The organism is Algoriphagus sp. (genome assembly GCF_030694375.1).
Classification (GTDB): domain Bacteria; phylum Bacteroidota; class Bacteroidia; order Cytophagales; family Cyclobacteriaceae; genus Algoriphagus.
On record NZ_JAUXYL010000005.1, the window covers coordinates 1 to 96,867 of the forward strand.

The 96,867-nt window shown below is 42.4% G+C and carries 79 protein-coding genes; 43 read left to right on the forward strand and 36 right to left on the reverse strand.

What is annotated here, in order from left to right; genetic code table 11:
* From Q8M62_RS00855 to Q8M62_RS00870, 4 genes are all read right to left on the reverse strand, one after another.
* A partial coding sequence (locus Q8M62_RS00855) for a GDP-mannose 4,6-dehydratase (protein ID WP_305667999.1) occupies positions 1-165 on the reverse strand: 165 nt, incomplete at its 3' end.
* 40 nt (positions 166-205) lie between these two features.
* Positions 206-1,372: a glycosyltransferase family 4 protein gene (locus tag Q8M62_RS00860; RefSeq protein ID WP_304901394.1), complete on the reverse strand. Its 1,167-nt coding sequence runs from the start codon at positions 1,370-1,372 to the stop codon at positions 206-208.
* A 136-nt stretch (positions 1,373-1,508) separates the two neighbouring features.
* Positions 1,509-1,709: a helix-turn-helix transcriptional regulator gene (locus tag Q8M62_RS00865; protein ID WP_304901395.1), complete on the reverse strand. Its 201-nt coding sequence runs from the start codon at positions 1,707-1,709 to the stop codon at positions 1,509-1,511.
* Between the two features lie 9 nt (positions 1,710-1,718).
* Complete coding sequence (locus Q8M62_RS00870) at positions 1,719-2,165, reverse strand: hypothetical protein (protein WP_304901396.1); 447 nt, start codon at positions 2,163-2,165, stop codon at positions 1,719-1,721.
* A gap of 202 nt (positions 2,166-2,367) precedes the next feature.
* Here Q8M62_RS00870 and proC point away from each other — a divergent pair, with 202 nt between their 5' ends.
* Positions 2,368-3,168, forward strand: a complete 801-nt coding sequence (proC, locus tag Q8M62_RS00875) for a pyrroline-5-carboxylate reductase (protein WP_304901397.1) — start codon at positions 2,368-2,370, stop codon at positions 3,166-3,168.
* A gap of 392 nt (positions 3,169-3,560) precedes the next feature.
* Here the strand turns inward: proC and Q8M62_RS00880 are convergent, their stop codons facing one another.
* The 6 genes from Q8M62_RS00880 to Q8M62_RS00905 form a co-directional block, all read right to left on the reverse strand.
* Complete coding sequence (locus Q8M62_RS00880; RefSeq protein ID WP_304901398.1) at positions 3,561-4,673, reverse strand: TlpA disulfide reductase family protein; 1,113 nt, start codon at positions 4,671-4,673, stop codon at positions 3,561-3,563.
* 116 nt (positions 4,674-4,789) lie between these two features.
* The gene (gatB, locus tag Q8M62_RS00885) at positions 4,790-6,250 is read right to left on the reverse strand and encodes an Asp-tRNA(Asn)/Glu-tRNA(Gln) amidotransferase subunit GatB (protein ID WP_304901399.1); all 1,461 of its coding nucleotides are present in this window, start codon (positions 6,248-6,250) and stop codon (positions 4,790-4,792) included.
* 19 nt (positions 6,251-6,269) lie between these two features.
* Positions 6,270-8,894, reverse strand: coding sequence for an alanine--tRNA ligase (gene alaS, locus Q8M62_RS00890; RefSeq protein WP_304901400.1), 2,625 nt, complete (start codon positions 8,892-8,894; stop codon positions 6,270-6,272).
* A gap of 323 nt (positions 8,895-9,217) precedes the next feature.
* Positions 9,218-10,207 carry an MlaD family protein gene (locus Q8M62_RS00895; protein WP_304901401.1) on the reverse strand — a complete coding sequence of 330 codons (990 nt, stop codon included), beginning with the start codon at positions 10,205-10,207 and terminating at the stop codon, positions 9,218-9,220.
* A 2-nt stretch (positions 10,208-10,209) separates the two neighbouring features.
* Positions 10,210-10,950 (reverse strand): ABC transporter ATP-binding protein, encoded by a 741-nt coding sequence (locus tag Q8M62_RS00900; protein ID WP_304901402.1) that lies wholly within the window; start codon positions 10,948-10,950, stop codon positions 10,210-10,212.
* A 4-nt stretch (positions 10,951-10,954) separates the two neighbouring features.
* Positions 10,955-11,728: an ABC transporter permease gene (locus Q8M62_RS00905; protein WP_304901403.1), complete on the reverse strand. Its 774-nt coding sequence runs from the start codon at positions 11,726-11,728 to the stop codon at positions 10,955-10,957.
* Positions 11,729-12,047: 319 nt separating this feature from the next.
* Between Q8M62_RS00905 and Q8M62_RS00910 the strand changes: the two genes are divergently transcribed.
* The gene (locus Q8M62_RS00910) at positions 12,048-13,154 is read left to right on the forward strand and encodes an alanine racemase (RefSeq protein ID WP_304901404.1); all 1,107 of its coding nucleotides are present in this window, start codon (positions 12,048-12,050) and stop codon (positions 13,152-13,154) included.
* 86 nt (positions 13,155-13,240) lie between these two features.
* On the opposite strand, the gene Q8M62_RS00915 is transcribed toward Q8M62_RS00910, so the two are convergent.
* The 5 genes from Q8M62_RS00915 to rsmA form a co-directional block, all read right to left on the reverse strand.
* The gene (locus Q8M62_RS00915; protein WP_304901405.1) at positions 13,241-13,633 is read right to left on the reverse strand and encodes an HIT family protein; all 393 of its coding nucleotides are present in this window, start codon (positions 13,631-13,633) and stop codon (positions 13,241-13,243) included.
* Positions 13,634-13,673: 40 nt separating this feature from the next.
* The gene (greA, locus tag Q8M62_RS00920; protein ID WP_304901406.1) at positions 13,674-14,147 is read right to left on the reverse strand and encodes a transcription elongation factor GreA; all 474 of its coding nucleotides are present in this window, start codon (positions 14,145-14,147) and stop codon (positions 13,674-13,676) included.
* Positions 14,148-14,303: 156 nt separating this feature from the next.
* Positions 14,304-15,236 (reverse strand): 2-hydroxyacid dehydrogenase, encoded by a 933-nt coding sequence (locus Q8M62_RS00925; RefSeq protein WP_304901407.1) that lies wholly within the window; start codon positions 15,234-15,236, stop codon positions 14,304-14,306.
* A gap of 4 nt (positions 15,237-15,240) precedes the next feature.
* Positions 15,241-16,608 (reverse strand): magnesium transporter, encoded by a 1,368-nt coding sequence (gene mgtE / locus Q8M62_RS00930; RefSeq protein ID WP_304901408.1) that lies wholly within the window; start codon positions 16,606-16,608, stop codon positions 15,241-15,243.
* Entirely contained in the window at positions 16,595-17,380 is a 786-nt protein-coding gene (gene rsmA, locus Q8M62_RS00935; RefSeq protein WP_304901409.1) for a 16S rRNA (adenine(1518)-N(6)/adenine(1519)-N(6))-dimethyltransferase RsmA, read from the reverse strand. Before rsmA ends, mgtE begins: the two co-directional genes overlap by 14 nt.
* 105 nt (positions 17,381-17,485) lie before the next feature.
* Here rsmA and pdxA point away from each other — a divergent pair, with 105 nt between their 5' ends.
* From pdxA to accC, 7 genes are all read left to right on the forward strand, one after another.
* Positions 17,486-18,508, forward strand: coding sequence for a 4-hydroxythreonine-4-phosphate dehydrogenase PdxA (pdxA, locus tag Q8M62_RS00940; RefSeq protein WP_304901410.1), 1,023 nt, complete (start codon positions 17,486-17,488; stop codon positions 18,506-18,508).
* Between the two features lie 109 nt (positions 18,509-18,617).
* Positions 18,618-19,196, forward strand: coding sequence for a DUF177 domain-containing protein (locus Q8M62_RS00945; RefSeq protein ID WP_304901411.1), 579 nt, complete (start codon positions 18,618-18,620; stop codon positions 19,194-19,196).
* 12 nt (positions 19,197-19,208) lie between these two features.
* Entirely contained in the window at positions 19,209-19,400 is a 192-nt protein-coding gene (rpmF, locus tag Q8M62_RS00950) for a 50S ribosomal protein L32 (protein WP_092728691.1), read from the forward strand.
* 229 nt (positions 19,401-19,629) lie between these two features.
* Positions 19,630-20,631 (forward strand): beta-ketoacyl-ACP synthase III, encoded by a 1,002-nt coding sequence (locus tag Q8M62_RS00955; RefSeq protein ID WP_305667995.1) that lies wholly within the window; start codon positions 19,630-19,632, stop codon positions 20,629-20,631.
* Between the two features lie 22 nt (positions 20,632-20,653).
* On the forward strand, positions 20,654-21,217 hold the full coding sequence (efp, locus tag Q8M62_RS00960) for an elongation factor P (protein ID WP_092728692.1): 564 nt from the start codon (positions 20,654-20,656) through the stop codon (positions 21,215-21,217).
* A 96-nt stretch (positions 21,218-21,313) separates the two neighbouring features.
* Positions 21,314-21,784: an acetyl-CoA carboxylase biotin carboxyl carrier protein gene (accB, locus tag Q8M62_RS00965; protein WP_304902471.1), complete on the forward strand. Its 471-nt coding sequence runs from the start codon at positions 21,314-21,316 to the stop codon at positions 21,782-21,784.
* A 25-nt stretch (positions 21,785-21,809) separates the two neighbouring features.
* Entirely contained in the window at positions 21,810-23,159 is a 1,350-nt protein-coding gene (gene accC, locus Q8M62_RS00970) for an acetyl-CoA carboxylase biotin carboxylase subunit (RefSeq protein WP_092728694.1), read from the forward strand.
* Positions 23,160-23,215: 56 nt separating this feature from the next.
* On the opposite strand, the gene Q8M62_RS00975 is transcribed toward accC, so the two are convergent.
* From Q8M62_RS00975 to Q8M62_RS00990, 4 genes are all read right to left on the reverse strand, one after another.
* Complete coding sequence (locus tag Q8M62_RS00975) at positions 23,216-23,653, reverse strand: hypothetical protein (protein ID WP_304902472.1); 438 nt, start codon at positions 23,651-23,653, stop codon at positions 23,216-23,218.
* A 167-nt stretch (positions 23,654-23,820) separates the two neighbouring features.
* Entirely contained in the window at positions 23,821-25,746 is a 1,926-nt protein-coding gene (locus Q8M62_RS00980; RefSeq protein WP_304902473.1) for a hypothetical protein, read from the reverse strand.
* Entirely contained in the window at positions 25,743-26,798 is a 1,056-nt protein-coding gene (locus tag Q8M62_RS00985; RefSeq protein WP_304902474.1) for a DUF4249 family protein, read from the reverse strand. The genes Q8M62_RS00980 and Q8M62_RS00985 overlap by 4 nt, the downstream gene beginning before the upstream one ends.
* The gene (locus Q8M62_RS00990) at positions 26,795-29,416 is read right to left on the reverse strand and encodes a TonB-dependent receptor domain-containing protein (protein ID WP_304902475.1); all 2,622 of its coding nucleotides are present in this window, start codon (positions 29,414-29,416) and stop codon (positions 26,795-26,797) included. The genes Q8M62_RS00985 and Q8M62_RS00990 overlap by 4 nt, the downstream gene beginning before the upstream one ends.
* A 328-nt stretch (positions 29,417-29,744) precedes the next feature.
* Here Q8M62_RS00990 and Q8M62_RS00995 point away from each other — a divergent pair, with 328 nt between their 5' ends.
* From Q8M62_RS00995 to Q8M62_RS01010, 4 genes are read left to right on the forward strand one after another with little or no spacing between them, the layout of a single operon-like run.
* Positions 29,745-32,054 (forward strand): PSD1 and planctomycete cytochrome C domain-containing protein, encoded by a 2,310-nt coding sequence (locus Q8M62_RS00995; protein WP_304902476.1) that lies wholly within the window; start codon positions 29,745-29,747, stop codon positions 32,052-32,054.
* A 1-nt stretch (position 32,055) separates the two neighbouring features.
* Complete coding sequence (locus tag Q8M62_RS01000; protein WP_092728696.1) at positions 32,056-33,510, forward strand: DUF1501 domain-containing protein; 1,455 nt, start codon at positions 32,056-32,058, stop codon at positions 33,508-33,510.
* A 9-nt stretch (positions 33,511-33,519) separates the two neighbouring features.
* Positions 33,520-35,637 carry a c-type cytochrome domain-containing protein gene (locus Q8M62_RS01005; protein ID WP_304902477.1) on the forward strand — a complete coding sequence of 706 codons (2,118 nt, stop codon included), beginning with the start codon at positions 33,520-33,522 and terminating at the stop codon, positions 35,635-35,637.
* A gap of 15 nt (positions 35,638-35,652) precedes the next feature.
* On the forward strand, positions 35,653-36,393 hold the full coding sequence (locus Q8M62_RS01010; protein WP_304902478.1) for an SIS domain-containing protein: 741 nt from the start codon (positions 35,653-35,655) through the stop codon (positions 36,391-36,393).
* Here Q8M62_RS01010 and Q8M62_RS01015 read toward each other — a convergent pair.
* Complete coding sequence (locus tag Q8M62_RS01015; protein WP_304902479.1) at positions 36,390-38,903, reverse strand: family 20 glycosylhydrolase; 2,514 nt, start codon at positions 38,901-38,903, stop codon at positions 36,390-36,392. The two genes, Q8M62_RS01010 and Q8M62_RS01015, sit on opposite strands and share 4 nt — an antisense overlap.
* A gap of 167 nt (positions 38,904-39,070) precedes the next feature.
* On the opposite strand from Q8M62_RS01015, the gene Q8M62_RS01020 reads away from it, so the two are divergent.
* Positions 39,071-41,281 carry a tetratricopeptide repeat protein gene (locus tag Q8M62_RS01020; RefSeq protein WP_304902480.1) on the forward strand — a complete coding sequence of 737 codons (2,211 nt, stop codon included), beginning with the start codon at positions 39,071-39,073 and terminating at the stop codon, positions 41,279-41,281.
* On the opposite strand, the gene Q8M62_RS01025 is transcribed toward Q8M62_RS01020, so the two are convergent.
* Positions 41,256-42,500, reverse strand: a complete 1,245-nt coding sequence (locus tag Q8M62_RS01025) for a S8 family serine peptidase (RefSeq protein ID WP_304902481.1) — start codon at positions 42,498-42,500, stop codon at positions 41,256-41,258. The genes Q8M62_RS01020 and Q8M62_RS01025 overlap by 26 nt on opposite strands.
* Positions 42,501-42,823: 323 nt before the next feature.
* Positions 42,824-44,203, reverse strand: a complete 1,380-nt coding sequence (locus Q8M62_RS01030) for a S8 family serine peptidase (protein ID WP_304902482.1) — start codon at positions 44,201-44,203, stop codon at positions 42,824-42,826.
* Between the two features lie 241 nt (positions 44,204-44,444).
* On the opposite strand from Q8M62_RS01030, the gene Q8M62_RS01035 reads away from it, so the two are divergent.
* From Q8M62_RS01035 to Q8M62_RS01075, 9 genes are all read left to right on the forward strand, one after another.
* On the forward strand, positions 44,445-45,590 hold the full coding sequence (locus Q8M62_RS01035; protein ID WP_304902483.1) for an acyltransferase family protein: 1,146 nt from the start codon (positions 44,445-44,447) through the stop codon (positions 45,588-45,590).
* Positions 45,591-45,667: 77 nt separating this feature from the next.
* A complete protein-coding gene (locus tag Q8M62_RS01040; protein WP_304902484.1) occupies positions 45,668-46,660 on the forward strand; it encodes a hypothetical protein in 993 nt (330 codons plus the stop codon).
* A gap of 212 nt (positions 46,661-46,872) precedes the next feature.
* Positions 46,873-49,155, forward strand: a complete 2,283-nt coding sequence (locus tag Q8M62_RS01045; protein WP_304902485.1) for a DPP IV N-terminal domain-containing protein — start codon at positions 46,873-46,875, stop codon at positions 49,153-49,155.
* A 267-nt stretch (positions 49,156-49,422) separates the two neighbouring features.
* Positions 49,423-50,283 (forward strand): ATP phosphoribosyltransferase, encoded by an 861-nt coding sequence (gene hisG / locus Q8M62_RS01050; protein WP_304902486.1) that lies wholly within the window; start codon positions 49,423-49,425, stop codon positions 50,281-50,283.
* 31 nt (positions 50,284-50,314) lie between these two features.
* Positions 50,315-51,610: a histidinol dehydrogenase gene (gene hisD, locus Q8M62_RS01055; RefSeq protein ID WP_304902487.1), complete on the forward strand. Its 1,296-nt coding sequence runs from the start codon at positions 50,315-50,317 to the stop codon at positions 51,608-51,610.
* Entirely contained in the window at positions 51,607-52,713 is a 1,107-nt protein-coding gene (hisC, locus tag Q8M62_RS01060) for a histidinol-phosphate transaminase (protein ID WP_304902488.1), read from the forward strand. The genes hisD and hisC overlap by 4 nt, the downstream gene beginning before the upstream one ends.
* A 57-nt stretch (positions 52,714-52,770) precedes the next feature.
* Positions 52,771-53,865: a bifunctional histidinol-phosphatase/imidazoleglycerol-phosphate dehydratase HisB gene (hisB, locus tag Q8M62_RS01065; RefSeq protein ID WP_304902489.1), complete on the forward strand. Its 1,095-nt coding sequence runs from the start codon at positions 52,771-52,773 to the stop codon at positions 53,863-53,865.
* A 60-nt stretch (positions 53,866-53,925) separates the two neighbouring features.
* Positions 53,926-54,285, forward strand: a complete 360-nt coding sequence (locus Q8M62_RS01070; protein WP_304902490.1) for a cupin domain-containing protein — start codon at positions 53,926-53,928, stop codon at positions 54,283-54,285.
* Between the two features lie 111 nt (positions 54,286-54,396).
* Positions 54,397-55,197, forward strand: a complete 801-nt coding sequence (locus Q8M62_RS01075; RefSeq protein ID WP_304902491.1) for a tetratricopeptide repeat protein — start codon at positions 54,397-54,399, stop codon at positions 55,195-55,197.
* Positions 55,198-55,861: 664 nt separating this feature from the next.
* On the opposite strand, the gene Q8M62_RS01080 is transcribed toward Q8M62_RS01075, so the two are convergent.
* From Q8M62_RS01080 to Q8M62_RS01090, 3 genes are all read right to left on the reverse strand, one after another.
* Positions 55,862-56,755 (reverse strand): RimK family alpha-L-glutamate ligase, encoded by an 894-nt coding sequence (locus tag Q8M62_RS01080; RefSeq protein WP_304902492.1) that lies wholly within the window; start codon positions 56,753-56,755, stop codon positions 55,862-55,864.
* Positions 56,756-56,839: 84 nt separating this feature from the next.
* Positions 56,840-57,094 (reverse strand): type II toxin-antitoxin system RelE/ParE family toxin, encoded by a 255-nt coding sequence (locus Q8M62_RS01085; protein ID WP_304902493.1) that lies wholly within the window; start codon positions 57,092-57,094, stop codon positions 56,840-56,842.
* 38 nt (positions 57,095-57,132) lie between these two features.
* Positions 57,133-57,375 carry a hypothetical protein gene (locus Q8M62_RS01090; protein ID WP_304902494.1) on the reverse strand — a complete coding sequence of 81 codons (243 nt, stop codon included), beginning with the start codon at positions 57,373-57,375 and terminating at the stop codon, positions 57,133-57,135.
* Between the two features lie 141 nt (positions 57,376-57,516).
* Between Q8M62_RS01090 and Q8M62_RS01095 the strand changes: the two genes are divergently transcribed.
* Positions 57,517-58,269 carry a polyprenol monophosphomannose synthase gene (locus Q8M62_RS01095; protein WP_304902495.1) on the forward strand — a complete coding sequence of 251 codons (753 nt, stop codon included), beginning with the start codon at positions 57,517-57,519 and terminating at the stop codon, positions 58,267-58,269.
* Here Q8M62_RS01095 and Q8M62_RS01100 read toward each other — a convergent pair.
* Entirely contained in the window at positions 58,247-59,464 is a 1,218-nt protein-coding gene (locus Q8M62_RS01100; protein ID WP_304902496.1) for an FtsX-like permease family protein, read from the reverse strand. The genes Q8M62_RS01095 and Q8M62_RS01100 overlap by 23 nt on opposite strands.
* Positions 59,465-59,504: 40 nt before the next feature.
* Between Q8M62_RS01100 and Q8M62_RS01105 the strand changes: the two genes are divergently transcribed.
* The 8 genes from Q8M62_RS01105 (at position 59,505) to Q8M62_RS01140 (ending at position 67,360) form a co-directional block, all read left to right on the forward strand.
* A complete protein-coding gene (locus Q8M62_RS01105; protein WP_305667996.1) occupies positions 59,505-60,686 on the forward strand; it encodes a DUF1343 domain-containing protein in 1,182 nt (393 codons plus the stop codon).
* Positions 60,687-60,750: 64 nt separating this feature from the next.
* Complete coding sequence (locus Q8M62_RS01110) at positions 60,751-61,251, forward strand: hypothetical protein (RefSeq protein WP_305667997.1); 501 nt, start codon at positions 60,751-60,753, stop codon at positions 61,249-61,251.
* Between the two features lie 195 nt (positions 61,252-61,446).
* Positions 61,447-62,388, forward strand: coding sequence for a methionyl-tRNA formyltransferase (fmt, locus tag Q8M62_RS01115; RefSeq protein ID WP_304902498.1), 942 nt, complete (start codon positions 61,447-61,449; stop codon positions 62,386-62,388).
* Between the two features lie 76 nt (positions 62,389-62,464).
* Complete coding sequence (locus Q8M62_RS01120) at positions 62,465-63,325, forward strand: DUF4412 domain-containing protein (RefSeq protein WP_304902499.1); 861 nt, start codon at positions 62,465-62,467, stop codon at positions 63,323-63,325.
* Positions 63,326-63,408: 83 nt separating this feature from the next.
* The gene (locus Q8M62_RS01125) at positions 63,409-63,909 is read left to right on the forward strand and encodes a dihydrofolate reductase (RefSeq protein ID WP_304902500.1); all 501 of its coding nucleotides are present in this window, start codon (positions 63,409-63,411) and stop codon (positions 63,907-63,909) included.
* Positions 63,910-63,911: 2 nt separating this feature from the next.
* Positions 63,912-64,697 carry an SDR family oxidoreductase gene (locus tag Q8M62_RS01130; protein WP_304902501.1) on the forward strand — a complete coding sequence of 262 codons (786 nt, stop codon included), beginning with the start codon at positions 63,912-63,914 and terminating at the stop codon, positions 64,695-64,697.
* 14 nt (positions 64,698-64,711) lie between these two features.
* Complete coding sequence (locus Q8M62_RS01135) at positions 64,712-65,968, forward strand: competence/damage-inducible protein A (protein WP_304902502.1); 1,257 nt, start codon at positions 64,712-64,714, stop codon at positions 65,966-65,968.
* A gap of 87 nt (positions 65,969-66,055) precedes the next feature.
* Positions 66,056-67,360 (forward strand): dihydrolipoamide acetyltransferase family protein, encoded by a 1,305-nt coding sequence (locus tag Q8M62_RS01140; protein ID WP_304902503.1) that lies wholly within the window; start codon positions 66,056-66,058, stop codon positions 67,358-67,360.
* A gap of 39 nt (positions 67,361-67,399) precedes the next feature.
* Here Q8M62_RS01140 and Q8M62_RS01145 read toward each other — a convergent pair whose 3' ends face one another.
* The 5 genes from Q8M62_RS01145 to Q8M62_RS01165 form a co-directional block, all read right to left on the reverse strand.
* Entirely contained in the window at positions 67,400-70,252 is a 2,853-nt protein-coding gene (locus Q8M62_RS01145) for a PAS domain-containing hybrid sensor histidine kinase/response regulator (protein WP_304902504.1), read from the reverse strand.
* An 11-nt stretch (positions 70,253-70,263) separates the two neighbouring features.
* Entirely contained in the window at positions 70,264-71,277 is a 1,014-nt protein-coding gene (locus Q8M62_RS01150) for a hypothetical protein (protein ID WP_304902505.1), read from the reverse strand.
* A 23-nt stretch (positions 71,278-71,300) separates the two neighbouring features.
* Positions 71,301-71,540 (reverse strand): hypothetical protein, encoded by a 240-nt coding sequence (locus Q8M62_RS01155; RefSeq protein ID WP_304902506.1) that lies wholly within the window; start codon positions 71,538-71,540, stop codon positions 71,301-71,303.
* The gene (locus tag Q8M62_RS01160; RefSeq protein WP_304902507.1) at positions 71,537-71,956 is read right to left on the reverse strand and encodes an OsmC family protein; all 420 of its coding nucleotides are present in this window, start codon (positions 71,954-71,956) and stop codon (positions 71,537-71,539) included. The genes Q8M62_RS01155 and Q8M62_RS01160 overlap by 4 nt, the downstream gene beginning before the upstream one ends.
* Positions 71,957-72,181: 225 nt before the next feature.
* Positions 72,182-75,559 carry a methylmalonyl-CoA mutase family protein gene (locus Q8M62_RS01165; RefSeq protein WP_304902508.1) on the reverse strand — a complete coding sequence of 1,126 codons (3,378 nt, stop codon included), beginning with the start codon at positions 75,557-75,559 and terminating at the stop codon, positions 72,182-72,184.
* A 301-nt stretch (positions 75,560-75,860) separates the two neighbouring features.
* Between Q8M62_RS01165 and Q8M62_RS01170 the strand changes: the two genes are divergently transcribed.
* Together Q8M62_RS01170 and Q8M62_RS01175 are read left to right on the forward strand one after the other, a co-directional pair.
* Positions 75,861-77,222, forward strand: coding sequence for a sugar porter family MFS transporter (locus tag Q8M62_RS01170; RefSeq protein WP_304902521.1), 1,362 nt, complete (start codon positions 75,861-75,863; stop codon positions 77,220-77,222).
* Positions 77,215-78,096: a carbohydrate kinase gene (locus tag Q8M62_RS01175; protein ID WP_304902509.1), complete on the forward strand. Its 882-nt coding sequence runs from the start codon at positions 77,215-77,217 to the stop codon at positions 78,094-78,096. Before Q8M62_RS01170 ends, Q8M62_RS01175 begins: the two co-directional genes overlap by 8 nt.
* Before the next feature lie 147 nt (positions 78,097-78,243).
* Here Q8M62_RS01175 and sixA read toward each other — a convergent pair whose 3' ends face one another.
* Positions 78,244-78,711, reverse strand: a complete 468-nt coding sequence (sixA, locus tag Q8M62_RS01180) for a phosphohistidine phosphatase SixA (protein ID WP_304902510.1) — start codon at positions 78,709-78,711, stop codon at positions 78,244-78,246.
* Between the two features lie 157 nt (positions 78,712-78,868).
* Between sixA and topA the strand changes: the two genes are divergently transcribed.
* From topA to Q8M62_RS01215, 7 genes are all read left to right on the forward strand, one after another.
* Complete coding sequence (gene topA, locus Q8M62_RS01185) at positions 78,869-81,196, forward strand: type I DNA topoisomerase (protein WP_304902511.1); 2,328 nt, start codon at positions 78,869-78,871, stop codon at positions 81,194-81,196.
* 346 nt (positions 81,197-81,542) lie between these two features.
* A complete protein-coding gene (locus Q8M62_RS01190) occupies positions 81,543-82,235 on the forward strand; it encodes an NAD-dependent deacylase (RefSeq protein ID WP_304902512.1) in 693 nt (230 codons plus the stop codon).
* Between the two features lie 131 nt (positions 82,236-82,366).
* Entirely contained in the window at positions 82,367-83,707 is a 1,341-nt protein-coding gene (locus Q8M62_RS01195) for an NAD(P)/FAD-dependent oxidoreductase (protein ID WP_304902513.1), read from the forward strand.
* Between the two features lie 5 nt (positions 83,708-83,712).
* Positions 83,713-84,819 (forward strand): serine hydrolase, encoded by a 1,107-nt coding sequence (locus Q8M62_RS01200; RefSeq protein WP_304902514.1) that lies wholly within the window; start codon positions 83,713-83,715, stop codon positions 84,817-84,819.
* Between the two features lie 10 nt (positions 84,820-84,829).
* Positions 84,830-86,164, forward strand: a complete 1,335-nt coding sequence (locus Q8M62_RS01205) for a YfcC family protein (protein WP_304902515.1) — start codon at positions 84,830-84,832, stop codon at positions 86,162-86,164.
* A 19-nt stretch (positions 86,165-86,183) separates the two neighbouring features.
* Positions 86,184-87,203, forward strand: a complete 1,020-nt coding sequence (gene mgrA / locus Q8M62_RS01210; RefSeq protein ID WP_304902516.1) for an L-glyceraldehyde 3-phosphate reductase — start codon at positions 86,184-86,186, stop codon at positions 87,201-87,203.
* Complete coding sequence (locus Q8M62_RS01215; RefSeq protein ID WP_304902517.1) at positions 87,203-88,390, forward strand: nitrate/nitrite transporter; 1,188 nt, start codon at positions 87,203-87,205, stop codon at positions 88,388-88,390. The genes mgrA and Q8M62_RS01215 overlap by 1 nt, the downstream gene beginning before the upstream one ends.
* A 51-nt stretch (positions 88,391-88,441) precedes the next feature.
* On the opposite strand, the gene Q8M62_RS01220 is transcribed toward Q8M62_RS01215, so the two are convergent.
* Complete coding sequence (locus Q8M62_RS01220) at positions 88,442-89,233, reverse strand: hypothetical protein (protein WP_304902518.1); 792 nt, start codon at positions 89,231-89,233, stop codon at positions 88,442-88,444.
* A gap of 199 nt (positions 89,234-89,432) precedes the next feature.
* Between Q8M62_RS01220 and Q8M62_RS01225 the strand changes: the two genes are divergently transcribed.
* Together Q8M62_RS01225 and Q8M62_RS01230 are read left to right on the forward strand one after the other, a co-directional pair.
* Entirely contained in the window at positions 89,433-90,557 is a 1,125-nt protein-coding gene (locus Q8M62_RS01225; RefSeq protein WP_304902519.1) for a histidinol-phosphate transaminase, read from the forward strand.
* Positions 90,557-91,096 carry a GNAT family N-acetyltransferase gene (locus tag Q8M62_RS01230; protein ID WP_304902520.1) on the forward strand — a complete coding sequence of 180 codons (540 nt, stop codon included), beginning with the start codon at positions 90,557-90,559 and terminating at the stop codon, positions 91,094-91,096. The genes Q8M62_RS01225 and Q8M62_RS01230 overlap by 1 nt, the downstream gene beginning before the upstream one ends.
* A 259-nt stretch (positions 91,097-91,355) precedes the next feature.
* Here the strand turns inward: Q8M62_RS01230 and Q8M62_RS01235 are convergent, their stop codons facing one another.
* The 3 genes from Q8M62_RS01235 to Q8M62_RS01245 form a co-directional block, all read right to left on the reverse strand.
* On the reverse strand, positions 91,356-92,717 hold the full coding sequence (locus Q8M62_RS01235; protein ID WP_304899728.1) for an exonuclease domain-containing protein: 1,362 nt from the start codon (positions 92,715-92,717) through the stop codon (positions 91,356-91,358).
* A gap of 621 nt (positions 92,718-93,338) precedes the next feature.
* Positions 93,339-94,916 (reverse strand): NAD(P)/FAD-dependent oxidoreductase, encoded by a 1,578-nt coding sequence (locus Q8M62_RS01240; protein WP_304899727.1) that lies wholly within the window; start codon positions 94,914-94,916, stop codon positions 93,339-93,341.
* A gap of 254 nt (positions 94,917-95,170) precedes the next feature.
* Positions 95,171-96,867: nucleoside-diphosphate sugar epimerase/dehydratase (locus Q8M62_RS01245; RefSeq protein ID WP_305667998.1), on the reverse strand; the 1,697-nt coding region annotated here is incomplete at its 5' end.

Consider the following 96,867-nt stretch of genomic DNA (forward strand, 5'->3'; position numbering starts at 1 on the left):
TTCAGACTTTGGAATTCCCCGGTATTCAAGTCGGGAATATTTTAGATTGACGTCATAATAGTCATTGATAATATCCAGTCCGACAACTTCGTCTCCGCGATCGATTAATTTTTGTGCAACATGAAATCCAATAAATCCGGCTACTCCGGTCACGAGGTACTTCATAGGGAAAAGTGGTAATTACTTGTCAATCTTCAAATATATATTATTCCGCTGTCTTGGCGCTGCTTAGCAGGCGCTGATAGTTGCTAAATATTTCTTTGTGGAGAAATTTTCGATCGTAATTATTAATTATTTCATCAAAAAGATTAGCTGCAAATTCTGTCATTTTGTCCCTTTTAACAAAAGCAAATTCCAAAGCCTCTTTTAAAACTTCTGCGTTTTTGGCTGGAAAAATCAATCCTGTTTTTTTCTGTACAATAATGTCTGTATTCCCAATTATATCCGAACAAATTACCGGCACTTCCATCGCTCCCGCCTCCAAGATTACATTAGGAAATCCTTCTCTGTGCGAAGGATGCACCAATACATCTGATAAAGCAAGGTAATGGGCTACATGATCAGACCAATCAATCTGAATGATTCTTGGGTGATCTTGAATAGTCTGAACCGTTTCGGGGGAAAGTGGATCCAAATCCTGTTCAAAAGCACCTAAAAGAACCAGCTTTGATTTATTGACGATTTTGGAATTCAGAAAGGCAGCTACCAATTCCTCAATTCCCTTATCCTTCACCAACCTCCCTATAGAAAGTATAATATAGTCATCCTCTCCGGGCATAATTCGCATAGTGGCGGCAACTAGGTGATTTTCCTTTAAGACTTCTCGATTGAATTTTTCAAGATCAACACCATTTGAGGAGCCTTTACCGATGATTCGAAGTTTATATTCGGAGCAAAGTTCTTTCTGCAAAACAAATTTCCGAAGCCCCACTGAGTTCGGCCACACCTCAGTAGCATTTGAATAAGTCCATTTCTCTATGGACTCGAGTAAAGTTTTCTTTCTTCCCTCGGCTGCCATTGCCGGAATTCCGGCTAAAGTATGAATTCTAATAGTGACCCCTGCAAGATTTGCAGCGATCATTCCCAGCAAGCCTGCCTTGGGAGTATGTGTGTGCACAATGTCAGGTTTTTCTCGTCTAAAAAGTTGAATGAGTTTCCAAATACATCGCAAATCATCCAATGGAGTAATTCGCCTTGTAAATGGAATAACTTCATGACGAACGCCTTCATTCTTAATAGCCTGAGCGACTTCCCGTCCATCTGCACTGACCATGATCACTTCCCAGCCTTGAGTTTTCATATAACTCATTTGCCCAGCGAGTAAAAGTTTGAGTGAAAGCGGGACGGTGGTGATTCGGATTAGTTTTGGCATCAAAAAGGATTTGTAAAAGCGCAAAGGTAAACTTTTAACGCTTTTATGTCCGTTAAAATTTGGTAAGGATACTATAAAAACTGAGACTAAATACCGAGTTTGTTTTTTACTGAAAATGAAAACTTTCTTGATCAGTTTAATCGCCTTCCTCCAATTCGAAAACCTCCTCCAATCCTACCCCGAAAACTTTTGAAATTTTTAATGCCAAAACAGTTGAAGGCACATACTTGCCTGCCTCTATTGAATTAATGGTTTGTCTGGAAACTTGCACCTTTTCAGCCAAATCCTGCTGGGTCATGTCCTTTCTAGCCCGCTCTACTTTGATGGTATTTTTCATAATAATTGCTTAATAAGCCAGTAAAGATTGCTTTTGCTTACGAAGCACCCACCTAAATCGTCCTATAAAAATAAGCTGTATGGTAAACATGTTATAGCCCATAAATTCCAGATAGCCAAATCCGTAAAAAAGTAAGGTTCCTAGAATCAGAATAAATGTATTTACATAAAAGGCCACTAAGAGCGAATCTAATCGAAGCTTTTGGATGTATTCGTCTTCTTCTTTCTCTCTTGAAAATGCGATCAGAAACAGGGAAATAAATGTCCCAATCAATGCAAACTCATTTGTAAAATTCTCTTTGGAGTCTTCAAAAAACGATCCTTCTCTAATGCCAAATTCTAACCAGGCAAAATTGAAATCGAAATAATTGTTAGTAAAGAGCAATACCGAAAATGGCAGGAATAGAAGCCAACCGATTTTCTGAAATCGATGGGGTAAAAGGATTTTAGTAAGCATACTAGTAGTGTTTTAGATTAAGTCATGTTTGTTTGTCCAAATGTAAAATAAACTTTACTTTATGTCAAAATATTTTTCCAAATATTTTTTATTGGATTTCATAGTAATTGATTGAAATTGATTCATCCATTCTCTTTTTGGCAAAAAGGCTTACGTTTTGGTTACCTTTAGTCAATCAAACCTGTTTAAAATTCAATATTCCATGATCTCCAAAGTAAAAATTGCCATAATCGGTTGCGGAAACCTGGGTGCTTCCATTGCGAATGGCCTGCTGATGCGGGAGGATTTTGATCCAAAAAACCTGACACTTACCAAACGAAACACTGCTACACTTGCTGAATTTGAAGCCAAAGGGGTACATGTCCATACCGATAATATCGTCGCGGCTCAATATGCAGATATTATCCTCTTGGGGGTAAAACCCTACAATGTTGCAACGATCCTCGCAGAAATTAAGCCTGCCTTGGACCCCGAAAAACAGCTGATTGTGTCTCTTGCGACGGGTGTTTCTATGAAAGAAATGTATGCGGTCATTGATCCCAAAACTGTGACGTTTCGGGCCATGCCCAATATTGCTGCGGATATTCAGGAATCTATCACCTGCATCTGTCAGGAACAAGCCAATCCAATTCAGGAAGAAATGATCAAAGAATTATTTGACTCCATTGGGTATACCATATCCATCGACGAAAGCCTAATGGAAGCAGCAACGGTATTGGGCGCTTGTGGAATTGCCTATGTGCTAAGATTTATGCGAGCGATGATTCAAGGAGGAATTCAAATCGGATTTGATTCGGTCACTGCCAGTAAAATCGTGAATCAAACTGTAAAAGGCGCTGCAGAACTCATGATCCAAAAAAACATCCATCCTGAGGCTGCTATTGACAAAGTGACTACACCAAAAGGTTGCACCATAGTGGGTCTCAACGAGATGGAACATCAGGGATTCAGTTCTGCAATGGTCAGAGGCGTAATTGCTAGCTATGAGAAAATAGGAAAGTAATAAATCGATTTGCAAACCTTAAGCCATCGCACTCCCATGCGATGGCTTTTTTATTTTTTTTCCGAATTGGAAAATTATAATTCCAAATACGCAAACTGGCTTTAACTGGAACCTTGACATTCCTTTGATTAGAATATTCATGTATTTTATAAAATTATTACTATTACTTGAAAAAAGAATAATTTTAGCTTTGTTTTTCTTTTAAATGTTTTCATTAGATTTGTCTCGGGTGATAAACAACTTTTGCTATTCCTTTTTAAAAGACACGATTTTTACAGGAAGGACTGTTTGGTATTTTTGCCTCCTTCCTTTTTTTTACCCTCAAGTCTGATCCATAAAAAAGCCTTCCGGAATACTTTTCCGGAAGGCTTTTTTAAATGAGTTTGATCGGATCAATCGAATAGCTCCGCCAGCTTATTTTCCAAACTTGGTCCTCTCAGGTCTTTTGCAATAATTTTACCATTAGGGTCAATCATGTAAGTAGCAGGAATTGCTTGGATCTGATAAAGTTCGGCTGCCGCTGAATTAAAGTATTTCAAATCTGAAACCTGCGTCCAAGCTAATTTATCATCAGCTATTGCTTTTACCCAATCTTCTTTAGTCCGGTCAAGGGAAACTCCAAATACCTCGAACCCTTTGTCTTTATACTGATTGTAAAGTCTCACCACATTTGGATTTTCCTGACGGCAAGGCTTGCACCAAGCTGCCCAAAAGTCAATAAGAACATATTTACCACGAAGGTCCGATAGCTTTACCATGGTGCCGTCTGGACTAGGCAACTCGATCTCCGGTGCAGGTTGCCCCACAGAGAGCGCTCTCATTTCATCCAACTGCTGTTTCATCTGAAGAATCGAAACAGTTCCAGGATAATTATCATTGAGTTTGGTGACCAATTCGTCCATAAATGGAAAATCATTTTTAGGATTCAAAAGTCCAACCGCAGCTAATGGAGCGAAAGAATTCCCCATACTTTGGATCATTTCCTTTACCCGAGTGGATTGATTGGACTCCAAAATCATTGCATCAGACTGAATTTTCTTGATCGCCTCAGTATCATTTTTGCTCATCGCCTCATAGTAAGCCTCATTTAGTTTGTTAACTTCCAACTGATACGCTTCCATTAGCCTCTCAATCTTGAGCATTTCTTTGGTGTCCTGAGAGCCTTCAATTGCAAGACTTGCCGGATCTGAAAAATTGTACTTCAACTCAACATCTTCTTTATATAATGCCAATCGCACTACTTTTTGCCCATAAAGATTCAATTCATAAAAAGTAGGAGTGTCCACCGCCAATTCATAGGTGAATTCACCGGATGGGCTCACCTTTAATGTATCCAGAACTTTGGGCCTGCTGTCCGTAAATTGGGAAAGGATCACCAAGCCATCCGGGAAATTTTCAATTTTTCCTGAAACCTGAACCATTCCTTCGGTAGCAGAATCATTTGCCCCACAGGAGAAAAATGCCATTACAGCAATTGTCCAAACACCTATCATCGCGTATTTCATTTGTTTATTGTTTTATTTTCAAAGGTCAGTCAGATTGACCCACATGATGGATAACCCTCTCACTTTATGCCGCTGAGCCATGCCTGTGGCAGACAAGCAGGCTCGATTCGTTCTATTTAATTTTCCAGCAATTCTGTTAAAATTCTGGTGGCAACTTTAGGGTCAGCCTTGCCATGGGACTTCTTCATGACTTGTCCCATAAACATCCCCATCAGTCCTTTTTTTCCGGATCGGTATTCCGCAACTTTGGCTTTATTATCAGCCAAAATAGCCTCCACAATAGGCTTCAACGATTCCTCGTCACTTTCCTGAATCAAATTCAAGCGCTGCGCAATAGCCAGGGATGTTTCGCCGCTTGCCTTCAGCAATTCGGGATAAATCGACTGGGAAGCAGCTGTGAATGAAACTTTACCCTCATCTACCAACTCGATCAACTCAGCCAATATCTCCGGCTTGATCGGGAATTGATCCAAGTGCAAATCCAATTCATTCAGGTACGACTTAACAGGGCCCATCATCCAGTTTGAGGCAGCTTTATAATTGTTTGTTTTGGAGCAAAGTGCATCAAACCAAAGCGCGATTTCCTTCGCCTCACTTAGAACACCTGCATCGTAGGTCGGTAATCCATAGACATCCACAAATTTCCGATAAAGCGCTCTCGGCAAAGCAGGCATCGTCACTTTAATCGAATTGAGCCACTCTTCAGAGATTACCACAGGGCTCAAATCAGGCTCCGGGAAATAACGGTAGTCGTTCAAATCTTCTTTGGTTCTCATACTGGCTGTTGTTCCTGTCGATGCATCGAAGGTTCTTGTTTCGGAAAGCACCTCTACTCCTGCCTCGAGCAGGTGAATGATTCGCTCGTGCTCGTGCTCGATGGCACGGGCAACATTTCGAAAGGAATTCATATTCTTCACTTCGACTTTTTTGCCATATTCCTTAGCGCCTTTGAGCATGACAGACACGTTGGCATCGCAGCGAAGCGAACCTTCTTCCATGTTTCCATCGCAGACATCAAGGTATTTGACCAGTTTTTTGATTTCTGCGAGAAATGCATAAGCTTCCTCAGGCGTTCTCATATCCGGTTCGGAAACAATTTCAATCAATGGAGTTCCTGCACGGTTAAAATCCACCAAAGTATCCGTTTCACCGGCTAAGTGTATGGATTTTCCGGCATCCTCTTCCATGTGAATTCGGTTGAGTTTGATGACCTTTTCGGAGCCATCTGCTAATATGATTGGTACAACCCCACCTACACAGATGGGACCTTTATCTTGCGTAATCTGATAACCCTTGGGAAGATCAGGATAGAAATAGTTTTTCCTTGAGAAAATATTGAACCGGGTGATTTCTGAATTACAGGCCAGGCCCATTTTTATGGCGTATTCGACTGACTTCTTATTTACCTTAGGCAAAGTGCCAGGATGCCCCAAAGTAATGACAGAAATCAAGGTATTGGGCAGATTTCCGTATTCATTTGAATCCGAAGAATACATTTTACTTTCGGTCAGCAATTGAGCATGCACTTCCAGTCCAATTACCAACTGATATTTATTCTTGAGTTCTTCGCTTAGCATTTTTTCGATATATCAGCGATTATAAAAACATTTCTTTGGCCTTGGCCACCACTTTTTCAAGACCTGCCAGATCCTTTCCACCTGCGGTAGCAAAGAAGGGTTGTCCGCCCCCTCCACCTTGGATTTCTTTGGCTAGTTCACGGACGATTTGCCCGGCATTCAATCCTTTGGAAACGACCAATGCATCTTCCAAAATGACAGCAACCTGAGGCTTATCCTCAATTTTTGCTGCCAAAATCACAAAGGCGTTAGCAACTTCATTTTTAAGTTCATAAGCCAGTTTTTTCAGAGACTCTGCATTTGGCAATTCCACCTGAGCAATCAGCGTATTTATCCCGTCTTTTTCTATGAATTGTTTCAAAAGTTCATTTTTAACTCCTGAGGCTTTTTCCAAGTGAAGCGTTTCAATCTCTTTCCTTAAGTCATTTCTTTCTTGAAGCAATGACTCAATGGCTTTTTTCACATCCTTTGGATTCTTCAATAAATCCTGAATTTCTTTCACCAAATTCTCCTGCTCTCGCAAATAATTCGCTGCCGCTTTAGCGGTGATTGCTTCAATCCTGCGAACTCCCGCAGAAATCGATCCTTCAGAAGTGATTTTAAATAAGCCAATCTGACTCGTAAAAGGAACGTGTGTACCACCGCAAAGTTCCACTGAAAAGTCCTTTTGAAAGGTGATAACACGCACAAAGTCTCCGTATTTTTCCCCGAAAAGAGCGGTTGCCCCCATTTTTTTAGCCTCTTCGATGGGTACGTTGCGTTGCTCTTGCAGTTCGATATTTTCACGCACTTTGGCATTTACTATCTCTTCTACTTTTGCAATTTCATCCTCACTCATTTTTCCAAAATGAGAAAAATCAAATCGTAGTAGATTCTCATTGACCAAAGATCCCCGCTGCTGAATATGATCCCCCAGCACTTCTTTCAATGCGGATTGCAAAAGGTGAGTTGCTGAGTGATTATTCATCGTCAACTGCCGCTTTTCCCGATCTACTTCCGATGAAAACCGTACCTCAGGATGCGCAGGAAGCTTTTCAACAAAATGAACAATCAGATCATTCTCTTTCTTGGTGTCGATGACACGGATCTTTTCAGAATCCGAAATCAACCAACCCGTATCTCCTGCTTGTCCACCGCTCTCTGCATAAAATGGGGTCCGATCGAGCACCAATTGGTACCGGTCCCCTTTCTTATCAGTAATTGTTCGATGCTTGATGATGTGAGAATAAGCCTCAGTGAAATCATATCCGATAAATTCCACACCGGTATCCTCATTGACCAAAACCCAGTCACCGGTTTCCTGCTCAGAAGCAGCACGGGAACGGGTCTTTTGCTTTTCCATCTCCTCGGCAAAGCCTTTTTCGTCCACCGAAAAGCCATTTTCTCTTGCAATCAGCGATGTCAAATCCAGCGGAAATCCAAATGTATCATACAATTCAAACGCTGTTTTGCCTGTAATGACCTTCTCATTTTTGGAGTTCAATTCCGATTTAATCGACTCGAGCATTTTCAATCCATGATCTAGAGTCCTCAAAAAAGAGGCTTCCTCCTCCATGATTACTTTAGCAATAAACTCCTGCTGCTGTCTGACTTCCGGAAAAATATCTCCAAAGTACGTTGCAATCAACGGTGCCAATTCAAATAAAAATGGCTGCTGTAAGCCCAAAAAGGTGTAACCATAGCGAACTGCTCTTCTTAGAATTCTTCGGATGACATATCCTGCCTTGTTGTTGGATGGAATCTGTCCGTCAGCGATGGTGAAGGAGATCGCACGGATATGGTCTACAATCACGCGAAAGGCAATATCAGTCTGCTCGTCCAATCCGTATGTTTTACCGGATTTCTTTGCTATGGCATCCAAAAAAGGCGTAAACAAATCCGTGTCGTAATTGGAAGATTTGAACTGAATGGCTCTCACCAATCGCTCAAAACCCATTCCTGTATCTACGTGTTTGGCAGGAAGTTCTTTGAGACTTCCATCCGCCAAACGGTTGAATTGCATGAATACCAAATTCCAGATTTCAATCACCTGAGGATGGTCATTGTTGACCAAATCGCGACCCGGGACCTGTGCAATTTCGGCTTCGGAGCGAAGATCCACGTGGATTTCTGAACAAGGTCCGCAAGGCCCTGTGTCACCCATTTCCCAAAAGTTATCCTTTTTTGATCCCAAAATAATTCGGTCTTCCGGAACGATTTTGCTCCAAAGCTCAGCGGCTTCTACGTCCTTTTCCAACTTATCCCCTTCATCACCCTGAAAAACAGAAACGTATAGTCTGTCTTTAGGGAGTTGGTACACTTCTGTCAAAAGCTCCCAAGCCCACTCAATTGCTTCTTTCTTGAAATAATCTCCAAATGACCAATTGCCAAGCATTTCAAACATGGTATGGTGATAGGTGTCAACTCCTACTTCCTCCAAATCATTGTGCTTTCCGCTGACGCGAAGGCATTTTTGAGAGTTGGCTACTCGGGAATATTTGGCGATTTCGTTGCCAAGAAATGCATCTTTAAACTGATTCATCCCGGCATTGGTAAACATCAGTGTCGGGTCATTTTTGACCACAATCGGTGATGAGGGAACGTACTGATGCTGTTTGGACTGGAAAAACTCAATGAAGGTACTTCGTATTTTCTTTGCTTCCATGGAAGGTTTGCGATGCAGATGATATGTTTTTGTATTCGTTTGGCCCTATGTACGACCCATTTATCGGGTGACAAAATTAACAGAAAAGGCGGGCTTACGCACATCATGGCGCTGAATTTACTACAGCATAAAATCAATTAAAAAAATAGCGGGTTGACTTGTGTGTACAAAAAATCAATTTCAAATTTCTTTTAAAGAAAAAACGTCCACTTAAATCGCGTTATCCTGAATATCCTATCCAGGATAACTCAGAAAAATCAGTTCGGAAATACAAACTCGACTCCAATCCTATAAATGAATTGGCTTTCCCATAAAAATCAGGATTACTTTATCTGCGCTTCTTTTTCAGCTTTTTTCTTGGCTTTTTCCTGATCTCTATAAAATTTTCTAAACAAAAAATTTGATTTCAAGGCTTCCATATTCTGGTTCAGCCGGTAGGTGCTTTGCTCTACATTTTCCATCGTTTGTACCAACTGTCCCCTAAAGGAAGTATCCGCTAAAATCAATCCCGCAGTCCCTTCTCCTTTTTCAATGTTTTGGATTAAATTTTTCATACTTACCATAACATCAGCAGCATCAGCACTGATTTTTTGCAATTGAGAAACAGATTGCTCAAGATTTTGGCTCATCAAACTATCAGTAAAAAGCTTATTGACAACTCCATCACTCTGCCCAAATTCAACTATCATTTCTCTTCCTGCCTTTGCCATTGCTGATGCATGTTGACCGGCCGTTAGCAATTCCTTCACGGAAGCCTTGAGGTCCAAAGTCAGTTCCGCATCTGATAGAATCTTCCAAATCGCTTCACTATAATTTAATTTCTCGGTGATTTCTGAGAGATTGATTAGCGTTAGTTCCAGATAATCTCCCGAAGCACTCAGTTTTTCCAGCATTTCTTCCGTTCCGACTTTTTTAATTGGTAAAAGTGTATCTCCTACCTCAATGGATGCTGCATCTCCCGGTTGTGGATAGATTTGAACAATTTTATTCCCCATCAAACCGTCTGTATTGATGGATACCAAAGCATTCTTTTTTATAAAAGACCGCATGGATTTATTGATCAACATCTTTATCACGATCGTAGACTCATCCTGCATTGCAACAGATCGGACCGTACCTACCTCCAAGCCCTGAAACCGTACATTATTACCTGGAACCAAGCCATTCACATTGTCGATTTGAGCAAAAATCTCAAATGAGGAACCGAATATGTTCTGGTTTTTACCGATCATATAAAGGGAGAAAACAAGAAACAGCAAGCCGGCAATGACCATTGCTCCCAATTTGACATTGGATGTAGTTTTATCTTTCATAGTTAATCGAAAAACTCCCGGACCTTGGGATCAGGGATATTTTGTAAATTTTCATAGGTATCCGAAATGTAATTTCTGCCATCAATCAACATAATCACCCGATCCGAAGTCATCCGTATGCAGTTCATGTCATGCGAAATGATGATGGACGATGCCTTATATTTTTCCTGAACCCGAAGCATTAACTCGCTGATTTCACGGGCTGTAATCGGGTCAAGCCCGGTGGTCGGTTCATCATAAAGTATGACTTTGGGCTTCAAAATCAAGGTCCTTGCCAATGCAATCCGCTTACGCATTCCTCCGGATAATTCGGCAGGCATCATATCTATCGTATGGCCAAGACCCACATCCTCCAAGGCTTCTTTTACTGCCGATTGCGCATTCAAGTCTCTCATTTCTTTGGTCCAATGTCTTCTTAGCGGAAATTCCAAGTTCTGCCTTACAGTCATGGAATCGTAGAGTGCATTACTTTGGAAAAGGAAACCTACCTCCGCTCTTAACTTATCCATCTGATCCTGGTCCAGCTCCCTTATATTTTGGCCCAATACATAGATCTCTCCGGAATCAGGTTCGATGAGATTAATGATGCATTTGATTAAAACAGACTTTCCACTTCCTGATTTTCCCAAAATAACAAGACTTTCCCCGGGCACCACCTCCATCGAAAAATCTCTGAGTACATGATTGGAACCAAAAGATTTATTCAGATTTTTCACCTCAATTATGGACTTTATTTTTTCCATAAGCTTAAGTCAGTCCCAAAAGGTCAGTCACCTGCACAGCAATCAGGTCAATAATAAATACAACAAGAGATGCAACGATTACTGCGCTGGTAGCAGATCTTCCCACCCCCTCGGTTCCTTTTTTTGAATTATATCCTTTATAGCAGCCTACAATTCCAATTGCAAACCCAAAAAAGAATGTCTTAATGAGTGATGGGATAAAGTCTCCATAGCTAAGGGCTCCAAAGGACTGAAGCCAATACAAATGCCAACTGACATTCCCACGAATATTTACTCCCAAATAGCCGCCATAAAGAGAAATGGCTATGGCTAAACTTGAAAGAAGCGGTACCATCAGTGTGGATGCCAAGACTCGGCTCACTACCAAATACTTAAACGGATTAGTTCCTGAGACCTCCATAGCATCAATCTGCTCTGTGACCCGCATCGATCCCAATTCAGCCCCGATACCCGAACCGATCTTACCGGCACATATTAAAGCCGTGATAACGGGCGCAATTTCCCTAACCAAAGAAACTGAAACCATAGCGGGTAGCATCGACACCGCTCCAAACTCCAATAAGGTAGGTCTGGACTGAATCGTCAAAACCAGCCCCATGATAAATGCCGTAATCCCAACCAGCGTGAGCGTTTTGAAACCAATCCAGAAACATTGGTTGATAAACTCCTCCCATTCTTGCTTGGGTTTAATCACTTCTCTAAAAAAACGACCTGTAAACCGGGCAATCTCTCCCACCTCTCTGAGAAATTCACTGTCTATTTTAATGAGGTGAATCATATTTTCTTTTTTTTCTTAAAAATGAAAATAGAAAACTCAAAAAACTCTTTGAGAAATCACCTATTAATATGATACAAATCAGGTTTAAACAAAAACAATAAATCCAATCAAAACCGGAAACTTAATTACCCTAAAATAAAAGCTAAGGTTTATGGGAGTAGATCTAATCCTTGGCCCAATGAAATCAGATACTGATACAAATGAAGACAATAAAAATTCCAATGGCTTTGAAAATCGTATTTCATAAATCGTAATTCCTTTCCTACTTTCATGAAAATTAAAAAAAAGCCCTCTGCCTCATTTACCCTATTTCAATCACATGTCCTATCTTGATCAAATCACTTCCCCTACCCTTCTAATCAGCGAAAAAATCACTCGGGCCAATATCAAACGAATGGCGGAAAAAGCTGCCCGAAACAACAAGAAACTCGTCCCACACTGGAAAACTGCCCAATCCCACGAAATTGGAAATTGGGCTAAGGAATATGGAATAAAGGAGGTGACCGCTTCATCAATTAAACTGGCAGAATACCTCTGCGGTCAAGGTTGGGACAACATCCACATCGCTTTCCCTTTCAATCCCTTGGAAATCCCCCGCTTGAATTTTTTAGCAGCTAATCAGTCGCTTTCGGTTCAACTTGTCAACCCCATCACCACACGAAAATTGGTAGAGGGGCTGACCAATCCGGTAGGTTTCTTTATTGAAATCGATGCTGGTTATGGCCGAACAGGCGTTCACATAGCTGACCTTGGAACTATTGAGAAAATTCTTCGCACAGCCACACAGTCGGACAAATTAAAGTTCAAGGGCTTTTACCTTCACCCGGGTCACACTTATTATACCCCCGACAAGGCCGGTATATACGAGCAAAGTCGTCAGGCCCTTCATATGCTCAAAATGAAATACCAAAGCGAATTTCCAGATTTGGTAACTCGCATAGGTGATACTCCCGGATGTGCTGTAACCGAAGATTTTGGTGATATTGATGAACTCGGTCCGGGCAACTTCGTCTTTTTTGACTTGATGCAGGCTGAGTTGGGCAGCTGTACAAAGGAGGATATCGCTGTATGTCTCGCTGTACCAGTGGTAGACATCAACTTCGAACGCAAAGAGATTCTCATCCATGGCGGTGGAGTTCACCTAGCCAAAGATGTTTTAGTCGATGCCTCCGGGAATAAAAATTTCGGCGAGGTTGTCTATTTGAATGAAACCGGTTGGACTATTCCGGCTGACCGCTCTTACGTGAAAAGCATTTCTCAAGAACATGGACTGATAAATGCCAGTGATTCCCTTTTGCAATCCGTGAAAGTTGGTGACTTGCTTGGAGTACTTCCGGTACACTCCTGCATGACGGCAGATTGCATGGGAGAGTATCTGAGTTTGGGAGGAAAAACAATCGATCACTGTGAAGGTAAATCCCTGTGATCTGTCTACTCCATTCTTCTTCACATAGTCTGACACATTTTACTGCTCAGAGTGAAGCGAAATGCCAACAGCTGCCAGTGACTTACTTAAAATCCCCCTCTGATCATATCCGCAATATCAGCGAGTTCCTCTGAGGTCAACTTCAGCTTTGGTCTGGTAAAATTGATGTCGTCCATCGTTCTCAGAGGAACCAAATGAATGTGTACATGGGGAACCTCCAAGCCAATGACTGCAACACCAATCCTTGTACACTTGATTGTCTTGTCCATGGCTTTAGCTACTTTCTGAGCAAAGAGATGAAGACCGGCTAAATCTTCTGGCTCCATATTGAAGATGTAATCCACCTCTTTTTTTGGGACAACCAACACATGCCCTTTGACTAATGGCATGATATCTAAAAAAGCAATGAAATTTTCGTCCTCGGTGATGATTTCAGCGGGGATCTCCCTTTTGATGATTTTGGTGAAGATGCTAGCCATATTTTTCACAAAAAAATCCCGGAAAATCCGGGATAAGTAATTAATAATTTATGTCTAATATTTCGAACTGTAATTGACCTGCGGGTGCATTGATCGTAGCAATATCACCGATCACTTTTCCTACCAAGCCTTTTCCAAAAGGTGAGGCCAAAGAAATTTTCCCGGCTTTCAAATCAGCTTCTTCTTCAGACACTAATTTGTAGCTTACAGTCATTCCGTTTTTGACATTCTTGATTTTCACAGTTGAGAGGATTCCGACTTTAGAGGTATCCATCTGTGAATTGTCAAGAATCCTTGCATTGCCCACGACAGCTTCAAGTTTAGCGATTTTCAGTTCTAAGTGACCTTGTGCATCCTTAGCTGCATCGTATTCTGCATTTTCACTAAGGTCACCTTTATCTCTTGCTTCAGCAATTTGCCTGGCAATATCAAGACGGCCTTTACCTTTCAATTCCTGAAGCTCATCTTTCAATTTCTTGAGCCCCTCTTCAGTGTAATATTGTACTTTTGACATAGTTTTATTTCTTTTCAAAAGGCACAAAAAACAAAGTAACGGTCACGTGGTGGAGACCGTTACTTTGTTTTTGCCTTTATTTTACGCCCAAAGATAGGAAAGCTTTTTGACAAAGCAAGTCTTTAAAATTGGTCCTGCTTTTCAGAAACAAAGATTTTATTCACTAAAAGCTTTTTTTATTTGCTTCACTAGCACCTTATTTATCTTGTGGTAGGATTCAAAAGTCCAGCCGGCGATGTGAGGTGAAAAGATCACGTTTGCCCGTTGGGCGAGTTTCTCAAACTCAGCTTTTTGTTCTGGAGTAAGGCGATTGAACTTCTCATTTTCGAGCACATCCAAAACAGCTCCGCGAAGAATTCCTCGGTCCAAAGCAGCGTTTAGAGTTGCGAAACTAACTACTTCTCCCCTTGCTGTATTGATCAGCCAAAACGGCTTAGCAAAGCTTTCCAACTCTTCCAATGTGAAGAAATTTCGAGTTTCCTTGGTAAGCGGAACATGGATACTCAAAATATCAACTTCAGACTTCAGCTTTTCCCAAATCACCTCCTGCACTAAATCATTTCCGTAGTCAAATTTGTATTTGTCGTAAGCCAAAATATTAACTCCAAATCCCCTAAGTCGCTTTGAAAATGCTTTTCCCATATTTCCATAACCCATGACACCAACTGTTTTCTCCATCAGTTCATGTCCACGGTTTCCTTCCCTGTCCCAAATGCCTTTTCTCACTTCAGAGTCCGCTTTGATCATGTTATTAAAAAGAGCCAATAAGCCTCCGACAGCATGCTCTGCCACAGCGTCTCTATTGCCTTTTGCAGCATGAAAAAGTTTCACACCCCGCTCCAGCAAATAGTCTAAATCAATCTGATCCAAACCCGCTCCAGCCCTTCCGATAAATTTGAGATTTACAGCCTTTTCCAAAAGCTCCCGATCCATCGGTGTTTTGGACCGTATGATCATGCCATCATAGTTGGCTACAGAATCGAGGATTTCTTCTCGGGTAATTTTGGGCAAATACATAACCTGATGCCCTTGTTTTTCGAGCATGGGAATGATGCTCAGGTGCATCTCGTCGATGATCAGAATTTTCATTTTACTACAAACTCAAAAGGGACATTGCAACTAAAAAGTAAACTGCCAATCCAATCAAATCGTTTGCTGTGGTGATAAAAGGACCCGAGGCCAAGGCCGGATTGATTCCAAATCTATCCAAAACGATAGGGGTGAAGGTTCCCATGAATGATGCTAACAATACCACGCAAAACAGCGCAATAGAGACTACCATAGCAAATTTGACCTCATTTCCATAGAACAGTACTACCATTCCGAAAACGAAAGAAGCAAGTACCAAACCATTGATTATGGCTACCAAAAGGCCCTTCATAAATCTTCGCGAAAGACTGTCATCAAAAGCCGATTTATTTGCCAAAGACTGAACCACCAGCGTAGACGACTGTATCCCCACATTGCCACCTGTAGCTGTAATCAGTGGAATGAAGAATGCCAAGGCGGTGACTTTTGCCAGTCCTGCCTCAAAAAAACCAATAAACCCCGCTCCCAAAAGTCCACCGATAATTCCTATCATCAACCAAGGAAGCCGCGCTTTGGTCAACTTAAACACACTGTCGTATTCATCGACCTGAGCCGAGATACCTGACATCGCCTGAATATCTTCGTCTGCTTCCTCCTGCACAACATCAAGGATGTCATCGACCGTAATTCTTCCCACCAACTTGTTTTTGGCATTGATCACCGGTACGGATTCCAAGTCGTACTTTCGCATAACTGAAGCCACTTCCTCCTGATCCATGTGTACTGGTACAGAAATCACTTCATCATCGTAGATATCCTCAATTTTTGTATCAGCGCCAGCCAGGATAATCCTTTTCAATGATACCCGTCCCATCAATTGCTGACGGTTGTCTACCACATAGATGGAGTAGATCTTTTCTACATTTTCAGCCTGACGGCGAATCTCATTAATTGTCTGAACGACATTCCAGTTTTTGTTGGCGCGGATAAATTCCTTCGCCATGATCCCTCCTGCGGTGTCTTCTTCATAGCGGAGGAGTTCAAGAACCTGCTCTGATTTGACTTTGTCCTGAAAATCCGCAATAACCTCTTCTCTATCCTTCTCAGAAAGCAAGTTCAAGATATCAGCTCCATCATCGGAGTCCATCATCTCAATCCAAGCTGCGATTTCAGAGTTTTCAATTTCTCGAAGCACCTTCAGAAGAGTCACATCATCCAGCTCGATAAGAATGTCTGCTGCAAGTTGGTTTTCCAAAAGCCGTAAAACATAAACGGACTCCTGTAGACTCAGCTCATCGAGAATCGCAGCAATATCTGCCTCATTGACTCCATCGAGAGACTCGCGGATGAAGTCAACATTCCCCTGCTCGATCCCCAATTGGAGACTTTCGAGGTATTCTTTAGATAATTCAAATTGCTTAATTGCTTCCACGACCTTTTTCGATTTGTTGGGTCAAAAACACAAATTCTTCCACGCCCAATTGCTCGGCGCGTTTATCCAAAATGGGACTGGAACGGAATTCCTCCGAAAGCTCAAAAGATTTCAGTGCATTTCGAAGCGTTTTTCTCCGGGTACTGAATCCTCCTTTAACCACTTTGAAAAATAGTTTTTCATCGCAATCCAACTTTTGAACTGAATTTCGTGTGAGACGAATGACTCCCGAATTTACTTTTGGCGGAGGGTTGAAAACTGTCGGAGGCACAGTAAAGAGGTATTCAATATCGTACCAAGCCTGGAGTAAGACGGACAAAATTCCGTAGTCTTTATTTCCCTTGGGAGAGGCAATCCGCATGGCGACTTCTTTTTGAAGCATACAGACGACCTCAGTGACCCGGTCTTTTTCTTCCAAAACTTTGAAAAATATCTGAGAAGAAATATTGTAGGGAAAATTTCCGGCGATCGAATATTTCTCCGGAAGGATCCGTGAGGCATCATATTTTAGGTAATCGCCTTCGATAATCCTTTCACCAAGCTGAGGATATTTTTTATGCAGGTAGGCAATACTTTCCCTATCAATCTCAATGAGATAAAGTTCTTGGGGATTTTTCAGGAGAAAATCAGTCAATACGCCCATGCCAGGACCGATCTCCAACACCTTATTGACTCCATCATGACCTTTGACTGCCTGCGCGATACGCTCGGCGATACTCAGATCAGTCAAGAAATGCTGTCCAAGATGCTTTTTAGGTTTGACTTTTTCCATCCTCAGGCTCCGATAAATTTTTATAAATTGCAGGCCTAAAAATAAGGGAATATTCCTAAAGGCACGGGAAATTTGTCCCACCACACCAATACGGCATATCGTAACATGAACGCAAAAAAACAAAAACCCATCATTGGAATCAGCATTGGAGACATCAATGGGATCGGAGTAGAAGTAACGCTGAGAGCGCTGGCAGACAATCGGGTTTATAAGTCATTTACACCTTTGATTTATGGTCATGGAAAAGTGATCTCGTTCTATCGAAAGCTGATGAGTATGGAGGATTTTAATTTCTCCCAAATCCGATCGTTGGATGAAATCCAACACCGAAAGATCAATGTGATCAATGTAATGGAAGAGTCTCCGGAAGTAATTCCCGGAGTGGAAACTGTCGAGGCTGCAAAAATGGCATTGGAAGCGCTAAAGGCTGCCGTAAATGATCTTAAAGACGGTAAAATCCAAGGATTGGTCACAGCTCCTTTAAACAAAAACAATCTTAACTCCGAAGATTTTCATTTTATTGGACATACCGAATTCATCACAGAGGCTGTAGGGGCCAAAGAAAGTCTGATGATGATGGTGGATGACACCTTACGTGTTGCTTTAGTTACAGGGCACTTGCCATTGGCAAAAGTTCCAGAAACCATCACCAAAGAACGAATTCAGAAGAAAGCCAATATTTTTCTCAAAAGCCTTGAAAATGATTTTGGAATTAATAAGCCCAAAATCGCCATTCTAGGCCTAAACCCTCATGCAGGAGAAGACGGACTGCTGGGTGAAGAGGAGGAGAAAATCATCAAGCCCGCGATCAAGGAGCTAAAAGATCAAAATAAATATGTCTTTGGCCCATATCCTGCCGATGGTTTTTTCGGGATGAAGCATCAGCAGAAGTTTGATGGGGTTTTGGCAATGTATCACGATCAGGGATTAATTCCGTTCAAATCCATTGCTTTCAGTTCAGGCGTCAATTTTACTGCAGGATTACCGGTAATTCGCACCTCTCCTGACCATGGTACAGCTTATAATATCGCTGGTAAAAACATCGCTGATGAGGGATCTATGAGAGCGGCGCTTCACTTAGCCGCAGATATCATTCAGCTGCATGAAATAGAAGAAGTAGAAGGCTAACTTAATTTTATTAAGAAAAAGGGGTAAGAACCAAATATAATTTCAAGTTCTGTTTTAGCTATTTTAAAATTATACCTACATTTGCGCTCTTAAATCGGGAGGACAAATCGTGAAATTCTGGAAAACCTTTGATATTGAAGTAATTAAGTTCAAGGAAGGGAGACACGAAATTGACTTCGAAATTGGCGATTCATTTTTCCAAAACTTCGAAGACAATGAAATCGTCGAAAAAGGCAATTTGACCATACGGGTCATCCTTGATAAAGGGGCAAATGTAATTGAAGCCCATTTTCACATCAAAGGCAGCGTACAACTGACCTGCGATAGAAGTTTGGAAACCTTTGATCATCCTTTGGATTTTTCCCAAAAAATGATCTACAAATATGGATCTGAAGAGCGGGAGATTGATGAAGATGTGTTCATGATTACACGAGATACACCAATCATCAATGTCGCCCAGCTAATTTATGAATTCATATTGCTGGCCCTTCCACTCAAAAAAATTCATCCTGATCACAGAAATGAATTGGATGATGAAGAGTTGGAAGTAGAAGGTGGATATGTCTATATCGATGATGAGTTGGACAGTGATACCGAATGTGAAAGTCCAAACGAAGAAGAAGAAATAAAACCTGTCGATCCACGATGGGAACAATTAATGAAGTTAAAAAACAAAGAACAATCATAAACCACGCATAAAATGGCACATCCTAAACGTAAAATTTCGAAAACCAGAAGAGATAAGAGAAGAACTCACTATAAACTGGAAGCTCCGGGAATGGCAAAATGTCAAACTACCGGCGAAATGCACCTACCACACAGAGCTTTCTGGCTTGACGGAAAATTGTACTACAAAGGACAAGTAATCATCGAAAAAGAAATAAAAGCATAATATCAACTTCATACGATATTTTTAAAATCCATTCTCTCAAGGAATGGATTTTTTGTTGGTTAAAACTCAAACGACCTGACTTGCAGCAATTTGAATACGGGATACTGTATTGGTTTTGGTGGACAGAGGGCATTATGCTATTTTTGACTTTTCTCAGGAATTACCTAAGAAAAAATCAACCCAATTTGGGGGCCTTACAAAGATAAAAACCTCTTTCAGACCTATAAGAATGGAGAAAATCAGAGCCAAAATCACCGGTATACAAGGTTACGTACCGGAATATCGATTGACAAACACAGAACTTGAAAAGCTGGTAGAGACCAACGACGAGTGGATCACTTCCCGGACAGGAATCAAGGAAAGAAGAATCTTAAAAGGTGAAAACCAAGGAACTTCAGTAATGGCAATTGAAGCTGTCAAAGGACTCTTGGAAAAAACCAACATAGATCCTTTGGAAATCGAAATGATCATTTGTGCCACTGTAACTCCAGACCTTCCTTTCCCTGCCACGGCGAATATCGTCGCCGATAAAGTTGGGGCTAAAAAAAGCTTCAGTTTTGACGTAGCAGCAGCGTGCTCCGGTTTTTTATATGCACTTCAGGTAGGTTCTCAATTTATTCAATCCGGAACGCATAAGAAAGTAATAATCGTAGGCGCGGACAAAATGTCCGCAATTGTTGACTATCAAGACCGGACTACCTGCATTCTTTTTGGTGATGGAGCAGGCGCAGTATTGCTTGAAGCCACTACGGAAGAAGAAGGAATCATGGACGCCATCCTCAAGTCAGATGGGTCTGGGGAGCCTTACTTACATATGAAAGCAGGGGGAAGCCGTCGGCCTGCCACAGCTGAAACTCTTGCTGCTCGAGAGCACTTTGCTTACCAGGAAGGAGCTTCAGTTTTTAAGTTTGCTGTGACAAATATGGCAGATGTCAGTGCAGAAGTGATGGAAAGGAACGGATTAAAAGGTGAAGATGTCGCATGGCTCGTCCCACATCAAGCCAATAAGCGAATTATCGATGCCACTGCAAACCGCATGGGAATTGGCCCGGATAAAGTCATGATGAATATAGAACGCTATGGCAATACCACTGCGGCTACTATTCCTCTTTGTCTTTGGGAGTATGAAAGCCAACTCAAAAAAGGGGATAACCTTATATTGGCTGCATTCGGTGGTGGTTTCACTTGGGGCTCTATTTACTTGAAGTGGTCATACGATCCTAAAAAATAAACTCAATATTCATAAATATATTATGGCAAGTACTGCAGATTTTAAGAATGGCCTTTGTCTGGTAATGAACAATGACATTTATTCAATTGTCGAATTTCAACACGTCAAACCGGGGAAAGGTGCGGCTTTCGTTCGAACCAAATTAAAAAGTCTGAGATCTGGTAAGACTTTGGAAAAGACATTCAATGCAGGTGAAAAAGTAACAACCGCACGCGTAGAAAAAAGGCCTTTCCAATTTCTATATGCAGATGACATGGGGTATAATTTCATGAATACCGAAACCTTCGAACAAATCAGTCTGGAAGAGCGACTGATCGAAAGACCAAAACTCTTGAAAGACGGTCAAAACGTCGACATCCTTATCCATGATGAAACAGAAACTCCCCTATCAGTGGAATTACCGCCATTTGTGGAGTTGATGATCACTTATACCGAGCCGGGTATCAAAGGAGATACGGCCACCAACGCTCAAAAACCTGCAACTTTGGAAACCGGTGCAACCGTTATGGTTCCCTTGTTCGTGGAGCAGGACATTATGATTCGGGTGGACACCAGAGATGGATCTTACTCGGAAAGAGTAAAATAAATTATAAAAGGCTGTGTGATTTCTTTAAATTACGCGGCTTTATTGTTTTTAAACCCAACAGAAGTGTCATTGCACATTTCAACTAACTAAAACCCTATGAAAGCTAAAGAGATCCAGGAATTGATCGACTACATTTCCAATTCCGGCCTTGCAGAGGTCAAAATCAAAACCGAGGAATTTGAACTTTCCATTAAAAAATATGCAGAGTCAGCGCAAATCATCCACGCGCCGGCAGCACCACAAGCTCCTGCACCTGCTCCAGTTCCTGTAGCTTCCCCTGTTCCAGTCGCGCCTACTCCTAGTCCGGTAGCCGCACCTTCCAACCTGATCGAAATCAAATCTCCAATGATCGGGACATTCTATCTAACCCCGAACCCAGATTCCGCACCCTTTGCGACAGAAGGTGCATCAATTAAAGCAGGAGAGACAGTTTGTATCATCGAAGCCATGAAGCTTTTCAATGAAATTGAATCTGAGATTTCAGGCAAAATCGTGAAAATTCTGGTTGCCAACGCCACACCGGTAGAATACGATCAGCCATTGTTCCTAGTTGATCCGGCTGGTTGATTTTTTCACATAACCATACAAGACCGTGTTTAAAAAGATATTAATAGCAAATCGTGGAGAAATTGCACTCCGAATCATCCGAACCTGCAAGGAGATGGGGATCAAAACGGTGGCAGTGTATTCAACAGCAGACAAAGACAGCTTGCATGTTCGATTTGCAGACGAGGCTGTCTGCATTGGACCAGCGCCAAGTCGCGACTCCTACCTCAACATCCCGCGAATCATAGCCGCAGCAGAGATTACCAATGCGGATGCGATTCATCCTGGCTACGGATTCCTATCAGAAAACGCCGAGTTTTCGAGGATTTGTGAGGAATATGGCATCAAATTCATCGGAGCTTCTCCGGATATGATTGCCAAAATGGGTGACAAGGCTACAGCCAAAGCAACCATGAAAGCTGCGGGTGTTCCAACTATTCCAGGCTCTGAAGGACTGATAGATTCTATCGAACAAGGCCTGAAACTCGCCAATGAAATGGGCTATCCGATTATTCTTAAAGCAACTGCCGGAGGTGGTGGCCGCGGAATGCGAATCGTCAGAGAAGATAAAGACTTCAAAAAAGCCTGGGATGATGCCAAAATGGAATCAGGTGCTGCATTTGGTAATGATGGACTTTATTTGGAAAAATATGTGGAAGAACCTCGCCATATTGAGATCCAAATCATCGGAGATAAAACCGGTAAAGCTTGCCACCTGTCAGAGCGCGATTGCTCTATCCAGCGAAGGCACCAAAAACTGGTGGAAGAAACTCCTTCTCCATTTATCACGGACGAACTTCGTGAAGCTATGGGTAAAGCTGCCATCAAAGGTGCAGAGGCAATCGGATACGAGGGTGCTGGAACTATCGAATTTCTTGTGGATAAAGACCGCAACTTCTATTTTATGGAAATGAACACCCGTATTCAGGTGGAGCATCCTATTACTGAAGAAGTTACTGACTTTGACCTGATCAAGGAACAAATCAAAGTGGCCGCAGGAGAGACAATCTCGGGCAGAAACTACTACCCTAAACTCTTTGCGATGGAGTGTAGAATCAATGCCGAAGATGTCGCCCACAATTTCAGACCTAGCCCGGGGAAAATTCTGAACCTTCATATTCCCGGTGGACGTGGTGTCAGGGTGGATTCACATGTGTACGCAGGCTATGTCATCCCTCCAAACTATGACTCAATGATTGCAAAGCTCATTGTGAGTGGTCAATCCAGAGAAGAAGTAATTGTACGGATGAAGCGGGCTTTGGAAGAATTCGTAATCGACGGTATCAAAACTACCATTCCTTTTCACATTGCCCTACTGGAAGATGAGGAGTTCAAAGCTGGAAACTTCACGACGAAGTTTCTGGAAACCTTTGATTTCTCATTGGTTAGATACTAGTAGTAAAAAGATAAAAATTTTAAAAGCCACTCGTAAGGGTGGCTTTTCAATTTTTATCACCATCCAAATCCTCCACCTGAGGTCAATGCGATTACTAAAATTCCAAAAGCCAATCCCAAAGAGCTTACAATTACAATTGGTACTGTTGCAGCTGCACTCACTCTTTTCACCCACAATTGTTCAATGTCAGCAATAGCGAATTCAATATTCTGGTTTATTTGGGACTGATTTAGTCCTTTGTTTATGGTTGTCCCAATTAATTGATTTCCAAGGAGTCTTTTATAGAAAAGTCGATACTTTTTACCCTCAAGAGTCCTTATTATAATTTGATCCCCTTCGACAAGTTTATTCAATGAACTAACATCAAAATCACCTGCTCTTTCTTCTTCAGAAGACTTAGGATTAAGATTTTCTACATTTCGGTAGACCTTGCAGGAGCCCAGAAAACCCAATAGGAATAAAATTGCTGTATAGGTGATTATTTGATTTTTCATGGCGGTTTCTTTTTCTCAATTTACCCCGTCACGAAATCAAATCTTAAAAAATCAATCAGAATAATTGGCAAAAATCGATTATCCCACACTTTTATTTTTCAAATAATGCGAATTTCAAAGGATGATACATAATTTAAAGATTTTCTAAACTCCCTATTCTTTCAACGTTAGGGATCAATTACTACCCGCTTCTGAATTCTTTCAAAACCGGAGTTTCCAAAAATCCAAGCTTCAATCAACCAGCTTCCCGCTGTATCGAATTTGAGATTGCCTGATTTGCTCCTACCCCGATAAAAGGTCAAGCCAGAATCCAAAAACTGCAATGCATTGGCGCTGATCTTTTGGGTGTTCTTCCCGGAATAATCAGGTCGTCGTGGGACGCTCACGTCCGCCAAAAAATACCGTTCCTTTCCAAGATTGTTTTTCAGAAAATACTCATTGTTTTTGGTATAAACCACGATCAAACCATCACCGGGAGCTTCACCAAGATTGGTTTTTTCTACCGTTGAGCGATGATAATAGAGCTCTATTCGATCCACTGAAACCATATCCAACTTCCAAAATTCCTCAATTGAAACTGGTCGGTAAAAGTCCACCAAAACCAAAGGTTTCTTGTTGAATTTTACATTTTGATTGTCAGTATTGGCGACAAACACATTTTTGTAGTCCTGATTTTTTACTTTTTTTAACCGTACCTGGGGCACGATTTCCTTAAAAAAGGATTCCAAATCCGGAAATTCGAAATAGTCCTGGATGTAATAAACCTTGTCCGCCTGAAAAGGAGACTCAAGCGCCACCACTTCATCCGAAATCTCAAAATGCTCCCGATAAACTTTTCGATTAATAAAAGTCTCCAAAAGCTTATCCGAAAAGGAAAAAGAGAATTTAGCACGCTTTACTGAACTCGAAAATCGACCAGAGATATCCGTAGACCAGATTTTGTAATCAAACATCGGACTGTAATCCTTGAGCATCAAAGGGCTTTCTACTACCCTATTTAGCGATGTGATCAAGTTGGGACCTTTAGAAGCTGAGTTAAGGTTTCTCCAGTTGGGATCATTCAATAGCTCTACAAATTCTGTAACTATTATTTCTTCCTGCGCTCTTGCCAATACAATCCCACTCGTATAGTGCGAAGGGAAACCAACCAAATCGAGGGCAATCGATTCACCTACAATTCCCCGAGACTTTAGCGTCATTTTACCGGAGGATTTTGCTGGGATGCGAACCTGATAGCTCCAAACTAATTTATTGGATTCATCAATAACCGAAATATCAAAAGACTTCAGGTTCTCATACAATGCTTTGTTGAATCGCGATTTAGCTTGAGTCACTTCCAGTTCCTCCAAGATCATCCAATCTGTATGAGTGATGATCTTTAGATTTTGATCAACTATGCCCACATTAGAATTCAAGCTGAAATCAGCGGGTTCCCAAAGCCATTTTTGTGGCTCAATCTGATAACTAAAGTTTCTGAAAAAGAGCGTATATCCGTCTTTTTGTTTCACTTTTGAAAGTGTTTTTGTCAATGGGGGAACTGACTCCAAAATTTCAATTGTATTTCCTTCACTGTCTTGAATCTCTATCACTTCAGCTCGATCCGAAGTGTGAAAAATACTGATTGGCGCATTTTCAAAAGGAATTTGCTCCCAAAATAAAGCTGGGTCTCCTTTGGCAAAGGGAACATTCGAATTGGCCACCAGAAATTCCTTTTTGGCAATGGGGAAATCTTCAAAATTTGCCATCCATTTTGAATAAACAACCAGAGTGAATACGCCTGTCTGACTATTTTCGGGGATAAAGAGATCCCCAAAGACCATATTATTTTCTGTAAGCAACATCTTTTCCTGATGTATCGGATTGCCAGTTGCATCCAAAACAGCGACATAGGCAAGTTTGCTGTAGCGGAAACTTTCGTGATTTTTCAAAAGTTTGGCAGCAAACCACACTCGATCCCCGACGAGGTAAAACTCCTGGTCAGTGATCAATACGAAGTTTTCCAACTCCATGACCGAATGCTTTTTTTCTTGCCCTTTGGAATGTATACTTTGGAAAAAACTGAAAATAATCAGAAGTGCAAAAGGGATTTTCATGGTCTGAATTGAATCGGGACGATCGGCGAAGCATCGATATATTTTTCTCTACAGTCTCCGTTTACAAATGGAAGTGCATCGAGGGCATGGCTGAGATTTAGCGATTCACTTCTAATTTGGGTTCGAAACAGCAGCTTTTCAGAAGAGCTTTCTTGAAAAAGGAAAAAGCCCCCGAGCACAATTTGATTCTCTGAACCCCGCTTTTTTATATTTCCTCTGATCCGGAAGGGTGCAGGATCAAAAATACTCCCCGAATTACGTTGTTGTTGATTGACCTGATTGAGGTAGTCATATCCTGTTTTATTTACTACTTTGACCTTTGTGCTGACAAAGAACCTCCCTATTGAACTGAGCGGAATTTCGCCAAGGGATAAGCCAAAAGCTCTCCCTTGAAAGGGTTCGTTGGAAGTTAAATTCATTCCAGCAAAAACATTGGAAACCCGTTCATAGCAGGTACATGCGCAATTGTCGCTATTGGAAGTGGTGTAGAGTTCAGTAATTCCGGATGATTCAATCAGGTATCCTAATTGTCCAACCCCAGGATCAGAAATTTGAGCTTGTATATCAGCAAAAGTACGGCTTTGAATAAATTGACTCTGACCGACAGTGATCAAGACCTGCTTGGTAAAGGCCTTACCTTGTATGTCCTCCACTTCTACAAAGGGTGGCATAGTTTCCCAGCTGCTCTCATATACGTCCCCTTCTCCAGTCTCCAGAACCAATCTAAATTTTTTACCAGAAACAGGATCAAAACTACCTGATTGCCTGAAAACATTCGATTGGACCTGCCTAAAATTAATGTCCTCTCCCCCCTCCTGCTCGACCACCACATACTTCACCTCCACAGGAATGTAATTGGGACTCAAAACACCGGAAACGTAGGGGCTCGTACGGTAAACTTTCACGTAAGTGTCTGCGGGATTATTACCAACCCAAGCTTCGATGACGATCGCCTGACTTGATTTTTCGAGAGAAAGATTGATCTCATCCACACAGGATCCAATTCCGATAATCAGGCATAGAAAAGAAATCCTTTGAATCAGCTTTTTCATCGAATTGAGAAATTATAAGTGACTGAAGGAATGATTGTGCCAATGACGGCCAGCCGGTAGGATTTGGGAATTCCCAACTCAGGAGTCGGCTGAAAAAACCAAGAAAAAGCGTTTCTCCTGGCATACACATTATAAAAGGAAAGGTTAAGCGAGCTTTTGTAATTACTGTTTCTCTTTTGGTAGAAATAATAGGTCATCCCCAAGTCCAATCGGTGGTAATCAGGGATACGAGCCTGATTTCGCTCTTGATAGTCTATCACAATATTTCCTCCAATATCATAAATCCCGCTTGGGAGCGTGATCGGTCTACCTGTACGGAAATTGAAGGTCGCATTAAATGAAATTCTCCTGACTGGTTGCCATGAGCTAACGACCGTGAGATCATGCGGCTGATCCCAGTTAGCTGGAAAATAGCCTCCTTGGTTGACAGCTTCTCCAAATTCAGTTTCCACTTTTCGAAGCGACCTGCTGAACGTGTAGGAAATCCAGCCATTGAGTTTCCCGGAATTCTTTCGGACTAGCAGTTCTGATCCATAAGCATAGCCGGAGCCCATCACCAAGTCTGTCTCCAAGGCAGGGTTAAGGAATAATTGGGCACCATCCAAGTATTCCACGATGCGCGGCATATCCTTATAATACACTTCCAGTGAGGTCTCGATCTTATTTTGTTTGAGATTTTTGTAAATTCCTAGGGCATATTGCCAAGCTTCTTGCGGCTTGATGTAGGAATCACTGAGTTTCCACAGGTCAACTGGTGCTGAAGCAAAATTATTGGTCAGCAAATGAAGGTATTGGAGACTTCGATTCACTGAAGCCTTGACCGAGAAATCATCCGTGATCGCATACCGGATTGTTAACCGAGGCTCAAATCCTCCATAAGACTCGAATACCTCTCCTGCCCTATAGGAAATTGTATCTACGATAGATCTGGTGTCTTTTGAAATTCCCGGTTGATATTGATAGACATCCTTTGCGCCCAAAGCAAAAAAGTGTGAATACCGCAACCCGATTTGACCTTGCAGTTTGTCTGATATTTTCCATGGTATTTGGATGTAAGCGGCACTTTCGACTCCCTGTTCATCCGGAATGGCAACCGGAATAATCAAGGATTCCTTGGAGCGGGAATTGAGATCACCCATTCCCATTTGATAGGAATTGACCTGGAATCCAAACTGCAAGCCCTCAAGCTTTTCTCCCGACCATTCAAATTGTTGCTGAATCCCAAGGAAATTAATGGATGATCCCAATTCAAAATCAAGAGGACTGGCTTCACCAAGTACTGTATAACGGTAGCCTGAATAGGTTAAATTAGTTTCGGCACCCAAATTTTCTCCCCAAAAGGATTTCCATTTCATGCTCGCTAGATTGGTCTGCCATGTGTACGCAGTATCTGCCCCAAATTTAAAATAATCAGAACTGATGTAGGCACTGATCACCAGGCTGTTGCGATCATTGATCCGATGATCTATTCGGAGATTTCCATCGGTAAAATTTGTAACACTCTCACTGATACCGGTGTTTGGGATCCGCTGCAAGATCCAGGTAGGATAAGCTGCACGGAACGTTCCCATTAGCTGGGTTTTATCATTGATTGGCCCATTTGCTCCCAATCGGCTGGATAGAAAACCAACGCCGCCTGTTAGATACCAATCTTGCATGTCTCCGGCTTTTGTCTTGATATCCAAAACTGAACTTAGTCTTCCTCCAAACTGAGCGGGAATATCTCCTTTATAAAGAGTGGCATCATTTACAGCATCCTGATTAAAAATGCCAAAAAACCCAAACATGTGGGAGGGATTAAACACTGGTGCCCCATCCATTAAGATCAGATTTTGATCCACTCCACCACCCCTGACATTAAATCCTGATGCTCCTTCTCCTACGGTGGATACACCGGGAAGCAAGAGCATACTCCTAACCACATCCACTTCGCCCAGCAGGGGCGGCAGAAGCTTCAGTTCTTCCATAGGCATTCGGGTGGCGCCGGGCAGGGTACTCATCACATTCGCATCTATGGCACGGTCTGTCACAGTGACCAAATCCAATTCGCTGATCGTCTCAAAAAGTATAACATCAAGGTCCTGATCCCGGTACACTTTAAGAATTTTTTGCTCGGTCTGCTTTCCCATTGAGCTAAAATATCCAATGTATGTCCCCTCGGGTACCTGAACAGAAAATTCTCCTTTTTCATTGGTAAGCGCTGCAAGTTCAAGTTGAGGAATAGAAAAAAGACCACCTGCAATGAAGGTTTTCATTTCATTGTCCCGAAGTTTTCCCTTGATTTCAAATATCGATGCTTTAGAAACTGAGGAAAGTTTATCTAACTTTTCAGAGTAGGTATCACGGAGCGAAGCAGGATAAATCACCACGTACTTATCCTGAAAAAGAAAAAAACTATAATCAGTCCCTTCTGTCAAAGAGAAAGGAAGCTTCCTGAGCTCCAAATCAGATGGAACATTTAGCCCAGAAATATCCTGGTCTAGAATCAAAATCCGCTGACCGGTCAGCCGAAAATAATTTTCCATTTGCTCTGCCAGCTTACTTTTCTCCAATATTTCCTGGGCGGCAGCAATGGAGAGCAATGCCATAAATGCCAAAAATGTAAAAAAAATCTTCATGTAATAGTTGGTCGTCTTCGTAAGCGTACTGAATCTATCAAAAGCAGTTTTACTTAGGGTATAGAAACTGGAGTATTGGTATTTAAACACTTCAAATGGTTACTCAATTCCTGATTATTTTTTTTTCAATCTTTAATGGGATGGTAATACAGAAACAGAATAAAGTTCCACTTCGCTACAAGTACTTGAATAAAATTATCCATCAAGAATCCTTTTATTCCGGTGAAATCAAAAAAATGCGTTTAGAACCATTTTTTCAAAACGAAAATGAATTCTGACTTATTTAAAATTTTTCATTAACTTTTTTCACTGATTAAAATAAATCCAAATGACTTCTCGCTATTTTGACTTTCGAATCATTTTATGGCTCCTCTTGGTGGGATTTTGGAGCTGTGGAAAGCAGCAAGTAGAGGAGCCTGATCTCTCTGCATCCGATCAAATCAGCTATAACTTTCACATCCGCCCTATACTGTCTGACAAATGCTTCGCCTGTCATGGGCCAGATGCGAATAAGCGGGAGGCAGACTTACGGTTGGACACCGAGGTTGGTGCTTTTACTGCACTTAAAGAAAGTCCGGGTAAGTTTGCCCTTGTAGCAGGAAATCTGGAAAAGTCCGAAGTCTACCACCGGATCAGCTCCACTGATCCCGGAGAAATGATGCCTCCTCCGGAATCCAATCTTTCGCTGAATGAAGAGGAAATTGAATTGATCAAGCGCTGGATCGAGCAAGGTGCCAAATACGAACCACACTGGGCTTTTTTGAGGGTAAAGAAGCCGGCAGTTCCTAAAGTCGACTGGGGAACCAACGAAATCGATGCATTTGCGTACCGGAAAATGCGTTCCAAAAAGCTAAAGCCCAATCCCGAAGCCAAACCTCAGGAACTCATTAAACGGACCAGTTTGGATCTGACAGGACTACCGCCTAAGCCGGAGTTATTGGACAAATACGCAGATTTCACAGGTGTAAACACTTATGAAAAATTACTGGATGAATTGCTTGCACAGCCTGCCTTCGGGGAAAAACTGGCTGTCCTTTGGCTGGATATTTCCCGCTATGCAGACAGCTACGGCTATCAGGATGATGAAGTCAGGTCCCAATGGCCCTACCGCGATTGGGTTATTCATGCTTTTAATCAGAACCTTCCCTACGATCAATTCCTGACATGGCAACTTGCAGGTGACCTGCTTCCCAACGCCAATAAGGAACAGATTTTAGCCACAGCTTTCAACCGAAATCACAAGTACACCGAAGAGGGCGGTATCATCGAGGAAGAATACCGAATCGAATATGTGCTGGACAAAACCAACACCTTCAGCAAAAGTATTCTCGGCATCACAATGGAGTGTGCTCAATGTCATGACCATAAGTATGATCCGTTTTCCCAAAAGGAATACTTCGAGCTTTTTGCCTTTTTCAACAATTCCAAAGAAAAAGGATTTGAAGGCGACATCAGCCGAACCAAGCCTGCAAAAACGCCCATCCTTTGGATCGAACGAGACGATCTGGATGGAATCATGAACTTCATCAACCACCCGGATACCACCAAACTCGTGGTATCCGTGATGGGTGAAAACGAGGAAAAACGTACGACTTATATTCTTGATCGGGGAGTTTATGACGCCCCAACCATCCCGGTGGATGCCTCTACTCCGGCTTCCATTTTTGAATTTCCCGAAAATCTGGAGAAAAATCGGCTTGGCTTGGCCAAATGGACCACCAATCGCGAAAACCCACTGACCAGCCGGGTCTTTGTCAATCTGATCTGGCAGGAAATCTTCGGGAAAGGAATAGTTAAATCAGCCGGAGACTTCGGTATGCAGGGCGATCTGCCTACCCATCCCGAACTACTGGATTGGCTGGCAGCTGACTTTATGGAAAACGGCTGGGATATCAAGCGTCTGATTAAGCAGATCCTACTTTCGGCTACTTACCGACAGTCTGCAGTGATCACTAAGGATCACCTGATCATCGATCCCGACAATCTCTATCTGGCAAGGGCACCCCGGTTGCGATTACCGGCAGAACATATCCAAGACTTGGTTTTGGCGAGCAGCGGACTCCTTCACGGAGAAATCGGAGGACCAAGTGTCAAACCCTATCAGCCTTCCGGACTTTGGGAGGCGGCCACCTCCGGACGAGGTACGCTTGCGACCTACATACAGGATACCGGCAACAAGCTTTACCGAAGGGGAATCTACAATTTCATTAAACTGACCGTACCTCCTCCCAAAGCAATCATCTTCGATTCAAGTAACCGGGATCGTTGCGAAATCGGCCGAAACCGGACCAATACCCCACTTCAAGCCTTGGTGATGATGAACGATCCGATGGTATTGGAAGCAGCCCGGGTCTTGGCAACAAAGCTTTCGGAAGGCATTTCAGATGAAGAAAAGGCGATTGAAGAAGCTTTCAAGCGGATAGTTTGCCGGGAAATGAAGTCCAAAGAAAAAGAGCTGCTCTTAGACTACTACCTAACTCAATTGAAGGACTTTCGGGAGAATCCCGAAAATGCAAAAAAGGCATTGGATATAGGTGAATATCCTATGAATGAAAAAGCGATCACACCCGAAAATGCCGCTTTGATGCAGGTGATTGTGAGTTTGTATAATTTGGAAGAAACGATAACCAAAAGTTGAGATGGAAAAGGAAATATTAGAACAGGGACTCAACCACAACAGGCGAAAATTTCTATCGCGGCTAAGTTTGGGAATCGGAAGTGTTGCTTTGGGTTCGTTGTTGATTCCGGATTTATTCACCGGAAAGCAGGAAGCAGAGGACGGCTTGATGCGCGCACTTCCTCATTTTGCACCAAAGGCCAAGCGGATCATTTATCTTTTCCAAAATGGTGCTCCTTCTCAACTGGAAACTTTTGATTACAAACCGCTTTTGACCAAAAACTTTGGACAGGAACTCCCCGAGTCCATACGGATGGGGCAACGCTTGACCGGCATGACTGCAGGACAGAGTTCTTTTCCCCTGGTAGGTTCTTACTTCGGGTTTAATCAATATGGCGAAAGTCGGGCTTGGATTTCTTCCCTTTTTCCACACATCTCGAGTGTGGTGGATGATCTGTTGATTGTCAAATCCATGCATACCGAAGCCATAAATCACGATCCTGCACTGACTTTTTTCCAAACCGGCGCTCAAGTTGGAAACCGTCCCAGTATGGGGTCTTGGTTGAGCTATGGCCTGGGAAGTGAAAATGCAAACCTTCCGGCTTTCTGCGTGCTGTTGAGTCGTGGCAAAGGCAATGGGCAGGGCGTTTATTCCAAGCTTTGGTCCAATGGCTTTTTGGACGCGACCCATCAGGGAGTCCAGTTTTCCAATTCCGAAGATCCAGTGCTTTATCTCAAAGATCCGGATGGTATGAGTCGGGATCAGCGCCGAAAAATGATCGATCAGATCGCCGCGCTCAATGAGATGAACTATCAGGAATTCAACGATCCGCAGATCACCGCTAAAGTGCAGCAATACGAGATGGCTTACCGCATGCAAACTGCCGTGCCGGAGATCACCGATACCTCTAAAGAGCCGGACAGCGTGATCAAACTCTATGGCCCGGATTGCTTGGTTCCCGGCACTTACGCTGCAAATTGCCTTTTGGCAAGGAAACTCTCAGAGAATGGAGTCCGCTTCGTCCAGCTTTATCATCAGGGCTGGGATGCCCATGACAACCTGCCCAATCAGATGATTGGGCAGGCTAAAGATGTGGACCAAGCCACAGCAGGATTGATTACCGACCTGAAACAACGCGGATTGTTGGACGAAACCCTGATCATCTGGGGTGGAGAATTTGGCCGAACCAATTATTGCCAAGGCAAGATCCAACCCGAAAACTACGGCCGGGATCACCATCCGAGGGCATTTTCCATCTTCATGGCAGGCGGTGGAGTAAAGTCCGGAATGGTCTATGGAGAGACAGACGACTTCGGCTACAACATCACCGAAAATCCGGTACATGTCCATGATTTTCAAGCAACAGTAATGCATCTGATGGGAATAGACCATGAAAAACTTACCTATAAACATCTTGGCAGACGCTACCGGCTCACCGATGTACACGGAAAAGTTGTAAAAGACCTGATCGCTTAATTCCCATTTATGCCTAAAGTTTCCCGGATTATTCCGATTCTTGAAAACCTCCTGTTCTTCTGGCTGGGATTGGCCTTGGTGCTGAGTTTGGCCGGAGATCGACTGGAAATCCCCGCCCTTCTGCAAGTATTGGGAAGAGCTCACCCGCTTATCCTTCACTTCCCGATTGTACTGCTGTTGATGGCGGTCGGCTTGCTTTGGCTTTCGGATCAACGGTTAAAAAATGCCGGTGCCCAAATTTTATTGGTTGGGGGAAATCTGACCGGAATCACAGTCGTGGCGGGATTGATCCTTGCCACAGAAGACTACGATGGAGATGCGCTAGTTTGGCATCAATGGCTAGGACTCGCTTCCTTAACGCTTTCGGTTTTGATTTACTTTTTCAGGGAAAAGTCCGCCAATTTTCTTCGGATTTCCACAGGGACATTGGCTCTTGCAATAATTCTTACCGGTCATTTCGGGGCAAATCTGACCCATGGCGAAGATTTTCTTTTGGCTCCAATTCAGTCGAAGGAGACTGAATTTGTTGCGTTGGAAGATGCGGAGGTTTTTGAGCATTTGGTTCAGCCCATTTTGGAAGCGAAATGCATCGCCTGTCACAAGGAAGGCAAAGTCAAAGGGGAACTTCGGATGGATCAGTTAGCCGGATTGCAAAAAGGTGGAAAAAACGGGCCTTTTGTTGTTCCGGGTGACATGGAAAAATCACTTTTGATTCAGCGGATCAATCTCCCAAAAGATGAAAAAGAACACATGCCTCCAAAGAATAAAACCCAACTGACCGATGAGGAAATTGAGATACTAGAGGCCTGGGTGGCCGCAGGGAGTTCCTTTGATCAAAAGGTCTCCGAACTAAAATCCGAAGAACCGCTTTTCCAGCTCGCTTTAAACCGATTCTCCAATCAGAAAACGTATAGCTTTGGCCCGGCTTCGGATTCAGATATCAAAAAGCTGAACAATTTCTTCCGAAAGGTAAATCCGGTATTTCCGGGATCACCGGCATTGGAAGTCGCTTATTATGGAATTTCCACCTTTGATGCAGCCTCACTTCAAGACTTGAAAAAAGTGAACAAGCAGGTAGTGAGATTGAATCTAAATCGGATGCCACTTGCTACTGTTGATTTGAGTTTTCTGCGAAACTTCCCCAATTTGGAAGAGCTTCAGCTCAACTTCACCGGAGTCAAACCGGAGCAACTTTCAAATCTGGAAGGCCTCGAAAATCTCCGAAACCTTGCGCTTTCAGGAAATGAATTTGGCTCATCCTCCGTCTCTGCACTCAGTAAACTAAAACAGGTAAGAAAGCTTTTTCTCTGGAATTCCGGATTGGATGAGAAAGCAAAGCAAGAGCTCAAAAAGGGTTTACCACAGGCCCAAATTGATTTTGGGTTCGATGGAAAAGGCGTTATCTACGCCCTAAATCCACCAAAAATCGAGTTTGAAAAGACCCTGTTTCAGGATTCCATGGAGCTGATACTATCCCACCCGATTAGTACCGCTGAGATCCGGTATTCATTAGATGGATCCGAACCGGATAGCATTCAAAGTCCAATTTATTCCGGTCCAATCTGGCTCAAAAAAACAGCTCAGATACGTGCAAAAGCTTTTTCCACAGACTGGAAAGGCAGTGGAATCACCTCCAATTTAGTATTCAAAGAAGGAATAAAACCCCAATCCTACCAGCTCATCTTTGAGCCAAACCCACGTTACAAGGCCAAAGGAGCCACTTCGCTGTTTGATGGGATAAAAGGAAAAACCAATCACACCTCTGGGGATTGGCTGGGTTTTACAGACACGACACTGGAGATTGAGATTTTTCTGGAAAAAAATTCCGCTCCGAAATACCTCAGCTTGAGTTTTCTACTTAATGAAGGAGCTTATATTTTCCCTCCGGAATCGGTTGAGATCTGGACAGGTGGACAGGCGGGTTGGCAGAAAATCACCCAAACTCCAACCCAAGTCTCTTCAAAATTGGAAGAGGTGAGATTTGGTGTTTTAACTTATTCACTACCCGAAGTGTCCTTCGACAAACTTAAAGTCAGACTGAAACCAATCTCAAAACTGCCAGCTTGGCATCCCGGAGCAGGAGCAAAAGGGTGGGTGTTTGTGGATGAGATTTTGTTGAATTTATAATCCCCTAACCCTACTATGAGCCAAAGTCCATCCAAGCAATATCAAGATGTGGTATTCGAAAAACTCCGACACGCTTTCCGTCAGGAAAAAGAAATTTATACAGCCGCAAAATGGATTGCTGAATCCATTGCCAGTGAAGGTTGGATATATACCAGTGGAACGGGACATTCCCACATGCTTGCCGAAGAGATCTTCTATCGTGCAGGGGGCTTTGCGAGAGTGATTCCAATCCTCGACCCGGATTTAATGCTTCACAAGGATGCATCAGGAAGTACCGAGGTGGAACGAAGAGAGGGCTACGCTGAAAAACTTTTCAAGTCCTATTCCTTAACAAACAAGGACGTTTTCATCATTTCTTCCAACTCAGGAAGAAATTCGGTCAGTATTGAAATGGCTCAATTAGCGCAAAAAAAAGGTGCAAAAGTTATCGCACTTACAAATCATGCACACAGCAAAGCAGTGGATTCCAGGCATTCATCGGGTCTTAAGCTGTTTCAAGTAAGCGATATTTTCTTGGACACCTGCGGTGTAGTTGGCGACGCTTCGATCAAATTGGAAGGTTTGGAATCAAAAGTCGGAGCGACTTCTACCGTTGTTGGTGCGGCATTGCTCAATGCCATCATGGTACAGGCGACTGCCATTCTTTTGGAAAATGGAACTGTGCCTGAAATTTTCAACAGTTCTAATTCAGATAATGGCGAGGCTTACAATGATTCCCTCATCGCCAAATACAAATCGCAGGTTAAAATCCTTTAATCCAGAAAGATTGAAGCGCCGGCATTTCCGGAAGGAGTAAAAACACGAAACTTCTCCCCTCCTTTGTGCGGAATTGGGTTGGAATAAATCGCTGAGGACTCGCTTGGTTCAGACCCATCCTGAGTATATCGAATGACCAATCCCGGTGTCTGCACATTGGCATAAATCATCCCGTCTTTGACCATTACTCCAGATTTTGGAATCCGATGATTGAAGCCCCCTCGGAGTTTTTCCAATCGGGGAATCTCTTTTTGTCCGATCAGATTTGCAAAAACATTCCATTCTTCTAGCCTTTTTGTCTTCATTTCTTCTTCAGATTCCGCATTCGACCATGCAGGATCTCCTACCCAAGCCCGTTCGATGTACCCAAGCATTTTTGGAAAAAGGTAATACTCCAGCATCTCAGGACTTTTCACTGTTTCTGTCCATAGTTGCCCTGACACTCCGATGATGTTTTTTTTACCCTCAGGACTCAACTTTGTGAAGGATGCTTGGACTGATGCCCAGCTCCATTCCTTTCCCTCAATCGTCTGATCATGCGAAAGGTAAAGTTTGCCGGGCACCGTCTTCCAAGCCTGATACATATCGGTCACACCGCTCCAAGTATGTCCACGCTCATTCGGGTCCCAATCATAGGCTAAGTCAAAATAGAAATTGGCACTAGAGCAGATCACAACCGGATAGCCGGCATTTGCCAACCTGTAGGCCATATCCTCTCCTCCCCAGCCTGCCACGGCATTCCAGGCATAGAGTCGCCAATTTTGATCAGCAAACTTAGTATTCGGTACAACGGAATTACCAGAATGAGTCTGTCCGATTTCCTCCCAACCGCCCATTTCCAAACCATTTTTCTTCAAAATGGAAGCTGCACGACTCCGGAAATAGTCATTCAAATCTTCCAATTTGATGTCTGGATTTTTAGCTAGAAAGTCCTTGCAAGTCGGGGAAGCTGTCCACACTCCTCTTGGTACTTCGTCACCTCCGGTATGCCAATTTTTCAGTTCTACACCGGTATTTTGATACATGGCTTTCACTTCGAAAACTAGCTTTTCATAAAAAGCGTAGGTTGATTCCTGGCAGACACAAACCGTATTTCCTCTGAAGTTTTGGGCAGAAAGGTACTTGCTCTGATCATCATTCTCGGCCAATCGATACTGTAAGGCCTCGGAGGTTTTTCCGGTTTTTAGCAATTTGCTGTAGCGACTTTCCATCGCTAATATGGCCGCTCTGGAATGTGCCGGCACACCAAATTCAGGAATGACTTCAATTTGAAGCCCTTTTGCGTAAGCTAAAATTTCCTGAAAATCCGAAACTGTATAAAACCCAGATCCAGCTTGACTTTTTTTAGGATCAGCTCCCGAGGAATAATAAGGCCACAAAAAATCCGATTCATCTTCAGAAAATCCTCTTTTACTTCCAAACTCAGTTAATTCCGGCAGACCCGGAATTTGCAATCTCCATCCCTCATCGTTAGCCAAATTGAAGTGAAAGACATTGAGTTTGTAAATGGACATCAAATCCAATAGCTTCAAAATTTGGGATTTGGGTTGAAAATTACGGGCCACATCTAGGAAAAACCCCCGATAGTTATAGGCAGGATAATCCTCAATCTCCACCTGCGGAAGAATGAATTCATCAGTTATCCGTGTTGAAAAATCAGCAGGCATCATCGCCAAGAAAGACTGAACCCCATACATTGCCCCCTTTGGTGAAGAAGCAGAGATAAAGACTAATCGTTTTGCTATGGAAATTTTATACCCCTCCACAGGCAATTCTGAAGATTTGACAATCCGGATTTGAATAGGAGCCTCTGCCCTGTTTACCGTGGGTTTGTACCCTTGCTTTATTGCTAGAAGGAGGAATTTTGAAGCTTCCTCAAATTCCGGAATTCCCACCACGGCCAATCCTGCATTCTTGATTTTCAGGGTTTCTCCGGTGTATTTCCAAGACTTTGGAGTGGGAAGAAATGGAGGAAGCTGCTCCTTGGGAAGTAAAGACAAGCCTTCATTTTGACTGTAAATCCTTGCTGCGGTCGGAATTGGCAGAGGTGTGGAAGCTGCCATCTCTCTAAATTGATCTAGACTTATGGCCTCCACTTGATACTCTTTTATTTCAAAATGAGTCCCATCTGCATTCTGAAAAATCAACCCCTCGGGGGCGTAGGAATTTTTCAGATAAGGACCTATTGATTGGTAGGTAATGGAGATTTCTTCTCCCCGTTTGAAAACGGGACTTAAGTTTTTCCCCTCCAAAACAAAAAAATCTCCTTGCAAGTGTCGGATCTGAAAAGGCTCTGTTTGAACCTGCGTTTTGATTGAAATGAAAACAGAGTTAAAATAGAGCTTCCAACCTGCATCAAGATCAGATGAGCCAGTATTGGATAAAGTCAGTTTCGCACGGTGAAATTCCGGGTTTTCAAATTTGTTTTCCAGAATTTCCCACTTGGCATTCACTTGAGCCCAAGATTGGGTATAAAGAAATAGAAGTAATAGCGGCAATACTTTATTCATAGACGAGTGAGCTTGGGGCTTGAAAATTAAATATAGCCCTTATCAAAAAAATATACTATCCCCAAAGTAAAGTGCAATCACTTTCCCCATTCTGTTTTTATCCTAAACAAAAATACCTAGCTTAAACCGTTGAAAAAGCGTTGAAATCGCTTTTGGAAAGCACTTTTATGCAGACAGAGCTTAACCGCAAACCATCCGTAGTATTTTTTTCAGATATCGTCGGCTACACCCGATTGATGGGACAAGATGAAAATGCTGCCTTTGAGCTAATGAAGCTCAATCTGAAGATCCACCAAGAGGTACTGGCAAATTACCGGGGAACCATCATCAAAGAGTTGGGGGATGGTATACTCGCCGTTTTTGAAACCGTGCCAGAAGCCCTAAGCGCAAGTCTTGAAATCCAAAAAATCTGTCTGGCGGAATCAAAATACAAGCTTAGGGTTGGCCTTCAGTCCGGAGAGATAATATTTGATCACGGCGACGTCTTTGGAGATGCTGTGAATGTCGCTTCAAGAATCCAAAGTGTCGGTGTCCCTTCGAGTATTGTTTTTTCAGATCGGGTTTGTAAGGAGATCGTCCACGATGAATTTTTCCAAACGGTCAAAATTGGAAGCTTCAATCTTAAAAATGTTTCCCAGACCATTGAACTTTATTCATTGACAAATCCTCCACTTGAAGTGCCCAAGCGTGCTGAGATCCTGAATAATATAAAATATCAGGAAAGTAACCCATGGAAGTCATGGGTAACTATTGGCGGAGTCTTTATCTTGGTTGCCATGCTGATTTACTCTATTTTTTGGAATGGGGCAGTTTGGGAAAAGGAAAAATCAGTTGCTGTTTTACCCTTTGTAAATCTCAATGGAGGCTCAGAATTGGACTATTTCACAGATGGATTGACAGAAAACCTCATCGGTCAAATTTCAAAAATAAATTCCATCAAGACGATTTCTTATTCGACAATGGCGGATTATAAGAATCATAATCTCCCGCTTGATTCCATTGCAGAAGCACTTCAAGTGACTACCATTCTCAAGGGTACAGTGGAGCAGCTTAACCCTGGGTATCGATTTAAATTGCAATTGATAGATGCAAAAGAAAATAAAAATATCTGGACAGATGAATATACCAGAGAAGGAACCGATCTAACGCAATTACAAAATGATATAGCAAGGGAAATTGCTAAAATTCTGGATGTGAACTTAACCGCTGAGGAATCCATCCAAATCGGTAAGGGAGAAACTTCCAGTGCAGAAGCTTATGACCTGCTCTTCAGAGCAAAAAGTTTATATAACGAAGGGTTTGGAGATCCTCAATTATTTTTTGATGCTGCAGAATTGTTGAAAAAGGCAATTGCTCTCGATCCTAATTATGCGCTGGCCTATACGCTACTTGCAAAAACATACTTCCAAATCGCTTTTGACGAGCCTAACGGCAATTGGTATGATATGAGCCTGGAAATGAGCTCAAAGGCACTTGAACTTGAACCAAAACTTGCAGAAGGATATAGTGCAAGAGGCATTGTGTATTATGATCTCGGGCAATACACCAAAGCCAAAAATACGTTGGAGACAGCACTCTCCTTTTATCCAAATCTGAGTGATGCGATTGGAAACTTAGCCACAATTGACTTTGTCCAAGGCAACCTTTTCGAAGCGCTTCAACTCCAAACAAAGTCATCCAATCTCGGTCCCAACTCCCATTTACCCTATCAAAATATTGGGTGGATATTCAAGATTTTGGGGAAACAAAATGAAGCAAATCAATGGTTTGACAAAAGCCTCGAGATCAGTAAAAACCCTGTCACTTATGAGTTGAAGGCTAATTCGCTAATAGAACAAGGAAAAAAATCTGAAGCCCTTAAACTTCTGGGGAATATTTCATTACAGGACAGCGCGGAATATAATTTACGGGTAGCTGGATCTATCCTTTTTTATTCGGGGGATTATGATTCGGCATTTAAAGTTTGGGATATTTCTATCCGGCGTAACATCAAGGTTGGCTTTGACAAATACTATAGTACCCCGATCAATTACGCTTACCTCCTTACGAAAAAAGGAGATTCATTACGTGCTGATTCACTCTTAAATGCGGCAGTCCAAGTAAAAATAGAGGCGATGAGTTTAGGTTCTGAAGATTACTATTTACCCCTTGATATAGCTACTGCCTACGCTGTCAAGGGCCAACCATTCGAAGCTATGAAATATCTCCAAATTGCTTATGACAGAGGCTGGCGGGATTACTTTTTCACAGAATTTAATCCTGCATTCGAAAAACTGAGAAGTGACAATCGCTATATCAAAATACTCAAGAAAATTCGGACAGACATTGATTCTGTAAATCAGAAATTGACATCTACCTCCCTGCAAAGGGATAAATAACTCCATTGAATGATTCGTTTCTAATAGCTGAAGGTATCCCTCCTTTTGAATGAATCAAACCTGCAACCAAAGCTGCTGCCATAGATGTTCCAGACATGGTTGCGTATTGGTTTCCCGGAAAAGTTGAAAACACATTTTCTCCCGGAGCCATCCAATCGACTGATGGAATACCTAATTTACCATAGGGGCTAAAGGCAGTGAACCCGTTGTAATCAAACGCATAGGAACCAATTGTGAAAACATTTGGGCCATTGATACAGCCTGGAAAATTTTGGCTGGACTGGTTGGATGAAGTTTGATTATCGACATTGCCTGCCGACATTACAACAAAAAGTCCTTTGGCGCCTAAGTCAAGAATCAATTCACTCAACATTGGATCTGAATTGGTACAATTATCCAAAATTTCGGTTCCTAAACTCATCAGTACTACGTCTCCACTTTGTCCAAATTTCTCAATATGATCCAGTGCTAAAATCAATTGAGACCAAGATCCTTCTCCATTTTTATCCAATACTTTAATGGGAATTATTTCAGCACCGGCGGACATGCCTGTAACTCCCGGAATTCCGCTGCCTTTGCCTGCTGCCAAACCTGCACAGTGAGTTCCGTGCCCAACATAATCAACCAAAGGGTTTTCATCTCCATCGACAAATGAGGCAGTCAGCTTTTGACTTTTACTCACATTCAGATCTATATGCCGACTATCTACTCCGGAATCCACTATCCAGATACTGGATTTTCTTCCACTATACTTTTGGGAGCCTCCAAGATGTGTGATTGCAGCACTTGCCTTGATGACCGGATTATAAATATCCTCTGCAGTGGCCGGTTCGCCCTGCATTCGTGCACGAGTTTGCATTCTGGCTCTTGTCTGCATCGTAAAATCCTCAAAAACCCCCTGTACTTCAGGATCTTGACCTAATTCAAGGACTTGTGCTTCACTCAATACTGCAATAAAACCCACTCCTGCATCTGCAAATTGTTTTTTTGGAGGTACAGAAAGTCCTTTCTCTCTGGCAAATTCATTCACTCGATTGAGTTTTCTGTCTCTGTTAAACTTGTTTGCACGCTCCTGACTTTCCCGGTTTTCATTGTCTATCCTTGCTTTTCGCACAGGAGCCTCAAAGGACTCTTTCATCAGGACTACATAGGACTTACCCTGTGAAAAGGCAATTGTTGAAATAAAGAAAAGGCAAAAAGGGATGTATAGGTATTTCATCTGTTTATAAATTGATTTTTTTGGTCACATGGAATGCCCTGGATAATCATTCCCCTGTGTGTGAAGTTTTTCTCGTGGGCATTTCATGTGTTTATAATTTTTTCTTTAAGGCCACATGCCCGCCTGTATTCGGACAGGGAATCTCGCATGGTCGATAATCATTCCAGTGTGAGAAACTCTTCAAATGGGCATTTCATGAACTTTTAAATTTTAAAAAGATTAATTTAACTTTTTTAAGATAATGAGCAAAGTTTTAGTAAATGGAACACACCTCTAATTCCTTATTGATTTTGCTATTACACCAAGAGCAACAGCCTAAGTTTTTAATATTTAGCAATGGGATAAATTGTATTACCTGGAGGGCCGGTTAATGTTTCATTTGCACTAGGTGGGCCTCCTTTTAAATGAATAATTCCCGCCACCATTGCCGTAGCCATAGAAGTTCCGGATAATACGGCATATCGATTTCCTGGAAATGTCGAAAATATGACATCTCCGGGGGCTACATAATCAATAGTAGGTCTTCCAAAATTGGAATACGTAGAAAACGCCGGTGGGTAAAATTGATTTGTAGCAAAATCATAGTTAACGTTTAATGAGGCCACAGTAAAAACATTTAAGGGATACTCGAAGCAAGCCGGATAAAATCTGGTGGAAGATATACCTGTATTACCAGCCGCCATCACCACATAAATACCCAAATTGGCTAGTGCTTTGATTTGATCTAATAAATCCCCGTGAAAATTACAATTAGGATTTTGACCTTGGCCAGGAAGAAGATCACCTAGGCTTAAGGTAACTATATCACCACTTGCACCTCTATCTCTAATACGGGAAAGTGCTTTTTTAACATTAGTCCAGGTTCCTTCACCATTCCAATTAATGACTTTCAATGAGACAATTGGAGCCCCGGGAGAAACTCCATTCATGCCCAATAAATCAGGATTGGAATTGTTATGTGCTCTTCCTCCTATGATCCCTGCAAGGTGAGTTCCATGGCCAACCAAATCATATAATGGATCTGGCTCGGATTGAACATAAGATTTTGAAAAAAGAGGATCTGCTAGCACATTCAAATCCTGATGATTGATATCCACACCAGAATCTACAATCCAGACTTTACTTTGAGAGGAAGTGGTATTTGAATTTGGATTGACAAATAAGACACCCATGCTGGTATGTAGATCTTCATCATACTGCCATTCTTGCATTCTGGCTCTAATATTTTGCAAAACAGGCCCATCACCTTGCATCCTTGCTCTGATATTCTGAATTGAAAAGTTTTGTTGCCCTCTTGAAACTTTTCCAGTATTAGACAAGATCTGAAGTGCCACGTCCTCAGATATATCTGAAACAAAAAATCCAGAAAATGTGGTAATAAAAATATCGTCCTCATTTAATGTCAAATTAAACTCAGATTTCATATCACTAGTAATCGTGTTTTTTCTGTTCAAAAGCTCCTTTTCATCAATGGCTTTAGTGAAAAAACTCGAGTCTCCTTCTGAAATTATCGGAGGGTATATATCCTCATTGAGATAAAATAAATATTCTCCTTCTATCAACAAAGCGGAATCAATACCTAGTGGGTTGAGTGGATCATCTACGCTTTTTGTGATTTGTTCCTCCCCTTGATTGGACTTATTTGAACCAGTGCAGCTAAACAACAGGAAAGTAAGGACTCCCCAAATCAAAGTATTTCTCATCTCTTTAAAAATTTAATGGTTAAAAATGTATGCTTGGAATAAGACACAATTTACCAAAACAAAACTTTTGAACTTAACTCGATGTAAAAAGATTTTTGGGATTTTTCGCAAAAAAAACCAAATTAAATTTGGCAAACGCTTATTCTCAGGATAAATTTTAACTTTATTAAATGACACTTTCCTGATTTTTTCAAAGAAGCTTTTATCTTAGGCAAAACTATTTCACCCGAAAAACCCACCTATGACCATCGATTCACAAGCCAAGGTTTTGAGCAATCGCTACCTTGCCCTCGACGTACTCCGGGGAATGACGATTGCATTTATGATAATCGTCAATACGCCCGGGAGTTGGAGTGCACTTTATGCCCCATTGGCACATGCCGACTGGCATGGATTTACGCCCACAGATCTGGTATTTCCAACCTTTCTCTTTGTAGTCGGCAATGCCATGAGTTTTGCCATGAAAAAGCTTCAGGAGATCCCCAAGGCGCAGTTTTACAAAAAAGTATTCAAGCGAACTTTCCTGATTTTTCTGATCGGCTGGCTGTTGAATGCCTTTCCTTTTTTCGATTACAATGAAGCTGGAGAAATCGTATTTATCAATCTGACAGAGGTTCGTTTGGTGGGCGTTTTACAGCGAATTGCCTTATGCTACTTCTTTGCTGCCCTGATTCTGTATTGGGGTGGGGAAAAATTAGGTTGGATTTTCAGCGGACTTGCCTTGATTGCCTATTGGCCAATCATGTACTATTTCGGTGATGCGGGTGACCCCTACAGTCTGACAGGGAACGCCGCCATCAAACTGGACAGGATTTTAATCGGAGAAAGCCGCATGTACATGGGCGAAGGGATTCCCTTTGACCCTGAGGGAATTCTCAGTACCCTCACCTCCATCGTCAATGTCATCGCTGGATATCTAACAGGAAAGATGATCCAACGAAAAGGCAATACCCTTGCCACGATTCAAACACTTTTGGTTTCAGGAATTTTATTGATTGTACTGAGTTATGCTTGGGACTTGATCTTTCCTATCAATAAAAAAATCTGGACAAGCCCCTATGTCACGCTTACTGTAGGTTGGGATTTGCTGATTTTGGGTAGTTTAATTTTTATCATCGAGCTTCGTAAGTACACCTCCTGGACGTACTTTTTCCAAGCCTTTGGGAGAAATCCACTGATACTTTATGTTCTTTCAGGGGTGGTGATCTCTATTCTATCCATGATCCCAATGGGAGAAACTACCCTAAAGGGACAGATTTATTCCAATTTATTTACCAGCTGGCTAAGTCCAAAAAGTGCTTCTTTCTTATTTGCGATCAGCTATATGCTCCTAATTTGGCTGATTGGACTCTGGATGGACAAACGAAAGATTTATATCAAAGTCTAAAAAAACGATCCTACTGGAAACCAAGCTATTGAAGTAAAATGTAAATTCATTCATCTTTTTACTTCAATAGCTTTTTTATGAACCTACGTATCGGAGTTTACAATGTGCAATGGATGCGGGATCTGTTTGAGCCGGACGGAAGTCCAAAAACGACCGGAAAAGAAGGAACCCGTAGCAGAGAAATCGCAGAAATAGTTCAGGCGATGAATCCGGACTTTCTGGGAATAGTCGAAGGCCCGGATACCTTGGTAAATGGCAGCAAAACTGCATCTGGACAACTTGAAACTTGGGCAAACCATTTTCTCCCAGGCAATAGCTTCAAGGGCATTCATGGTTTTCCTTCTGCGGGTCAGCAGGAGCTTTGTGCGCTTTATGATTGCACCAAGATAAAGGTACTTTTCACTCCCGAAATGAAAGACGGAGAGCGATTTAACCAGCCATTTCTCATGGATACAACAAATCGCATGATCAAAGAGCAATACACGCACTACCGTCCTCCGCTTGAAGTCAGTATTTTAGGAGTAGATGACTCGTTTATTTCCCGAGTTATCATCGCGCACACAAAATCCAAGGGGATTTTCGACAAAGTAGACTATGCCCGATTTGAGCAAATTTCACAAAGAGACCGTCTTAAACTATTCGGGGAATGCATGCACATTCGTGAACGCTGCGACCAATACCTAGCCAAAGGCCAACAAGTCATTGTCATGGGTGATATCAATGACGGTTTTGAACTGGATTTTTATGAAAACAGATTTTCAAAAAGTGCGGTTGAACTGTTACTTGGATCTACCTGGAAACCGGAATGGATCCTCAAAGCCACACTTCCTAAACCCAAACTCACCTCTTATGGCTGGACACCCTACTCTTCCAAATTCAGGGACAGAATTACCGGTGATATTTTCAATGTACTAATCGATCACATTTTGATCAGTCAAGGCCTCAAACTGATCAAAGGCCAAGTTTGGAACCCGATTTTGGAAAAAGATGACCCGGCAATTAAGAGTGTGAAAAATCAACTTATCCGAGCTTCAGATCATTATCCCGTTCTCATAGAAATCGAAACTTAGTCTTATCCAAGTCAAAGTCCGGTCACAAAATCCTACTCAATCCTGAAAAATAAATCTTTCTCCACGCATTTTTTTGATCAAATAGGCCAACAAATAAGCTAATAAAAAAAGCAATTTTACCCTTCACATAGCTCAAGGCCAACTCATCCAAAAGCGGCCTTGATCCTATATTTTTTTACTAATTTGAAATGCATCCCAAACTCTATTGGATTATGAACCTCCCAATACAATCGCTTCCTATTCTATTGTTCATTTACATATTGAATGGCTTTTCTCAGCCTCTCCACGCACAAATCACAAAAGAATCCTATGATCGGGCCGCTTATTTTTTAACTGAAAATATTCAAAAACAAGTGTATCACCTGGAAGTAATTCCAAACTGGATTGACGGAAGCAAGGGTTTTGTCCATTCTACCAATACCAAAGAAGGAAAACGGTTTTTCAAAACCAATACCTCCACCTTTGAAACTTCAGAGGCTTTTGATCATATCATTTTAGCAAGGCTTCTTCAGACCAAAACAGGGGAATCTATCGATCAGGCCAATTTACCTATCGAGCGGGTCAATTTGGTCAATGGAAAAGTCGTGACCTTTCAATGGAAAAATCAAAATTGGACCTGGAATTTAGAAAGTGGTGCAATTGATTCTATTCCTATGTCTGAACGGAATGAAATGGAGTCATTTTCCCCTGACAGAAAATGGAAAGCCTTCAGCAGGAACTACAACCTTTTCATCAAAAACCTCACCACAGGAGAAGAAACGCCGCTGAGTACCGATGGACGAAAAGATTTCGAATACGCTTCATTTTGGGGATGGAGCGATATGATCTACGGGGAAAATGGAGAACGTCCAACTCACTTTATGGTCAATTGGTCTCCCGATTCGAAGAAAATCTTCACCCAAATAGTTGATTTGAGAATTGCCGAAAAAATGTACCTTCTAGACTGGAGTAAAGACGAAAAGTTCCGCCCGGAATTACTTTCCTATTACCGAGGATCACCGGGGGACAGTACTGTTGTCAAGTACATTCCGGTGATTTTTGATCTGGAAAAAAAGACAGAAAAAAAGCTTCCTGAGCTCACCTCTCCACATTTTATCGGAATCAATCTTAGATGGTCAGACGACAGTAAAATGCTAAGCGGGTTTCATATTCAGCGGGGGTACAAAGAATATCACCTGATTGAGTTAGATGCCCAGAAAGGAGAAATTCGGAAAATCGTTTCTGAGTCTTCCACCACCCATGTCAATCGCGACAACATTTTCAGAAGGTTAAAAAACGGGCAATTCATTCTGAGTTCAGAAAAGACGGGTTGGAACCAATTGTATCTCATTGACTGGAATTCCGGTAAAGAAATCAATTCGATCACTTCCGGCGACTTTGTGGTAAATAAACTGAGTCATCTGGATGAGGAAAAAGGGGTAGTGTATTTCGAGGCTTCAGGAAAAGAATCCGGACGAAATCCCTATTTCAACCATCTCTATCGGGTGAATTTTGACGGAACCAATCTTGAACTTTTGACCCAGGAAAACGCCTACCATGAGATCCATATTTCCCCGGACGGAAAACTTGCCGTGGATAATTATTCCACTGTCAATCAACCCACACAATCCATCCTGCTGGAATTGGAGACCGGAAAGCACCTTCAAAAAATCTCTGAAGCGGACATTTCAATTCTGAAAAGAAAAGGCTACAAATCTCCTGTTCCCTTCGCAGCAACTGCTAAAGACGGCAAAACAGATATTTACGGGGTTTACTTTCTCCCCACTACTTTTTCCTCAAAGAAAAAATACCCAATCATCGACTACAGCTACTCCGGCCCACATACTTCCACTACACCAAAGACTTTCAAAGCCGGACTTCTTGGGCATCAGCAACCGATGGCCGAACTCGGTTTTGTGGTCGTGACCGTAGATGGATTGGGCAGTTTTGGGAGGTCCAAGGCATTCTCGGAAGCTTCCTATCGTAATCTTGGCGATGGAACGACCGATCACGTATTGGCCATCACCCAATTAGCAAGCAAAAACTCCTTTTTGGACCTCACCAAAGTGGGGATTTTTGGGCACTCAGCAGGTGGATACGATGCGGGACGAGCGATGCTTTTGCACCCTGACTTCTACAAAGTTGGCGTTGCTTCGGCAGGAGATCATGATTTCCGGATGGAAAAAGCTTGGTGGCCTGAGATGTACATGGGCTATCCTGTAGGAGATTTCTATCACGAGCAATCCAACATCACCAATGCCGCAAACCTTAAAGGCCATTTGCTTTTAGCGCACGGAGGAAAAGATGAAAATGTCAACCCATCAGCCACTTTCAAACTTGCCGAAAACCTGATCAAAGCCGGAAAGGATTTTGATTTGTTCATTTGGCCAAGCCGAGACCATAGTTTTGGTCGTCCTCCGGGAGATTACTTCACCAAAAAGCGCTGGGATTACTTTATCGAACATTTGCTGGGTGAAAAGCCGATCAGGCATTTGCAGATTGATTTTGGAAATTAAAAACCTATGCGTATTATTTCAGACCAAAAAACCTTTTCCTCCCTTGCATGTTCTCTAAGCAGTCCTATATTTGCTCCCGTAAATGGAAAACACCAATAGAAATATTGAACTTTTAACGCTTGATCAGCACGCTGACGTGTTGCATCACTTCCATCATTCCTCCTGAGGAAGATACATACACCCCCACCCGGTGATGCTGATGACAGGGATTCGGCCATTCACCAAAATTTATTCAAAACCAAAACTTTCCTAGCGTAACTTGTCCCCATGGAACAAATAATCCGCATTGCTGTCCAAAAAAGTGGCAGACTTTCCGATGACTCACTCAGCTTAATCAAAGAGTGCGGCATCAAATTTTACAACGGAACGGGCAAATTGAAGTCCACTTCCACCAACTTCCCCGTGGAATTTCTTTTTCTTAGGGATGATGATATCCCCGGCTATGTAGCTGATGGGGTTGCTGATTTGGGCATAGTAGGCCAAAATGAAGTCGTAGAGAAAGACAAAGATGTCCTGACTCTTAAAAAATTGGGATTTTCCAAGTGCAGACTGTCACTCGCCATCCCAAAAGGTGAAGACTACTCCGGAGTTTCTTATTTCCAGGGAAAAAACATCGCTACCTCCTACCCAAAAATCCTTGGCGACTACCTAAAGTCAGAAGGAATCAATGCTGAAATCCACGAAATCAGCGGATCTGTAGAGATCGCACCCAGCATCGGGTTGGCAGAAGGAATATTTGACATTGTCAGTTCGGGTTCCACTTTGATGATGAACGGCCTCAAAGAAGTCGAGGAAGTCTTCAAATCAGAGGCCATATTGATTGGGAATAAAAATCTCGCTGATTGGAAAAAGGCAATACTTGACAAGCTCCTGTTCAGGATTAATGCTGTCCAAAAAGGCAAAAGCAGCAAATATGTGTTGCTCAATGCACCGAATGATTCGCTCGATAAGATCATCAGCCTGATTCCGGGAATGCGAAGTCCGACCATTTTACCTTTGGCACAGCCGGGTTGGTCTTCAGTCCATTCAGTATTGAGCGAAGATCAATTCTGGGAAAATATCGAAGAACTCCGGGCCGCCGGCGCTGAGGGAATTTTGGTCGTCCCCATTGAAAAAATGGTTATCTAAAAGAAATTTTAAAGTTATTCAATCCATACTTATGCAACTCCTGGTCAATCCTTCGCCCGAAAAGTGGAAAAAACAACTGGCCCGACCGGTCCAGAAAACCAAGGAAATCAATAAAATCGTCAAGCCTATTTTGAAAAAAGTAGAGCGGAGTGGGGATAAAGCCCTGAAAAAATTTGCCCAGGAATATGATCATGTTCACTTGGAAAGTCTGTTGGTAACAGCGGAAGAAATCAAAGCTGCACCGAACTTAGTCAGTAAAGAACTCAAGGGAGCGATCAAAATTGCTAAGGCAAATATTGAGCGCTTTCATGCCGCACAGGCACAGCCGGAGCTCATAGAAGAAGTGATGCCGGGTGTAATTTGCCGCCGAAAAAGCGTTCCTATTCAGCGCGTAGGACTTTATATTCCCGGAGGAACAGCCCCACTTTTTAGCACAGTTTTGATGCTGGGAATTCCTGCCAAACTTGCCAACTGTCAGGAAATCGTACTCTGCTCGCCTCCTAATCGGGAAGGGAATATTCACCCAGCAATTTTATACACTGCTTCATTGATCGGTATTACCAAAATCATCAAAGTCGGTGGTGCTCAAGCCATTGCTGCACTTACTTTTGGGACAGAAAGTGTTCCACGGGTAGATAAAATTTTTGGCCCCGGAAATCAATATGTCACCGCAGCCAAGCAACTGGTAACAAAATATGGTGTAGCAATCGATATGCCCGCAGGGCCATCGGAAGTGTTGGTTTATGCAGATGAGTCAGCGATTCCGGCTTTTGTAGCCTCAGATTTACTTTCTCAGGCGGAGCATGGCGTAGATTCACAGGTAGTTTTGGTGACTCCTTCCGAAAAATTCGCCAAAAAAGTCCTCAAAGAGATCAACGAGCAATTGGAAAAGCTCCCTAGGAAAGACATCGCTTTCAAGGCATTGGCTAATTCGACAGCTGTGGTAATGGAAGATCAGGAAAAAGCCTTGGCTTTGATCAATGAATATGCTCCAGAGCACCTGATTATAGCGGTAGAAAATGAAGAAGAAGTCGTCGCAGCGATTTACAATGCCGGTTCGGTTTTTATCGGAAACTTCACTCCGGAGTCCGCCGGTGATTATGCCTCCGGAACGAATCACACACTTCCAACTTATGGCTATGCACGCAATTACAGCGGTGTTTCCTTGGATAGCTTTGTGAAAAAAATTACTTATCAAAAAATTACTGACGAAGGATTAAAAACACTTGGGCCGGTAGTGGAAGTGATGGCAGCAAATGAACTGCTGGAAGCACACAAAAACGCGGTAACTATTCGCCTTAACTATCTCAAGCAGAATAAAAAATGAGCTTTGATCTAAACTCACTTTTGCGACCGCATATCGCAAAATTACAGCCCTACACTTCTGCCCGAGACGAGTACACCGGGAAGGATGGCGTGTTTTTGGATGCAAACGAAAACCCATTTGGTTCCATTACAGCTCAGGATTTCAACCGATATCCAGACCCGTATCAAAGTGACCTGAAGGAAGAAATCGCCAAAATCAAGCATGTACGACCAACTCAGATTTTCCTGGGAAACGGTTCCGACGAGGCAATCGATTTGCTGTTTCGTGCCTTTTGCAATCCCGGCAAAGACAACGTCATCCTGCTTCCACCCACCTACGGCATGTATGAGGTCAGCGCAGGCATCAATGACGTGGAAATCCGAAAAGTGGCATTGACAGACGATTTTCAACTCCAGCCGGAAAAGATCCTAGCAGCAGCAGACGAGCACTCTAAAATCCTCTTTATCTGCTCACCAAACAATCCCTCAGCCAATAAAGCAAAGCGGGAAGACATTCTTTTTTTACTGAAAAACTTCAAGGGTTTGGTAGTGGTAGATGAGGCTTACATAGACTTCAGTGATGAACCGAGTTTCACCACCGAACTAGTAAATTATCCCAATCTGCTCGTGATGCAGACATTCTCCAAAGCTTGGGGTTTAGCTTCCCTGCGTCTTGGGATGGCTTTTTCGAGTGAAGAAATCATCCAGATTCTCAACAGAATCAAACCTCCCTATAATATTTCCGGTCTGACTCAGGAGACTGTATTGGCAGCCATTCAGAACAAGGAAAAGGTGGATCAGATGATCAAGGAGATTTTAGCAGAGCGTGATTTCCTTCAAAAGGAAATGGTAAAACTCCCTTTTGTGCAGAAGATTCATCCTTCCCACGCCAATTTCCTATTGGTGAAAATCCCAAAGGCAAATCAGGTTTATGATGATTTGATCGCTGAGAAAGTGATTGTTCGAAATCGAGCTAAAGTTTTGCTTTGTGAAGATTGTCTAAGAATTACTGTAGGAACTCGGGCAGAAAATGAGGCGCTTTTGAGTGCGCTGAGGAAGGTTTGTGAAAGTCCACTGTCCACTGACCACAGTCGACAGCACCCAAACAAACAAGTTGAAATTTAATAATCAGTTTAACCTACCGTGGACTGTTGTCCATGGACTGTTGACAAGAAATTAGCCATGAAAAAAGTACTCTTCATAGATCGGGACGGCACGATCATCAAAGAACCGCCGACAGACTTTCAGGTGGACAGTCTGGAGAAGCTTGAATTCCTGCCAAAATCCATATCTAACCTTCGCAAAATCGCAGAGGAATTGGACTTCGAACTGGTCATGGTGACCAATCAGGACGGTTTGGGCACAGAGTCTTTTCCTGAAAAAGACTTTTGGCCAGCACAATACAAAATGCTGAAAACCCTGGAACAGGAAAACGTATTTTTCAAAGCGATTCATGTTGACAAAACTTTTGAACATGAAAACGCACCCACACGGAAACCGAGAACTGGTTTACTTACCCAATATTTTAACGAAGAATACGATCTGGCCAATTCCTACGTCATCGGAGATCGATATACAGACGTTCAGTTAGCGAAAAATCTGGGATCGAAGGCGATTTTCATCGGAGACCCCAACCCCGATGCAGCCCTTTCAACCAAAGATTGGGACGAGATCTATGACTTTCTAAAAATGCCTCCCCGAACCGCGGAAGTAATCCGAAAAACTTCGGAAACAGACATTTACATCAAATTGAATCTTGATGGCAGCGGTAAATGTGATATTTCTACAGGTTTGCACTTCTTTGATCACATGCTGGAGCAACTCGGCAAGCACGGAAGCACCGACTTGGAAATCAAAGTAAAGGGCGACTTGCATATTGACGAACACCACACGATCGAGGACACTGCCTTAGCTTTGGGTGAAGCCTATCTGAAAGCACTTGGAGACAAAAAAGGAATCTATCGCTACGGATTTCTTTTGGCGATGGATGACGCCTTGGCACAGGTTGCCATTGATTTTGGCGGCCGTCCTTGGTTGGTTTGGGAAGGTGATTTTAAGCGTGAAAAGGTCGGTGACATGCCTACGGAAATGTTTTACCATTTCTTTAAATCCTTTTCCGACACGGCTAAATGCAACCTGAACATTAAAATAGAAGGAGAAAACGAACATCATAAAATCGAGGCCACTTTCAAAGGACTTGCCCGTGCCATCAAAATGGCGGTCATGCGAGATCCCAGAAATATCAATCAGCTTCCAAGTACGAAGGGGATGCTTTAAAAAGTTGGCAGTTAATAGTTAGCAGTAATGTAAATTGAAATCAAATGCTAATTAATAAAAATGGAAAAAGTGAACCTCAATCAGAAATTCGGTCTTTTCAATGAGTATTGGTCACCGAAGATCGCGGGGGAACTGAACGGTCAGCAGGTCAAGCTTGCCAAACTTCATGGGGAATTTGTCTGGCACAAGCATGATGCCGAAGACGAACTTTTCTTTGTGACCAAAGGAACACTAAAAATGGAATTTCGGGACAAGACAATTACCATTGAAGAAAATGAATTCCTGATTGTCCCTAGAGGAGTTGAACATCGACCTGTCGCAATCGAAGAAGTTTGGCTAATGCTTTTTGAGCCTGCGTCTACTCTGAATACCGGTGACACGGCGAGCGACTTGACAAAAAATGAACTCGACTGGATTTAGATTTGAAAAAGCTGTTTAAGGACAGCTTTTTTTGTTTTTGGGAAAATAAAATATCTATCAAATTTTCAGTATAGAACTTTTTCATTTGTATTTATTTTTGTTTATTTCGTTATGAAACGACCAACTCATATACTTACGATACTTTCATCTCTTTTTTTGCTTTTTTCCTGTTCTGCCAATCCGGCAGAGATAGAAGCGCTTTTCATATCTGAAAAATACGAAGAGACCATATCCGAGATCAGCCGCAGACTTTTTTTCCATGTCACTGATGTCAAATCTTTACACATGCGAGCACGATCCTATGAAGAATTAAAGCGTTATGATGAGGCGATGAAAGATTACGATCGGATCATTTCCATTGATCCCAATTATGCCCAAGCTCATGCGGGGATCGGAAAAATACTTTTTGATAAAAAACAATACTCACAGGCTGAATTATACATTTTGAGGGCTTCCAGTATTGATCCCGAAAACTTTGAAATACTTTACCTAGCCGGACGCTGCGAGTTAATGCTGGAGAAATGGGATAATGCTGAGCGTTTTCTAAAGCTGGCTGAAAAAATGAACCCGGATTTTCCACAGACTTATTTCTATACCGGTATGGCAAGGGCAAATAAGGGAGCAGTGGAAGAAGCTGCTGTTTCATTTAATTCTTACGTCCAAAAAGAACCCGACAATTTGATCGCAAGATATAATCGAGGGTTTGCCATGATGAACTTAGGCTATATCCCATATGCACTGGAGGATTTTGATTTTGTCCTAAAACAGAATCCCACCCATATTGAGGCGCTTGGGAAAAAAGGCATCTGCCTCGCTCTGATGGGAAATCCGGAAGGATGTCAGTTGATCCAGGAAGCTGCCAAAAAAGGAAGCGATTACGCAAGTAGCAAAATGACAGAAATTTGCTCTTAACCTATTTTTTTTGCCACAGTGAGTGTCCGCACTCACTGAAGTTATGTTTCATTGGTATGAGGGATTTTGCCGAGCGATAAGCAAAACGTGAGTGATGACTCTCACGTTGGCGAAAATTATGTTTCGCTGAAATGTGATATTCTTATGAGCTGTTGGTATAAAAAAAAGAGAGACTTTAAGATGAAGCAATAAAAACAAAACGTGAGTGTTGAAACTCAGGTTGGTTGAGGAATTCCTCGCCACAGTGAGTGTCTGCACTCACTGTAGTTATGTTTTTTTGAAGTGATAGATTTTGCCGATCGATAAGCAAAACGTGAGTGATGACACTCACGTTGGCGAAATGAAAATGTATTACAGATCGTGCCTTCAGCACTCCAATAATTCCCATTTAATGTAAACCCAGCATTGCATACTGGGCTTTCACTGAACATGCCTTTGGCATTACTTTCCGCATTCAAAACGTCACAAGTTCTCAAAATAAATCTGCGTTCATCAGCGACTCTTTCAGCGCAAATCTGCGGGAAACAAGAATTCTTCGCCACAGTGAGTACCCCCACTCCCTGTATTCCTGTTTCAATGAAGTGAGGTATTATATAAGTTGTTGCTTGGAAAAAAAGTAATGCTCCTTTTCCTCTGAGGACTCTGTGGTTAAATTCCAATCGACCTAATCCAAAAGCCGCTCTTTCAAGGCCGCTTTGTAGTTCGGTATCGCCTTTTCTGAAAGTGCCAAAAACAAGTAGGGTTCGATCAGTTCCAGTTCCATCAGATGGAAGACCCCATCAATCTCGACCCCATCTACTCTTCCATACAGGGTATCTGGGGCAAAGGTATCCATCAACTTCTGACAGGAATCCAGCATTTCAGGAGTTGGATCAATGACTTGAATCGTCCCTCCAAAGTAATGCTGCACGCGAAAATCTGATTTTGCCGGAGTCTTAAGTACCGCATGGGAAAATTTTCCATTGAAAAATAGCAACGAGTACTCTCCCACCTCAGCTACTTCCGGAACAAAAGGCTGAACCAGAAAATCTTCTTCCTGAAGCAGTTCTTCGAGCTTTTGAGTGTAATTATCCCATTCGGAAAGCTGGATTTTGAGCGTATTCTTTGCTCCGCCACTGACTAGTGGTTTGACTACAACGGTTTCGGAATGAATCTTTGCCCGAATCAGGTTCAGATCAGGTTTTGACTCTGCCTCTAATATCAACCCAGAAATCACCGGAAATCCCCTACTTTCAATTTCAAGTAAATACTCCTTGGAAGAATTCCATAATATGGTGTCCAGCGAATTCCAAACTGGGATATTCAGCAGTTTCATCCGTTCCATCCAGTCCAAAAATTCCGGATAGTAATCAAAGTAATCCCACACCGATTTGATCAGCAGGCAGGAAAAACTTTCCCACTTCACATCGGGATCGGACCAAATGGCAATTTCGTGTGAGATCCCGAGTTCAGTCAAAACCTCAGAAAGAATCTTGTCCTCATCGACTGTTGAGACATCATAGGCTCCGATTGAAAAATAACTGACGATTGCTATGTGTCGAGGTTTTTTTTGGGTCATTTGGTAAGGAATTTAGATAAGGTAATGTTGACTAAAAAAGATAGTCATCAACAAGTCACTATGTTTTGTTTGAATTTAAATCCACTATTTTCCATCTAAAATTGACAACAATTTTTGAGGGTCTTGTCTGTTATCCCAGAATGCGGTAATAATTATCTTCCCAGGAAAAGGTTTAAAATAAATGCTAAAATTACCCATTGCTGCAACCCGAATATCTTTGAAACCGGATGATTTATAGTGTTGTGGATTTTTAGAAATATGAGTTGTTTTTTCAACAACAAGGCGAAGTAGTTTTTTGGAATAAGTAGTAGATTTATTTCTTTTTACCCAGTACTCCAAGGTTCCTATCAATTGAAGATCGGCTGTCTTAGTCCAAATTACTTTGCGTTAAGCCATTCAAGATTTCTTTTTTCAATTGCCTCTTGAGAAATAAGTCTACCATTAATAATATCCTCCTCACTCATTTCAAGCATGATTTTTTGCTCTGGAGTTAATGTTTTCTCACTGGATTTTTCTGAGTCATTTGAAATTATCCTGTCCAGAGCTTCCAAAAAGTCTTTATTCTGAATCGAAAGAATTTTATCGATCAATCCATTTCTTATGTTTTCAAGTGTCGCCATTTGTTATTTTTCTAGATATATCAAAAATCTGAAATGCATTTGATTTTTCAAATTGAAACAAAACTACCTTTTAATCAACTTTCACTTTAACCATTCTTCAAAAATCCATTCGAAATCTTACTTTTGAGCATCGATAGCACTATGAACCACCAAAAACTCGTCATCATCCCCACTTTCAACGAACTGGAAAACATTCAGGAAATGGTTCAAACAGTCATGGCTTTGGAGGGTGATTTTTCACTTCTGATCATCGATGACGGTTCTCCGGACGGCACTGCGGCGGTGGTTAAATCCCTCCAATTAACCTATCCCGATCGTCTGCACCTATTGGAACGTAAGGGAAAGCTGGGTTTGGGTACCGCCTACATTACAGGGTTCAAATGGGCATTGGCTCGATCATATGACTTTATATTTGAAATGGACTGTGATTTTTCACATGATCCCAAAGATCTGATCCGACTTTACGATGCTGTAAAAGACAGAAACTATGACTTGGCGATCGGTTCCCGTTACATTACCGGCGTCAATGTCGTCAACTGGCCAATCGGAAGGGTACTGATGTCCTACTTCGCCAGCGTCTATGTCAAGTTCATCACAGGATTGCCCATCAAAGACGCCACAGCAGGTTTCAAATGCTATCACCGAAGTGTCTTGGAAGGAATCAAATTGGAAGAGGTGAAATTTATCGGCTATGCCTTCCAGATTGAAATGAAGTTCACCACTTGGAAACTGGGATTCAAGATCATTGAAGTTCCGATCATTTTTACTGACCGTACAAAAGGAACTTCAAAAATGAGCTCTGGAATCTTCAAAGAAGCTGTTTTGGGCGTAATATGGATGAAAATCAAAAGCATTTTCTCTCCTTACGAACTTAATCGAATCGGATCGACTTGATCGGATCAACTTTGGAAATCACCAAAACAGGAATCCAAAGTACAATCGCTGTCAACAAAGTAATCCCGACATTAAGCCAAATGAATACGGGCCAGTTCCACTCGATCGGCACATAACTCATGTAATAACTCGCTGCATCGAGTGGCACCAATCGGAATTGATCCTGCAAAAATCCGATTCCAAGACCGATAATATTTCCAAGAAACAATCCCCGTCCCAGTATTTTCATCCCGTTCCAAAAGAAAATTCGCCTGACCTGCGCGTTCCTTGCTCCCAGAGCCTTGAGTAATCCGATCATCTGAGTGCGCTCCATGATCAGAATAAAGAGAATCGCTCCCATGTTGAAAATTGCAACAAAGCCGATCAGGGAGATGAATACCACCACATTGGTATCCAATAAGCTCAGCCAGTCAAAAATCTCCAGAAATCGCTCCCTACTATCGATGAGTTTTAGGTTGAGATCCATCTCCTTTTCTATCAGCGGAAAATAAGCTGAGGCATTTTTGGGTTTGTCCACAAAAACCTCCAGACCACCTACTTGATCAGCTGTCCAACCGTTTAGATTTCGGATGGTTTGAAGCTCGCCAATAACGATTTTTTCATCGAAATTCTCGAGGTAGGTTTCAAAAATCCCCACTACTTCTACCCTTCTGAATCGGGGCGGATCCTGCACGAAATACAGCGTCACCTTATCTCCAACCTTCAGAAGTAGCTTGTTTGCGATAAATTTGCTCAGCAAAACTTCATTGCTCACTCCCGAATCCGGCAAATGAAGCATTCGGCCTTCAATCAGATAGTTGGCAAAAGAAAGTGTGTCAAAGTCCCTACCCACACCTTTTACCAAAATTCCTTCTACTTCTTCATCCCCCTTTAGTAGGGCCGCTTTGTGTGCAAATGATTGGATCTTGGTGAGAAATGGCAGGTTCTTTGCCTTTTGGATAAATTCAGAATTCAGCGAAAAAGGTGCCTCTTCAAATGCATTACTCATCTGAAAACGTTGTACCTGAAAGTGTCCTGTAAATCCAAAAACACGTTGAGATACTGTATTCTGAAATCCTCCAAGAACCATAATAGCCAAAATGGAGACCCCGAGGCCCAAGGCAAGACTTCCCACAGCAATGCGGTGAATTGTCCCCGAAAATCCTCCGGCCTGTCTGAAACTGATTCTTTTGGCAATGAAATAGGAAAGGTTCAAGGGCTTGTTTTAATTTGTTCAGAAATCCCCGCAAAATAGCATGAAGCAAACGAAAAATTCATTCCTGATTTACTTTTTGGCATTTTCTCTCAGCCTTTGTGCGCCTCCGGCTACATTCTCTCAACAAGCTATCCTCACAGGCGCTGAGCGATCTGACCTTTACCTTCCCATGCTGGAAGGAAAACGAGTCGGCTTTGTAGGCAACCAAACCAGCATCATGCCTCAGTCTGCCAACAAACATGCGGTCGATTTTCTTCTGGAAAAAGGTGTACAGGTTAAGAAGGTTTTTGTACCCGAGCATGGATTCCGGGGCACCGCGGATGCCGGGGAAAAAGTGGACAACAGCATCGACCAAAAGACAGGTTTGCCAATTATATCGCTCTATGGGAATAATAAAAAACCCTCAGCTGCGCAGATCGCAGATTTGGATGTGGTGATTTTTGACTTGCAGGATGTCGGGACCCGCTTTTTCACCTACATCAGCACGATGCATTATGTGATGGAAGCTTGTGCAGAGCAAGGTAAGAAGGTCATCATCTTTGACCGTCCCAACCCGAATGGAAGCTACATCGACGGGCCGATGATGAAGCCGGGATTTGAATCCTTTGTAGGAATGCACAATATTCCGATTGTCCATGGGCTGACCGTCGGGGAGCTGGCCAAGATGATCAATGGGGAAAAATGGCTGAAAGGCGGTTTGACCGTAGATCTCGAGGTGATTCCCGTCTCCAATTGGACACGTGATATGGCTTACAGTCTTCCTGTAAAACCGTCTCCAAACCTCCCGAATGACCTTGCCATCAAGTTATATCCAAGCATGTGCTTTTTTGAAGGAACAGTGGTTTCTCTGGGTCGAGGGACCCTTTACCCATTTCAGGTGTATGGTTATACCGATCCCAAATTCGGTAAGTTCCAATTCACGCCTGTAAGCATCGATGGTATGTCCAAAACACCACCGCTTCAGGACAAACTTTGCTACGGAAGAGATCTGAGAGCAGAATCACTAGATCACCAATTTACCCTTGAATACTTGCTCGAAGCCTACACTAAATCGGGCATGAGGGAGAAGTTTTTCAATAATTTCTTCAATACTTTGGCTGGCACAGATGAGTTGAAAAAACAGATTCTTGCCGGAAAGACAGAGAATGAAATTCGTGAAAGCTGGAAGGCAGGATTGGAGGAGTACAAAGGAAAAAGGGAGAAGTATTTGATTTATAAATGATTTGAAATTTGATATTCGAGATTTGAGACAACGAATTTCAAATCCAAAATCCCACATTTTCCCAATGAAAGATCTCTGTTCTTCGGAATTTGCAATTCCGAAGCTGGGTTGTAGGATTTCTTATCCGGTAAAACTCCCAATTCGAATTAAAAATTCTTCAACAAAAATTCAAAATTTGAAAAACAGAGTAAGCATTGAATTTATGAGACTGACAATATTGATTTTAATCTTCCTTTGTTTTTCATGCGAAATAAGAACTTCAAGTGACAAAAGGTTTGAGACAAATATTGGTTTTGCACTTCCTACTGAAAAAGAAGTATTAAGAGATGAATATCACGACATGTTGCAAGACTATGAAATCATTTATGAGGTCGAATTATCGACAACATCAAATCAAAAGATGATTGCGAAAATTAGATCTCTTATTGAGACTAACTCAAAAGAATGCAATTGGTCGTTTGCAGACTATGGATTCAATTATCTATATGAAAAAGGCCTAACCTTATATATGGTGACCTATGACACCTTAAATAGAAGACTCACGTATGAAGAACTTGCTGACTAGTAAAAAAAAATCAATACAGCATAAGGGAGATATACTTGCGGGAAATTGAGATTGAAATCCTAAACAACATTCACCCTCTCGATTGCAAATCCCGAAAATAAGAAGTGGTTAGTGCTACTACCCAGTTGAAGATTTGAGCTGGTCGAATCTCAAATATCAAATCTCGAATTTTAAATATCGAACACCAAACATCGAATGTCAAATAAAGAAGTAACTGAAAAAACCCTCCGAATCATCTACATGGGCACACCGGAATTTGCCGTACCTGCCTTGGAAAAACTGGTGGAAGCCGGTTGGAATGTAGTGGGTGTCATCACAGCCCCTGACAAACCCCAAGGCCGAGGCCAAAAACTGGTGGGCTCGCCTGTCAAGCAAGCCGCTGAAAAGCTCGGACTCCATATTCTTCAACCCACGAACCTAAAAAATCCTGATTTTCAGCAGGAATTAAAGGATTTGAGAGCCGACCTTCAGATTGTAGTGGCTTTCCGGATGCTTCCTGAGGCCGTATGGAACATGCCTCCTTTGGGTACATTCAACCTACACGCTTCCCTCCTGCCCGACTATCGGGGTGCAGCTCCGATCAATTGGGCCATCATCAACGGGGAAAAAGAAACCGGAGTAACAACCTTCTTTCTCAAGCATGAGATCGATACCGGAAGTATCATTTTCCAGGAAAAAGTCCCAATTCTACCCGAAGACGATCTGGGAACCGTCTATGAAAAACTGATGACTATCGGAGCTGATTTGGTGGTCAAAACTGTAGAAGCTATTTCCAAAGAGACAGTAAATCCCAGCGTTCAGGACGAATCCAAAGCGCAGCACCATGCCCCGAAGATTTTTAAAGAAACCTGCAAAATAGATTGGACACATGCTGCAGAGTCAATTCATAATTTGGTGCGTGGACTTTCTCCCTATCCTGCGGCCTGGACGGAATTCCAGAACAAAACGTGTAAGATTTTTAAAACTGCCTTTTCTGAGAAGAACCTAGAGGGAAAAACCCCCGGCCAATGGGGATCTGACGGAAAAACCTTCCTTAAGTTCCAAACCGGTAAGGGAACTTTGGATGTTTTGGAACTCCAAATCGAAGGAAAAAAACGAATGAAAACAGAGGAATTACTCAGAGGGCTTAAACTTTAAGTCCTTTTTTATGAGTTTTTATTTTTCATCTAATTCATTTTTAGGAAATTAGGACACACTTTTAAACTCAACGATCATGAAAAAAGAAATTTTAAGCCTCCTCGTTTTAGCAGGAATTCTGTTGACAATCCCTGCCCAGTCTCAGATACTGAAAAAAATCCAAAATGCAGCAGCCCAAGGCGTGGAGAACGCCGCTACCAAAAGAACCATGGAGGCCTCAGAAAGGAAAACCAATGAGGCCATAGATGGGATGTTTGGCGGGATGATGAAACCTGCGCCTACCGAGTCGGAATATTTCTTCACCGGATACATGGTCATGGAGGTGACTAGTACGGATAAAAAAGGCAAATCAGAAGAACCAACTCAGATTCAATATTTGCTCTCAGACAATACCGAATTTATGGGAATGTCATTCACCGATCCCAAAAAACCTGAAAATTCCACTATTTCTATCATGGATTCCAAGAATCAGGCTATGGTCATGCTGATGGACAATAAGGGTGAAAAATCGAGTTTTGCCATAAAGCTGGATTACGAAAAAATGCAGGGAATGGTGGATGAAGAAGTAGAGTCCCAACTTGAAAACCCGGACTATACAATCACAAAAACCGGAAACAAGAAAACCATATTAGGATACCCATGTGAAGAGTTTTTGGTCACATCTAAAGATGGGAAAGGGGTGTATTGGATTACCGAAAAACCAATTGAGGGGTTATCTATGTTTTCTCCTCAAAGCAATCCTATGGTTTCTAATAAAAGTATGGATCGATATAATTCCATGTTTTCAAATGCTCCCAAAGGAAGTTTTATGGAAATGATCTTTACCGCAACCGACGGATCGATCACGGACATGAAAGTCATAGAAATGGAAACAAAAAGTCCCCGAAAATATACCATGGCCGAATTTCCAAATATGATGGCCGGAGTGGATAGATAATTCCAAAAAAGGGCAGAAAAACTGCCCTTTTTCATTTTTTCCATACCAAAGACTGGTATCTTGAAGCTAAATACTAATATCCTGTGCAAATCACCCTTATCGTGGCCAAGGCAAAAAATAATGTCATTGGCAAAGACAATCAACTCATTTGGAAGCTTTCGGCTGACCTCAAACGATTTAAGAGCATAACCTCCGGTCATTTTATTTTGATGGGTAGAAAAACTTACGAATCCTTGGGCAAGCCCCTTCCAAACCGAAAGCATATTATCATCACTCGAAATCCTGATTTTCAAGCACCTGAAGGACATTATGCATTTTCTTCGGTTGAAGAAGCTGTTATTTTTTGCAACAAAATAGGTGTGGAACAACTTTTCATAATTGGAGGAGGGCAGATTTACGAGGAGACAATAAACCGCTGCGATCGGTTAGAAATCACGGAAGTGGAAGCCGAACCTGAGGGTGACACCTACTTTCCTGAAATAGATCCAAAAATCTGGAAAGAGACCGAGCGTGAGCACTTTCCCGCAGACGAGAAAAATGAGTTTCCATTCGCTTTTGTGACTTACCAAAAAATCAAAAAATAACCATGTCAAAATCGGTCATTTGGATTACCGGGGCCTCCTCAGGAATAGGAGAAGCTACGGCAAAGAAATTTTCTCAGGAAGGCTATCGGGTGATCATTTCTGCAAGGAATGAAAAAGAACTGAACCGTGTGAAATCCGAATGTTCAAATCCTACCGAAGTACAGGTTTTACCCCTCGATTTAGTAGAGATTGATTCCTTTGATGAAAAAGTAAGCCAGGCAATCGCCTTCTTTGGAAAGGTGGATATTGTCCTTCACAATGGCGGAATTAGTCAGCGTTCATTGATCAAGGAAACGGGTTTGGAAGTGGATCGGAAACTGATGGAGGTTAATTTCTTCGGTACGATCGCTTTGACCAAAGCCATTTTACCTCACTTCGTTGCCCGAAAGACAGGACAATTTGCTGTGGTAAGTTCCTTGGTTGGAAAATTCGGTTCACCCTTCAGGTCTTCCTATGCTGCCTCCAAACATGCTTTGCATGGTTTTTTTGACACCTTGCGTGCAGAGCATTTTCAGGACAATATCACGGTCACGATGATTTGCCCCGGGTTTATCCGCACCAACGTTTCCGTCAATGCACTTACCTCAGATGGTAGTGCTTTGGGAAAGATGGATGAAGCACAGGCAAAAGGAATGAGCCCTGAGGCTTGTGCATCAGAAATTTACGCTGCCATCACAAGGAAAAAAGAGGAAGTCTACATCGGAGGAAAAGAAACCTTTGCCGTACACCTTAAGCGGTTTTTTCCCGCCATTTTCTCCAAAATCATTAAAAAAGCCAAAGTTCGATAATCGGAAATCGCCCCATGCAAGTCGTAAAAGCAGAAATAATAGCCATTGGAGATGAATTGCTCTATGGACAGATTGTAGATACCAATAGTCACTGGATCAGTCAAGAACTGGATCTGATGGGTGTGAAAGTGGTTCGGAAAACAACTGTGGGAGATTACAGAAAAGATATCCTTACCGCTTTTGCTGAAGCTGAGAAACGTGCTGATCTCGTCCTGATCACAGGAGGCTTGGGACCCACGCAGGATGACTTGACCAAGCCGCTACTGGCGGAACATTTTGACTGCGAAATCCTGGAAGTACCCGAGGCAGTTGAGGCCATCACAGCATTTTTCAAGAGAAGAGGAAGAGAAATGACACCCTTGAATATACTCCAAGGACACCTTCCCGCCTGCTGCACTTATGTACCCAATGAAGTCGGTACCGCTCCGGGAATGTGGTTTGAGCGAAACGGGACTTATTGGATGTCCATGCCCGGAGTGCCCCATGAGATGAAAAAGCTCATGAAGGACTTTGTCTTACCGAAGCTTCCGAGTCTTTTTACGCTACCTGTGATTTTCCATAAAGTGATCAAGACCGTCGGAATCGGAGAAAGCTGGCTGGCCGATCTAATAAAAGATTGGGAAAACGCACTTCCCGAACATATCCGATTGGCATATTTGCCTTCCCTTGGGCATGTCAAACTTCGACTTACCGGATTTGGGGATGATAAGTCGCAATTGGAACAGGAAATAGATCAACATATAAAAGTCATTTTGCCGACAATTGGCAAGTACGTTTATGGCTATAATGAGGAAACACTGGAAACAGCCATAGGAAAGCTTTTGAAGGAAAACGGGAAAACTGTAGCTTTGGCTGAGAGCTGTTCGGGTGGATACATTTCACATTTGGTCAGCAGTGTGGCAGGTTGCTCGGCGTATTATATGGGATCAGTTGTCCCCTATCATAATCAGTTCAAGGAAAAAGTCCTTGGTGTAAAAGCGGAAACCCTGAGAAAACATGGTGCGGTAAGTGAAGAAACTGTGCGGGAAATGGCAGAAGGAGTGCGGCACCTTTACGGGGCTGACTTTGGTCTTTCCAGCAGTGGCATCGCCGGTCCCGATGGTGGTTCCGAGGAAAAACCGGTGGGGACAGTTTGGATTTCATGTGCCGGAAAGGGGTTTACTGAAGCCAAAAAACTACAATTAACCCAAGACCGAATGCTGAATATTCAATTAACAGGCGTTGCTGTTTTGAATTTGTTAAGAATTTGCATCAATCAGAATAACAAATAAAATTTTACTTACAAGGTTTGGGTAGGAGTAAAAGAAAATTTAATTTTAAATCTTGAATTTAAACCCAATTTAATTATCTAATTCGCTATGGCAAGTGTAGAAATGCTGATGCCCAAAATGGGTGAAAGTATCATAGAAGGAACCATTCTTACCTGGCTAAAAAAGGAAGGTGATTCCATCGATCAAGACGAATCAGTCCTTGAAGTTGCCACTGACAAGGTGGACACAGAAGTTCCTGCCACACATGCCGGAATTTTGAAAAAAATTCTCGCGAAAGAGGGAGATGTAATTGCTGTCGGAGCTCCAATTGCTGTGATAGAAACTGCCTCTGAAAATGGAGTTGCTCCAAGTTCCGCAAAAATTGAAGTAGAACCTGCAAAAGAAGCGCTGGTAGCAGCTGCTCCTGCCAATACAGCGGCAATTATCGCTCAAGTAGAACCCCTGAATGAAACTCCTTCTGCAGACGGGAGATTTTATTCTCCTTTGGTGAAAAGTATTGCCAAAGAAGAAGGGATTTCCTCAACTGAGCTTTCCAAAATACCGGGTACAGGGAAAGAAGGAAGGGTAACGAAAGAAGATATGCTTGGCTACCTGAACTCACGAAGAGATTCCCCATCGCTTTCACAGGCAGTAAAAACAGTTCCCTCCATTTCGGAACCCAAAGTACAAATAAGTATCTCTGCTACTGATGAGATCATTGAAATGGATCGAATGCGAAAGATGATTTCCCAGCGGATGATCGAATCCAAGCGGATTTCAGCTCATGTGACATCTTTCGTAGAAGCAGATATGACGAATATTGTCCTTTGGAGAGAGAAGAATAAATTAGCCTATAAAGCTAAATATGGGGAAGGAATCACCTTTACTCCCTTCTTCATTGAGGCGATTGCAAAGGCTATCCGTGACTTCCCGATGATCAATATCTCAGTAGACGGTGAGCGAATCATCAAGAAGAAAGATATCAACATCGGAATGGCTGTGGCACTACCTTCAGGTAATCTGATCGTACCCGTAATCCGAAATGTCGACCAATTGAATTTGGTTGGGATATCCAGCAAAGTAAATGATTTGGCGAACCGGGCCCGCACAAATAAACTAACAGCTGATGATTTGGCTGGCGGTACCTATACAGTTTCCAATGTGGGTTCTTTCGGAAATATCATGGGAACGCCGATCATTCCCCAACCGCAGGTAGCGATCATGGCTGTAGGGGCTATTGTGAAGAAGCCTGCCGTAGTGGAAACCCCAACAGGAGATGTGATCGCAATCCGTCACAAAATGTTCCTCTCACACTCCTATGATCATCGGGTAGTAGATGGGGCACTTGGTGGGATGTTTGTCCGAAGAGTGGCGGATTACCTTGAGGAATTTGACCTCAATACCAGTCTTTAAATCAAAAATGGTCCCGGGAAAATTCGGGACCATTTCTTTTTATTCTGATTTTTCCCTCACTTTTCGATAGTAGTATTCCAACTTATCCGCCAAAGCCGCTAATCGAATCGGTTTGGTCAAGTAATCATTCATGCCTGATTCTATTGCTTTCTTCTGATCTTCTTCAAACACGTTAGCAGACAATCCGATAATAATAATCTCACTGTTGGCTTCATTTTTTCGAATTTCCCGTGTTGCTTCCAACCCATTCATCACAGGCATTTGGACATCCATGAGTATCACATCAAACTTCTGAACATTTACTTTCTCCAATACTTCAACACCATTTTTTGCCACCTCAAAATGAAAACCAAGCTGCTGAAACATCAAAGTCATCAATTGTAAATTCAAGTCATTATCTTCTGCTAATAAAATTTTCAGTGGGAATACTGCTCCCATGTCTTTAATGTCTTTCCATGTCAACTGATAGCTTTCAGGTATGATGAAATCCTTTTCGGCATTTTTCACAATCACAGAGAAACTGAATACCGAACCTTCTCCAAGTTCACTTTCTATAACCAGTTGCCCTCCTAGCAATTCAATGATTTTTTTGGCAATGGCTAATCCCAATCCGGTACCCTGGTAAGCCCGGGTATTAGAGCTCTCTACCTGATAAAATGGATCTGTAAGTTGCTCAAGATGCTCTTTTGGGATCCCGATTCCGGTATCGGAAATCCGAAAGGAAAGAAAAGAAAAAACCTCATCTATTGGATTCAATTCCATTTTGACACCTACGATGCCCTCATTTGGCGTAAACTTGATCGCATTTCCGATTAAATTGAGTAATACTTGATTTATTTTTCCTTTGTCAGCTTCAATAATTAAATCCTCCAACGTGCTGAAGCTGATTTCAAGTTTAATCTTCTTTTTACTTGCCAAGCCTGAGAGAATTTTGATTTGGTTCTTCAACTCCTCTACCGGATTAAAAAATGAATTTTGAATTTCAATTTTACCTGACTCAATTTTTGAATAATCCAGAATGTCACGGATAATATTTAAAAGTGAGTTTCCGGAGTTTTTAATAATCTCAACGTATTGCTTTTGAATCTTATTAAGATTGGTACTTTCCAATAAATCAATAATTCCTAAAAGTCCATTCATCGGCGTACGAATCTCATGACTCATATTAGCCAAAAAGTCTGACTTGGATCTATTGGCCTGATCGGCGGCATTCATTGCATCGACCAAACCTCTTTCCCATACTTTCTGTCCGGTAATGTCTTTTGAAATAGACATGATTTGATTTTCATCCAAAGGGAAAAATCTCATTTCATAATGTTTATCTCCGATGGGGCCATACCAAACTACATTTATGGTTTGAATACTTCCTGTGTTTTTTGCAAGATTAAAGACCCGAATAACTTCTTCGGCTTGACCATGAGGAACAAATTCTCCCAAGGATTTACCTAAAGTGGATTGGGCTGAATTAAGAAGATTCTTTTTGTCCTGAACATGAAAATCAAGTACAACACCCTCATTATTATAGATAAAAATGGTGTCTGGAATATTATTGATAAGTGTTCTGAGCCTATTTTCACTTTGAATAGTCTCCTGTCTGATCAGATATTGGGAGGTGATATCCGTACAGATTCCCATACCTCCCGAAAATCTCCCCGTTTTATCGAAAAGCAACTTTTCAAAAATTCTGACCCTGATTTTCGCTCCATCGGGTTTTATGAAATCAATTTCGAAATCCACAATATCCAATGATACTTCCAATGCTTTTAAAATTTGCTCCTTAACAGAATTTGCTTGAAGATGGGTGGAATCGGCCTTGAAAGCATTGAAGAAATCAACCTTAGAATGCCCAAGTACTTTCTCTACTTCATCAGAGACTTTGATCATCTCTCCTTTGTAGTCATGAAAAAAAACAAAGCCATTTAACTCCTGTAGAAGAAGATTTTGTTGATCAAAAAGCCGGGATATCTCATCAAGACTTGCCTCTTGAAGCTTGATTGAATCCCTATTTCCCTTTAAAGAAATAATAAAAAATGAAACAGTCCCGATCAATAAAATTACCACACCCAAAAAGAGCATCAAGTAGGTACTATAAAATCCGGAAGTCAAACCCTCCATTGGTACAAAAAAGACCAAGGATGCGGGTTTGCCGGAATTTGCATAGGAAAATGGATACTGCGCCAAAATCCCGGAAAACTCCTCCTCCCCTTTTTTCCAGTTCACTTCATAGAATCCCTTTAGCCCTAAATTAATGTCTGCCTTGATTTCATTAAAGTCATCTGTATTTAAGAAAACTCCCGCACCTGATTTAAGGGGAGTAATTGAAATCAGGTTATCCTCATAAAAAAGATACTTTTCACCCCCAGGATTTAAATAGAAATTGGCGACATAGTCATGACTGTATTTGAGGATATCTATTGAATAAAGAATTCGAAAGCCATATTTACCTTCAACTAAAAATTGTGATCTTTTTACCTGCTGGCCAATTGCCTGATTGGAACGCTTTCGTATAAAATCATTTCGCTCAGTCATCGTAAAAATGATTGTAGAATCATTCATCTCTACCCAAATAGAATCTAGCATCCCTGGGAAACTGGTGAAAGTTCTCCGCACGGCAACAGTAAATTCATCCCCTAATTCCTCCTCGTCCATTCTCGAATTTTCGAGGTAAGAGATCAAAATTTTTGATTCCTCTTTGAATCGGTTCAAATCTACCTCTAAACCTCTGGTAGCCAGCTCAGTCTGTTTTATTAAAAATTCCTTTCTTGATTCTACTTGAGCATTGTAAATCGCGTTAAAAAAACTGAATCCCAAAGCAATCACAAGGATAACCAACAATGTACCGATAGCGGTAATCAGTGAAAAGTTTGGATAGCCTTGAAAGTTTTTTTTCACTGTCGATTTTATCAAGAATTTGGAAAGATCTCAATTAAAAACCAACCCATCGTGGGAAAGGAAACACAAATCGCCTGTTTCAAATTTGGTTCGTTCTCAAAAATAAACCTGTCTTTTTTTTGCAGAAGGAAATCCTGCGCCATTTTGCGAACCTCTCTACTTTTGCTATTAAAGAGATTAAAATCAGAAATTCTGAAATTATCTGATTGAATGGTTTCTCTGTACACATGATTTTTCAATGGAGGAAGGCTCAAAGCTTCGATGCCCAAACTTTTTCCCGCAACGATATCTCCTTTAGCATTTACCAATACGAATTCCCCCTCTACGGAATTCAAATACGTTTCAATGATATCACCTACCGTGTAATCTACTCCCAAGACAGCAAACAGCTCGCTTCCATCATAAACAGGATGCAGTACGGAGAGGATCCAACCTTTTCCCGCGGGATCTACATAGGGATCGGGAATCCAAACCAACCCCTTTTTGGGATTGTGCTCCAAATCTGCCTCATAAAAAAAGTTAAACTTGGTCACGTCAATATCCGGATCAACGATATTTTTAGAATCATACGCAGGATATACCCTGCTTACCTGCATAAGTGAATTGGAATAAATCTGAACAGCCAAAGGATTGTTTTTTTTGAATGCCACGAAAACACTATCCAATGCATTTGTCAAAACAACCTCCTTTTCGGCCTTTTGACGGTTAGGTGTCGAATTAAGAATAATAATAGAGCTCAGCTTGGGGTCTTCATCGGGAATATTCGTGGAAAATGCCCCTTGATAACTATAGGGATTGGGCAATGGATTTCTTAAAATAGAATCCTTTTTAGTAAGGAGATAACTGTAAAAATGAGCCACGGTGTCCAGCTGCCGTGCCATTAATTCACCCTCTGATTCCATTTCCTGGATCAAGGCCTTTAGCTTATCAAAATTTTTACTTTGAAGTTCCTTTTCGGGAGCACCGCAGCCAAATAGAGAAAGACCCACGGAAAAGAAAAAACAAATCCATTTTAAATGACTCATAATTTGGCCTGATTTCAGGGAAATTAGAGATTTTCCAACTGTGAACGAAAGGTTTTACCCATTTCATCGAAACGATTTTTCACTTTGTCGAAAAATTCACCTGTCAAAAAAATCTCCAAATCCAATTCTTCCAACACCTCAGTTTCACTGAGCTTAAAAGTTTGCTCCATTGGACCTAATTCAAACTTGATTATGTATTTGTTATTCCAGGAGAAAATGCTGATTCGGACCTCCTCTTGAACCAGTTCTTTGACAACTCTCATTCCGGCCTTCTGACTTCAGATTTGTAAGTGATGGTAGATTTCAAAGATGAAGCTACTGAGCAATATTTATCTACCGACAGGGCCACTACTTTTTCAAATTCCTCAGGAGTAGCATCAGGGGACACCAGGACAAATTTCAATTCGATGGAGGTATAGAATGCAGGCACACCTTCATTGCGAGTCCCTTCTGCCTCCACAAAAAAATCGACAATCGCTCTTCGCTTTTTCTTCATCATCAATACCGCATCTACCGATGCACAACCTCCCAATGCCGACAACAGCAAATCCATAGGGGATTGGGAATGCTTGTGCTCAGGGTCATACATGTCAATATTCACCAGATTCCCCTGAGGATTGCGAGATTCATATTCTAAATCCGCCTTCATTCGGACGGTCACATTGCGTTTATTTGCCATTTTGATTTACGATTTACGATGCTTAGACTTGGTTCGGCTCCGCTCACCAACCGACGCTCAGCACAAGTTTTTTGATTTACGACTTATTTTAGTTTTTTGAGGCTTTAACCTTCTGATTTAAGACCACTGCCTGCTGCAACTGCCTGCTTTTTATCTGACTTCTCACTTTAGCTTTCTGACTTTCTGCCAACTGTGAACTGCCTACTCTTCCGTCTTCCCACTTAATTACATATTCCTTCGATACTGTCCCCCCACTTCGTAGAGCGCATTGGTGATTTGACCAAGAGAGCAATACTTGGCTGCTTCCATCAGCAGCGCAAAGACGTTTTCATTTTTCACTGCTGCAATTTTAAGTGAATTTAGCTGCTGCTCTTCCAGACCAGCGTAGGTCTTATGTAAGTTTCTCAAGGTCTGAATTTGCGCTTCTTTTTCCTCAGGATTGGCCCGGATTACTTCTCCGGGAGTTACCGTCGGCGAACCGTCTGATGAAAGGAAGGTATTCACACCAATGATTGGAAATTCGCCGGTATGCTTCAGCATTTCGTAATGAAGGCTTTCCTCTTGAATTTTCCCCCGCTGATACATGGTTTCCATCGCACCCAGCACGCCTCCTCTTTCAGTAATCCGATCAAATTCGACATACACTGCTTCTTCGACCAAGTCTGTCAGTTCTTCAATTATAAAGGCTCCCTGAATGGGGTTTTCATTTTTGGTAAGCCCAAGTTCTTTGTTGATAATCAGCTGGATGGCCATCGCCCGACGCACTGATGCTTCGGTTGGTGTAGTGATCGCTTCATCATAGGCATTGGTATGCAGGGAATTGCAATTGTCATAAATCGCATACAATGCCTGCAGTGTGGTTCGGATATCGTTGAAGTCAATTTCCTGAGCATGAAGCGAACGGCCGGAAGTCTGAATATGATATTTCAACATCTGTGAGCGTTCATTTGCTCCATATTTCAATTTCATGGCTTTGGCCCAAATTCTTCTTGCAACACGTCCGATCACCGCATATTCAGGATCAATTCCATTGGAGAAAAAGAAGGAAAGGTTTGGAGCAAATTCATTGATGTTCATTCCCCTTGATACATAATATTCCACGTATGTGAATCCGTTGGATAATGTGAGGGCAAGTTGGGTAATCGGATTTGCTCCTGCCTCTGCAATATGATAACCTGATATAGAAACCGAGTAGAAATTTCTGACACTTTGATCGATGAAGTACTGCTGTACATCCCCCATCAATCTAAGTGAAAATTCAGTTGAGAAAATGCAGGTATTCTGCGCCTGATCTTCTTTTAAAATATCCGCCTGAACAGTTCCGCGTACTTTAGAAAGGGTATCAGCTTTGATCTTTTCGTAAACCGCCGCAGGTAAAACCTGATCGCCTGTCACACCGAGGAGCATCAGGCCCAAGCCATTGTTTCCCTCGGGAATCACGCCGTTGTATGTCGGTCTTGGCAGTCCTTTTTTCTTGAAAATTGCCTCAATTTTTGAATTCACTTCTTCTTCCAGTCCATTTGCTTTGATATAGACTTCGCATTGCTGATCTATGGCTGCATTCATAAAAAAAGCGGTCATTGTAGCAGCAGGGCCATTGATCGTCATGGAAACTGAGGTCATTGGATCGACCAGATTGAAGCCAGAATAAAGCTTTTTTGCATCATCTAGACAGCAAATGTTGACTCCGGAGTTACCGATTTTTCCAAAAATATCCGGTCTATAGTCTGGATCTTCCCCATATAAAGTCACCGAGTCAAAGGCCGTCGAAAGCCGCTTAGCCGGCATTCCTTGGGAGACATAGTGAAAGCGCTTGTTGGTACGCTCGGGGCCGCCTTCTCCAGCAAACATCCGTGTAGGATCTTCACCTTCACGTTTGAAAGGAAAAACACCTGCAGTGTAAGGGAACTGACCGGGAACATTTTCTCTTAAGCCCCATTTCAGCAATTCTCCCCAAGCTTCATATTTCGGCAAAGCCACTTTTGAAATTCGGGAATTGGAAAGCGACAGCGAATACGTCTGGATCTTAATCTCTTTGTCCCGGACTTTGAAAATATAAAAGTCATCCTGATACTTGGCAGCCTCAGCAGGCCATTCTTCAAGCCATTTCTTGTTCTTTGGATCAAGATTTAGCCCCACTTGTGCATAGACTTCCTGCAATTCTTTGATCAGGCGATCCACATCAGCCACCTTGGTGGACTTGACAGCATCGATGGATTTTCGGATACTGTATAGCTGCTGCGCAATTTCTTTTTGGGCTTCCACCCATTTGTCGTAGTTGCGATTGGTTTCGGTGATCTCACTCAGGTAGCGCGTCCGGGCTGGCGGAATGATATAAATCTTCTCTGAGGAACCGGATACCAATTCCGAAGTACTTTGCCAGCCCTGAAATTTCTCTGAAACCTTACCGATCAAAGCCCGGTAAAGCTGATTCATTCCCGGATCATTAAATTGCGATGCAATGGTCCCAAAAACCGGAATCTGCTCATCGGAAATATCCCAAAGGTTATGATTTCGCTTAAACTGCTTCTTCACATCGCGGATAGCATCCAAAGCGCCTCGCTTGTCAAACTTATTGAGCGCAATCACGTCTGCAAAGTCCAGCATGTCGATTTTTTCAAGTTGAGAAGCGGCTCCATACTCCGGAGTCATCACATAAAGTGACAAGTCAGAATGCTCAATGATTTCCGTATCCGACTGCCCGATACCGGAAGTTTCCAAAATCACCAGATCAAACCCAGCTGCTTTCACGGTATCCACAGCATCCTGCACATATTTCGAAAGTGCCAAATTTGACTGGCGTGTCGCCAGCGAACGCATGAAAACGCGGGGATGATGGATGGCATTCATGCGAATCCGATCGCCTAAAAGTGCTCCACCGGTTTTCCGCTTGGAAGGATCAACAGATATGATAGCCAGTGTTTTATCAATAAAATCAATCAGGAATCTTCTGACCAATTCATCCACCAAAGAGGATTTCCCCGAACCTCCTGTTCCTGTGATACCCAAAACGGGTGCAACAGCAGATTTACTTTGCTTTCTCACCGTATCGAGAAGCACCTTTGATTTTTCAGGGAAATTTTCAAAAGCTGATATTGCTCTCGCGACGTGTTCTTTTTTGTCTTTGGAAAGGAAAAATTCTTCAGGCAGTACATCGCCTATCGGGAAATCACAGGTTGAAACCAAATCATTGATCATGCCCTGCAATCCCATAGACCGCCCATCATCAGGAGCATAAATTCGGGTGATGCCGTACCCATGAAGTTCATTTATTTCTTCGGGAAGAATTGTTCCTCCTCCTCCTCCAAATATCTTGACGTGACCTGCACCCCTTTCGCGAAGCAAATCATACATGTATTTAAAAAATTCGACGTGCCCGCCCTGATACGAGGTAATCGCTATTGCCTGCACATCTTCCTGAATGGCGCAATCGACGATTTCCTGCACGGATCGATTGTGACCAAGGTGAATGACTTCGCAGCCGGTGGATTGGATAATCCTACGCATGATATTGATAGCCGCATCATGTCCATCAAAAAGTGAAGCTGCGGTGACAATCCGAATATGATTATTAGGTTTATAAACTTCCACGGGAGAATTCATGACATTGGGTTTATTTCCTGCTAGGTTTCAAATTGAAACGGTTTAGGGCAGAGTTAAGCTAATTTTTTTACGCCTGCGAATATAACAATTTTAAAGGAGGAAGGTCTTTGGAGAAAGATTAGAAACAAAATATTCTTTGGTTATTTATGCGGATTTTACTTTTTTAATTCGGTCGTAAATTCTGTATTCCATTCGTTTCGCGAAATTTATATACAGCATTCCAGGTACGGATTTCTAAATAATATCGAAATACGGGTTGGCCATTTTGATTTAAAAGGCTTCTGAGTAGTTTAGTAATTCCATCGACCCAAAACCCTTCATGACTTCTAAACAATATGCCTTTTTTGTTTCCATCACAGCCGCTTTGGGCGGCTTTTTGTTTGGATTTGATACAGCAGTGATCTCCGGTGCAGAGCGGGACATACAAGAAGTATGGAAGCTAAGTGATTGGATTCACGGATTAGCCATAGCCTCAGCGCTTTATGGAACGGTGATTGGCGCATTGTTTGGAGGCATTCCCGCGGATCGATTTGGCAGAAAGAAAAGTTTACTATGGATCGGCCTATTTTACTTCATTTCAGCACTAGGGTCGGGCTTGGCTTGGGATGTTGAATCCTTCACGTTCTTTAGATTTCTGGGAGGCTTGGGAGTCGGTGCTTCCTCGGTTGTAGCCCCAATGTACATTTCGGAGATTGCTCCTGCCAAAAACAGGGGGCAATTAGTCGCACTGTATCAGTTCAACATTGTCTTTGGGATCGTGGTGGCTTACATTTCCAACTACCTGATCGGTACAGCCGGACTTCCCGAAGATTGGAGATGGATGCTCGCTGTGGAAGGCATCCCCGCATTACTATATAGTGTGATGATTTTTAGAATTCCTGAAAGTCCGCGTTGGCTGATTGCCAAATTCAATGATCAGGTCAAAGCACGGGAAATCTTGACCCGAACTGATCCGGACGGTGTCGATGAAGCAATCCGACTTGCGATTGAAGAAGAAAAAAGCATGAAGCAAAAGGCAGGATTTGGGGCCCTTTTCAATTCCCGATTCTTTTCAAGTACAATGTTGGCTGTGATGATAGCCTTTTTCAATCAGGTGTCGGGCATTAATGCCATTATTTACTTTGCCCCAAGAATCTTTGAAATGGCTGGTATTTCCACTGAAAATGCGCTGATTTCCACCATTGGAATCGGCATTGTCAATTTGGTAGCGACCTTCTTCGGCCTTTATTTGATTGATCGGCTTGGACGAAAAAAGCTGATGTACATCGGATCATTTGGATACATCCTATTCCTCGGCTTGATGGCCTTCAATTTTCTGGGGCCCGGGATTCCGGCATTTTGGCTTCCGATTTTTGTTTTCGGATTTATTGCATCACATGCAGTAGGTCAAGGTGCTGTAATATGGGTCTTCATTTCTGAAATGTTTCCCAATGAACTTAGAGCTTCCGGTCAGTCCTTGGGTTCTTTTACACATTGGATTCTGGCAGCCCTCATTGCGAATGTTTTTCCTTTCTTTGCCAACAGCTACGGCCCGGGCTATATCTTTGCGTTTTTCTGCGGAATGATGGTCCTCCAACTGCTTTGGGTAAAGTTTAAAATGCCGGAGACCAAAGGACGCTCCTTGGAAGAGATTCAAAAAGACTTACATAAAAACCATGCGTGATCAAGTTGTAATTTTCGGAGAAATGCTTTGGGATTGCCTTCCAAGCGGACCTGTAGCTGGGGGTGCACCCATGAATGTGGCGCTCAATCTTCATCAGCTGGGATTAAATTCCCGTTTGATTTCCGCTGTTGGAAAGGATGAAGACGGGGAAAAGCTACTTGATTTTCTTCGGGAATTTGAACTTCCACTTGACCTCATTCAAATCAAAGCCGATCATGAAACATCCAAGGTCTTGGTCGACACCACTGATCCCGAAAACATCAAATACAATATAATATCTCCGGTAGCATGGGATTTTATTGAGTGGACTGTTACTAATGACCAAGCAGTGGAAGATGCGGATGCATTTGTATTTGGAACACTGGGTGTCCGAAATACAGAAAGTCTAAAAACCCTGATAAAGCTTCTCCAACACCCCACATTACGGATTTTTGACGCAAACTTACGCCCTCCTTTCTATGATTTTGAGGTAATAGAAACGCTGCTAGGATTCACTGATGTCCTTAAAATAAATGAAGATGAATTGGAGATTTTCGCCGACTATTTTGGGACTGATCCCGGCATTGAATCACTTTGTAATTATTTAGATCAGCATTTTCCTATGGAGATCATCTGCATCACCCAAGGATCAAAAGGAGCGTTGATTTATCAAAAAGGGGAAATTTATTCACACTCCGGCTACAAAGTACAAGTAGTAGATTCGATCGGTGCCGGGGATGCTTTTTTAAGCGGATTTATAAAAACGTATTTAGAGGAAAAGTCCCCGCAGGAAATTCTGGATTTTGCCTGTAAAATCGGTGGGTTTGTCGCAACTCAAAAAGGAGGAACACCCAGGTATAGCGAAGCGGATATCCACAGGATTGGTGAGTTCTGAGTGATTGAATAAGTGGTAAGTAGTGAATTGTAAACTGTGAATTGTAAGTTGTATTTCTACTACTGATTACAACTTACCGATTACTGCATACAATTTTTGCCAAATCTGACTCATTCCTAAAAACTAACAACAGCGCTTGGACACTGCTCACTGCATCAGTTCTTTCAATGTCCCCGTGCCCAGACCAATCATATGCCACTCGGTGATTTCCAGATCGATAATAGCCAACATCCCGGGTTGAAGCCCCACATAATTGGCATGAGTCAAATGAGATATCAGTACGCTGATGGTCGGATTGTGTCCGATCAGCATGCAGGATTGAGCATCATTCGGAGTATTTTCAAGAAGTTTTATCAGTGCTTCCAGTCCCCCTTCATAGATCTCCCGAGCATATACTTCCGTACCTATTTCGATGTGTTTTTTGATTATTTCGGCGGTTTCACGCGTACGGGTAGCAGCAGAACAATACAAATGATCCACTTTCAACCCTGTGGGCTGAAGTGTTTGACCCAAGCGATTGAGGTTTTCTTTTCCTTTTGTAGTCAGTTGTCTTTGGAAGTCAACACCGTCGGAAAAGCCTGCTTCACCATGTCTCAATAGAAATAATTGCTTCATTAATTACCCGTTTTGCTTAAAAATCTTTAATCAAAACCTCAAAAATCTTTCCAAATTGGATGACCTCATTTTTTTATTATTTGGACAAGAAAACTAGGCCCTCTATTTTTAGCTTTTCGTATTTGGCCTTTCGGTCAGGAAATTTCCCATTTTCTCTATGTCAAAAAATCTAGTCATCGTCGAATCCCCTGCCAAAGCAAAGACCATTGAGGGTTACCTCGGCAAGGACTTCAAGGTAGTCTCCAGCTACGGTCACGTGCGGGATCTTCCGAAAGGCGACAAAGCAATAGATATCAAAAACCGCTTCCAACCTACCTACGAGGTCACTGCCGATAAAAAAGAAGTGATCAAAAATCTGAAAGCACTTTCAAAGGACGCCGAGATGGTTTACTTAGCGAGTGATGATGACCGGGAAGGAGAAGCCATTTCATGGCACCTTAAAGAAGTGCTAAACTTGAAAGAAGAACGCACCAGGCGAATTGTTTTTAGAGAAATCACCAAGAATGCCATCACTAAAGCGATCGAAAACCCTCGGGGAATTGATTACGATTTGGTGAATGCGCAGCAAGCCAGAAGGATTTTGGACAGATTGGTAGGATTTGAGCTTTCTCCAATTCTTTGGAAAAAAATAAAAACAGGTCTCTCCGCCGGACGGGTTCAATCTGTGGCAGTTCGCCTAATTGTGGAGCGCGAGCGGGAAATCGAGGCGCACAAATCCAAGTCATCGTTTCGGATCACTGCGCTGTTTGAAGTGGAAGGAAAAACCTTTCAGGCCGAACTTCCCAAGAAATTTGACACCAAAGCAGAAGCCGAAGACTTTCTGAAGAAATGCCTGGAGGCATCTTTCTCCGTAGCAAATCTGGAGAAAAAGCCAACGAAAAAGACTCCCGCGGCACCTTTTACCACGTCTACCCTTCAGCAGGAAGCTTCGCGAAAGCTTTATTTTTCCGTTGCACAAACCATGTCTGTAGCTCAGAAGCTCTATGAGGCCGGAAAGATCACTTACATGCGTACAGACAGCACCAACCTATCTCAGGATGCAATGGCTGCTGCTAAACAATCAATTGAAGACTCTTTTGGGTCTAAATACCATAAATCAAGACAGTTTACCACCAAGTCCGAAAGTGCGCAGGAAGCGCACGAAGCCATTCGCCCTACAGATTTCTCTGCCAGTCAAGTGTCCGGTGAGCGTAATGAACAGCGCCTTTATGAACTGATCTGGAAGCGTGCCATCGCTTCTCAAATGGCAGATGCCGAACTGGAAAAAACGGTCATTACCATTGCCATCTCCAATTCTACGCTGAATCTTGTGGCAACCGGTGAGGTGATTAAGTTTGATGGATTTCTCAAGGTGTATTTGGAAGATACTGACGATGAACCTGAAGATGAGGAAGAAGGAAACAAGTCGCTTTTGCCTCCAATCAACATTGGTCAAGGACTGAATCTGCAGGAAATGAAAGGTAGAGAAACCTTTAGCAGACCTGCACCGAGGTATACCGAAGCATCGCTAGTGAAAAAACTAGAGGAACTGGGTATTGGCCGACCTTCCACATACGCACCAACGATCTCCACGATCCAAAAGCGGGAGTACGTGGTCAAAGAAGCAAGAGATGGTACGCCACGAAACTATGTGGAAATGAAGATCGCCAAGGGGCAATTCCATGACGCAACCAAAACAGAAAATACCGGCGCAGAGAAAAACAAGCTCTTCCCTACCAATATCGCCATGGTGGTCAATGACTTCCTGGTGGAGCATTTCCCAAATGTCATTGATTTCCATTTCACTGCACGAGTAGAAAAGGAATTTGACGACATCGCCGCCGGAGGACAGGATTGGCAGGATATGATCGACGGATTCTATGGTAAATTCCACAAAAGTGTGGAAGATACCGAGCAGGTTTCCCGTCAGGATGTAAACACCAGCCGACTGATTGGGCAGCACCCAAGCAATGGCAAAAATGTCTATGCAAGACTTGGACGCTTTGGGCCATTGGTTCAAATCGGAGAAACCGAAGATGAAGACAAGCAGTTTGCAAGTTTGAAAAAGGGTCAGTTTATCGAAAATGTGACCATGGATGATGCCCTCGAACTGTTTAAGCTGCCGCGGGAAGTGGGATTCTTTGAAGACAAAAAGATGACTGCTGCACTCGGAAGATTTGGACCCTATATCAAACATGAAAGCGCATTTTACTCCCTGAATAAAGAGCAGGATCCGATGTCCATCACCGAAGCAGAGGCAATAGAGTTAATCGTGAATAAGCGTGATGCAGACTCCAAAAAACATATCAAAACCTTTGATGAAAATCCTGAAATTCAAGTACTGAACGGTCGCTGGGGACCATACATCAAGCTGGGAAAAAACAACTATAAGATCCCAAAAGGAAAGGAAGCAGAGCAACTCACCTACGCCGAGACGATCGAAATCATCGAATCACAGCCGGATGCAGGCAAGAAAAAAGGTAAGTTTCCTGCGAAAAAGAAGTAATTCAGAACCGACCTCTTAAGGGTCGGTTTTTTTATTAGGTGAAACTTTAGAGAAATAGAAATCAAGTATAAGGGTAACAGAAGCTGTCTCATAACTGCTGTTTGTCACATTGAGCAACCTGAGTAACGGGAGTTGCGAAGTTCGAAATGTTGTTATATTCACTGTAATTGACCTTCGATTCCAGTCACCCTTCGACTCCGCCCAGGGTGACTGGAGACGAAGTGTCAGGCTGACACTTTCAGTCCTTTTGAGACAGCATCTAACCTTTTGCAATTGGAAATGAATTTTGTCTAGCAAGAATTATGGAATTAATTTCATCGCTAGAACTTACCCTTATTTCAACTCCATGAACCAGAAAAAACTTGTCGTACTTACCGGCGCCGGAGTATCTGCAGAAAGCGGAATACGTACCTTCAGAGACAGCAATGGACTTTGGGAAGATCATGACATAATGGAGGTAGCATCCCCTGGAGGCTGGCGTAAAAATCGAGCTTTGGTTCTGGATTTTTACAATCAGCGAAGAAAACAGGCTCGGGACTGCCAGCCAAACGATGCGCACTATGCCTTGGCTAGGCTGGAAAAGCACTTTGAGGTTCAGATCATTACCCAAAATGTAGACGACCTCCATGAGCGAGCAGGCTCCTCCAATGTGCTTCACTTGCATGGGGAACTCAGTAAAGCTCAAAGTTCACTCGACCCAAGTTTAGTTTATACCTTGGATCATTGGGAGATCAAAGAAGGCGCCAAGTGCGAAAAAGGAAGTCAACTCCGCCCTTTCATTGTTTGGTTTGGGGAGGCTGTACCCATGATGGAACCCGCCATTTCCCTGACATCCAAGGCAGATATATTTTTAGTATTGGGCACTTCCATGCAAGTTTATCCAGCAGCCAGTCTGATCGATTTTGTACCAAGGGCAGCTCAAAAATATCTGATTGACCCACAGGTTCCCGACTTTCAGTTACCTAGAGAAGTGAAAGTGATTCAGGAAAAAGCCACAGTAGGAATGCGAATTTTGGAGGATTTGCTGCTTTCAAGTTAAACTAGCCTCGAAAAATTAATTGATTTAGAGTTAGCGGCAGAACTCATCCCATACTGTTTTGATTTTTTTCCATTACTTTAATGCTGACAGACAAATCTGACTAGCTGAACTTTAGACCCAAGCCATTATTTATGAAGTTAAAAGTTGCCGTCATTGGATGCGGGCCTTCCGGAATCACTGCCTTGAAAAACCTTCTCGATCAAGGTTTGGATGCTGTGGCTTTTGACCGAAACGAGGATGTAGGTGGTAATTGGATCTACTCCGAAAACGAGAGTCATTCCAGCGTTTTTGAAACTACCCATATCATTTCTTCCAAAACACTCTCCCAATACGAAGACTTTACCTTTGACGATTTCGACCCTGAAACAGCAGATTATCCAGATCATGACACCCTAAGGCGATATTTTCAGGCTTATGCCCATCGCTTCAATCTTTATCCCTTCATCCAATTTGGCACTCTAGTAAAGCACTGTGAGCGGATAGATGACAAAACCTGGCACATAATAACAGAAAAAGACGGAATCGAAACGACCGGGAAATTCACGCATTTGGTCGTATCCAATGGCCATCACTGGAAACCAAGATATCCTGAGTATCCGGGGAATTTTGAAGGAGAGTTTCTTCATTCGCATAATTTCAAAAAGGCTACTCCATTTGCCGGAAAGCGCGTTTTGGTGATCGGAGGAGGTAATTCAGCCTGTGATGTTGCCGTTGAAACGAGCCGGGTTTCAAAAATGACTGCAATCAGCTGGAGACGGGGCTACCAGATTGTCCCTAAGTTCTTTTTTGGAAAACCTTCAGACAAAATAGCCGAACAGAGCAAATGGCTTCCGATTAAAATTCGAGGGTTTTTTAATAAAATATTGCTTAAAGTCATGCTTGGGGAGAATAGCCAATATGGCTTAAGACCGGTAACGGGACCTTTTGGCGCCACCCATCCCACGATCAATGACGAACTTTTGCACAAAATCCGTCATGGAAAAGTTAAGCCCAGATTAGATATCAAGCGTTTTGATGGAAAGCAGGTGCTATTTGAGGATGGGAAAACGGAAGAGTATGATACCGTGATTGCCTGCACGGGATACTGGCTGAGTCATCCGTTTTTTGACAAAAACTTTATTGACTACTCAGAGGGATCGGTTCCGCTTTATCTGAAAATGTTCCACCCAAAGTACGAGAACCTCTATTTCATTGGTATGTTTCAGCCTCTGGGATGTATTTGGCCTGGAGCAGAACTACAAAGTAAACTTATGGCCCAGGAACTGATCGGGAACTGGAAACGTCCGAGTTCAATTCAGGAGCTTTGCCAAAAGGAAGTGACAAATCCGCATTACCAACAAGTAAATTCCCCTAGGCATACCATCACGGTAGATTATCATCTTTTTGTGAAAGCACTAAAAAAGGAATTGCCCAAAGGATATGTTTCCAAAAGCCCAATGTCACAACCAATGAACAGCACAGTTCCAACCTGATCCGGATGAAACGGATCACAAAATATATCTTGCTAGGGCTGGCCTTTTGGTTCCTTCTTTTTTTGGGTTGGGAATGGTGGCGAAGCTATCCAAAAGTGCGAGTAACGCCTGTCTCATATCCTGAATCCAGAGATGCAAGAATCGATTCGCTTCTTTCACAAAGCCTCATTCAATACCTGATCCCCGGAATAGCAGTTGGTATCATAAAGAACGAAAAACTGACTTATCTCAAGGCTTTTGGATTTGAAAATCTTAAGACTAAAGACTCTCTGACGCTACACAGCAAAATTCCGGTAGCATCAGTTTCCAAGATTTTTACCGCCCTTACATTGGCGAATTTCGCCTTGGAAAAAGGCTACTCCCTCGACTCCTCTGTGAATTCAATTTTACCTAAAGCGAAAAAACTGAGTTCGGATTTTTCCCAACTATCACTTCGGGATTTGCTTAGGCATACTTCCGGAATTACGGATAAACGAGGATTGGGAAGCGTTCTGCTAAATCAGGAAAAAAGACAATTGGGAAATCTCCCCAATCTGCTCAACTCCCCAAAACTTGGAAACAGGCAATATCACTATGCTGATGCCAATTTTGACTTGATCGGATATTTACTCGAAGTCAGTGGAGCAATCCCTTTTGAACTGATTGCCAAAGAACGAACTCTAATTCCCGGAGGGATGAATTCTAGTGAATTCGTAGTCAAATGGCCTCTGGATACAGGATCAATCCAAGGGCATCAACGGACATTTCTCTGGAAAAGAATCGAACCCAAAGCTTTAAAATTAGAACGTTTCCCATCACCTTCTTCGGGCCTAGTCCTCAGCGCTGCTGAACTTTCCAAAGCCCTCATCCACTTAAGTCGCGGAACTATGGGAACTTTTGGAGATGAACTTGCCTGGTTAAAAACCGGTGAAGAAACCCCGGCAGGATTCCAATCCATACAAATCAACAATTCCGGTTTTATAGGGCATTTTGGAGATCAGGGCGGATATAGCTCACTTGTCATTTACTCCCCGGACTTGGAAGTCGCTTTCTTTCTTGTGTCCAATGCCGCTGACAAGGCTGACTTTCGAAGAGAAATTGCATCAGCTATTTTGAAAATAATTACGCCATAACCCTTCCCAAATGAAGCTCTCCTTTCCTCATCCCCTGATCATTTTATTAGGATTTATTGTGGTGGCAGCTTTAGCCACTTTAATTATTCCTTCGGGAAGTTTTGATCGAGTGCTGGATGAGCTGACTGGCCGAGAAATAGTGGTTCCGGGAAGTTTTAAACTTGTGGAAGATGTAAATCCGAGCTTCTGGGAGATTTTAAAAGCAATTCCAGAGGGCATTATTGCAGGAGCGGACATCATCGTTCTAATTTTGATTTTAGGGGGTGCTTTTTATATTGTGGAAAAAACCGGGGCACTTCAGGCAGGTATTGAAGCATTGATTTACCGATTTAGGAATTCGAGATTTTTACTTTTTTATATACTGGGTTTTGTGTTTGCAGTGGGCGGAGCTTCCATCTCGATGCAGGAGGAGCTGATTCCGATGGTTCCGATTTTTGTCATTTTGGCGACCAAATTGAATTATGACCTCCGGGCGGTCCTTGCAATCACCCTAGGCTCGTCCCTTATCGGGGCAGCATTTTCTCCGATCAATCCATTTGTAGGACTTTTAGCCCAGAATATCGCCGAAGTCCCGCTCTTTACCAATGCCTTATTTCGAAGTGCCTTTTTGGTTGTGGCCCTTTTTACCTGGATTACCTTTCACATGAAAATCGGGAAAATAAAAACAGCCGTTCAACTTACGTCTGAGTTTAAACCCAGTCCACTTTCTCTTCAATATGGAGTAATTTTAGTGTTATCCTTTGGTGGTATTGGCGTTATGGTTTATGGTATTACGGCTTTAGATTGGGGGTATACCGAAATGTCAGCCCTGTTTTTTGTTGTGGGGATTCTTTGTGGATTAATTGGAGGAATGGGGCTAAACGGAACTGCGAGAACCTATGTCAGCGGGTTTGGGGAAATGATTTTTGCCGGAATCATTGTCGGTCTAGCCAGAAGCGTCTATTTAGTTTTAGAAAAAGGGCTAATCATCGATCCGCTGATTCAGGGTCTTTTTTCACCTTTGGAATCTCTTCCTGAGGCTCTGGCAGTTGCAGGTATGTTTCTCAGTCAAGCATTGATTCATATTCCTGTTCCCAGCACGTCTGGTCAAGCCGTTTTGACCATTCCTTTGACTGCCCCTCTGGCAGATTTGATTGGATTAAGCCGTGAGGTTGCAGTGCTGGCATTTCAATACCCTGCTGCGCTAATGGATATGCTCGCACCGACCAATGGTGGAATGATGGCAATCATTGCCGGAGCGGGAATTAGCTATAAAGACTGGATTGCTTACATTTGGAAAAGCTGGCTGTTTATCGCTGCTTTAGCTCTTGGAGCATGTTTCCTGGGAATAGTATTCTTCAATTAATCATAAACCTATTTAACCAATGCAAATCAACGATCACAACCCACTTCTTCCCTATCAGCCTGCTTCCGATCGGTACGATCAGATGAAATACAGGTATTGTGGTAAAAGTGGGTTAATCCTTCCTGAGATCAGTTTGGGGCTGTGGCATAATTTCGGCCACAACGCGGACCTGACTTTGGGGAGAAAAATCCTGAGAAGAGCCTTTGACCTGGGTATTTGTCACTTCGATTTGGCAAACAATTACGGGCCCCCATTTGGCTCGGCTGAAGAAAATTTTGGAAGGATTTTGAAAAAAGATTTCCTCCCCTACCGCGATGAGTTACTGATATCAAGCAAAGCTGGCTGGGATATGTGGCCTGGACCTTACGGAAATTTTGGTTCCAGAAAATACCTAATTGCCAGCTGTGATCAGAGTCTTAAGCGGATGGGCCTAGAATATGTGGATATTTTCTACCATCACAGGCCCGATCCAAATACCCCATTGGAAGAGACCATGGGAGCTTTGGATCAATTAGTTAGACAGGGCAAAGCGCTCTATGTGGGAATCTCCCAATACAGCGCTGAGGATACCGCCAAAGCTTATGAAATTCTGAAATCTCTGGGAACTCCACTATTGATTCATCAGCCAAGATACAGCATGATTGACCGATGGGTAGAAAATGGACTGATGGATGTCTTGGGGCAAAAAGGAGTTGGTGGTATTGCTTTTTCTCCCTTGGAACAAGGAATGCTCACCGATAAATATTTAAAAGGAATTCCTGCAGACTCCCGTGCGGCAAAAGACGGAAGATACCTGAAACCTGAGCAAGTCGCTCCCGAAAAGTTGGAGATGATCAGTAAACTGAATGATATCGCACTCAAAAGAGGCCAATCCCTCGCACAAATGGCTATCGCCTGGCTGCTGAAAGATCCAAGAATCACCTCTGTCCTGATAGGTGTCTCCAAACCGGAACAGCTGGATGACAATGTGGCTGCGGTGAAAAACTCCACGTTCAGTTCTGAGGAAATCACCCAAATAAAAACAATTTTGAGAGTCTGATGCCAAAACAAATATCATCCCGGAGTGCCCTGATTTTGATTGTAATCGCTCAATTTCTGGGCACTTCGCTTTGGTTTGCTGGCAATGTGGCTGCGCAGGACTTTGAAGTCCTGCTGGGTACTTCAGGAATGATATCCTGGATTACCTCTGCCGTTCAGCTGGGATTTATCACAGGAACATTTTTGTATGCTTTTGGGTCGATCGCAGATCGCTATTCCCCTTCAGCTGTTTTTTTCTACAGCGCAGTTTTGGCTGCTACGTTTAATATTTTGCTGATCATTCTGCCAGTTGGTTTTGTTTCCGTTTTAGGCTTCCGGTTTTTAGTTGGATTCTTTCTGGCAGGAATCTACCCTGTAGGGATGAAAATAGCTTCGGATTATTACGAAAAAGGATTGGGATCCGCCTTGGGATTTTTGGTTGGAGCATTGGTGTTTGGCACTTCATTTCCATTTCTAATCAAAGCCTTGGGAGCAGAATATTCTTGGAAAATCATCCTTTTTGTAACCTCAGGACTTTCAATTATTGGAGGGTCTCTGGTAGGTTTTTTTGTGCCAAATGGTCCATTTCGGAAGGCGAATTCAGTTTTCGATCTTGGCCTGCTCCCCAAGCTTGCCAAAATCAAATCACTTCAAGGGGCGGCATTGGGCTATTTTGGACATATGTGGGAATTGTACACTTTTTGGGCATTACTGCCTTTTTTACTTATGGATTTGAGAAATGAGACTTCAATTGGAGCTGAAAATTCGCTTTGGACTTTTGCAATCATTGCCATTGGAGGGGTTTCCTGTGTTGTGGGTGGATTAATTTCAGGTAAACTAGGAAGTGAAAAAGTGGCCCTTTATAGTTTGGCCGGATCGGGAATCTGTGGGGTATTATTGATTATATTCCCAGAGATACCTACAAGTATGATACTCCCCTTTCTTCTGATTTGGGGTGTTTTGGTCACTGCAGACTCGCCTCAGTTTTCCACTTTAGTCGCTCAGAGTGTTAAGGCGGAGTATCGGGGAACCGCCCTCACCATGGTTAATTCAATAGGATTTGGGCTGACAATAATCAGTATTCAGTTTAATCAATTTATGAGTAATCACTTTTTACCCCGGGAGTTTTTGGGCTGGCTGGCGATTGGACCTATTTTAGGATTGCTGGGGTATCGCTATTTCAGGGGATTTTCACCTTCTAAGCAATAAAAAAAGAGGATCCTTTTGGAGATCCTCTTGAAGAAATAGTCTACCGGACTACTATCTAACTACATTTTCGAGATTTGCCAGATAAATCCACTTTTGGTCTCTGGACTTCAAGCCCTCATTTACTGCATTTCTTTGTGCAGCGGTCTGGTTCATATCTTCATAGGCTTGTGCATTGAAAAACTGCACGTAATCCTTATAGAGATTGACAGTAAGGTGTGTGGATGAGGCTTCCGAACCCTGAGGCAGTGCTGCTCTGAGGAAGCTCCAATGCCCCATCATTCCCTGATTAATACGACTTTGATGGATAGGCTTGAAAACTTCGATTTCGGCTTTTTCATAGTCACTAAATTTACCTTCTACAGCCTTCATCAAATCAAATGATGCCAAAACCCCCGGTTTATACTGAAAGTTATCATTGGTAGAAGCCAATTCTCTCATGTATAATCGCACAGGTAAATCTCTAATGGCAAGAGATTGTTTGAATAATGTCCTTATTTGAGCATCGGAGAGGTGGGGATAGGCTATTCTGGTGTATTCAATCATCGCTTCATCGTCCAATCCATTCATCATTTTGACGGGATCATCATAGTGGGTGACCATGATGTATTGGTATTCTCCCTGTTCCGAACCTGTTTGAACTTTCCAAAAGTCCCAACCTTTAATCCGTTTGTCGTTGAGAGCCTGCCGATATACTTTTTCTGTTAAATCTTTGAACTCGATGTAGTCAAAAAGCTGGTCTTTCTCCACCTTGATGAATTCGAATACCGAATACTGAGTTTGCTGGGCATGAAGTACGCTTGTCCAAAGCAACCCACAAACCAAGATTAATAAAAACTTTTTCATAATATTTTGGGGTTTAGGGTTTATTGTGCCAGGAATAATTTAAAAATTAATTCTGTAAAAAATCAATTTTCAGAATAAAAACTTTTTATTCAGGTTGTTACGGCTTGAAACCTACTTTAAATAAAGTATAGCCTAAAATGCAATTTTTCTAACACTATTGGGGAAAGCTTAGTATTTTAACAATCAAAACAGAAATTCAATGAAGGGACTATCAAGAAGAGATTGGCTAAAAACTTCTACACTGGGAGGAGGTTTGGCACTATTTGGAGGTACTGGAATCGTATCTTCCCTCAGTGCAGAAGAGATAAAAAAGTATAATCCACGTCCGATAGCCGGTCCAATCCGACTGGGATCCAATGAAAACCCATACGGCCCATCCGAATCGATGCGGAAAGCCATGGTCGCTGCTTTCGATAATGGGTGCCGCTATCCTTGGGGTTACAATGCTTCTCTGGTTAAAATGATCGCTGAGAAAGAAGGAGTACCCGAAGATTACATTGTGCTGACCGCTGGATCAACGGAAGGTCTGAAAGTAGCCGGAATAACTTTTGGGAGAGGCAGAGAAATCATCAGTTGTACGCCCACATTCCTTTCGATGATGGAATATGCCGAACTTTGGGGCACTGAGATCAACTGGGTACCATTGAACAAAGATCTTGATTTTGATCTGGATGAAATCGAAAAGCGGGTAAGCTATGAAACTGGATTGGTTTTTCTTTGCAACCCAAACAATCCTACCGGGAAGCTTCTTCCTGCTGACAGGGTAATGGATTTCTGTGAAAAAGTAAGTCAACGAACCGTGGTTTTCAGCGATGAAGCCTACTATGATTACATCACCGATCCCAACTATCCATCCATGGTGGAGTTGGTGAAAAAAGGTCATGATGTAGTGGTTTCACGTACTCTTTCCAAAGTCTATGGATTGGCGGGAATCCGAATGGGGTATTTGATAGCCAAGCCGGATCTGGCAAAAAAGCTGAAAGACAGAGTTGTCGCCAATACCAATATCATGGCAATTGAGGCAGGAAAAGCGGCCTTGGCTGATGCTGATTTTTACAAGTTTTCGTTGCAAAAAAACGAAGAAGCAAAAGCGATGATCATCCAAACTCTAAATGAGTTAAAGTTGCCTTACCTCCCTTCTCATGCAAATTTTGTTTTTTTTCAATCCGGAAAAGATATCAAAGAACTCGGTGATATTATGGAGAAAAAGGGATTTATTATCGGTCGCGCTTTCCCTCCATTGAATGATTGGTGTAGAATATCAACCGGAACGATCGAGGAAATCACACTTTATAATCGAGCCATCAAGGAAGTACTCGGCTAATGATTGATCGGAATCTTATTTTAGAAAATGAAAAAGTCCTGCTGAAACCAATGGTACAGCAGGACTTTCCTTTGCTCCAGGCTTTAAGTGCAGATCCAAGAATGTGGATCTATTTTACTCATGATCTGAGTATCCCCGAGGAATTTGAAAAATGGGCCACTCCACATTTCACTGAGGAAAGGCTTCAATTTACCGTCATTGAAAAATCCACGGGAAATCTGGCAGGTGCCACAGCATTCGGGAATTATTCAACCCGTGATCAGCGAGTTGAGATTGGATGGACTTGGTTGGGAGAAGGATATCAAGGTTCGGGAATAAACCAATCCATGAAGAAACTGATGCTTGACTATTGCTTTGGTGTGTTGAAATTGAAACGGGTCGAAATCAAGACTGATGTCTTGAATATGCCTGCGCGGCATGCCCTATTGAAATTTGGAGCTGTCGAAGAAGGCGTGCTGCGAAGTCATACATTGATGACAAATGGTAGAAGAAGAGACACAATTTATTACAGCCTGATTGAGGGGGAATGGAAGGTTTAGAGTGGGCAGTGGGCAGTGGGCAGTTGGTAGTGGGCAGTGGGCAGTGGGCAGTTTTAAGAACCAGGAGACGAAAAGCAAGAAGCTAGACTCCGTGACCTTGAAAAAGTCAAACACTGCACAAAAGCCTTGAAGTTCTTTAAAACCTTAACCAAAGCCAATCTCAAAAAAACCTTCGCGTCCCTCCGCGTTCTCTGCGGTTAAAAAAGTAGGCAGTGGCAGTGGGCAGTAGGCAGTTTTTTTGAAGCAAGCGGCTAGAGTTTTAATTAGTAAGTGAAAAAACGCGAATCTTAGCAGCATCAATCTGATGAATATACTGCCTTAGAATGTAGAACGTCTCCGGAACTTTTGGAACGGTTTCCAGATCGTTTGGATCGGGAAAATCAGGACTTTTCAAGTAGGAATATCGGCTGAGCATGCCCCCCTCAAAATAGCAGTAGGCACTTTCACCTTCTTCTCTACCCGGAAGGTTCAACATTAAGTCTTTTTTCGATTTTTTAATCCCCTGAATAAAATCTTCCACCCGTTCATTGTAAGTAATTGGATTTTCGGAAGAATTGCAGGCTCCAAGGCAAGTTTCATCCTGGAGGACTTGGCAAGTAACTTTCCTTAAGCCACTCAATTTTTGACAAAGTTGGTAGGTCTCAATTCCGGATTTCAGAAATTGATTTGCTTCCTCAGAGGAGAAAAAAGTTTCCAAAGGCCTTATGTTTTTACTCACTTTGGCGACCTGAAAACGATAATACCCGGAACCATCCTGATAATGGAACAAACCCCACAAGGTTTTTGGCATTTTCAAGGCTGAATTGTAGGTTGGCCAAAGCCGTTTGATTTCTAGCGTTTCAAAAAGCAAAGCCATGAATTCCGTTCCTGTAAGTTGCCACTGAAGGTCCACCACCTCAGTTTTCAATTGCTGTTTCAGTTGAGGCAAAACCTGTCCAGAGAAGTGTCCTTTGAATCGCTCCCTGATATTCAATGCTTTTCCCACATAGATGACTTTCCCTTTAGTATTGAGCATGTAGTACACGCCGCAGGCTTCCGGGATTTGTTTGAATTTGGTTAAGGGGAAATGAGGAGGAAGAAAAGTTTCTCCAGCGTTTCTTTTCAGAGATGAAAATATAATATCCTGCCTATCTCTGATCATTTGATCAAATAGTAAAGCGGTAGCCTTGGCATCACCCATAGCCCGGTGACGGGCCAAAATGGGAATTTTTTGGCTCTCGCAAATCCTACCCAAACTGTAGGAACCCAGTCCGGGAAAAACCTTTCTGGAAAGCCGGACGGTACATAATTTTTGGGAATTGAGCACTTTTCCCATTTTCAGAAAGGCCTCACGAATAAACCCAAAATCAAAATTTACAGAATGGGCGACAAAGACCCGATCGTCCAACAGCTCCCAAAGTTCCTCAGCGATTTCAGAGAAAGTTGGTGCGGATCGTACCATGTTGTTGTCAATTCCTGTCAGTCCGGTGATGTATCCCGGTATCTGCTGTTCCGGATTAATTAAAGTTTGCCATTCGGTCACAATTTGAACTCCGTCATGGATCAAAACTGCAATTTCTGTAATCCCCGCACCTCTTGGTGATCCTCCTGTGGTTTCAATATCTACAATGGCAAATTCCATAAGTTAAAGTTAATGCATTGAGGCTAGAGAACAGCAGGGAAGACGGTTGTTGTCGGGGAAGTTGAATGACCGGTGTCGGGTGTCAGATGTACGATGACCGATGTCGGGTGTCGGATGACCGATGTCGGTGTTAGCGGGAAGACCGAAGACGGAAGACGTGAGAAGGGTGCTGGATGTCCGGTGTCTGTACTTCCAATACCGGAGAAGCAAGAAACTAAAATCAAGAAGCTAGACAGTCATGTTATAAACAACCCTGAAAGGGTTAAACTTTGAATAGCCCCGTGTGAAACGCGGGGAATTTAACATATTAAATCAGGGACGACAACCCTGAAAGGGTTGAACAATTTCGGTTAATTTGTAAACATTGTGTCAAGTAAAATCAAGACGCGACATCAGCACCAAAAAACGAAGCATTGCTCCTTAACCTTAAAAAAGTCCAGCACTACTCATAAACTTAGAAGTTCTCTAAAACCTCAACCAAAGCAAAACTAAAAAAAACCTTCGCTTTCCTTCGTGGTCTTTGTGTTTTAAAAAGTAAGCAGTTAGCAGAAACTAGAACCAAGAAGCTGATGTCATGAACCCTATGCCTCGCTTCTCACTTCTTTATATTAAAGTCTTGTGCTAATTCACATATGCAGCGATCAGTTTTTCTGCACAGCGTTCCCCATCCATGGCCGCGGAGACGATGCCACCGGCATACCCGGCACCTTCAGCACAGGGATATAATCTCTTGATATGTGGATGCTCAAATGTTTCTTTATCCCGAGGAATACGGACGGGTGAGGAGGTTCGGCTTTCCACCCCGATGATCTGGGCCTCATTGGTAAAGTATCCCTTCATCTTCTGTCCAAAGGCTTTAAATGCAATTGCCATTCGTTCCGAAATAAAATCTGGAAGAACCCCACGCATTTCCACAGACTCCAAACCAGGCTGGTAGGACGTATCCAATAGCGAAGTGCTTACTTTCCTGTTAACAAAATCAACCATACGCTGGGCAGGAGCCACCTGATTTTTCCCTCCCAATTCCCAAGCGCTTTTTTCGATATCAGCCTGAAAATGCATCGCGGCGAGCGCGCCAAATTTTTGATAGTGAGGCAAATCTTCCAGCTCCACTGAAACCACCATCCCTGAATTGGCAAACTTACTGTCCCTTCTGCTTGGGCTCATTCCATTGACGACTAACTCACCCGGAGCCGTTGCTGCGGGAACAATAAAACCTCCGGGACACATACAAAAGCTGAACACACCACGCTGCTTTCCTTTGAACTCAGTTTGCTGCACCAAAGAATAAGCTGAAGCAGGTAAATATGGCCCGCGATCCAACTCACAATGATATTGGATACGATCGATCAAATTTTGACTGTGCTCTATCCGGACTCCCAAGGCGAAAGGTTTGGCTTCTATCAGCACTTTTCTCTGAGCAAGAAGTTGAAAAATATCTCTGGCTGAATGTCCCGTCGCGAGAATCACTCCCATTCCCCTGATGGCATCGCCATGATTTGTCAACACCCCTTTGATTTCATCTCGTTCCAGGATCAAATCTTCTACCCGGGATTCGAAGTGGATTTCACCTCCGGATTCGAGGATGCTTTCTCTAAGTTTGGCAACCAGAACGGGTAATTTGTTTGTGCCAATATGGGGATGTGCATCGACGAGGATTTCCTCAGTAGCACCGTGCGCTACCAAGATTTCCATAATTCTCCGAATATCTCCCCTTTTCTTGGATCGGGTATAAAGTTTCCCATCAGAATAAGTTCCTGCTCCTCCTTCGCCAAAACAATAATTTGAGTCTGGATTTACAATTCCTTCCTTATTAATTGCTGCTAGGTCACGGCGCCTGGCACGGACATCTTTACCTCTTTCGATCACGATGGGCTTAACGCCCAATTCGATCGCGCGTAAGGCCGCAAAAAGGCCTGCAGGGCCTGCTCCTACTATGACGATGCGATCTGCATTTCGCACATCTTGATACTTCGGTAAATGATCCAGTAGCGAGCCGGGTCTTTCATTTATAAAAAGCTCCGCTTCAACATTTACAATTACTTTTCTGCCTCGTGCATCAATCGATCTACGGGTTTGGCGGGCAAAGGATTCTTCGGTATAAGCGGGAAGTCCTGCTTTGCGAAGGACAGTTTGCTTAAAAATAGCTTCATCGTAAGCCTCTTCTGGGCTTAGCTGTAGGGTGAATGTCTTTTTCATGGTAAGGTATTTATCCTTAAATCAATGCAAAGGTAAGTATCAAGATTTTAGTATCAAGAAAAGTAGAAATAATGTGGAAATACAATAGAACTAGGCTCCCTTCGGTCGCGAGATAGGCTTCTGAAAAAAAACAAAGCGGCCTTGCTCACAAATCCCTAATCCAACAAAGCATTAAGATTCAGAAATAAAAAAGCCGCTCTTATTACAAAGCGGCTATTCTTGATATCATACTTGGTACTTAATACTTGATACTATCAATTCATTCGGTCCAAGACTTCAAATCTTGAGGAATTGGAGATATACTCCGGTACTAAAGACTTCAAATGTCTAACGAGATCTGTTTCGTTATTTTTCCCGATCAACTCATGGAAAAACTCAATCTGCCCATCAATTCTATGATAAGATGAGGTTTGAACTTGAGCAATTTTTATTTTTGGATGGTGCGTGATTTTTACTGTTTCGAAATCATTCAGCAATTCCTCATACAGCTTCTCCCCTTCTCTCAGACCAGTAAATTGGATTTTGATATCCACATCAACCTTCTTACCGGAGAGTTGAATCATCTTTTTAGCCAGATCCAGAATCTTAAGCGGTTCCCCCATGTCAAAGACGAAAATTTCGCCTCCTTCTCCCATTACTCCAGCTTCCAGAACGAGCTGACAAGCCTCAGGAATGGTCATGAAATACCTAGTAATGTCAGGGTGAGTAACTGATATCGGTCCGCCATTCAAGATTTGCTTTTTGAAGAGTGGAATTACAGAACCATTCGAACCTAAGACATTTCCAAATCTGGTAGTTATAAATCGTGTATGGTACTTTTTGTGGTTGGCTTCCAAGTATTCATTCAGAGCCTGAACATACATTTCTGCTGCCCGCTTGCTAGCCCCCATCACATTAGTAGGATTAACAGCTTTATCCGTGGAGACAAAAACAAATTTTTCGACTTGGGACAAAACGGAAAGATCAGCAAGAATTTTAGTTCCTATTACATTGGCATGAACTGCTTCTTCCGGATAGTTTTCCATCATCGGAACATGCTTGTAGGCTGCAGCGTGGAATACAACTTGGGGTTTGAATTCTTTGAAGATTTCCTTCATCTTCTTTTTATTCTTCACATCCCCCAAGACAATCTTGATAGCACAGTTGGGGTGTTGCTCCCTAAATTCTTGCTCAATATCATACAAAGGTGACTCCGCAATATCCAGCATCACAATTAACTTGGGATGATAATAAGATATTTGTCTACATAGCTCAGAGCCAATAGAGCCCGCAGCTCCGGAAACCATGACAACCTTATCTTTTAGATCCTGTTCGATCCTTGGATTGTCCAAAATAATCTGTTCCCTACTCAGTAAGTCTTCAATTTTAATTTCCCGAATAGCCCCAGCAGTTAGACCACCATTAATCCATTGATCCACCGGAGGAACCATAGAGACCGAGACGTTCAATCTAAGGCATTCATCGATGATTTCATTTTTTCGGTGAACAGAGAGATCTCTGACAGCGATAATCAATTCAGTGATATTAAATTGCTTTACAAGTTTTTCGAGGTCTTCCAGTCCTTTATAAATTCGTTTGCCATCAATATTTTTACCGTCTTTTTTAGTGTCATCATCCAAGAACGCGACAATATTCATTTGACTTTTACTGTCGTTTTTGATTGCTTCCTGAGCGATTATCCCAGCTTCACCTGCACCAAAAATAACACCGTGCCGTAGATCTTTCTGAGCAAATCCATTTTTCAGATAAACGAAGAGTTCTTTTACCAGTAATCGATAAAAAATCAGCATAAACATAGCTGACAAACTTGCGTATCCCTCCGACCAACCCCGTCTTGTGAAACAGGATTTTTTATTTAGGCCGGTATTCTTGCCAGTTTGAGGGCAGTAGTTGATAAAGGTTCTTGTGGTTGATGCTTTGGATTCGTTCAAATACATCTTTGAGCCATTCA

Bases quoted from the DNA above. Each gene is read 5' to 3' on its own strand.
- Q8M62_RS01175 (WP_304902509.1), top strand. From the start codon at position 77,215: ATGCGTGATCAAGTTGTAATTTTCGGAGAAATGCTTTGGGATTGCCTT.
- hisB (WP_304902489.1), top strand. From the start codon at position 52,771: ATGAAAAAAGTACTCTTCATAGATCGGGACGGCACGATCATCAAAGAA.
- Q8M62_RS01040 (WP_304902484.1), top strand. From the start codon at position 45,668: ATGAACCTACGTATCGGAGTTTACAATGTGCAATGGATGCGGGATCTG.
- Q8M62_RS00900 (WP_304901402.1), bottom strand. From the start codon at position 10,950: ATGGAAAAAATAAAGTCCATAATTGAGGTGAAAAATCTGAATAAATCT.
- Q8M62_RS01110 (WP_305667997.1), top strand. From the start codon at position 60,751: ATGAAAGATCTCTGTTCTTCGGAATTTGCAATTCCGAAGCTGGGTTGT.
- Q8M62_RS00955 (WP_305667995.1), top strand. From the start codon at position 19,630: ATGGAGAAAATCAGAGCCAAAATCACCGGTATACAAGGTTACGTACCG.
- Q8M62_RS00995 (WP_304902476.1), top strand. From the start codon at position 29,745: ATGACTTCTCGCTATTTTGACTTTCGAATCATTTTATGGCTCCTCTTG.
- gatB (WP_304901399.1), bottom strand. From the start codon at position 6,250: ATGCTAAGCGAAGAACTCAAGAATAAATATCAGTTGGTAATTGGACTG.
- Q8M62_RS01005 (WP_304902477.1), top strand. From the start codon at position 33,520: ATGCCTAAAGTTTCCCGGATTATTCCGATTCTTGAAAACCTCCTGTTC.
- Q8M62_RS00860 (WP_304901394.1), bottom strand. From the start codon at position 1,372: ATGCCAAAACTAATCCGAATCACCACCGTCCCGCTTTCACTCAAACTT.
- Q8M62_RS00980 (WP_304902473.1), bottom strand. From the start codon at position 25,746: ATGAAAATCCCTTTTGCACTTCTGATTATTTTCAGTTTTTTCCAAAGT.
- Q8M62_RS01095 (WP_304902495.1), top strand. From the start codon at position 57,517: ATGAACCACCAAAAACTCGTCATCATCCCCACTTTCAACGAACTGGAA.
- Q8M62_RS00910 (WP_304901404.1), top strand. From the start codon at position 12,048: ATGTCCTATCTTGATCAAATCACTTCCCCTACCCTTCTAATCAGCGAA.
- Q8M62_RS01160 (WP_304902507.1), bottom strand. From the start codon at position 71,956: ATGGCAAATAAACGCAATGTGACCGTCCGAATGAAGGCGGATTTAGAA.
- Q8M62_RS00915 (WP_304901405.1), bottom strand. From the start codon at position 13,633: ATGGCTAGCATCTTCACCAAAATCATCAAAAGGGAGATCCCCGCTGAA.
- hisC (WP_304902488.1), top strand. From the start codon at position 51,607: ATGAGCTTTGATCTAAACTCACTTTTGCGACCGCATATCGCAAAATTA.
- alaS (WP_304901400.1), bottom strand. From the start codon at position 8,894: ATGGAAGCAAAGAAAATACGAAGTACCTTCATTGAGTTTTTCCAGTCC.
- Q8M62_RS01105 (WP_305667996.1), top strand. From the start codon at position 59,505: ATGAAGCAAACGAAAAATTCATTCCTGATTTACTTTTTGGCATTTTCT.
- Q8M62_RS01155 (WP_304902506.1), bottom strand. From the start codon at position 71,540: ATGAGAGTTGTCAAAGAACTGGTTCAAGAGGAGGTCCGAATCAGCATT.
- Q8M62_RS01235 (WP_304899728.1), bottom strand. From the start codon at position 92,717: ATGGAATTTGCCATTGTAGATATTGAAACCACAGGAGGATCACCAAGA.
- Q8M62_RS01020 (WP_304902480.1), top strand. From the start codon at position 39,071: ATGCAGACAGAGCTTAACCGCAAACCATCCGTAGTATTTTTTTCAGAT.
- Q8M62_RS00975 (WP_304902472.1), bottom strand. From the start codon at position 23,653: ATGAAAAATCAAATAATCACCTATACAGCAATTTTATTCCTATTGGGT.
- Q8M62_RS01150 (WP_304902505.1), bottom strand. From the start codon at position 71,277: ATGAGTCATTTAAAATGGATTTGTTTTTTCTTTTCCGTGGGTCTTTCT.
- hisD (WP_304902487.1), top strand. From the start codon at position 50,315: ATGCAACTCCTGGTCAATCCTTCGCCCGAAAAGTGGAAAAAACAACTG.
- Q8M62_RS00870 (WP_304901396.1), bottom strand. From the start codon at position 2,165: ATGCTTACTAAAATCCTTTTACCCCATCGATTTCAGAAAATCGGTTGG.
- Q8M62_RS01165 (WP_304902508.1), bottom strand. From the start codon at position 75,559: ATGAATTCTCCCGTGGAAGTTTATAAACCTAATAATCATATTCGGATT.
- Q8M62_RS01035 (WP_304902483.1), top strand. From the start codon at position 44,445: ATGACCATCGATTCACAAGCCAAGGTTTTGAGCAATCGCTACCTTGCC.
- Q8M62_RS01030 (WP_304902482.1), bottom strand. From the start codon at position 44,203: ATGAGAAATACTTTGATTTGGGGAGTCCTTACTTTCCTGTTGTTTAGC.
- Q8M62_RS01135 (WP_304902502.1), top strand. From the start codon at position 64,712: ATGCAAGTCGTAAAAGCAGAAATAATAGCCATTGGAGATGAATTGCTC.
- Q8M62_RS01120 (WP_304902499.1), top strand. From the start codon at position 62,465: ATGAAAAAAGAAATTTTAAGCCTCCTCGTTTTAGCAGGAATTCTGTTG.
- Q8M62_RS01130 (WP_304902501.1), top strand. From the start codon at position 63,912: ATGTCAAAATCGGTCATTTGGATTACCGGGGCCTCCTCAGGAATAGGA.
- Q8M62_RS01070 (WP_304902490.1), top strand. From the start codon at position 53,926: ATGGAAAAAGTGAACCTCAATCAGAAATTCGGTCTTTTCAATGAGTAT.
- Q8M62_RS01010 (WP_304902478.1), top strand. From the start codon at position 35,653: ATGAGCCAAAGTCCATCCAAGCAATATCAAGATGTGGTATTCGAAAAA.
- pdxA (WP_304901410.1), top strand. From the start codon at position 17,486: ATGAACGCAAAAAAACAAAAACCCATCATTGGAATCAGCATTGGAGAC.
- Q8M62_RS01045 (WP_304902485.1), top strand. From the start codon at position 46,873: ATGAACCTCCCAATACAATCGCTTCCTATTCTATTGTTCATTTACATA.
- Q8M62_RS01075 (WP_304902491.1), top strand. From the start codon at position 54,397: ATGAAACGACCAACTCATATACTTACGATACTTTCATCTCTTTTTTTG.
- Q8M62_RS01195 (WP_304902513.1), top strand. From the start codon at position 82,367: ATGAAGTTAAAAGTTGCCGTCATTGGATGCGGGCCTTCCGGAATCACT.
- hisG (WP_304902486.1), top strand. From the start codon at position 49,423: ATGGAACAAATAATCCGCATTGCTGTCCAAAAAAGTGGCAGACTTTCC.
- rpmF (WP_092728691.1), top strand. From the start codon at position 19,209: ATGGCACATCCTAAACGTAAAATTTCGAAAACCAGAAGAGATAAGAGA.
- Q8M62_RS01220 (WP_304902518.1), bottom strand. From the start codon at position 89,233: ATGAAAAAGTTTTTATTAATCTTGGTTTGTGGGTTGCTTTGGACAAGC.
- Q8M62_RS01140 (WP_304902503.1), top strand. From the start codon at position 66,056: ATGGCAAGTGTAGAAATGCTGATGCCCAAAATGGGTGAAAGTATCATA.
- Q8M62_RS00865 (WP_304901395.1), bottom strand. From the start codon at position 1,709: ATGAAAAATACCATCAAAGTAGAGCGGGCTAGAAAGGACATGACCCAG.
- Q8M62_RS01225 (WP_304902519.1), top strand. From the start codon at position 89,433: ATGAAGGGACTATCAAGAAGAGATTGGCTAAAAACTTCTACACTGGGA.
- Q8M62_RS01000 (WP_092728696.1), top strand. From the start codon at position 32,056: ATGGAAAAGGAAATATTAGAACAGGGACTCAACCACAACAGGCGAAAA.
- accB (WP_304902471.1), top strand. From the start codon at position 21,314: ATGAAAGCTAAAGAGATCCAGGAATTGATCGACTACATTTCCAATTCC.
- Q8M62_RS01025 (WP_304902481.1), bottom strand. From the start codon at position 42,500: ATGAAATACCTATACATCCCTTTTTGCCTTTTCTTTATTTCAACAATT.
- sixA (WP_304902510.1), bottom strand. From the start codon at position 78,711: ATGAAGCAATTATTTCTATTGAGACATGGTGAAGCAGGCTTTTCCGAC.
- Q8M62_RS00905 (WP_304901403.1), bottom strand. From the start codon at position 11,728: ATGATTCACCTCATTAAAATAGACAGTGAATTTCTCAGAGAGGTGGGA.
- Q8M62_RS01090 (WP_304902494.1), bottom strand. From the start codon at position 57,375: ATGGCGACACTTGAAAACATAAGAAATGGATTGATCGATAAAATTCTT.
- Q8M62_RS01215 (WP_304902517.1), top strand. From the start codon at position 87,203: ATGCCAAAACAAATATCATCCCGGAGTGCCCTGATTTTGATTGTAATC.
- greA (WP_304901406.1), bottom strand. From the start codon at position 14,147: ATGTCAAAAGTACAATATTACACTGAAGAGGGGCTCAAGAAATTGAAA.
- proC (WP_304901397.1), top strand. From the start codon at position 2,368: ATGATCTCCAAAGTAAAAATTGCCATAATCGGTTGCGGAAACCTGGGT.
- fmt (WP_304902498.1), top strand. From the start codon at position 61,447: ATGTCAAATAAAGAAGTAACTGAAAAAACCCTCCGAATCATCTACATG.
- Q8M62_RS01200 (WP_304902514.1), top strand. From the start codon at position 83,713: ATGAAACGGATCACAAAATATATCTTGCTAGGGCTGGCCTTTTGGTTC.
- Q8M62_RS01205 (WP_304902515.1), top strand. From the start codon at position 84,830: ATGAAGCTCTCCTTTCCTCATCCCCTGATCATTTTATTAGGATTTATT.
- Q8M62_RS01080 (WP_304902492.1), bottom strand. From the start codon at position 56,755: ATGACCCAAAAAAAACCTCGACACATAGCAATCGTCAGTTATTTTTCA.
- rsmA (WP_304901409.1), bottom strand. From the start codon at position 17,380: ATGGAAAAAGTCAAACCTAAAAAGCATCTTGGACAGCATTTCTTGACT.
- topA (WP_304902511.1), top strand. From the start codon at position 78,869: ATGTCAAAAAATCTAGTCATCGTCGAATCCCCTGCCAAAGCAAAGACC.
- Q8M62_RS01015 (WP_304902479.1), bottom strand. From the start codon at position 38,903: ATGAATAAAGTATTGCCGCTATTACTTCTATTTCTTTATACCCAATCT.
- Q8M62_RS00880 (WP_304901398.1), bottom strand. From the start codon at position 4,673: ATGAAATACGCGATGATAGGTGTTTGGACAATTGCTGTAATGGCATTT.
- mgrA (WP_304902516.1), top strand. From the start codon at position 86,184: ATGCAAATCAACGATCACAACCCACTTCTTCCCTATCAGCCTGCTTCC.
- Q8M62_RS00925 (WP_304901407.1), bottom strand. From the start codon at position 15,236: ATGAAAATTCTGATCATCGACGAGATGCACCTGAGCATCATTCCCATG.
- Q8M62_RS00895 (WP_304901401.1), bottom strand. From the start codon at position 10,207: ATGAAAGATAAAACTACATCCAATGTCAAATTGGGAGCAATGGTCATT.
- Q8M62_RS00985 (WP_304902474.1), bottom strand. From the start codon at position 26,798: ATGAAAAAGCTGATTCAAAGGATTTCTTTTCTATGCCTGATTATCGGA.
- Q8M62_RS00990 (WP_304902475.1), bottom strand. From the start codon at position 29,416: ATGAAGATTTTTTTTACATTTTTGGCATTTATGGCATTGCTCTCCATT.
- Q8M62_RS01240 (WP_304899727.1), bottom strand. From the start codon at position 94,916: ATGAAAAAGACATTCACCCTACAGCTAAGCCCAGAAGAGGCTTACGAT.
- Q8M62_RS01190 (WP_304902512.1), top strand. From the start codon at position 81,543: ATGAACCAGAAAAAACTTGTCGTACTTACCGGCGCCGGAGTATCTGCA.
- Q8M62_RS01230 (WP_304902520.1), top strand. From the start codon at position 90,557: ATGATTGATCGGAATCTTATTTTAGAAAATGAAAAAGTCCTGCTGAAA.
- efp (WP_092728692.1), top strand. From the start codon at position 20,654: ATGGCAAGTACTGCAGATTTTAAGAATGGCCTTTGTCTGGTAATGAAC.